Consider the following 115,343-nt stretch of genomic DNA (forward strand, 5'->3'; position numbering starts at 1 on the left):
TTTAGGCTGGTGACTAGTTCCAAATATACTTTTTTTGAAATCATGAGAAATAAAATATATTGTCATAAATGAATAACATTTAGCTGTATATGTTTTGAACTGTGTATTGTTTGATTTTATTAACTGCTCATTTTGAGGCATAAAAAAACCGCTCTGAAAAGAGCGGTCTGATTTTTTTACATGTAATACTTACTGACTAGCAAGTAGAACCACACTCAAGTAATTTGATGTGGATTACACCATTTACAACACATTGTGTCTGGCATAAAGCGTTAGTTACAACAGTGCTTACACCGCCTAATACGCCACCAACTGTAGATCCTACGCCAGTAACTACACCACCAACGATAGTTCCAACACCTCCTACTACTCCACCAACTACTCCTCCTAGTCCACCTAGAAGTCCGCCGATTGGATCTAATAATCCGTTACCTGAAATAGTTTTTAGTTCGTTTCTGTCTAATTTTTTTAAGTTTTTCATAACTATAATTTTATATGATTATTACATCACGAATATATGAATAATAATATTACAATTGCAAATTATTTTCAATAAATTAAGTATATGTTTTTATTATTTAATATTTCATTAATATATATGTATTTTAATAAAAATATGGTTTTCACTTATATGTGATTGATTTACTAAATGTTAAAAATAATAACTCAATTTGTGAAATTTAGAGTTATTATTTCGGTACTAAATTTCGTTTATTAATGATTATTATTTAACCTATGCAAAGCCTTCTATATTTGTTTAGAAATCACCTTTTGACATGAGAAAATTGAATATTTGGGTATGAAAATTTCCTCGTTTTGGTAAAAATGGAGAGGAGATCAGTCAAATTTCCTTATATCTTATAGTAAAACCTGCTCCGGTGGTTGGTGGCGCATTCAAATTTTGTATTTTTGCTTACATATTTTTATCAATGTCAATTTTTTCAAATAATATACGCTTCTTAAGAGCTAAGAGAAAGCTCTCCCAACAAAATGTAGCCGATGAACTGATGATCTCCAGAGTCCGGTATTCAAAATATGAGAACGGAATATCTGAACCTCCTATCGAACTGCTTGTAAAAATCTCCAAATATTTTCATGTAAGTATTGATCTTATGCTGTCGGTAGATATTCAGAAATATCCTATGGATGATATGCTGAAACTTCCTGATAACAGAATTGTTCTTCCGGTAGCGGTAGATGCGCAAGGAAATGATACAATAGAAATTATTCCTCAAAAAGCTTCTATGGGATATCTGGAAGGTTACAGTGATGTAGATTATATTGAGAGTCTTCAGCGTATTGCTCTTCCCTTTCTTACCAACGGAAAATACAGAGCATTTCCTGCAGATGGGGATTCTATGCCTCCATTCAGAAGCGGTTCCTATATTGTAGGAAAATATGTGGAAGGAATCAATGATTTGAAACAAGGGAAAACCTATGTTTTCGTTACGTTGAATGATGGTATTACCTATAAACGTTTTAAGGAAAGAAAAGAAAATGCAATCTGTGTAAGTGCTGACAACTCTTTTTATGAGCCTTATGAGATTCCGTTTGAAGAAGTTGTAGAAATCTGGCAGTATGCTTCAGGAATATTTCCGGAGGATTTTGAGCCTGGAGACTATGAAAGCTATAATTTTAAAGAAATGTTCCGTGAGCTGAGACAGGATATCAGGGATCTTGATAAAAAGGTTTCCGGCCGCCGCCGTAAACAGTCTTAATATTCAATCAACCTTATTATATAGTATACTCCTGATTTTATAAACCGGGAGTATAGACTATATATGATCTTGTTTTCTTGAGTTACAATTCGTCCGCGAGCTCAATCCATACCGGAGTATGATCGCTGCTTTTTTCCCATCCGCGTACATGGCTGTCTACTCCACCAGACTGCAGCCGTTTCTGGAGATAAGGACTCAGTAAAATATGGTCCAGCCTAATGCCTGCATCCCTATCGTAAGCTTTATATAAGTAATCCCAGAAGGTATATATTTTTTCTTCAGGATAAAGACTTCGCATTGAATCAAGCCATCCTTTTTTCTGAAGGTCTTTGTAAGCTTTTCTTACCTCTATTCTGTACAGGGCATCATTTTCCCAGCGTTCAGGTTTGTATACATCAATGGATTCCGGAATGATATTAAAATCTCCGATAAGGACAGCGGGAAGTTCCATTGTAATAAGTTGGCTGGTTCTTCTTTTAAAACGTTTAATCCAGGATAATTTATAATCGAATTTTGGTCCGGGATAAGGATTGCCATTCGGGAGGTAGAGACAGCAGATTACCATTTTATCAATGATCGCTTCAATATAACGGCTTTGAATATCTTCGGGATCTCCGGGTAAAGATCTTTGTACCTCCGTAATTTCTTTGTTTTTCGCGAGTATAGCAACTCCGTTCCAGCTTTTTTGTCCATTCCAGATAGCCTCATAACCTGCTTTGTTAATTTCTTCCACCGGAAAACGTTCCTGAGGCGCTTTTAATTCCTGAAGACAGACAATATCCGGCGAGGCTTCTTTAAGCCATTTTAGTAAGACAGGCAGGCGTCCGTTGACTCCATTAACATTATAAGTGGCTATTTTCATGATGGAATTTTTTAAAGAAATCACATATTTTTAATTACGGCAATAATTATTCCATCATAACTGCTTTTTATGGGTTATTTAATTGAAAAATAATCTAAAAAATATATGTTTTGACGAATAATCTCTGGGTTGTGATGTAAAAGTTCAATATATTTGTGATACCAGAAGTTCATTAATAATTAAACTTTCAATGAAAAGATATTCGACCTTTTTATTTGCATTACTTTTCCCCATCACAATGTATAGTCAGCAGAATTTATCGGCTGATGAATTATTCGTTAAGGCACGAAACACTGCTTTTGAACAGAAAGATTATCCTGCATCTATTGCTCTCGCTAAAGAGGCATTGGAAAAAGCTCCTAATTATACAGATATTTCAGTTTTCCTGGGAAGGCTGTATACCTGGAACAAAGATCTGGTTTCTGCAAGAGCTATCTTTGAAGAGCTTGGAAAAAGAGAGGTTCAGGATGAGGATTATTTTCTGGCTTATGCTTCATTGGAATACTGGAATGATCAGAATACAAAAGCTATTGAAATCTTAGATAAAGGACTCTCCTATCATCCTAAATCTGAAACATTATTATTGCTGAAAGCGAAAGTGTACTTTGGGATGGATCATTATGAGGAAGCAGATAAAGCTGTAACTACTCTTTTGACCATCAATCCTAAGAATACTGAAGCAAGAGCTCTTGCGGTAAGAATCAATGAACTTAATTCTAAAAATGCAGTAGGAATTGTTTATAATTATTCTCATTTTGACAAACAGTTTGATGATGACTGGCATATTGTGGGGGTAAGTTATAAGAGGATTACTCCTATTGGTTCTGTAATTCTTCGCGGAAATTATGCCAATAAATTTGCCCAGGGAGGTACACAAATTGAACTGGAAGCTTACCCAAGGCTTTCCAAGATGTTCTATCTGTATGTTGGCGGAGGATATTCTGATGATGTCGGTTTGTTTCCGAAGTACCGTACCGGAGTTTCCCTGAACGCCAATCTTCCCCATAGTTTTGAAGCAGAAATAGGCTACCGCCAGCTTTATTTCAGCAGCAGTATCTGGATGTATACCGCTGCCGTAGGGAAATATTATAAAAATTTCTGGTTTAATCTGCGTACTTATATTACTCCTGACAGCAAGAATATTTCACATTCTTATACGGGAACTGTAAGGTATTATACAAAAGGTGCCCAGGATTATTTTGCTTTTCAGATCGGAACAGGGATCAGCCCGGAAGAAAATCGCAACAACCTTCTGGAAAATGAAACCTTTAAGCTTAAAACGTTTAAAATAGGTGGTGAATACAACTTCTCCTACCATTCCAATCTGTTTTCTGTGGGAACCATGTATTATAACCAGGAATACCGCCCGGGTGAGAAAGGTAATCAGTTTGATATTACATTAGGCTATACCAGAAAGTTTTAAAACTTTGAGTTTACTTTTTTCTTAAAGTTGACCATTACCGAATCCGGCATCAGTTTTTTAGTAGAATAAAACTGTGAATTCATGCTTTTATACTGATTGAATCTGCTGTTGATCTTATTCAGGGCTGCGTTATCATTGGAGGCATCTTCTTCCATGTTTTTCAGGGTGAAAAGCTGTCCGTCATGGATATAATACTTTTCAGAAACAAAATCAATCAGCTGGTTTTTACTCTGCATCATTGGAATTCCCGTTTTACTGATTTCGGAATCTGGAGAAAATCCTCTTCCTACCCATGTTACCGTAGATGGTGTGCTGATTTTATAATTATTTCTGTAATAAGCCAAAATAGAAGGAGCAATATCAAAATGGCTTACTGTTTTATAGAAACGTTTTGATTCTTTCAATAAGGGCGAATAGATCATTAAAGGTACATGGAATCTGTCAATTTTGGACTGTAACGTGATTTCAGGCATACTGTGATCTCCCGTAATTACAAAAATGGTATTCTTGAAATCCGGACGTTTGCTGTAACTTTCAAAGAATCCTTTTATGGCATCATCGGCATTAAGAACCGAAATCAGCTGGTCTTTGTGTGCTGTGGCCCAGTTCTTCTGTTCAGAAGATAAAATACCTGAATTCAGCCTTTGATTGTACAGCTTTTCATAATAATCTTTATTGTTGATTAAGAAAGGATTATGGGTTGAAAGGGTAAGGATCATATTGAAATACGGTCTATCCTGCGGCTTTTGTTGTTGCTGCATTTTGCCAAAAACTGCCTGATCTTCATACCCCCAGCTTTCTCCGTTATTGGCAGGAAGCTTACGGTAAGGACTGCTGAATGAGGCTTCATCTGTGATATGATCTACCCCGCTATATTCAAGGAATTCACGGTAGCGGTCAAAGGAGGTATGGCCTCCATAATAAAAACCTGTTTCAAATCCATTGGCTTTCAGAATATTATAAAGATTGAAATTTTCCGGAGTTTTTTCTATTTCAAGGAATCCGTTCTTTCCAAAAGGAAGTGATCCTGTGATTGATGGCAATGCTCCAAAGGTTCTTCCCGCTGAGCTTAACGAGTTTTCCCAATACAGTGCTTTGTTCGACAACGAATCCAGGTAAGGAGTGAAGTTACCGATATATCCTTTCGGGGAAGTATAGGCATGTCCGAAACCTTCCATGATAAGGAAAACAAGGTTGGGAACTTTATCAGATCTATTGAAGTAAGACCCTAAAAAGTCCGGTGTATTTTCTTTCCTCCAGAAAGGGAAATTTTTATTAAGCATTTCGGCATTGGCGGTGAAGTCTTCATTTTCACCCAGTAATTCATTCAGTTCAGGATGATCGCTGATGAAATTATCTTCATTGGATTTAAAGAAATAAGCCCATTTACTTTTTGCTGCATTTTGGTTAAATTCATTCTCAGAACTCAAGGTTTTTGATCCTAATATATTGGATGGAATAAAAAAGGCTGCTAATCCGAAAACAAATAATACAAGTCCCGGATAGATGGATTTTAAGCCTCTCTTACTGGCTATCCATATAGGAACAAGTGAAACTGTAATTAAGATACCCAGCAGGGCAAAGTTCTTAAAATTAAGCATTCCGCTTGCCTGTAAAATCTGTTTCATCTCTTCTTTGCTGTAGTATAAAAGGTCTGCACCCAATACGTTGCGGGTTTCTGAGAAATACAGGAATAAAATATACTGGGTAACGGTTACAATAAGCAACGCTGCAATAGCAAGGGTCTTTGCCCAGCCTTCTTTGATGAAATTGATCATCAGATAAGCCATTCCAACACAAAATGTGAGTCTTAGAGCAAATAAAATATTCTCTGTGAAAAGGTTTCCGACAATTGGTGAGGTGTCAAATTTTGGAAAAGTATATCGGTACCATAACCATTCTGCAGTGACTCCCAGTAAAAATAATGCAAAGAAAACCAATGCAAGTATTCCCCATCTTTTAAGCCCGGACTGAAGAATAGCAAACATTCTTTCTTTGAAAGGTAAATGCTGTGTGCTTTGATTGAAGCCTTGTCTTGTCATTTCACCCCATCCGTGAGATTTTTTGAAATAATCTATAAATCCGCTTACTCCTGCTTTTACCACAATAGGATGGAAATAAAAAGGTTCGGAAAAAGCCGTTACAATAAGGGCCAGGAAGTCTTTTCTTTTGGTATAAACCTGATGGCTTACAAGATCAACTAATATTGAATAGATAGAATAAAGAAATCCCATTGAGATCACGAGGGCAAACAGAACCGTAAAGAACGGCCAGTTGATAATTCCCAGCAGTAAAAAGATAATAAAGATGATATATCCTGAAAACTCAACTAACGGACCCAAAAATTCAAAAAAGAACCAGTAAGGAAGACTGACCATTCCTAATTTTCCGTATTTCGGATTGAACATCATCTTTCTGTGTTTCCAGAGGGTTTCCATCGTTCCGCGCATCCATCTGTTGCGTTGCTTTCTGAGAATATCTTTGGATTCAGGAACTTCTGTCCAGCATAAAGGATCCGGAATGGTAAGCACTTCGTAAGGTTCATTCTTTTCTTCCATGTACTTTCTCATTCTTACCACCAGCTCCATATCCTCTCCCACCGTGTTTTTATCATAACCGCCGCAAGCAAGCACTATTTTTCTGTCAAAAACTCCGAAAGCACCGGAGATGAGAATCAATCCTGATGCTCTGGACCATGCCATACGACCAAGTACAAAAGCTCTGATGTATTCTAATGCCTGGGTTCTGCCCAAAAGGGTTTTCGGCATGTTGACACTTACTATTTTACCGTTTTCTATCACACAGTTATTGGCCAGACGAATGACTCCACCGCAGGCAATGTACTTTTTATCGGTCTGTTCCAGCATAGGTTTTGCGAGTTTCAGAATCGCATCCTGTTCCAGAATACAGTCTACGTCAATGCAAACCAGATATTCACCGGAAGAAATATTCACTCCTACATTCAGCGCATCGGCTTTACCTCCGTTTTCTTTATCAACAACGATCAGCTTTTTAAAGGCTGGATTTTTACTTTTATAAACTCCTCTTACGGTATTGGTTTCTATTTTTCCCTGAATGAAATAAGCCACGGATTCCAATTCATAAGCCTCAATGAGCTTTTGGATAGAGTCATCCTTACTTCCATCATTCACAATGATAATTTCCAGATTATGATAGTAAAGGGATAACAGAGAGCGGACATTTTCTACAATGGTCATTCCTTCATTATAGGCCGGGGCAATAACACTGAATACCGGAGCATTGGGGTTTGCAGCAATAATGCTGTAATCTGTAAATGTATTTTCTTTTTTATAACGAAGTACAGCTCCAAGTGCATAGATTCCTATCCAGCCATAGATAAGGGTTATTGCTGTTCCGTAAATCAGAAACACCCAGATAACAACTTCATAAATGATGTGTGAGAATTCTAACATACTTTTTCCTGTAATGCGTATTTGATGATTTGAATTAATTCTTCTGATGAAGTCTCATTTTTAGCTATTTCCATCAGGTAATCCTGTTTTTTCAGTGAGCATAGGGCTTCTGCTGCATAGACTTTTATTCCTGAATCAGTGTTATTTAACAATTGATCTTTCAGAAAATCTACTGAGCATTGGTCCTTTGACTTCTTTATTACTTTAAGAATTTCTTTCTGCACTTCAAGAGGCTGATGAGGATACATTTCCATGAGATGGGAAACGGTTGAAGAATTTTCAAGGGATAACAGTGTCTGTACTGCCTGTACCCGAACTTCAACAGAAGGATGATCCAACAAATCAATAACTGTAGGATAAAGTGGTAATACCTGAAATTTTCTTAACAGTTTAAGGGTAAAAATGACCACTGAATCATTTGAACTTTCAACCCAGCTTTTAATACTATTGCTGGAATTCTCAGGAATACTGGTGACCGAAATAAGCAGACGAAGCTGCTGCCATTCTGATATTTTTGTGGAAATGCTCTTCAGGAAATGAAGTCCTTCAAATCCTTTGAAATGAACCATTGCATATTGTGCTTCCTGGTACACCTGTGCTGAAGGATGTGCTAAAAATGTAGAAATCTTTGGCAGTGATTCTTCTACATTCATTGCCGTAAGCTCCTGTATGCCTCCTGCAATTAAATGTATCTTTTTCTGATTCAGTTTTTGTAATGCTTCTTCCTGAAGACTATATTCCTTGAAAAGGTCTCTGAGTTTATGCTGTGCTGCCCCGGAAAATTTCTTCTCGGATTCTGCCAGTTTCTGAAGGAATAAATTTCTGAATAGAGAATTTCCGGATACTGTTGAAAAATTATGGCCTGCAGAGGTTTCTTCACCATACACAATCACTTCTGAGATTCTTTTATTGATTATTTCTGACCATCTGAAAGTATGGAGGGATTCTCTATACTGATAAAAGCTGTAAATGAGTACGGCTATGATCAGTAAAAGTACTAAGGAAAGCATTCCCAGAAATACGAGAAATAGAAAATGCACAGAAGTAGTGAGAAACATGGCTGTAGTTTATTTTGAAAATCTTTTTATTCTTAATATCAATTCATTGGGACTGAATGGTTTTACTATAAAATCGGCAGCTCCGAGGTCAAAAGCATTCAGCACCACTTCTTCCTGCCCCATACTGGAAAGCATGATCACCGGAATCTGCTTGTCCATTGTTTTGATGGCTGAAAGTATTTCAATTCCGGAGGCAAAAGGCATCATAATATCTGTGATAGCCAGATCTACCTCTTTGGTTTTTAGGGCTTCGATAGCATCTTTACCATTGCGGGTGAGGATCACTTCGTGCCCTTCTTTTAATAATTTGTGCTCTATCGTTTTTAGAATCAGTTCATCGTCTTCAGCGATTAGAATCAACATAGTTTTTTTATTGTATTAAGTTGTTAATTAATTGTAATCCTATTGTTATTTCCTGGATAATTTCTTTTTCCATGGAGATAAAATCCATGTCTGGCTCTGCTTTATTTTCCCAACTGGCCGTATTTTTTGTAAGCTGTAACAATCCTGCTGTTCCTGCTGTTCCTTTGAGCTTGTGAAGGATCAATTTCAGGTTGGTACTGTCTTTTTCAGCTGCGCTTTTTTTTATATCTTCTTCAGCTTGGGTAAGTTGCTGTATGACGAGACCCAAAAATACTTTTCTGAAATCATCATCATCATCGCCTATTTGTTCATTCAAAAGATTAATGTCAAGATATTTTGAATGATCCATAAAATCCTCAGAAACTGTATGATTTTTATTCATAATATATTTCTTCAGCATTTCCAGCAGATCGGCCTGTCTTAAAGGTTTCGGCAGGAAGTCATTCATCCCGGAATTCATACATTTTTCTTTTTCACCCAATACATTTCCGGCCGTGACTCCAATAATCGGAACATCGGCATAACCAGGAAGTAAACGGATTTGTTTTGTAGCTTCAATACCATCCATTACCGGCATCTGAACATCCATTAAAATGATATTGAATGCTTTTTCTTTACATTTTTCCCAAGCCTGAAGACCATCTGTAGCTTCTGTAAGCTCTGCATCGGGAATTAATGAACGCACCATTTTGTGGTTCAGGACCATATTTACAGGGTTGTCATCTACCAGTAAAACCTGAGGAGCCTGCATCAGTACTGAAGTTTCTGTTTCCGGCTGTGGAATTTGGCTGATTTCCTTTTCTGTGTACTTCACGGCCTGTTTCAATGTTTTATACAGTTCTTCAGATTTGATAGGCTTCAGCAGGAAGTATGAGTTGTTTTCCTGACGGAAAGAATTGATGACATCATGCTCTTCAGAAGAAGTGTGAAGGATAACCAGAGGTGAAAGTTCATTTTGTTTGTTAAACATTTCCTTGATTTTTTCTATCGTTTCCAGCCCCGAAATGATCGGCATATGGTAATCCATAAGAATAACATCGAAACGCTCTCCTGCAAGAAGTATCTGAAGGGCTTCCATACCATTGGCAGCAAGCTTTGAATCTATATTTTTATAGGCAAGCATATGCTGGAGAATCACTCTGTTGGCTTCGTTATCATCAACAATAAGAACTCTGTTTATTTTCAGATCTTCATCTTCAGGGCGCTCTGTCATTTCACAAGGAATCTTAATATCAAAATAGAAAACAGAACCTTTATCAACCTCGCTTACCAGAGAAAGGCTGCTTCCCATATATTTCAGAATATTGTTTGAAATGGTAAGTCCAAGTCCTGTTCCGCCATAACGTTTGCTGATAGAGCTGTTTTCCTGTGTGAAGGCATCAAAAATAAACTGCTGTTTCTCTTTAGGAATACCAATTCCGGTGTCCCGCACTGAAAATCTTAATGTGATATCTTTATGGTCAATCTTCAGTTTTTCTACTTTAAGTTCTATTTCTCCCTGTGCTGTAAACTTGACAGCGTTTCCAAGAAGGTTGATCAGAATCTGCTTTAGCCTGGATTCGTCCACCCAGATGATTTCAGGAAGTCCCTGTTCTATATTTAACAGTAATTCTATATTTTTTTTCTGCGATTGATAGAGGATTACGTTGATCACCTGGCTTACAATATCATACACATTGGATTTCTCAATGGAAAGATCCAATTTTCCGGATTCTATTTTAGAGAAATCAAGAATGTCGTTGATAATGTTTAACAGGTTTTCTCCGGATTCATTGATATAATTGAGGTATTGAGTCTGTATCTCATTCAACGGAGTTTTTAGCAGAAGATCAGAGAAGCCGATGACACCATTCAGCGGAGTTCTGATTTCATGGCTCATATTAGCTAGAAATTCTGATTTTGCTTTATTGGCAATATCAGCCATTTTTTTTGCATTTTTAAGCTCTTTATTGATTCTTACTGATGCTGTAATATTTTGAGCAGAAACAATGATCCCACCTATTATATTAGTGGAAAGATACCATGGAGTAACTTCTATATTGTAATGTTGAATGACTTCTTTATCAGGGATTTCTATGGCCATGTCTTCATTTTTATAGGCAATTCCTGCCAAGGCATTCTGATAAATTTTTATTCTGTCATCCGGAACATTAGGAGAAATTTTGAACATATTTTCTCCGATCAGCCTGATGTCATTCATCTGGAATTCTTCTTTCCAGCTGCTGCTTACAGAAAGATAATTAAGTTCTTTGTCAAACATAGCCACTGTTGCAGGAACATAGGCGACAAATGACTGCAGCATCGCCTCTTTTTTGGCCAGTTCAAGGTAGATGTTTTTGAAATTATCAATATCCTGAATGATCCCATATACTCTGATACAGGTCTCTTCTTCAAACTCAGGTATTCCTTTTACCCTTACCCAGATTGTCACACCGTCATTCCGGACAAGCTGTAATTCTTCATCATAAGGAACACCTTCTTTTACAGCTCTTTCGAATAAGAATTTTAGTTTTTCCCGGCTGTCTTCGCTATAGAAGCCCAGTGCATTTTCCAGATCAGGCTGGAATGTTTTGTCTATTTTATGTATTTCTTTGGTAGACTGTGACCAAAATACAGTATTCTTTTTAAGATTCACTTCCCATCCTCCCACCTGGGCTACAGCACTTGTCTGTTCCAGCATTTTTTTGGTATGAACAAGATCTTTTTCCAATGTCATTCTTTCGGTAACATTCAGTGCGGTACTTACTACATAAGGTTTTCCTTCTTTGTTGATTTCCACCAGATTGTGGTACATCCAGATCACTTCTTCACCTCCTTTGGTTTTCAGAATCATGGTTCCGAAATCTTCCTGGTTGTTGTTGATTCTTTCCAGATACTGTTCCAGTAAAGGCCAGTTTTTTTCAGGAACAAGATCTTTCAGGTTGAGTCCTTCCACTTCTTCTGCGGAATACTGCAGGGTTTCTCTTCCTTTTTCGTTTACGGCAGTAATATTCCCTTCCATATCATGCATACTCATCAGGCCTATTGCATTTTCGAAGAAGCTTCTGAAACGGCGTTCAGAACTTTCAAGTTTGAGTTTCTCTTCGATACGCTGGGTAATATTGATTCCAAAACAGAAAATTTCAGAATGATCCTGATTCAGTTTCAGATACCATTCTGTAATAATAGTCTGTGTATCATCTATGTTTGTAGAAGTGGTAAATGTTACTTCTTCATCTGTAGTGGGGAGGTTTTTGGTAAGTAATTGCAGTTGGGAGTTGTGGCTGCCTAAAATATTGAGGAAATTCTGGTCGATAACCTGAGACTTCTCCAATTGAAATACGCTTTCAAAAGCCGGATTGACATCTTTTATAGAGAAATCCTTATCCAAAACACAGATCAGGTTATTGGAAATACTGAAGGTCTGTTGAAAATATTCAGCCTGAATATTTTTTCTCTTCCCCATCAGAACTTTTGTGATGGCCTCTCCTATTTTTTTCAGGGTTGAAATCTGATCATTTGTAATCGTTTTAGGTTTATAATCGATAACGCAGATGGTTCCTAATACGAAACCTTCATCATCAATCAAGGGTACTCCTGCATAGAACCTGATTCCTCCCGCCAGAATTATTGCGTTTTCCGAAGACCTTTCGTCTAATAAAGTATCATTGATAATTACAACATCCCCGCTTGCAATAGAATACTGGCATACCGTATTTTTCCGGTCTACAAAATCGAGGGCAAGCCCTACACAGCTTTGAATGGTCTGGGTGTCGCTTTCCATCATTGCAATAAGTCCTGCAGGACAGTCGGTCACCAGGCATGCCGTCTCTGCAAAAATGTCTAACTGGGGATCTTTTTCAAGGTTTAAAAGATCAAAAAACTCCAGTTTCCTCATTCGGGCTTCTTCATTCCCAGGAATTGGATACTTCTTCATATATTATTTCAATGATTAGAGATTTTTCTTTTTTGATTATTAAAAAATGATAATCAGAACCTTAAAGTTTATATTTTAAACATTTTTAGGTGCTTTAAATTATTATTTTAATAAGTAAACCAAAATACGAAATTATTCGTATTCCATTGTAGTAAATTTGACAATAAAGGTATATATCTGTTTATTTCAAATGAATTGAGGTATATTCTGGATTTTAAAAGAAGTAATAGGCATTATGAAAGAGAAATCACCACATAATCCATGTGGTGCTTTGTGTATGTATTTTGTAATTTATTAATCTTTTGAGATAACAATATTACCATTTTCCATCAAAAATCTGTATCCGAAAGGTATCGCTAAATATTTCAAAATATCTGGACGGGCAAAGGCAATATGATAAAAATGTACCATTTTTAATGATTTAATATCATCATTATAATCATCTGTGATAAGGTACCACCCACTCTCATCTTGAGGTGAATCTAACTCTAATTTCCCTTGTTATATAAGAATCTAATCCTTTTGTTTCTACGTACAGATTATCAACTACATTTATTTGGATTCCGTTGAATGTTGTCATATCATAAATTAATGTCTTATAATAAAATTAAGGATGTTAAAAATTGCATACCATGTAAATTTCTCTAATTTTAAAGTGTAAATATTTGAGTTCTTTTTAACAATTTCTAAACTTTCGCATTCTGAGTTCCCTTTTCCTTCATCAAAAATTTCAGGGATGTTAATTATTTCAATATCATCCAGAAAAATAATGAAATCGTTTGCAATAAGCCTAATATCTGTCAGCAGCCAATAATTCTTGTTAAATTCGTAATAGGCCAAGATTGGAATTTCATTTTCTAAAAATAAAATGCTGTCATTTATTTGACATTGTAAGTTTTTATCAAAATTTTCAAATAGGTTTGTCTTAAAAAAGTCCTGTTTTATTCTATTGAATTTAGATTTAACAATATTTATATTCTTTATCATTTTAAAAACCTTACTTCTCAGTCCCATAAGTTAAAATAATATTTTGCGAATAACTGAATACCCTCGTTCTGTATCTTTTGTGACTCTTCAAAGGTTATTTCATTATTCGGTATTAATAAACTTTTAAATGAACATATCATTTTTTGTAGTATGATAGCCCATTCTTTATTTATTAAGCTTATTTCTTCTTTCGAATATTCTTTATTTTGATCTAAAATAAATGGCAAATTATGATCTTCTATCAATAATGGTATAGACATAATATTATCATTTTCCACCTCTTTTTTATATGCTTCAAGCCTTGGAATAGCAAACTCTGCTATTGAATATTTTAAATCCCATTTTTCCAAATTTCTCATTATTAAAAATTGTTATCAACAAGCCGGGAATACCCCAACATTATCTTAATTTACAAATTATGCCAATCTTTTCCGCTTCTTTAATAAATTCATTAGCCAAGTCTAAATTTTCAATCTCAATAATCATCTCTTTATCATCCAAAAGATAATCAACATTTAATTTAGATTCCTTTAATGATTTTCCAAGTAAATCAATTTGGAGTTTTGTAAGAGACTATTTTTGAAGCCCCTCATTCCAACCTTCTAATATTATTTTTGCCATATTTATTATAAAAACTATCAGTTTTTATATAGATTTATTATTTCTAAAAATCCTCAATAAGATTGGTGAAAGACCAGCTGAAACGACTAAAAGTAAACATAAATTAGACAGTTTTAGTTTTTCTGGATAGATAAATATTATAGCAATCCACAAAATCAGTATAAATACAGTTATATAACCATATATTTTTGCAGATTTGGTCAAATACCAATTAAACTCTTCAATTTTTTTGTTATTGTGTTTATTATGTATATCTATTAATTTTAAAATGTCATCTTTTAATTTTTGATATTCTAAATTCTTATTACGAAAAAGACTTAATTTTACCTTTTTATTAATAAAGCTAAGTGTAATAGTCCCAACATAATTTGTTTCATTAAAACTATAATATTGTAAATCTGATAAGAAGTAATAAGTATCATTAATGAATATCTTATTTTCTGTAATATAAAGATCAACATTTTGCTGTAAGCTGCTTCGACAAAAAATATAAACTAATATTATAGAAAGTAGAAACGCTATTGCAGGATAAATAGTTTTAGCAATATAAATATAAGTAAGTATTGCTGATAAATTTGATATAATAACCAATAGTAATACGAAAAGAATTACTCTATTTCTTAAAATTATTTTAATCTTTCTTTTATTGTTCATGATTAATTTATAATAGTGAGAGAACTATGATTTATTAAAAATTTGATAAATTATAGAACTTAACCCTACTGAAACAATTAAGAATAGTCCTAGATTTGATATATTCAATTTATTAGGAAACATTACCATTAACATTAGCCATGTTAACATTATTCCAATCATTACATAACCATAAATCTTAGCTAATTTAGTTTTATACCAATTGTATTCAACAATCAGATCATTATTTCTTTTTTTATTTTGAAGAGTAATAATTTCAACTACATCTTCCTTAAAATCTAAATAATCCCCGCTGTCTTTTTTAGGAATATTAAAAAAAAATTTATAGGATTTAAAAACTAATCTACATCCATAAAATTTTTCAGTTTCACTGAAATTATAATTACGAATATCTGTTATATCAATTTTTTTATTATTAAAAAAAATATAATCATTGTCCAAAATTATATTATATGTAATAATGCAATTATTTTTGATTAACATAAAGATTAAAGCTGTTAATACAAAAAGTACAATCGCAGGAAAAATCCTTGGATTATAATAAATAGAAGTTAGTATAGTTAATAATATTACTAAAACAAAAGCAAAAGACATAAGTAATATCAGCCTTTTTATTGAAAAGTTTTTAAATTTATATTTTTTCATTTAATTTTTTACGGGTACCAAATTGTAGATTTTCTACCAATACTTTTATCTAACTGATCACCTACTCCAAACATATAGTCTGCTACTCCATAAATTGCGATCCCCGCAAGGATGGCAGGAGCTGCCGTACAATAACAGGAGCTGTGGCAAATGTAGCAATAGCGGTTGCACCTAATAGGCCAAGATTTACAATTGAATGAGCATCCCAAGTATCAGTTCCAAATTCATATAATGTTACCCCAGCAGTTAAAGCTGTACCAACATAGCCTAATCTTTTAGAAACTTTTCCTACAGATTTCATAAATCCTTCAGTTGATCTTGTTAAAGTCAATTTTATCTCCTGGTCTCAGCTTATTAAGAGTTTCTTTATCAGGATCATTTGTTCCTCCGGAAAAACTATAGAATGTGTCACTTTTTGTAGGACGAATATAACGGTCTAGAAAACTAGCAGTGCCCTTCGAAAAGTCTTCTATAGCACCGTAAGGAGTTACTGGTTCAACTATTCCTACTTCTATTTTATTTTTAGTCCAACCAAATAACTTTTTGATGAAATTTCCTACTGTTTTAAAAATATTAGGTTTAGGTCCTTGTCCAATTCTGTTATTTCCATTATCTGTAACGCCGGCGCCTTCGTTAGTATGCATACCATCATTTGTGCTAAATGACAGAAGAGGTCTATATGAAGAACCATGAAACCCAAAGGTCTGTCCTGTTGTATCGGTGATATGTCCTGAGTCATCCATCCATCTGCCATCAGGATCTGTCATTAAAACAGGATTATTGGCTACATAAGCATAGGTACTGGTAGAAAGGTAGCTTTCCGCCAGTTGATCTATCCCGCTCCATCTTCCAATATCCGGCATATACTCTCTCCAGCCGTAGCTGTACATTCCCGTTTCCTGGAGCTCTTTGCCGTTGTATTTTAAAAATTAGAGTATTGAAACCAATACTCTAATTTATTATCAACATGTTTGGAACATTACCCAGTTATCTAATTAATATATTTTTGACAATGGAATAAAACTTAAAATAAAAAATGTGATAATTCCTAAACTAATCCAAGCATATTTATGTCTTATTTTTTTTGGCTCTTTATCAAAGTACTTTAAATATTTATTATTCTTAAACAGTAATTTCTCGTTAATAATCCAAGGCAAAACTAACAGTCCTATTATAAATATCCATTTATAGGAACTGCTTGGTTCCCAAAAGATTTGTATTAACGACTTTCCTAATATTGCCTGAAAAATATTAAATAAACCATATTCTATAAGAATTATTAAGCCTCCCATTTGAATGCCTGAAATGGTTATGTTTTGACCATACATACGATTGTTTATTGCATTTTCACTAGCTAATCTTATTTCTTGTGGTGAACTATTTTTCTTTCTGAGCGAACTTGCTATAAAAGGAATTTTATAAATTAAGTCAAAAATTAGAGTAATAGGATAGGTTATTATTTGAGAAGCCTTAACATCAAATACATAAATAAAATAATGTATATAGTTCCAAATTTTTTCCATGTATTTCTATCATTATATTTTTACTTCGGAGCACTTTTATATTCATTATAAAATTTGGAAATTGCTTTTTCAAGCTCATCAAAATTATAAGATAGTGTATTGGAAGAAATCGAAATAGGTGTACCATATGTTTTATATGTTCTTTCTAATATTTTTCTCTTTATACCACTTTCTTTATTTAAGTATTTATTGGGATCTTTTACATTAATAATTAAAAACTTTGTCGACATAACATCAATTCTTTTTATTGCATTAATATCATTCCAAAAAATTTCTCCTACACTTGCATAGCTAGAATTATCAATAATTCCTTTTTCATTTATTATAAGATTAAATTTCTTTGTGAGCAAACTTTTTATTAAAATTATGAAGCATAATCCAAAAAACAATATCGTTACAATTCCTACCAAACGTATGAATATTAGACTTCTAAATATAAAAGAAGCAAATTTTTGAGGACTAACTGCTAAAAAGATACCTAATATTATAAATATCAATGAGCCTGCTACTAATAATATTAATTTTGTTTTACTGTTTTTTATTTCAATTGTATTCATTATTTATTATATTTAATAATCAGCTTTATTCAACGCATTACTTGCCCAACCTTCTGCAATATCACCACCCCAAACTCCTCCTACAATACCTCCTACAATACCACCAACTGCAGCACCAATAATTGTTCCCTCAGGGCCAACAAGGGTTCCTATGGCTCCGCCAACTTTACCTAATGCCCAAGCTCCTGCTGCCGCTCCTGCCATTCCTCCTGCCACATTCGCTGTTGCTATCTGAGCCTTAACACCAAACTTCCAATCATCCTTATAAACTCCATACCCTATTTGTCCAGCACTAATTGCATAACCTACATAACCAGCTCTTTTAGCATATTTTCCAAGCATAGCAGTATGTTTTACATAATCGCTTCTTAATCCTATGAGAGATCCTCTAGCTCTTCCTGCGTATGCAGTGCTTCTCATCTGTCCAAGATTATCAATCCAATATCCACTATTATAAAGGGCTGTTCTTTTGTTAGCAAGATACTTAAATCCTCCTCCAGCGGTGCTGGCTCCCCAATCTGCCCAGTTTTTATATGCATCTAATGGGAGGTCCTTAAATTTAGCGCTATAGCCTGTGCCGAGATCAATTTCTCCATGTATATCTGTGCCGCTATAAGTAGTTAAAGTAGGGTTTCCTATCCAACCTATAGCCCCATTATTGTCAAAGCTAAGCCCTGACATTGTTCCTCCATCTCTGAAATAGCTGAACATTGTGACTGCATCCTTTCCTGTGAAATTATATCCATCTCCTCCGCCACCATCTCCTGGGTTTACACCAAGATAATTGGTGACATTTTGAGGTCTATATGAAGGACCATGAAAACCAAAGGTCTGCCCTGTTGTATCAGTAATATGTCCTGAGTCATCCATCCATCTTCCATCAGGATCCGTCATTAAAACAGGATTATTGGCTACATAAGCATATGGACTAGTTGAAGAATAGGCTTCTGCCAGCTGATCTATTCCGTTCCATCTTCCAATATCCGGCATATAGTCTCTCCAGCCGTAGCTGTACATACCGGTCTCTTGCAGTTCTTTGCCGTTGTATTTGTTATCTTTATAACTTCCCCGTCCAAAGAATGCATTTCCTGTTTTCAGGTGATTCATCCCAAAAGGATAGTAATCATTAGAATCTGTAATTTCAAGAACTCCTGCGCTGTTTCTTCCGTAAGAAACCCTTACATTTCCCAAATGATCTTTGTATTGGTAAATATAATGGTACTCTATAAAAAGAGATTGAAAACATTATTACTAATCAAGAAATTACCACACTACATATTTAGTTTTTTTATAATTCCACTTAGTTTTAATAGAATTACTCTTTATAAAATCATTGCTAGAAATAATTCTCTCCTTATCATTATCAGTAGAATTAAATTTGAAAGTGGCAAGATAAATCGTAATAATATAATCTTGATTGTTTATAATTTCAAAATTATTGTATTTACCATTTTCAATGTTAAATTGGAAAGGATTAAACTTTATTGGAATTGATAGCTTTTCTTTTGGTTTAATTTTTAATATTTCATTCTTACTTTTTGTATATATAAGTTTATTTCCATTATTGACACGATCAATCTGTGTTTCATCTAATTCTAACATGCTACTTTTATAATTTATAGACTTATTCTTATGTTTTATTTCTATTAAAGGTCTAAAACTATTTATATCATTATTTTTATTACTAAAAGGCCTGAAACTGATTGTGTCTATTGGTAATGAATATATTAAATTCGACGGATTAAAAATTTCCAGAACAATTAATTTACTATTATTTCCAGCATCTGCTGATTTAATATTTAGTAATAATTGAGATTTTACATTTATTATTGTTAAAATTGATATTAAAAGATATTTCATATTTATGGTATTTTGTATATAGAATCTAAAAAATTATATTTTTCTAAAAATAAATTATAGGCTTTTGTTCCTAATTCGCTCTTATCAGTATTAAGTTTATCAGCATACCCAAATTTAATAATATTAAGAATATTTAAGTCATTTCCACTTTTAGTTTTATACCCTAAACTAACCATCCAACTATAAGATCTATATTCATTATATAAAAGGATAGCACTAGTTCCTATGGTTCCATTTCCAAAATATTCTCTTAATGAACGATTTACAAAATATGAATCGTATAGGTGAAGCATTTCATGCCCTAAAGTAAATGATAAATGTAAAATATTATCAATTTTATCCATATTAAGAGCGACTATATTTGTACTACTTAAGAGTTGTCCAGGTGCATCGGTCCCTCCTTCTTGAAATTCTATTGGTGTTTCTTTTGTAAAATATTTATATATATTCGCTAATGCAGGGACCTTTTTAAGGAGAGCATCCTTCTGGTTATACATTGCCTTTATTTTTTCTGGTGTTGTAAAGCCAGCATCAATTAACTGTTGCCTTAAATTCAGTACAGACTTAAGTTGCATTAAAGACTCCAAACTACCTAATGTAATTCCTGCATTTTTCATAATGCCACCAATCGTAGTGCTATTTTCACCACCCCCATCTCCATATTTTACACCAAGATAATTGGTAGCACCTTGGGGTTTATATGATGATCCAAGAAATCCAGAGGTCTGTCCTGTAGTATCTGTAATATGTCCTGAATCATCCATCCATCTGCCATCAGGATCTGTCATTAAAACAGGATTATTGGCTACATAAGCATAGGTACTGGTAGACAGGTAGCTTTCTGCCAGTTGATCTATACCGTTCTATTTTCCTATATCTGGCATATAGTTTCTCCAGCCGTAGCTGTACATGCCGGTTTCCCGAAGTTCTTTGCGTTGTAATTTAAAATTAGAGTATTGAAAATCAATACTCTAATCTATTACTAGTGTTTTTAGAACATCATCAGAATTTATCATGGAATTTCTAAAATGATATTATAATGTTCTGCTATTTTTTTGTATTAGTAGCAAATGAAGAATCGCCAATTATTTTAAAACTTAGCTCTTCTTTTAAACTACCATCAGTATTATAAGTACTATGCTGACCAAATTTTAGTAAGCTTTTAGCAATTTTTTTGGGATCAATATTTTTAGTATATCTATATGGTCCCTTATATGCATATTTTCCATTATCATAAGTAAGTATTTGAGTTCCGTAGAAATATTTACCCCTAGAGCTATCTATTACTGTATAATGATTATCAAAATCATAGAAATATATGGTGTCGATAAATTGATCTTGCTTGAAATTTAATTTCATCATTAATTTTCCATCTTTGGAATAATCATAAATAGTTGTAATGTCACCCTTAGTTTTGTAAATATATTTTAACTTATTTTCAGGACCAAAAACTTTCTTGAGTTTAGTCAGGAAAGTTTTTACTTTATATAAACGTCCACATTTTTTATTTAGAGCAATAAATGGAGCTAGATTTAGGTATTTTTTTACCTTTATCTGTATAAATATTTTTTACGGATTGTTTAGCACCTTTATCACCCATTTCATATGATTTTAGTAAAGAATAAGTTTCATATTGACTAGCATATAGTTCATGCTGTTCTGAGGCTAAAATACTTGATATATCCCAGTAGGCTTCTTTATAATTATTCTTTTCTGCCATGAGTATCGCATAATATAAAAATTCTTTATATCGTCCGTTAATGATATAATGTTTAGAAGCTGATTTATATGCGAGGGTATCTCCTTCATATATTGCCTTCTTTAAATTTTCATACAGTTGTTTATCATTAAAATCAAACTTATTGTCTTTGTATTGTGTGTACTCTTCTGTATTAGTGTCTTCTTTCTCAAGAATGTTTTCTAATTTAAGTTTTTGCTTATCCTTTAAGTCATTTTTTTTATCTGCTTCCTTATTACATGCTAGGAATAAAAAAAATGATAAAAATATTATATTTTTCATATTTTATTATTATTTAAATGCTGGATAATGTTTAAGAAATTCTTTGTATTGATATGCTGCAATGGCCTTACCGCCATAATACACTTTAATAATTCCATTCCCATCTCCAGAGTTTTGTTTAAGATTACTATTTTTTATACCACTTACACTTGCATCATAAGTGACAAAGCCATTAAATGCAAAAACGGTAAGTTTAGGGTGTGCTTGAGATATTTGTTTTCCCATAGGAACCAATCTTCCATTGTTCTCTGTTCCCGATAAACAAGCATATATGATTAAAATAGGATCTTTCATATTATCTACATTATTCCAGTTTTTATTTTTTGAACTCATTACGGAATCAAAGGTTTTAGCATCTCTTATTCTTTCCTCACCATTAAATAATGTTTCAAAATTACCATGTCCATAGGCTCTAAAGATTCCATCTCCTTTAGTACTTTTAAACAGCTCATACATTTGTTTATATACTTGATGAAAAACAGCCTCATCTCCTTTCCCAAAGAAACTAACAGGCTCTTCAGGGTTGAAGTCATTTAATCCAGCAAACTCCCCAAAATTAGTTTCTTTAAAATATTCTGTTTCAGGCTCAGCAAGATAAGCCATAATATCTCTATAAGTTTGTGTTTCTCCAAAAGTATCTCCACCAGCCCCATCTCCATATTTTACACCAAGATAATTGGTAGCATCTTGGGGTTTATATGATGACCCAAGAAATCCAGAAGTCTGTCCTGTTGTATCGGTAATATGTCCTGTATCATCCATCCATCTGCCATCAGGATCTGTCATTAAAATAGGGTTATTAGCTACATATGCATATGTACTGGTAGAAAGGTAGCTTTCTGCCAACTGATCTATCCCGTTCCATCTTCCTATATCCGGCATATAGTCTCTCCAGCCATAGCTGTACATGCCTGTTTCTTGCAGTTCTTTGCCGTTGTATTTGTTATCTTTATAACTTCCCCGCCCAAAGAATGCATTTCCTGTTTTCAGGTGATTCATCCCAAAAGGATAGTAATCATTAGAATCTGTAATTTCAAGAGCTCCTGTGCTGTTTCTTCCATAAGAAACCCTTACATTCCCCAAATGATCTTTGTATTGGTAAATATACTGATCTTTCTGATAATCATAAAATCCTTCTGCAGTGGGTAAATACTGCAAATCCGGAGTTTTCAGACTGGCTGTACAGCCTTCTCCTACAGGCTGTACAGTAGGGTCTGTAATCATCCCAAAGGCTTCCGGCTGCATGGCTCTGGCAGACATTGAAGAAAGCATCAACGTTTCCGAACCACCACCTGAACCGGAATTTTCTGTTCTTAGATATTGAAAACCGTCTAAATAGTCCGTAAACCTTTTTGTCGTTGTAGAGCCGTTAAATCCGGTAATCGTTGTTATATTTTCCTTAGACAACTTTATTCCATCTGCTCTGTATTTCGTATTAATGGTAACATCTTCGTTTCCGGATTTATTTACATTCAGATAATTGGGCAGGTTCAGGAAGTTGTATTTAATGGAGCTGATTCCTTTATCCTGCATGGTCAGCATATTCCCGTTCAGGTCATACGTGATGGTATTTCCTCCGCCTTCATAGCCTGTCGGGTTTTGGGAAATATCATTGATGTTTGTCGCCTGATTTCCTGTATAGACATAGTCCAGGTTATCAATTACGGTTGCCGTATTGCTTCCATACTCCGCTACGGAAGTTCTGTACAGACTGCTGATATTTCCGTTGAGATCATATGATAATGATTCCGTATTTTCTTTACTGTACGGGTTGCCCGGGTTTTGATAATAACCCGCGGTAATCCTGTTCATTGAATCATAAGCATAGCCGTATCTTTTTGGGGTAAGCGAAGGATTTACCCCTACTGTTTCTACCGCTCTCCAATCTACTTCTGTAATGTTTCCATTATATTTCGGGGCTACATTCTTTCCTGAAAATTGTGCAGGATCAGGATTATCGATCCCATTTTTTTTGTTATACTTAATGGCATAGGAAAAAAGTTTTCCTCCCAGATCTGCCAGTGCCATCTGGCTCTTATTGATATCAGACAGCCAGCCACGAATATTGTAGGTATAATCTATACTCTGAAGATTATTCCCTACTTTTTTGCTCGTTATTTGAGAAAGCTCATTATAGGTATTTTCTGATAATAATTCTTCAGGTTTGTCATCTACCTGATGGTAATGCTGTAAAAGCCTGTTTCCTGAATCATAGACATAACGCTGTTTAATGATTACTCCCTGTTCACCCGGTTTTCTTACATGATACACATTGCTTTTTTGAGGAACACCTACAAAATCAAGTTCAGATTCTGTTTTGGAGTATCCTCCTAAATGATTAATAGAATGCGTTCCGATTACTCTTCCTTTGTTATCATAGTAGACATAACTTTTCGTCCAGTTATCATCTTCAATATTCTTTACAAGGCTCATTACAGGAAGACTTTTCGTGCTTACTGCATTAGCTGCTGAATTGTCAGATAGCGGCACCTTTCCCATAATGGAAGAAGGAAAAGCCGGATTGAAGCTGTATGAAGGATAAGTGTCATAATAGTTAACACTTAACAATACATTAAGACCGGTAGGAGTAGATACTTTAGTATAATATACAGGCAGGCCATTTAAGACAAATCCTGTTGTAGCAGTTCTGGTTTCATATAAATTAGTATTGATATTGGCACTGTTTTGCATGGATGCCCTGCCGGCAGGATTATTGGTGATTCCAGTGTAAATGATTCTTCCAAACTGATCATATTTGGTAAAAAGCCATTGTCCTTTTCCTTTCAGGATGGTATCCTGAGACAAGATAAGTTGATCTGCCTTATTATATACCATATATTCCCAGGATTTTCCCGGGATTTTCTTTTCTACCAGCCTGTTCCAGCCATCATACCGGTACTGGTAGCAAAGATTATTCAATACAGTGGGGGTTAACGTAGAAGCAGAAGCTAATGGAGGAAGTGTATAAACCAGTCCGCCATATTCGTTGTATATATAATACGTGTCTGCATTCTGGGTTCCGTCTTTTTTTCTTGTTAAGATGGTCTGTCCTTTCTTATTTTTGAATTGGGTCGTTATATTACCATCTTCATCCGTAACGGCAGATTTGTATAAAGTGTTCTCCGGATAAGTTCCTGAAAGATTTGGTGCTCCATTAGTTCGTCCCTCTACCCAATTTGTTACCACGGTATATTTTTTCACGGCATCTGCTGAGGTGTTGGCAGCATACGAAAACTGTACGGGATGTCCTGTCCAGTCGTTACCCACTTGTCTTTGTTCCTGTGGTCTTCCCAGAGGAGAAGATTCCAATATTTTTTCGGCATAGATTTTTTCATTTCCGTATAGGGTAGACGCATTGGAAAGCGGGTTGGCGTATAAAGCTCCGTTTTGTGTCCCTGATTGTGGCACAGGCAGATAGCTTTTTACCTGTCTTCCATAGGCATCATATTCTACGGGAATGGCAATGTCTTTTCCGGAGGGAGTTGCTTTTACCGCTATATTTTGCTTTGCTCTTCCAAGTCCGTCAAAATATTGTACGGATTCTGTTTTTTTGGAGCAATCTTCTGTCAGACAGTTTTTTTCATATACATAGTTCTCTGTCGAACTAAGGTTAGTCTGTGCATAGGTGAAACCAACCACAAACAAATTGAGTAGTAGTAGTATTTTTTTCATTGTGCTTTAGTTTTTGTAGTTGTATTGATATTCTTTCAGGGTTACTCCGTTCATATCTACAATTTTTTGTAACCTGTTATTAGCATCGTACTTATAAATTACTCTGATACCATTGGGCGGAGTTGTTGTAGTCATTCCTATGAGAGGATCATAGGTTATTGTTGTGATCTGAAAGTCCTTCAATGCAGCTGTTTTTCTGAAATTATCCAGTGCAGTAAGTAGTGCCGATTCATTAGCCGGGTTTTGGGCATCTGCAATGGAAGCATCTACAATAGTCTGAATATAAGGTGATACTTGTGCATAGGTTGCTCCTTCTATCTTAGCAATAGGCTGTGTTTTGTCATAGCCATATACAATAGCCGTGGGAATTCCTACGGAAGATGTAAACTGCAGAAGATTTCCTTTTTCATCATAGAGATCAAATTTCATAGTCGTTTTTGTAGTTCCATCACTAATATTGGTAGTTACTACAGAAGTTGGGAGTGTACTGCCTGCATTATCATATTTTGTCTCTGCTTTGGAAGCGGTTTTTCCATCATTTTTTTCTTCCGCTATAACAGGAGCATCTAAAATATAAGCATTGGACAGGTTGGCATATCCGGTTTCAGGATAGGTATAAAGTTGCTCTACTGTGTTTCCATCCACCACTTTTTTGGTAGATATTACACCAAAATTGAACGCATTGAAATTGGTTTCCGATTTCTCTTCTATACTTTGCCCGTTATCAAAATAGCTGGTGGAGGTAACCGATGATTTTGTCAGCCATCCTGGCTTGGAAGTTAAAGAGTTATTGCTCCAAAGTTGATAATCATTTAATCCGAAGATTTCTTCAAAAGTGTAATTATTCTGCTCAGAAACCAGAAGTTTGTTTTGTGCATTATACACTTCTTTTTTATCCAGTAATCCACCGCTGGTTAAAGAATAATAAGGCCAGGAATCTGCCGTCTTAGGATAATCGTCCGGGTTTTTGTAATAATACTTCACATAGCCGTTGCTATTATCAGCCTCTGTTATTTTAACATTTTTATATAATGGATAGCTGTCAGCATTGGCATCTAATTCCGGAGAGAATAAAACGCCTGATGAAGTCTGGCTGTCTGAAAAACTGTTATACTCAAATTTTGTAGATTTTACGGGAATTGTTTCCGCTTTGCTGTTATAATAATTAATACTGGCGATTCTTATTCCTTTTCCTGTTACCCTGTTAGGAAAAGGCTGAGTAACATGTTCCATTCCGAATAAATTGGCCAAACCTCTTCCTCCGGATCCTGTAACCCCTAAGACGTAATTTCCGGGTGGCAGATCATATTCTCTTACTGAGTAATACTGGTAAGAATAGCACTGGCTTCCCCCTACTGCCATTCCGCTACTGTTATAAATTGTATAATCTACTTTGGGAGGAGTATTGGTATCCCAATAAGGCGGGACAGGATAGAATTGATCAACACCAAAGATAATAAACACTTTTTTGGTTGGTGTTGTTCCTGAAACCGTAAAGGGGTAATTGGGTATTGGTTTAGTGGTATTATACAATATATCCTTAAACGGGCTCAAATATTGTAATTCCGGATCTATAAAGCTATTTCCGCTCAAAATAGAATTTACATAGCTTTGCTCATTTTGATCCTTATAATATTGATTCGGCTCAAAATTATATTCTACCACTCCTTTGGCCGGGCTTATTATTCTCTTTAAAACTCCATAAACTGCTTTAGGTAACGTGGGCAAAGTAGATTGGTCGCATAAATCATGGGGGTTCATTCCCGGAGATTGTGGAGCTGCAGACGCACCATATTCAAATTCTGTTGTTTCAGAAACAGATTCATTCTTATCCAGCTTTTTAAGTTTCATTAAAGTTCTTAAAGGACTTCCTGTATATTCAAAGCCGTAGCCGGAAATTATATGGTTATAATTGTCTTTTAAACTTATTTTCTGAAGCTGATACGGATCATTCATACTACCCTCCAAAAAAGAGTCATATAAATAGTCAAATTCAATTTTTCCGAAACCGGGGGAGGTAATTGTTTTTAACTTACAGGTTTCATAGACCAGTGTGGTGGAATTATCCTTGTATTTTATATTTTTCTGATATGTAAAGTTAGCAAGCTCCACATTATTGGCATCTTTAATCTGGGATAAAAAGAAGGCAGATCTATACACCTTTCCTCCTTGTGAATAAAAATTTCTTTCCTGATTACTTCTGCTGTAATCATTGAAAAAATATTTTGTACCATTTGTATCGGTTATGGTAAAGGAATCAAGGATGAGGGTTGCGGTATTACTGGTGCGGGTATACTCTATCTTAATCTTATTGGAAGAAAGATTGACCAGTTCAAAAGTATTAGTGGTAAGATTCCTCTTAAATTTGAATTTTCCGGAAACGCCCGGAAGATTGTAATAATAAATGTCATTAAAATTATTTTTAACATAATTACCATTAGAAGGATCATCATACATCTCATCAATATCAAGTTCTATACTTCTTGAGATAACACCTCCGGTAAAAACGGTCCATCCTGTACCTGTTTGGCTGGCAGGTTCACTTTGTGAGACATTCATAGGGTTGTAAGACATTCCTACATTTAAGCTCATCCCATTGTTGGAAGTTGGTAATCCCAACAATGGGAAAGAAATATCCGGAAGACCTGTTGCATTGGATACAGGAGTATTGGCATAGGTGGCAAGGGAAGAAACAGAGGGTACAGGTCTGGAAGAATCTCCGAAATTAACCTGCTGTTGCTGGGCATAAAATTGCCCCATACCGGCAACAAGGATTACCAGTGAAATTATGGTTTTTTTCATTATCTTGTGTTTATTTCTTGATTAATTTGGCATTCGCCGTTTTATTGTTGTCAGTTTTTATCGTTACCAGATATGCTCCCTGCACCAAAGCCTGGGTATTAATCTTAGTCACATTGTTCTTTGTTTTTATACTTTGAAGCTGTCTTCCGCTCATATCATACAACAGGATATCTGCTTCTTTGAAGTCCAAGCCTATTTCTACATAAGCATAATCTGAGACAGGATTTGGATAAATCTTGATGTCGTATTTTTCGATTAACTGATCAACCTCTTTGTCACCCAGCTTTATGATCTTCCAGTTCTCTTTACCCAGTTCTTCTGCACTGGTTCCGGCAAGAATAATTGAACCGTCTCTGTTCAGCTTTAAATCAGAAAGTCTTTCTTCTTTTTGTCTGGATTCTCCTTTTACATGCTTTCTCCACTGCTCATTGCCATTTTGATCCAAGTAGAGCATCCAGAAGGTTTCATCATCGGTTTGTATTCTTCCTTCAGCTTGGGTATAACCTCCTAATAAAATTCCTTTTGTAAAGTCTTGATTCTTGGCTCTTGAATCCTGGCTCTGAATTACACTCATCCCCATCAAAATATCTCTGTTTTTAAAATTGTAGGATTTCTGCCATTGTTCCTCTCCTCTTTCATTTAAAGAAATCAGCCAGAGGTCTGTTCCTTCTTCAATTCCAACCGTTTTGTTTCCTGATCTTTCTGATCTGGATTCTCCACCAATGATAAAGCCATTTGAAGTTAATGCCAGAGTTCTGATATGATCATCTCCTTTCCCTCCAAAGTTCTTCTCCCATTCTACTTTTCCATTTTTGTCCAACTTGACAATCCAATAGTCACCTTCACCGAAATTGTCGCTTTGCTTTGAGGTTGCAGATAACAGGTTATTGGTTGCAGATTTGTCGGTCGAAGTATTAGTGTTGATCGTTGATTGCTGATTATTTGTTTTAACAGCTCCGCTTCTGGAATAAATTCCCAGTAAGGCTCCGCCATCTTTTGTTGGAATCATCTTCTCCACTTCGTCTAAACCTTTTCCGCCTAAAATTAATTGGGAGAGTTCTTTTCCTTCTTTATCAAGTCTTGTGAGCGAAACATCTTTTGAACCATATCCTTTTGAAGAATTCTGTACGTTACCAGCAACAAAGAACCCTAAATCTGTGGTTTGAATAACAGCTCTTGCTTCTTCATCGGAAGAACTTCCTAAAGTTTTCTGCCATAATTCATCACCAAATTCATTGATCCTGATCAGCCAGATATCTGAACCTCCTTTTGAATCTTCTTTTTTATCCAGACCTTTTCCTGAGTAAGAGGTTCCGGCCAATAGAAATCCGCCATCTTGTGTTGTAACTGTGGCTGATAAATAATCATGATTTGTTCCTGAGAAGTATTTCTCCCAGACTTCATTTCCTTGTTGATTGAGTTTTACAAGATGGAAATCATACCCATTGTTCTGCTTACTGCCTGAAGCCTGCTGCTTATCGCTTTGAATAGAGCTTCCCGTAATAAGATACTGCTGATCGATTGTAGTAGTAACTTGGCTAAGAAAATCCTGGGTAGAGGATTTGATGTCTTTCTGCCATACCACTTCCTGGGCAGAGATACCCAAGACCGTGCATAAAGTGAATGCACCGATATAGAATTTTTTCATTCCCGTGTTGTTGTTTTCTGAGTTAGTAATTAGTTTATTGAAAACTTGCGCGAATTTAACATTTTTTAAGACACAAAAATAACTTTAATGTGATATGCTGTAAATCATACTATTTATTATTAAATCGTCTTTATTTATATTGAAATTCATTTTATTCTGATGTAAAATTATCTCCTGACAGCGGCAAAACATGTCGTATTAAAAACAAAAAATGTACTTCTCAAAAGGAAAAAATAAAAGCATGAAAGACCCAAGGCATAGTTTTGGATCTTTTTTGAGTCGGAAACATTAAAAAAAATGAGGTATTATATCCCTTCTTATTATATCGGAGACTAAAAAAAGTAATAACAGGCATTATGAAAATAAAAAGTACCACATCTAATGATAGGGTACTTATGTTTGAAACCGTTAAATAAATTGAACTACTCCATTATTGTTGGTTTCTTTTAAATTGAACTGTATTTATATTGTATTTGAGGGTTTTATGAATTAACTGTGATATTTTGCTTTGAAACGGCAAATGCAACAGCAGCATCTACATGAATCTGGATGGTATCAAATACCGGAACAGCAACATCTTCCTGCTTGATCAGCAGTGGAATTTCTGTACAGCCTAAAATAATTCCCTCTGCCCCACGGTCTATAAGCTCCTGAATTATTTTCAGATAATTTTTTTTAGTTTCAGGATTAATAATTCCTCTGCTCAATTCATTTCTTAAAATATCCTCAATATAATCTCTGTCTTCACTTTTCTCTGGAATAAGAGGGTCCAGACCGCCTTCTATGAGCTTATTTTTATAAAAATCAAGTTCCATCGTATAGCTTGTTCCCAATAAACCGATTTTTTTTAATCCTTTCTGTTTAACAGCATTGGCTGTAGCAGTTGTAATATGAATGAGCGGCAACCCTATTCGTTCTTCAATCTTGTCAGCAACAATATGGGCTGTGTTGGCGCAAAGTACAATAGCTTCTGCTCCTGATTTTTTTAAATTTTCGGCAGCATTGTACAGAAGTTCAAAGGTAGCATCCCAGTCATACTCTGCATTAAATTGCTGAAAATGGTTAAAGTTGACGGAATAAATAATACATTCTGCAAAATTCAATCCACCTAACTGCCGATTGATTCCTTCATTTAAAAGACGGTAGTAGTCTAAAGTAGAAGCCCAGCTGATGCCTCCTACCAATCCTAATTTTTTCATGTTCTTCTTATTTTTTTGTTCAGTAAAAGTAGATATCTTTGTCGTATTGTAACAGATACAAAAAATGAATATATTAATATAACAGATGAGGGATTTTCAATACATAGCATTGGCGGATAAGTTTGAACTTTCCATTAATAACGGAACATATCCTGTTGGAGCTAAACTTCCTTCATTGCGCAGTATCCGGCAACAGTTTAATATAAGTGTTGGTACTATTTTGAAAGCTTTCACTCTATTGGAAGATAAGGGTTTGGTGGCAGGAAAAGAAAGGTCAGGATTTGTGGTGCTCCGTACCTCAGTTTCTTTGGTAAGTCTGCCAAAGCAGGCTGAAAACAATACGCTTGCTCAAAAAATAGCGATCGGAAAAGTGTTGCAGGAAGTTTCATTTCCAGATTCGGAAAACAAATTATATGTTTCATTTTTTAACGCTGTTTTACATCCGGATTATCTGCCTTTTAATGCTTTGCGGAGAAGTTTACAGCAGGCTTCCAGAGATTTAACAGGCCAGCATTTACAGTATGAACCTGCTGCGGGAAATAGTGAGTTGAGAACCGAAATTGCCCGAAGATCTTTTCTTTGGCAGGATAATCTTGCGGCTGATGATGTGGTGATCACCAATGGCGCTTTGGAAGCAGTCAGTCTATGTCTGCGTGCTGTAGCAAAAACGGGTGATACCGTACTTGTACAGTCCCCCATCTACCATGGTATATTGCAGACAATAGAAAGTCTTGATCTCAACGTCATTGAATTCTCCAGCTGTCCTTTGGCCGGAATCAATATTCAGGAATTAGAAGAAATCTGCAGCAGGCAAAAAATTGCTGCATGTCTGCTAATTTCAAATTTTAATAACCCGAATGGTATTACTTTAAATGATGAGAAAAAATCAGCAATATCCGCTTTTGCGGAAAGAATGCAGGTTCCGGTCATAGAAGATGATATTTATGGAGATTTGCACTTCCAGGCACAACGTCCAACAACTATAAAAAGCTATGACGAGCATGGCTGGGTGATGCTTTGCTCGTCTTTTTCCAAATCGGCTGCACCCGGTTACAGAATCGGCTGGTGTGCTGCAGGACGGTTTTCGGAACAGGTGGGCAAATTGAAAGCGGTTACTAATGTTGCTACAGCAAGTATTGTACAGTCCTCTATGCTACAGTTGCTTAAAACAGGGGCTTATGATCGTCATTTGCGTAAGCTTCGGCCTGAACTGCATAGACTGATGCTGTTGACGATTCAGACGATAGAAAAATATTTTCCAACCGATATCCGGATGAGCCGGCCTGATGGAGGTTTGGTTTTGTGGATAGAGCTGCCTGCCCATATTGATGCATTTGAACTTCAGAAAAAAGCTATTGACCAGTTTGTAAATTTTGCTCCCGGACCGCTGTTTTCCAATAATGGAGAGTATAGAAACTATATCCGGATCAGCTGCAACAATGTTTGGAATGATAAAGTAGAAAATGCCCTGAAAAGATTAGGCGATATTATAAAAAGTATGTAAATAAATCATTACTGACAAGATCTGATAATAAATCACAAAAAAACAAGGCGGACACAATCAATCCGCCTTGCACTCTCCCAAATAATTAAATATGAAAAAATATGAATGTCTATATCAAACAGGCTTTCAGCATCAGATCATGCAGATCTGTATTTTTAATAAAAGGCTGTAGAAGTTCATTTCCGGGACCATAAGCCGCCACTTCTACATAATCTCCGGAATGATCCATGCTGATCCATCCCACAGAATTCCTGCTTTTCTGAATTTCCGAATAAAGCTTGAAAGGCAGTTTTTTATAATTATAGAGCCCTTCTTCCTCTTTCTCCAACCCGTTGTAAAAACTCAGAAGGTGTTTGGCTTCATCATTGTTCAGAATGATTTTGTTGCCTTCATAGATCCAATCTTTAATATCTTTTGCAGAATCATCTTTCTGAATTTTGTTCAGAATATATTCATTGGTGTATTTATAGTCTGAAATGCTGTTAAAGTTCTTGGTGGCATCAGTTCCGTAAATGGTTCCGGGATTGGCATTTCCATGATCTGTAGTGATAATGACTAATGTATTTCCGTCTTTTTCGGCAAAATCCATTACTGTTTTTACCGCTTCATCAAATGCCAGCTGATCGTGAATGAGCGCTGCTACATCATTGGCATGTGCTGACCAGTCTACTTTTCCGGCTTCCACCTGAAGAACAAAACCGTTGGAATGATCTTTCATCTGATCAATAGCAGTCTTTGCCATTTCAGCAAGAGTTGGTGTATTGTTGAATTCCTGAAGATGTGCTCTGTCAATGCTGTAAGGCAATGCTCCTGTACTGAATATGCCTAATAATTTCTCTCCTTTTTTGATTTCTTTCAGATCGTTTTGTGTTTTTAGAATCCTGTATCCTTTTTTGCTGTATAGGGAATAAAGATCTTTTTTGTCTTCTCTTTTTACTGGATTGAAAAATTCGTCTCCGCCTCCTAACAGTACATCCAGTTCCAGCTCGGCATACATTTCAGCGATTTGGGGTTCTGCATTTCTTTTTGAAGAATTTATACAAAATCCTGCAGGAGTGGCATGCGTAATGGTAACAGTTGTCACACAGCCTGCTTTCTTCCCTGCTTTTTTATATTGCTGCCATATGGGAAGATGTTTTTCACCATTGGCTCCTATGTTCAGGGTCCCGTTTTTAACTCTTATTCCACCTCCAAAGGCTGAACTTGCGGCAGCGGAATCTGTAACAATAGAACTTGCTGAAGCAGTATCCATCAAAGCACGGCTCACTTTTTTGTCGTGATACAGATTGAGCCAGTTACTCCCCTTTCCCAAAATATTCCGGGAATACAGGTCTGCCATGGAAAGTGTTCCGAGACTCATCCCATCACTTACCATAAAGATGATGTTCTTTGCTTTTCCTGCCTGGGGATTTTCAATCGTTTTCCCGAAGCTCCAGAGATCAGACGGTGATAAGGTCAATAATCCTGAAAGTAATGCTGAACCTTTTAGAAATTTTCTTCTGTCCATATTGTTTTGAAATAATGTGGTAAGTTATTCTATTTAGTTTATTATCGACACTAAGTTGCATTAATTAAAGGTTAATTTTAAATGTTCTTTGGAAAAGGATCTTCGAAAGGTATTTTTTGTTCAAGCAATTTTTTTTCCTGCTCATTAATAAGGCATTGCTGAAGGTCAGATACCATCTGATCTTTATCCAGGTTCTGCCCGATGAATACAAGCTCATTGATTCTGTCGCCCCAGTTTTTGTCCCACCTGCTTTCTATAAATTCCTGATTTTCTATAAATGAGGAATATTGTACCCGTTGGTTCATAGGCATACTGCCCCACCAGACTCCCGCCTTTTCAAGTCGGAAAGAGCCGCCAGCCTGAGAAAAGTTCAATGCATCACCTGGTCTTGAGGCCAGCCAGAACAGTCCTTTTGCCCGTATTGTTCCTTCAGGATAATGCTGATTCAGATATTCCCAGAGTCTTACAGGATGAAACGGTTTTTTATCTCTGAACACCATTGAGCTTATTCCATATTCTTCGGTTTCAGGAGTATGATGCTCAGATTGTAACTCTTTTTGCCAGCCCGCTGAAGATTGTGCTTTATCAAAGTCAAAAAGCTGAGTATTTAAAATCTGCTTAGGTTCAACATTTCCAAATTCGGAATGCAGGATAACCGCATCAGGGTTTAATTTTTTAATGGCTGCCTTTAAAAAACCAAGCGTTTTAGCATCTATAAGATCTGTTTTGTTTAAAATAATAACGTTCGCAAACTCAATCTGGTCGGTAAGAAGGTTAACAATTGTTCTGTAATCTCCTTCCATATCAGTGAGATCACGATCCATAAGCAATTCATTGGAGCCGAAATCTTTCATAAAATTGAAGCAATCCACCACAGTTACCATCGTATCTACATAGCTGAAGCGGGAAAGGTCTATTCCACTCTCTTCATCAATATAGGTAAAGGTCTGGGCAACCGGAATAGGCTCACCGATTCCCGTACTTTCTATCAATAAGTAATCAAACCGATTTTCGTGAGCAAGACGTTCTACTTCTACCATCAGGTCTTCGCGGAGTGTACAGCAGATACAACCGTTGCTCATTTCTACCAATCTTTCTTCTGTTCTTGAAAGGGTATTTTGATTTTCAACAAGGCGGGCGTCAATATTAACTTCACTCATATCATTCACAATGACAGCTACTTTCAAGCCTTGTTTATTGTGCAGAATATGATTCAGCAATGTGGTTTTTCCAGCTCCCAAAAAGCCGCTGAGTACCGTTACAGGAAGTTTCTTTGTCATGTATTTTAATGTTTATGATTTTTAAAATTGATGATATGGCCAGTGATTAATCCCGCAGTTCCAAGATAGATCAGAGGAACATGAATGTCAAATATCAGATCTGTGAGTACAGAAATAAAAATGAGGGAGACAGATATCCAGAATAAAATTTTCAACCATCGGTTGGTTATTTTTTTAGTAACCCTGAACACGACAACGGCACCAATGCAAAGGAAAGCTAAATCGATATAGGGATTATGGGATATGCCCAAAGGGACAATTAATAATAATGGAAAGACTATACAATGAATCAGGCATAAAACAGCAGCGGAGATTCCTACAGCATCAAGAATTTTTGACTTCATAATAGTATGGATTAATTTTCTTATTGTAACTTTGTTGCAAAAGTATAGATAAAAATTTAAATAAGGCAACATTGTTGCATTAAAATATGAAACAGGTCAGAAATACGCATGCTAAAACGGAAATTTTAAATCTTATCAATGACTCAGATATTGCTCTTACCCATTCTGATATTCAGAAAAAACTGGGAGATCTATGCAATAGAGTGACGATTTACAGGGTTTTAGAAAGGCTTGAAAATGAAGGCGCTATCCACAAGATCGTCAATATTGACGGCGTGGTGAATTTTGCGAAGTGCAGCGGAAAATGTACTCATGAACAGCATTTTCACAATCATGTGCATTTCAACTGCAAAGAATGTCATTCTGTAACGTGTATTGAAAACGCGATTCCGGAAATCAGTTTGCCGGAACATTTTATCGCACAGGAATATAATTTTATTATCAGCGGGATCTGCCCGAAATGTGCTGATGCTTAGTTAATATATAATAAACAGGCAGATTCGCTAGTCTGCAAATCTGCCTATGTTTTATCACAATGAAATCTCTGCTATAAAGAAGAGATATAGACTTCTATTTTGGTACCATCATAATTGAAAGTGCCGTCAGAATTTCTTTTACCCAATACCCATTTCATATCTACAGGTACAGACCATGCAGAACCTAATGAGAATCCGTTAACAGATCTAATTTCATTTCCTTTTCCTGTTGTAACAGCTGAATGAAAGAAAGTTTTATCAATAAGCCTGTAAAAACCAATCGCTTTTCCTGCGGGAATAGGTGTATATCCGTCCCACTTTTCTCCTAAAGGATAGTTGAATACAGTTAACCATTTTTGTCCGGCTGATTCTGCTAGCTGAGCAGGACTTATGGAGGCACCACGCATATATAAAGCATAGGCTACCACATCATGACATACTCCACTGTTGTATTTCGAAATATTCTCTGCTCCTGAGAGAATAGCATGAGCAACGGGTGCTCTTTCGGATAGGGATAGCTGAGCCTTCCTGGCTCCTTCCGGTGTAATAAATGACATATAATATTTTGTTTGGTAGGGTAAAGATACAGCTTTAAATTTAATCACTCTTGTTGGAGAATAGGACTAAATTTTTAATGGGTAAATTAACACATCATTAATCTTTTATAAATTCCAGTAAGCGTTGTCTTGTAATTACTTGATTGGCTCTATAAAAATCATCATCATCCAGTCGGGCAAATGATGCGGTGGATTGCCCAGAAAGCCAAGTAACAAATAATTCTCTGTTTTTAAAAACCATTGGAACTGAAAAATCAATCCCATCATAAAGCTCTCCGTATAAAAATTGATTTTTTTCATCCATTTTCATAGCCATTCCGCAAAAATCACGGTGCCGGTATCCAAGTAAAAATCCTTTTTGTAGTTTGTCTGCAACAAGTTCTGCTATTCTGGACCCAAATAAAGCAGTATCAGAAGCTAAGAAAATAGGATCATTGTTCATGAATACAAATATTAGAAATTGAACATATTATGTTTTATACTTAACAATAGTACATACATTCGTAGCTGAAAAGCTTCCCATCTTTAAACGTAAAAATCAGAAGTCCTGCATCACCATTCTGAATGTGATATTCGTGTGGGGAAGAAATCCAGCGTGCAGAAAGCATATCGCCAAAACGGGTCACAAAATTTCTTTCATCATAATTGGAATCCATACGTTCATTTCCTAAAACCAAAGCTTCACCATTACTGAAAGACATTTTGTAAATACTTCCGGAAACTTTTCCTTTATATTCTTCAAAAGCAATAATGATATTGGGTGTTTTATAAAAATATTGAGGATCCCAGCCGCATTCAGGTGTATTGGGGATATCTTTAACCTTTTGCATCTCCAGTTGTTTCATCTGTGCATCTGTGATTTTTCCATCAAAAAGGGCTGTTTCTTTCCATATAAAATGCAGATTCAAAGCTTTCAGTTTTTTTTCATAGGCTTTTGTTTCCGGTTTTTTCGCGAATTGATCTGCCAAGAGAAGTTCAAAATTGATATCTATCTTTGGATTTTCTATGCCGGTGTTAGATTCTTTCCAATATTGTAAGGCTTGTTTAAGGTTTTTATCCTCAATCCATGCTATTTCACGTAATCTTCCAACCTGAGCAAGTTCTTTTTCCTTGTCTTTGCCCTTCGCTGCCAGATAGTCTTTCAATACTTTTTCGTAGGTAAGTTCAGTACCTAGATATTTCATTTGAATATATTCGGGATTTTCGTGAAAATGATCACCAATGTAGATCCATCCATCCTGATATAGAGGTACATAATCTATACACACCAGTTCATTTAAAGAAGCTCTCCGGATGGCGATGCTTTCTGTGGTAGGAGCTTTTCGTACACGCAGTTCCGATACCTGTACATAAAAATGTGGACATTGGTGTCCTTGCGACCCCCGATCGAAATACTGGGCTGGTTCTCCAGTAGATTTTTTTCCACGCATACTTTTTTGTAAAGGCTGACGGTCTATAAAACCAATATCACCATTACTTACCTGTACTTTATATTGTGTCTTGGTAGAATCCAGAAGGTAAACGGGTGCCTCGGTAGAAAATATTCCCAAAAGATCTTTATTATTTCCATTTTCACGGAAGAGATGTCCCCATTCGGATGTATAAACCGGCGCCTGGCCGGGACTTTGAGCCATGGTATTGTAAAAGCAACAGTGAATGATGCTGGCTCCTAATAGTATCTTTTTCAACATATAATAATTTGTAAAAGGTGTAAATCCTCAGTTTTTACCGATGGATTGGTTATTGTCATAGACTTATTTCCTCCAAAAATACTGAAAAATGAAGGGTTGTCCTATACTTATTGTTATTCAGAATGGGTATAAATTCCATCCTATTCACCTACTTCCATTGGGTAACGTAAATAAAAATACTATTTTTATCGGCCAAAAAAAGTAAAGACTAATTATGCCGACTGATGCTTCTCATAAGCTGATTCCGATGACCACTTTCGTACTGGAATATTATTCACACGAAGGATATGCTGATCTTCAGATTTTGAATCTGATGAATAATTATGCCAATTTTTTAAAGAAGCGTTTGACTCTTGGAATGTTCGTTCCTTTAGATCGCGAAGGAAATATCCTGAAAGAGCCTAAAAATTATGATACATGGAAATCTCTTGATCATAATGACGGAAAAAGAACTGATATTGCTGGTTTTGAAGAATATGGCGAATACCAGAAAGCGGAACATAACTGTATGTTTGAAGGCTTCAAAGTAGATTATAACGGATATTCAAAAGTGCGTATCATAGCTTCTTACGACCCTTCTATAGAATTGTCTTTCAATAAAAATGATCTTCTTCCTTCAGGATTCAATGATGTAGAATCACTTACGGTATTTGATGATATCTTTTTAACTTCCAGTGCATTAAGAGCCATTGGGATAAAGCGGTAAATTATAGTTTTAAATAATATAATGAAAAACCTTTATCAACTCTGATAAAGGTTTTTTGTATGCCCTGACTTATCTAAAATGCTATTGATTTTTTACTATGTTTTCAAGCTCAATAATAAAATCTCTCTGTGCAGTATTGATCCGTTGCTGTGCTTCTTCCGAAGAAAACCATTCCCATTGATCTACTTCGGGAATTTCTATTATTTTGCCGGATTTGGGCGGCCATTCTAATGAAAAGGTGTTGCTGTAAAGATCTGAAGTATCAATATCTTCTTCCAAAGCCCATGCATACACTATTTTCCCTCCTTTTTGCTTAATGGGAGATAATTCAATAAAGTTTCCTTCAACTGTTTTCCCTGTTTCTTCTTTAAATTCCATTAATGCACGCTCCAATGGATTTTCACCTGGAAGCATCTCTCCTTTGGGAATAGACCATGCTCTCAGATCTTTATTCTTCCAGAAAAATCCGCCGGGATGAACCAGAAAGTAATACAGACTATCTTTTTCTTTTTTAAAGAGTAAAATCCCAGCACTGACTTTCATAAACTTAAAGGTTTGATTATTAAAGATATGAAAAAATAAGAGTAATGAAACGGAAAAAGTCCTTAAAAATGGTGGAATGAAACTGTAAATTACTTTACCATAGATCTCTTTTTAAACTCAGAAGGAGACATTTCTTTATACCCTTTGAAGATTTTATTGAAATGGCTGGCATCATTAAAACCCAATTTATCTGCAATCTCACTGATATTATAATGACTTTGCAGCAAAAGTTTTTCTGCAGTTTTCATTTTATGCTGCATTATATGCTGTTGTATAGAAAATCCTGTTTGCTTTTTAATATAAATGCTGATATAATTAGGAGAAAGTATAAATTCTTTAGCCAGATTTTCAATTTTCATTTTATCTGCATCCAAAGCATTAACGTTGATATAATACAAGATCCTTTCAATTCTGCTTAAGTTCTGGGTAATCCAGTTTTTAGCTGTGATATTGCTCATCGTATTCTGAATCAGAATCGTAATAATGGCAGAGAAAAGATCTGAACTTATCTCTTTGTTATAAGTATTTGTATGGCTGAATTCATACAAAAGAATTCTGGCCAGCTGCAACAGATGTTCCCTATCTGTTTTACATTGGATTACCGATTCGTATACAAAAGAATGATCTTCCATCATAAGTTGAACCAGCTTTTTCAACTCATTTTTTTTATTGGAGAGCAGATTTTCCCATATATATTGTTCTGTAAATTTTATATAAATGAACCGTGTTTTACTGGTAATAGAAAACTCATGGCCATCGCTGGGTCTTAAGAGAAATACATCTCCTTTTTGGTAAGGAAAAGTAATATTGTTGAGATGGTGAAACCCCTTTCCTTTTTCTATGATAATCAGTTCATAAAAATTATGATTGTGATACTCAACATCCCAGATTTCTTTTTCGATGCTGAAAACATTAAAAGAATTGAAATTAACGATTCGTTTCATGAAAAAATGGATTTTTACAAATTTACCATTAATTTTTACAATACATCATGATTCATTATTGGTCAATTTTGCCTTATTAAATACATTCAAAATGAAATACATAAAACAATCTGTCCTGTTGCTTGCTTCAACAATTGTTCTGATGTCTTTTTCTGATCATGACAATGATAAAAGAGGAAAAAAAGATCAATCTGAAACACATACTTCAACAAAAAAATATTGGCCTAACGGAGCTCAGTTGGTGATCTCAGTTTCCATGCAATTTGAAACCGGAGGACAGCCTGAAGGTGCTGAAAGTCCTTTCAGTGGAACTCCCCTTCCTAAAGGACAACCTGATCTGCCTGCAGAAAGCTGGTATCGTTACGGAGGAAATGAAGGAATTTACAGAATGCTGGATCTATGGAAAAAATATGACATCAAAGTAACGTCTCATGTAGTAGGAACAGCGGCAGAAAGATATCCGGAAGTGGCTAAAGCCATTGCCAACGGAGGCCATGAAATTGCTGCCCATGGCATTACCTGGGACAATCAATGGAATAAAAATTATGCTGACGAGCTGAATTTTGTAAAACAAGGTGTAGATGTTGTTGAAAAGATTACAGGTCAGAAAGCTGTAGGTTATAATGCTAATTGGCTGCGAAGAGGTCCGAATACGCTTAAAGTTTTGCAGGAACTCGGCTTTTTGTATCATATTGATGATTTAAGCCACGATGAACCTTTCATTACCAAAGTAAAAGGGAAAAATTTTGTAGTCATTCCTTATACACTGCGTAATAATGACATTGTCAATATTGAAGGGAAACACTGGAGCCCTGATCAGTTTTTGAACCAATTGAAATTTGAATTCGATCGTCTGTATGAAGAAGGAGCTTCCAAAAGAAGAATGATGAGCATTAGCTTTCACGACAGAATCGGTGGAACTCCTGCAATGATGCATGTCATGGAAGAATTTATAAAATATACCAAAGAAAAACAGGGTGTAGTCTTTATGAGAAAAGATGATATTGCCAAAATGGTGATGAATGATCCCAATACTCCCATTGATAACAGCGAAGAAAAATATAATAAGTAAGAAAACCATGGGATGAGTGTAATGAACTTTCCCTATTTAAAAAACAAAAAATATTACTATGAATACAAAAACAGCCTACTTTTTCCTTCGGGTGTCGATGGGAATCAATCTTTTAGGACATGGCTTGGTCCGCCTGGTGAAACTACAGGATTTTGCATCAGGAATGATGAAAGGTTTTGAAACAAGCTGGCTTCCGCAGCCTTTGGTACAGATTTTTGGAGTATCACTCCCCTTTTTGGAATTTATAATCGGATTGCTGCTGATAATTGGTTTTAAAACCCGTATCGCTACTATTGCCGGAGCATCGCTGATGATCTTGCTGCTTTTTGGATGCAGTACGGTTGAAAACTGGGAAGCAATGGGTATTCAGATGATTTATGCAGGGCTGTTCTACATTCTGATCAGCAGAATTGAGGATAATTATCTGGCTTTGGACAGGAAACGATAAAAGCAAAGAAAGGAGTTAAAGCTGGGAAAGTAAACGAAGCAAGGGAATAAATATATTATTCAAACATTGCTATCTTTATTTTTCCGGCTTTTTGCGTTTTCAGAGATTATGTTACAACTTCCAAGGATTAAGCTACTCTGTTTTTATAATTATGCCCGAATTTTGTATCATAAATAAAAGCAGCTGAAAATATCCTGTTTATTTTCAATGTAATGTATAACCCGCAAAATAGAAAACAATGCAAACTATATTAGGCGCCAATGGGCAGATTGGTGAAGAACTGGCAAGAGAGCTGAAAAGAAATTATACTTCAGATATCCGTATTGTCAGCAGAAATGCTAAAAAAGTAAATGATACAGATACTGTTTTCTCAGCAGATTTATCAGACAGAGAAAAAGCAATAGAAGCCGTGAAAGGAAGTGCAATCGCTTATTTTACCCTTGGCCTTCCTATGGATACGGATTTATGGGAAAAACAGTTTCTGAACATCATAAAAAATGTTATTGAAGCCTGTAAAATCAACGGAACCAAACTGGTGTTTTTTGATAATACCTATATGTATCCTCAAAATAATCAGGTGTTAACAGAACAAACCGGATTTGCTCCTGTCGGAAGAAAAGGAATGGTAAGAAAACAAATGACAGACATGCTTTTAAAAGAGATGAAAGCCGGAACCCTAGAAGCAGTCATTTGCAGAGCTCCTGAATTTTATGGTCCAGGAAAGACGCAGAGTATTACCAACAGTCTTATTTTCAATGCCATTAAAGAAGATAAGAAACTAAAGGTTCCTTTGAGAGATGATAAACTGCGCAGCCTGATCTGGACACCTGATGCCAGCCGTGCAACTGCTTTGATAGGAAATACTTCTGATGCCTATGGACAGACATGGCATTTACCGGTAGATGACCATAAGTTGAATTATAAAGAATTCATTGCTTTGGCTTCTCAGGTTTATGGGAAAGAATTAAGATATTCCGTAATTCCTAAACTGTTTTTTACAATAGGATCTTTATTCAACAAAAATGCAAAAGAATTACTGGAACTGCTTCCAAGGTATCAATATGATAATATTTTTGATGATTCAAAATTCAGAAAAAGATTCCCGGAATTTCCGGTGACCACTTACAGACAGGGAATTGAGCAAATCAAAAAAGAACAGCAATCAGCAAAATATTACGGTTAAAATAAGTAACTTAGAAACACTAATACCACAACCGAAGGGCAAAAAAATTCCCCTCCTTTGGAGGGTGGCGAAAATTCAAAGAATTTTTGACGGGGTGGTTTAAGGATAAATTCAAACAAAGAAGGAAATGAAAGCTCCGGAAAAAGTAAACTCTATCACCGCATTACACAGGTATCTGAATCTGAAAAGGCCTTCAAACCCTTTGATCAGTGTCTTTGATTTTAATGAAGTGAATATAGATCCGCAAACTATTCTGAGCGCGGTGACTACGGATTTTTATGTAGTTTCCATTAAAAAGGATTGTGCAGGAAGATGTAAATACGGGCAGCATTATTATGATTTCGAGGATGGGATTATGTATTTCATTGCTCCACATCAGGTATTGCAGTTTGAAGATATTCTGCTTTCTGAAGTAAGAGGAAACGTGCTGGTTATTCACCCTGATTTTCTGCAGGGATATCCATTGGCATCTGCTATAAAAGATTATGGCTATTTCTCTTATTCTGCCAATGAAGCACTTTATCTTTCTGAGAAAGAAGAAAAATCCGTTACGGATATCATTGATAATATCAGCAGGGAGATAGAAGCCAATATGGATGGTTTCACTCAGGATTTACTGGTGTCCAATATAGATTTATTGTTAAAATACTGTGACAGATTCTACAACCGTCAGTTTTTAACCCGAAAAAAGGTGAACCATGATCTCTTAAGTCAGCTGGAAAATCTGCTCGATGATTATTTTAAAGATGAAAAATTATTGATTAATGGCACTCCTACTGTACAGTTTGTGGCGAAGCAGATGAATATCAGTCCCAATTATTTGAGCGATATGTTAAAAGTTCATACAGGACAGACTACCCAGCAGCATATCCAGAGCAGAGTAATAGAAAAGGCAAAAGAACTGCTGTCCACCACCACACTGTCTGTTTCTGAGATTGCTTATAATTTAGGATTTGAACACCCGCAGTCTTTTCACCGTTTATTTAAAAATCAGACATCTGCTTCTCCTTTAGAATTCAGAAAACGGTTTAATTAACATTTTTTTGATGTGTTTAAAATGAAAACCAAGTATAAATATTTTATTATATTTGTTTTCATTCTATGGGATTTATGGGGAAAAGAAATGGATTATGGCAGTATCTACAGGTATTAAATATATTTGTAATATTGCTCCATCTGGTGATCCTGAAAATAGAAAATACCAACTTTCTTTCCACAGAAACAATACATCATTACAGTCAGGAAAAGACTTCTCATAAAAAATGTAATAAGCTTGATCTTGCGGATAACAACAGAACTCCGATAAAATGTAACAGTAATTACTGCTCCGGGTTTTCTCTGTTTTTTACTGCCTCTTTTCATTCTTTTGCATTTGAAAAATTTATAGATCAGGAAATAAGCAACCGCTATTTCTTATATGATGATCCACCCTATTCTTCATTTTTTAATTCTATCTGGATTCCTCCTAAAATAACAGGATAAATTTCAGCTATCGTGAAATAACGCGATCTGAGATTTACATAAAAACCTTGTTATCTAATCAAATAATCACATGACCAACTCCTGTTCATGGCGCTGTCATGTTGATTTAATCAATAAATGAATTAAAAAAATAATGAAAACAATATTATCAAACTTCGAAAAGAATACAGTCAATATATATGCACTCTGCAGAATACTTATTGGGCTCTTCTTTTTTATAGCGGGTTTTAACAAACTTTTCCATCCTATTTTTCAGGGATATATGTTGAATACTATAAGCTCTATTGGATTTCCATTTCCACAGTTTACTGCTAATTTTACAGCTTTCTGTGAATGTGTATTCGGGTTATTTTTAATGCTGGGTTTGTGGACGAGAATAAGCTCTGTGTTTTTAATCATCATTATTTTGGTTGCATTATTTACGCATGATCTCAGTTCAATTCCTAAGGAACTAGTTCCTATAAAACCTGAGACCGGAATTTACGAAGTAGATCCTTTTACATGGCTGAGCTATTTTCTTTATCTACCTCAGACATTGTATCTTCTGTTTTTACTCCTGTTTTTGTTTCAGGGATGTACAGGTTTCGGAATTGATACTTTCAGGAAAACAAAATCAGGAAATAGTTAGTGATTTTAAGCAGCTCTCTTTTTGGGAGCTGTTTTTTTTGTTGGAAAATAGCAAAGACGCAAGATTTTTCTAAATTTTATGTATGATTTTTAAGGCGCAAGAAAATCCAAGATTTCCAGCAAGAGGTGTTTTCTAAATTTTCTCGCAGATAAAAAGCAAACTATGCTGTATTCAATTTTATCGAAGATAAAATCCCTGCGCCTTATAGCAGCCTTTTTTGATATTATTTTGCGTCTTTGCGTTTATGAAAATATTTAGGAAGAAGCATTTAAAAATAAAAAACGCAAAGTTTTAATGGTTTCAGATTTTCACTAAAAATGAGTAATGATAATGTCAATAGACTGTATCATTGATTTTCCCCTATGATTTCTCAAAATAAAGTAAAACATTAAAATCTTTGCGTTTAATAAATCATACTTTTCTTTTTAATTTTATACTTATTTTTTTATGATAAGACTGATTTTGTTATCGTAATAAGGCTCATTGTAATAACGACCATTCCCACGACGATAAACATTTTCTTTGTTGGAAGTTTTGAAGTCAGCATTGCAGAAAACGGAGCGGTGAAAACACCACCCAGCAAAAGTCCCAAAACAATATTCCAGTGATGGATACCTATTGTGAAAATGAATGTAATGGCACTGGTAATAGTCAGTAAAAACTTGGCAACAGTAGAACTTCCCACCACATAACGGGGAATTCTTCCTTCTTTTATCAATGTTCCGGTAACCAAAGGTCCCCAACCGCCTCCTGCAAAGGAATCAATAAAGCCACCTACCAATCCTAATATTCTGAGATTCGTTCTTCGTTTGGTTTTACCTTGTCCTGATTTTTTACCTTTGAATGCATTTCTTAAGATATTAATTCCAAGATATAAAGTATAGCAGGCAATAATAGGTTTTACAATATGAGCATAATGTTCGCCGTAATGAGACAGGGTTAATGCTCCGATAACAGAACCTACAATAGCCAGCGGGAATAGTACCCACACCATTTTCTTATTGACATTTCCCAGTTTATAATGACTGAAACTTCCGGCAGCTGTCGTAAAAGATTCCGCAGAATGAATACTTGCACTCACAACAGGCGGCGGAACATTAAGCAGTAAAAGTATTGTGGTACATATGACTCCATAGCCCATTCCCATAGATCCGGCGACAATTTCTGCCATGAAGCCTGCAAACAGCATCCAGTAAAAAATATGACCATCCTTATTCAGAAAATATTGTATATCACCGGAAAGATTGAACTGGTACACTACAAGTCCAAATAATCCGAAAAGAAGTAAAACACCTATGATGGCCAGGTAAATATTAGCTTTTCTCTGAGCTGTTTTGGTAATATTGATCAGCTTTTCAATTTCCATATCCGGTTTTGAAGAAGCTTTTCTGTCAGACAGATATTCGGTAGTGATTTTGTTAAGTTCTTTCACTTTATAATTGAAGTCTCCGGTCAGTTGATTACGGATATGCTGCATATTATCCAATACATGATCCATTTCATCAGGAATGATTTCAGTAAAAGTTTCCCTTAATCTCTTGGCGATGGTCGGAGATTTTCCATTGGTTGAAATAGCAATCTTAAGACTTCCTTTTTTAACAATGGAACCTAAATAAAAGTCACACAGATCTGGCTTGTCCGCAATATTCACCAATACATTTTTTTGCTGGGCTTTTTCTCTGATTTCTCCTGCCAGTTCAATATTATTTACTGCAATAATCGCAAGATCTACATCGTTAAAATCATGCACGTGGTAAGCTCTTTCATGAATAATCAGATTAGAAAACTCATTTTCCAAGATCCTGACTTCAGGAATAATTTCCTTGGCCACCAGTTTGATGGACGTTTCCGGAGAGTTTCCAAGTACCGATTCCAGTTTTTCAAGGGCAACCTTGCCACCGCCAATGATCAGCAGTGAAAGGTTTTCAAGTTTTAAAAATATGGGATATAAAGAATTGCTCATCCTGATTACATTTTTAAGTCATAAGTAAAAGCGAGATAATATAGTCCTCCGATTTCAGGACCCGCTGCATATTGCATATAACGACGGTTCAGCAAATTGGTTGCCCCAATTTTTACATTTGCACGGATTTCCGGAAGTTTCCATGTAGCTTGAGCATCAATGGTATAATATGCAGGAATTGCTCCAGACGCTAAAGGACTCTCCCACATAAAACCGCTCTGCCATCTTGCAACAAGCGTAAACCCTATATTTTTGACAATCTCCCTGTTTCCGACACTTACATTTACCATCCATTTCGGAGTGTTGAATGCAGTGATAAACAAATCTGAGGTATTATTGGAAGCAAGATCATTATAAGAAACATTGGTGTTCACATTATAATTTCCTGTAATATTATATCGGATTCCCAGAGAGGTTCCATAACTTTTGTAGGTACTGTTGCTATTGGTATATACTCTGTATCTGTCCTGTTTACTTCTGTCAAGCATCGCAAGAACGGCAGCATTGCTTCCTATCTGGCTGTTTTTAGGTACTGCGACTTCTACCTGTCCCAGGAATCCTTCATAAATGTTGTAATAAAAATCCCAGTCCAGCACCAGTTTATTGTTGAAAAAAGTAGACTTGTACCCTATTTCAAACGAATTGATCTTTTCCGGCTGTAATTTTTGAAGATTGGCTACGGTTAAAAGCTGTTTATTATCCTGAGCTGCCTGAGCCTGAGTTTTTCCGGCATCTACATCTGCATTCACTGCTGAAGTGAATTTATCAATGGAAGCTAATGTATAAGAGTTTTCCAGATAGCCTAATCCGTCATTTACTTTTGAAAGTCCGCCTACTCTTCTTACATTTCCGTTGTTTACGAAAGAAAGTGCTTCAAAAAGGGAGGGAAAACGATATCCATTCTGAAAAGAAGCTCTGAAATTATGCTCTTTAACTGGAGAATACACCACACTGATTCTCGGATTTAATTTGGCTTCAAATTCCGGGTTTCTGTCGATACGTAAGGCTGCATTAATTTTTAATTTATCATTAAAGAAAAGCTTTGTAATCTGAGCAAAAGCCCCATATTTCTGATAAATAACATCTTTCCCGAAGGTACCGTTGGCTAAAGGAATATTTCTTTCACTTACAGGACGATCGAAATCAACAAAATTGTTTCCATCCGGAGTAATGCTATAGAGGCGATAATCTACACCAGCAAGAAGGTTGAATATTTTTACAAATCTGCTGAAATCATAGGTAAGTTCACCCTGATAAAAGCGGGATTTCTGTTCAAGTTTGGCACCTCCTGTTGCCGGAGCTCCTGCAATTCCTGCATTGGCAGAATCCCAGTTGTTGATTCCGATAATGGTATTTTTTAACTGTTCAAAGGCTGCGGTTCCGGGTACTGCTCTATTTTTATCGGCTTCCTGACGGGCGATAATAAATGCGTCATTAAGATTAGCTCCAGCATTTAAGTTATTCTGAAGAGCTGTCTGGAATATGTTTTTCCAATTGGTATTAGAAAGATTGGTGAGATCAAGATTATCTGCCAAAGGCTTCAGATTATAAGAATCTCCGGTGTTTTCTATAGACACATATGCTCTGAATGTCAATTCTCTTCCTGTAAGTTCTATTTTATGGTTCTGAACAGTGGCATTCTGCAAGCGGATTTTATTTCCCCTTTGGAAAGTGCCGTCCAGCAAGCCATACCGATACACATAAGAAGTTCTCCACTGATCCCCAAAACGGTAATATAATCCTGCATCGAACTTGATATTTTTCACGTCAGGACTCACAAGATCTTTCTCCAGATATCCTGTTCTGGAAACATTGAATGTGGTAGGTTTCCCATTATAATCTACTTTTACGGCAACACGGTTGTTTCTTTCATCACCATACTTATTCCATAGATCTTCAGCCGGATTATTAGCCAATGCAAAATTAGGATTAGCGGTGATTAATGATCCTGGGTTCTGATCTGTAAGATTGTTGGAAATCCAGTCTGTTCCGCTGAAATAGGAAGCATTCACCTTCACTGCAAAGTTTTTATTGATCACTTTTGCAAAGCGGATGGCACTTTCTCCTAGGGAACTTATTTTATGATTGACATTGTCTACATGATTCACCCCGCCACGGAAATAAAGGCTTATTCCTTCAGACGTAAATGGATCTTTGGTTTGTAAACTTGCCAGCCCGTTGATGGCATTCATTCCGTACAAAGCGGAAGCTGCGCCTGGAGTGACTTCCATAGATTGAATATCCAGTTCCGTAGGTCCTATCGCATTTCCCAACGGAACTCCCAGTGTTGCAGACTGTACATCTACACCGTCTACCAACTGCATAAAACGGAAATTATTTGGGGAATTGAAACCTCTGGAATTAGGGATTTTTAAAGTAAGACTGGATGTTAAAAGCTGTAACCCTTTTACATTTTCAAGTGTTTCATAGAACGAAGCTGCCGGACTTTCCCTGATGGTTTTAATATCAATTTTTTCAATCGCGATCGGTGATCTTAATATCTTTTCCGGAACTCTGGAGGCGGAGATCACTACATCATCAATAATCGTATTCTGAGGATTCAGTCCTATCGTAATTTTGTTGGAAGGAGAAAGAATCTCAACAGTTTGACTGGAAAAACCGTCTTTCTGAACAACTACCCTGAATGGAATTGTAACCCTTGTTCTGATTTTAAAGTTACCCAGCTGATCCGTTAATGCGATATCTTGTGTGTTTTCGATCTGTATTTTTACAGAATCAAGCGCTTTATGTGTACCTGTATTTTTGATGCTTCCGCTAAGCTCTATAAGCTGCTGCTGTGCTTCTGCCAGGTTAAAAAATAAAAATGTGAATGCGATAATGCCTGCTTTAGGTAGAATTTTCCCCTGTTTTTTGTTTTTCATTTTTTCTTCATTTTTTAGGTTGAGAATGAAGCTGTCTGAACTTTAATTTAACCACAAATCGAAGATTCGACGAAGTCAAAAGGCACAAAAGTTTTTAAACACTTAAGTTTTTTAGAGCCAATCTTTATGCATAATAAGTACACCTAAGTTTTGTAAAAATCTTCGGTTTTCATCTTATGTGATCTTTTCTTCGGTATCATTTTAAACTTACTTAAGCGGGCTAAAGTGTTTAAAATGATGCTTTTTGTGACTTTTGTGGTTTGAATCGAAAAGTTGAAACAGCTTTGTATGTATTGTTATTTGAGAATCAACAACACATGCACATTCGTCTGCCTAAAAGAAGAGGTTGATTATTTTTGTTTTTTTTCAGATCATCATGAAAAGTAGCCATATATTTAATTTAAGGTGTGTAAGTAACGGTATGAAAAATCACCAAAAGTTTCTTCTGTAAGTCTTTTCTGCACATAAATCCCGAAAAGTTCATCCAGGGTGGTCAAAATTTCTTCTTCACCAATATTTTCTTTAAATTTTGTATTCAGTCGCATTCCCAGGCGGTCTCCTCCAATGTGAAGGTTATATTTTCCATAGGCTGTCCCTACAAATCCTATTTCCGCATTGGGAGATCTTCCACAGCCGTTAGGGCAGCCGGTCATACGGATGGTAATATCATCCTCTAAAAGGCCATGTTTATCAAGGATGGGCTCTATTTTAGTGACCAAAGACGGAAGATAACGCTGAGCTTCCGCTAGAGCCAGTGAACAGGTGTTTAAAGCGACACAGGCAACAGAATTTTTACGTAAGGCACTTGCTCCATTGGTATATTCTGAGATTCCATGTTCTTTTAAAATAACTTCAATATCAGCTTTATCTTTTTCATCAATATCAGCCAGAATAAGATTCTGGTTGCAGGTAAAACGGAAATTGGCTTTACCAGTCTGTGCTATTTTTAATAATCCTGATTTTAAAGGATATTCTGCTGTATTAAGGATTCTTCCATGCTCTACAAATACGGTATAAAACCATTTTCCTTCATGGTTCTGAATCCAGCCGTAGCGGTCTTTTCTCTGTTCAAACTTAAATTCCCGGGCCGGTTCAAAACTGAATCCCGTTCTTTTTTCGACTTCAGCTCTGTATTCATCGATACCCAATTTATCAATCGTATATTTTAATCTTGATAATTTTCGGTCGCTTCTGTTACCAAAGTCTCTTTGAACCGTAATGATTTCGTAGACAGCTTTTAATACTTTTTCTTCCGTATCCACAAATCCAAGAATGGATGCGAGACGGGCGTACGTGGCCTCATTTCCATGAGTGGCTCCCAGTCCGCCTCCAGCCGCAATATTGTAACCTACAATTTTATTATTTTCAATGATAGCGATCAATGCAATATCATTGATGAATACGTCTACATCATTATTGGGGGGAACGGCAATTCCTATTTTCAGTTTTCTTGGAAGATATCTGTCCTGATATAATGGATCTTCCTCCGCTTTTCGGTCTATCAGAAGTTCATCATCAATCCAGATATCATAATAGGATTTGGTTTTTGGAAGGCACATTTCACTGATTTTGCCAGCCAGTTCATAAGCTTCATTGTGCAAAGGGGATTCTGAAGGATTGGCTGTACAGGTTACATTTCTGTTGACATCTCCACAAGCCGCAATAGAATCCAGATGCTGCAGATTGAAGCTTTGAATGGTAGGTCTTAAATGAGATTTTAAAATACCATGAAGCTGAATGGTTTGTCTTGTGGTTACTTTAATGGTTCCTGTGGAATGATCTTCAGCCGTATCATTCAATCCTACCCATTGTTCCGGAGTTAAAAAGCCACCAGGAAGTCTCAATCTGATCATATAAGAATACAGCCATTCCAGTTTTTTGGAGACACGCTCTTCCCTTCGGTCTCTGTCGTCCTGTTGGTACATTCCATGAAATTTGATCAGTGTCTGATCATCTTCCCTTATGGCTCCGGTAATAGTATCAGCAAGGCTCTCTTTTAAAGATCCTCTGAGCCCGTTACTGCTGGTTTTAATCCTTTCTACCGGTGAAAGGTTTTCTTTATCGTTGTTCATAACTGTTTCCTTTAATTTTTACTTCTTTTTAATAAACATCTTTAGCATATCTGCCGCTAAGCTCCATATCTTCCAGGTAAAGTACAGCATCATCTTTGCTGCGTTTTCCTTCATTCTGAATAATGTTCAGAAGTGTTTGTTCTACATCACGAGCCATCGGTTCTTTGGCTCCGCATACATATACTGAAGCACCACCTTCAAGCCAGTAGAATATTTCCTGAGATTTTTGCTCCAGCCTGTGCTGAACGTATACTTTTTCATTGGTATCTCTGGAAAAAGCAAGATCTAAATGAGTTAAGCTGCCTGTTTTAATAAAATCCTGAAGTTCCGCCTGGTAAAGGAAATCTGAAACGAAATTCCTGTCCCCGAAAAACAGCCAGTTTCTTCCTTCTGCACCTGTAGCATCACGTTCCCAAAGGAATGATCTGAAAGGAGCAATGCCTGTTCCCGGCCCTATCATGATGATGTCTTTGTCAGCTTCTGGAAGTTTGAAATGACCAGCATCCTGAATATAAAACTCTACCTCTTCTCCTTCTTTGAATTCACTCAGAAAACCACTGCATAATCCGTTCTGTTTCTGATGGTCAATAAAGAACTCTGATCTGGCAACGGTAATATGAATTTCCGTATCACCATGAGCTTCCAAAGAGGAAGAAATGGAATACAGACGGGGTGCCTGAGCGGTTAATATCTGAATGATTTCTTCAAATTCATCTGCATTTTTTACCGGATAAATTCTAAGGAGATCAAGAAGACTGAGTCTAACTTCCGGAATGGAATGTCCCGTTATTTTCGCATATTGAGCAACTGCGGATTTAAGTAAATAGCTAATATTAAGATGTTTACATAGTAGATCTTCAATAGAAGCTTTAATCTTTGATGTTTCTATCTGTTTTTGAGGATCAATTCCTGTCAGCGTAATAATTTCTTCCACTACAGATTTTGAATTGAAAGGGATAATACCCAAAGCAGCGCCGGGTTGATAGGCAAGCGCTTCTTCTGTTTCAATTTCGATATGATAGGTTTCTTTTTCAGAAGTAATATCGTTCAGATTGATGATCGTTGAAACTTTTCCCTGGTATTTCTTTCTTCCTGAAGAAATTTTTGGAACTGAAATATTTTTAGCATTCTGATCAGTATTTTTATTGACTGTTTCAAATACATGTTCTATCCAATGGGAGGCCTCCTGTTCGTAGTCAATATCACATTTCTTCAATGGAATAATGCGTTGTGCGCCTAATATTTCAAAACGTGAATCTACTTCTTCTCCTGTTTTACAGAACTGTGGATAGCTGGTGTCTCCCAAGGCAAGCACTCCGAATTTAAGGCCGCTGAGATTGATTTCATTTTCATGGATATGATCATAGAATTTTTTAGCAAGAGCTGGCGGTTCACCCTCACCCTGCGTGCTGATCACGATGAAAAAAAACTCTTCTTTAGCCAGATCTTTAGGTTTGTATTGAGAAAGGTCAGCCAGTTTAACCTGAAGTCCTTTTTTCTTAACAATACCTGCCAATGCTGTAGCCAGTTTTTTGCTGTTTCCGGTTTCTGTTCCGTAAGCCAGGGTTATTTTCTTTATGGTATTCTGTGCAATAGCAGTTGTTTGCTGTGGTGGCAGTACAGCCGTCAATGAAGTTCCTCCGGCAATGCCCGCAAGATATCCGCTTGCCCAGATGGCTTCGTCTCTGGTAAGGTCTCCGGAAATTTGTTTTAATACATTTAATTTAGTTTCAGACAGCATATTCAAAGAAATTTTGAGTGGTAGGGATTAGACTTCCGTTTTCTACGGATTTAAAATAAAGACCTTCCTGTTCAGCATTTTCAAGCCACGAAAATTCTTCATGCAGATTGACAATTTTACCGACAACAACCAAAGAAGGTGATGCAAAGGCTTTATCTCCGAATTTTTCATTAAAATCTTCAAATGATGACGTGTACACTTTTTGGTAAGGCGTTGTAGCCTGCTCAATGACTGCAATTTTTTTATCACCTGAAATCTCAAGCTGCTTCAGCTTTTCTACAAGAGGGGTAAGATTTCCTTTAGACATATAGAAAACAAGGGTATCATTGGTCAAAGCAAGTTCTTTCCAGTATTCTTCACTCACGATCTCTGATTTATAATAGGTCAGAAAACGTACTGATGTGGAATATCCTCTTGCTGTTAAAGGCATCCCTGCAAAGGCTGCTGCTCCTAAAGCTGCTGTAATTCCCGGAATGATTTCGTAAGGAATATGATTTTCTTTTAAAGCCTGCAGTTCATCCAGAATATTGGAGAATATGGAAACATCTCCTCCTTTCAGTCTTACAATAGTTTTATTCTGAAGAGCATATTCCACCATCAATGTATTGATATGGGACTGAGGGGTGGATGCATTTTTACTGCATTCTTTGCCTACATAGATGACCTCTGTATTTTCATTGACGTATGTCTCCAGAATCTCAGGACTTACAAGGCGGTCACATAAAATGATGTCTGCTTCTGCAATTGCTTTTACTGCTTTTACAGTAATCAGTTCAGGGTTGCCGGGCCCTGCACCGATAAGGTAAACCTTTGGTGATTTTATATTTGTTTTCATTGAAGTGATTGTTAATTAAGGGTTTAGAAGAGTCCTTCTACAGACAGATACCTTTCTCCGGTATCGTAATTAATCGTCAGGATTTTAGCGTTAGGTTGTATTTCCGGTAAATGTTTTGCGATAGCTGCTAAAGCGGCTCCCGTGGAAACTCCTACAAAAAGGCCTTCTTTTTTAGCTGCATTCAAAGCATATTCATAAGCTTCTTCCTTGCCTACTTTGATAACACCGTCCAAAAGGGTAACATCCAGAATGGAAGGAACAAATCCTGCTCCTAGTCCCTGTAGTGGATGCGGCGCCGGGCTTCCTCCACTTAAAACAGGAGATAATTCCGGTTCTACGGCAAAAACTTTTACGTTTGGATATTTTTCCTTTACTGCTTTTGCAATTCCGGTGATGTGTCCTCCGGTTCCTACTCCGGTAATGATGTAATCCAGGCCGTCCGGGAAGTCTTTTAAAATCTCCTGAGCAGTGGTTTCCACATGCACTTTTACATTGGCAGGATTGTCAAACTGTTTCGGAATCCATGAATTGGGTGTTTCTTCGGCAAGTTCATTGGCTTTTTCGATAGCGCCTTTCATTCCTTTTTCTCTTGGAGTAAGGACAAATTCGGTACCGTAAGCTTCCATAATTTTACGGCGTTCTATGCTCATGCTGTCAGGCATTACAAGAATCAGTTTGTATCCTTTTACGGCAGCTACCAGAGCCAGTCCTATCCCTGTATTTCCACTGGTAGGTTCTATAATGGTGCTGTCTTTATTTAATAATCCTTTTGCTTCAGCATCTTCAATCATTGCCAGAGCAATTCTGTCTTTAATGCTTCCGCCTGGGTTGCTTTTTTCAAGTTTAATCCAGATTTCATGATCTGAATTGAATAGTGTATTAATTTTCACGACGGGAGTATTTCCAATCGTTTCTAATGCGTTCTGAAATCTCATATCAATTTACTTTTTTTGTTTTTTTAAATCACAAAGGTTAATGATTCCGGTAATGAAGTATTATCCTTTATTTTTATTTCACTTTTGTGGTAGACCAGAGAGTTGGCGGGAACATCCTGTGTAACCCATACATTTCCTCCTATGATGCTTTCTCTTCCTATGGTAGTTCCACCTCCCAAAATAGTTGCCCCCGAATAGATAATCACATCATCTTCAATATTGGGATGCCTTTTCTGATGGGCTTTTTCTTTGGAAACATTCAAGGCTCCTAGAGTAACTCCCTGATAGATTTTGACATTGTTCCCGATAATTGTTGTTTCTCCGATGACAATTCCTGTTCCGTGATCAATGAAAAAAGACTTTCCGATGGTTGCTCCCGGATGAATATCAATTCCGGTTTTACTGTGGGCATATTCTGAAATGACACGAGGTAAAATTTTCACTTTCTGACTCCACAACTGGTGCGAAATACGGTAGACATACGTGGCGAAAAAGCCGGGATATGCCAGATACACTTCTTCCAGGGAATCTGCGGCAGGATCAAATTCCACAATAGATTTTGCATCCAGTACCAACTGATCATAAAGGCCAGGCAGTGCTTCAAAAAACTGATCAACCTGTTTTTCAGTACTGTCCTGATCTCCCGTTACCGTATTGATCTGTTCAGATAGTGTGTTCTGCAGCGCTTCAAAATTTCTTTTAAGCTGATCTTCAGTATTGTCATTCTGAGGAAGGAAGAGTGTTTCATACAAATCCTTGACCCATCTTTTTGTCTTTATTTTGTCGAAGAATCCATGAATGTTATTTTGTTTGGTCTGATGAATTCTTTGTGTTAAGTAATCGGAAATTGCCATTTTTTCTATTGAATTATACAGGCTGCTACCGTTGAATTGGACGTTTCATCCACCAAGATGGCAGAGCCCGTTGTTTTATTAAAGGTAAAGCTGTCATAGACCAAAGGCTGTGCCGTTCGCAGGGTAACTTTTACAATTTCGTTCAGTTTAATTTCGCTGTCTGCCTGTTCCTGGATCAGGGTGTTGACATTGATTTTGTAATCTACTTCTTTCACAACTGCTTTTACCAGTCTGCTGTTCTGCTGTAACAGATATTTATTCCCCGGCTGCAATGGTTTCTGATCTAGCCAGCATAAAAGCACTTCAAGGTCTTTTTCAACTGTCGGAATCTGTTCTTCTGTGGCAAAAATATCTCCTCTGCTTATATCTAAATCATGGGCAAGGTGGATCACGGCAGGCTGGCCTTCAAAAGCTTCTTCTTTTTCAATGCCATTGATCTCAATCTTAGTGATTTCGGTTGTCAGATCAGCCGGAAGAATATGAATTTTGTCTCCTTTTGAGAATTTTCCACTTAATATTTGTCCGGCATATCCTCTGTAATCATGCAGTTTTTCAGTCTGAGGACGAATGACATACTGAACTTGAAAACGGCTTCCATTATTTTTTTCTTCATTCAGGGTTACTTCTTCAAGATATTCAAGAAGAGAATTTCCTTTGTACCACTCTGTTCTGACAGATGTTGACACAATATTGTCTCCTTTCAGTGCTGAGATTGGGAAATAGGTGACATCGTTTAATCCAAGATTTTCTGCAATTTTTGAATATTCTGATTTGATAGATTCAAAAACCTCTTCGGAATAATCCACCATATCCATTTTGTTAATAGCTACAGCGACTTTCTTTAATTGTAATAAAGAAGCGATGATAGAATGTCTTCTGGTTTGTTCAATCACTCCTTTTCTTGCATCGATCAGAATGACCATCAGATCAGAGTTGGATGCTCCGGTGATCATATTACGTGTATATTGTACATGGCCTGGCGCATCAGCGATGATAAATTTTCTTTTTGCGGTTGAAAAATAGCGGTAGGCAACATCAATGGTGATTCCCTGTTCTCTTTCTGCACGCAATCCATCTGTTAGAAGGGCAAGGTCTACCCCGTCTTCATTTTTATTTTTAGAATGTTTTTCAAGGACTTCCAACTGATCCTGTAAAATACTTTTGCTATCGTAAAGCAGTCTGCCGATAAGGGTGCTTTTTCCGTCATCTACGCTTCCTGCTGTTATAAATCTTAATATATCCATCCTATTTTAATTATAAATAATGAGTAATTGGTAATGAGTAATGAGTAATGTTCTGTCGTTAAGAAATAAAGTTGTCTGTTCTATTACTTATTACTCATTGCTGATTGCTTATCTAAAAATAGCCTCCTTTTTTTCGGTCTTCCATTGCTGCTTCTGTCACTCTGTCGTCAATTCTGGTTTCTCCGCGTTCTGAAATTCTGGTGGCTACTATTTCTTCTATGACTGAATCAATGGTAACTGCATTGGATTCTACAGCCGCAGTGCAGGTCATATCTCCTACGGTACGGTAGCGTATCTTTTTTGTAGTGACAATATCTCCCGGTTCCAGAAAAACGTGTGTAGAGTTGGCAAGCCACTGGCCGTTAAAATCTACCACTTCCCTTTCATGCGAGAAATAAATGGAAGGCAATGCTATTTTCTCTCTTCGGATATAGTTCCAGATATCGAGCTCTGTCCAGTTGCTGATAGGAAAAATTCTTACATTTTCTCCTTTGTGGATTTTCCCGTTAAAGATATTCCATAATTCAGGACGCTGAAGTTTAGGATCCCACTGCCCGAATTCATCACGTACAGAAAATATTCTTTCTTTGGCACGGGCTTTTTCTTCATCTCTTCGGGCTCCCCCGATACAGGCATCAAATTCAAATTCTTCAATGGTATCAAGAAGTGTATAGGTTTGCAGCCAGTTTCTGCTTGGGAATTTACCTTTAGCCTCGGTTAGTTTTTTACTTTTTATAGTATCTTCTACTTTTCTTACTGCCAGAGTAACATCTAACTGCTTTACCATCTGATCACGAAAATCCAATACTTCCGGAAAGTTGTGCCCGGTATCTACATGTACAAATGTAAACGGGATTTTCCCATGAAAAAATGCTTTTCTTGCCAGGTGAGCCAGTACAATGCTGTCTTTTCCCCCACTGAATAATAAGGCCGGGCGTTCAAATTGGCCTGCTACTTCTCTTAATATGTAAATAGATTCGGCTTCTAACTGATCTAAATAATTTAACTGCTGTATTGACATTTTTTTTCTTTTTTATTGATGAATATGCAGACCGCATTCTTTTTTGTTGGCATCTTCCCACCACCATCGGCCGGCTCTGAAATCTTCCCCTTCTTTAATTGCTCTGGTACAAGGCTCGCATCCTATGCTGACAAATCCTTTTTTATGAAGATGATTGTAAGGTAAGTGATGATCTTTTACATAGCCTGTCACTTGCTCCGAAGTCCAGTGAAGGATGGGATGATATTTAATGATTTTATTATCAGGATCCCACTCCAGCTGGGGCATATTCTGTCGGTTGGCAGAATGTTCTGATCTAAGCCCTGTTACCCATACTTTATAGCCTTCCAGTGCTTTTTTTAAAGGGTGAACTTTTCGAATGGTACAGCATGCTTTCCTTTTTTCTACCGATTGGTAGAATGAATCAGGACCATTTTCTGTTACAAATTCTCTGAGCTCTTCCATATCCGGATAATAGGCTTTGATGTTCTTTTTAAAGAAAGCTTTAGTGGAAGTCCATGTTTCGTAGGTTTGCTCGAAAAGTCTTCCTGTATCCAGGGTAAATATTTCAATATTTAAATCTTTTATCAGATGAGTGATGACCTGATCTTCATAGCTGAAACTGGTTGAAAAGATCACCTTATCCGGAAATTTTTCAGTCAGTAATTGCAGCCCATTAGTTTGAAAAGAAGCTTCAGAAGCCTCTTTTACAAGATTTTCAAATTCATTTTTCAGACTGTTTTCCATTTTGGATTGAGATTTTAATCTTGCAAATATATATAAAATTCTATAACTCCTATCAAAATAGTAGAATTTAAATAAAAAATTTTTATTTTTTGCTGATAAACTTAGTCAGAGTGGCTTCCATCATACTTGTTCTTGTCTTTTCACGAACGATCATAAGTTCTTTTCTCAGGTAACAGACTGCTTCATCCACACAATCATCACAGGCTTCATAAAAGTTTAAAGAAACGCATGGTGTTAATGCAATAGGTCCGTCAAAAATACGGTAAATGTCTGCTAATGAAACCTCATCGGGTGATTTTAATAGATAATAACCTCCTACTTTACCTTGTTTGCTGTTAACAAGTTTGGCTCTTTTAAGCTCAAGAAGAATTTGTTCCAGAAATTTTTTAGGGATGTTCTCATCTTGTGCAATAATGGAGGTTGACAGAAAGCCCTGGTTATAATTCCTTGCTAATCTGACCATTGCTTTGAGCGCATATTTGCAACGTTTCGACATCATAATTCCTGCAAGTTATGATAAATTATTATATAAATGAAATGTTTTCCGTGTATAGCTTAACCACAAAAGTCACAAAAGATAAAAAATGCTTAAGTTGATTTTAATTTATAGATAAGCGTTGAGAAGTTCATTTAAGCTTAAAAATCAAAGATTTTTTATTGATTTTTTCTTTTCTGGATTTACTCTTTATGCTAAGTAAACTTGTAAGGTTTAAAGCTTTATGATGAAGTCGTTTAAAATGGATAGGAGAAACCACCCCATCAAAAATTCTTTGAATTTTCGCCACCCCTCCAAAGGAGGGGAATTGTGAGTCCTCCGGTTCTAAGGATCAGCATCTGTTTATTATTTCTGTAAGATGAAATAAGCCAGTTCCCTATCTTCGCGTTTTAGGTTTTCAATTCTCTTAAAGTTGTTGTTCAGAAGGACTTTCTGAGATCCGATATTATCAAGATCGGTTACAGCAACGATATCTTTATTAAGTTTCAATGAAAAGCAATAGTCGACAAGGGCTTTACAAACTTTAGTTCCAAGACCTTTGCCCCAGTAATTATCGCCCAAAGTATATCCTATTTCCAGCTGGTCAGGATTATCAAGAAAAATTCTGGCCAGACACATTCCTACAAAATCGTTATTCTGAGTGTCGAATATTCCCCATCTGCTGAAGGGTCCTGCTTCATAATCTGCCACTGCTTTGTCAAACATTTCCTTATATTCTTCAGGAGTTTTATAAGGCAGATAGCGGGTAACATTTTCATTTTCAAAAAGAGTGGAAAACAAAGGAAATTCTTCAGGTGTAAATTCACGGATGATGATGGTGTCGTTTTTATAATGCATTGGAATTGTAATTACAGAATAAAAGTACACAAATAAACCAGAAACTGAACCTATATAATAAAAAATTGGGCTTACAATGAAGCCCAATCAACTGCATATGAATACTAAACTATTATTCATATTTCTGAGAAAAGTGTTTTGTTATTTAAAAAGTCTTAAACCAATCTGTAACTGCCTTGAAGTAATAATCAGGAGGTTGATGGTGTTGCAGACCACCGCCGCCAGAATATTGTCCATAGGTTAGCGTTTGATCTTATTTTTTAATGAATTTTTGGGAAGATTTTCCTAAAGTAGTTTCAATATCAATTAAATAAGTTCCGCTTAGGAAATGTTTAACATCAACCTTATCACCAATAACTTTTGCATTCATTTTTCTTCCAAACATATCATAAACAGAAATTGACTTAATTGCCCCTTTTGTTTTAATATTTAATACATCAGAAACTGGATTTGGATAGATAGAAGTTTCTGAGTTTGTTGTATCAACGTCTGCTGTGGATAATGATAATGCACAAGGGGTTGTAATACTGCCATTTGGTTGTGTATTGTATCTAAACTCAGTTACAGAATAACCTGAACCATTGGCTCCAACAATCAGTTTGAAATAGCCGTTAATATTGTAGCCTTCGAATTGGTTTCTAAAACCAACATAAGCGGTTTGGCCAGACCAGTTAGTGTATGTAGGAGTATACACGTCAAGTTGTCCGGGAGTACCAATTGGGTAACCTATATTATTTGCATTAGTTATAGTGGTGCAAGCCGGAATTAAACTAATATTTCTTGTTCCTGTTTCACATACTAATCCTTTCCAATAGGTTTCCAATTTTAATTGATTTGCTCCATAATACCAAGCGCCATACCCTGCATCATCACTAAGCTCCGGGTTAATGATAAAATATTTCCAAGCTGCCCCGGAGTTGGTTGTTACTGTTGTAGCTGTTGGGTTGGCATAGCTTTCCAGAGGAGTTCCTGTAACTAATTTATAGGGATCCTTGTAAGAAAAAGTTAATGCCAAAGCTGTAGTTGATCCTAATGAAGTTGCGCCTCCTGTTATAGCCGGATTTAGGAACGTAATTGATGAATTCAGTACCTGACTTTTAGGATGACTGGTTGCCGCACCGTTTATGGTAAGTGTTGCAGTAGTAGGGCTTATAACTGCTATAGCTGCTGTTAGTCCTGCTGGTAATGAAGAAGTGAAATGTGTTCCTGCAGTAAGAGTTGTTCCATTTGGTACGGTAAATGTTGCTCCGTTTAGCGTGATCGTTGATGTAGGGGCAGAGGCTACTGTTCCATCTAATGACACGGCTCCATTATTGTTTAAGTTCTCCGTAAATGTACTGTTGCTAAGGGTTAATCTAGGTGGAGTATTGGCAACTCCGGTTGCGGCTAAGTTGGCAGGCTGCCATAAATTCATTCGCGAAGGATGGTTTAACGCTGCTAGCATTCTGTTGACTTGTCCATTGGTAAACATTTTATAACAACCGGAAGAACCATTGTATCCCATATAGTTTTCAACGTTCACTTTTTGTCCAAGGCAATTGTTTCCAGCTGTACATCCTAATCCGGAAGAAGTATTTTCTACAGGGGTGTCAGCAACTCCATCACCATCATTAGTTGGGTTTGCAGTTGAACATGGAACATTAAACGTATGCTGAAGATTTAACCAGTGCCCAAATTCGTGAGTAAATGTATCAGAAAATTCGTTTGAAGCCACTGTTCCTGCAGCATTAAATATATAACGTCCATTATAAACAACTCTGGCTGTATTTACTGAAGTCATGTATGAATCCGGATACCAGGCAACTCCTGATTGATATAAATCTTTATTAGAATATAGATCATTTTGTATATACACATTCATGTACTTTGTATTATCCCACGCATCTGCACCAATTTCTGCATCATATCCGCCTCCGTTGCCATATCCACCTTTGAAAGGATGAAATACCACTCCGCTTGTTGCTTTTCCGGTTGGATCAATTTTAGCTAATCGAAATTCAATACTTAATGCTGCTCTGATAGATTGGAAATCAGGATCTACAGTATTTGAATCAGTGTTGATTCCATTGAAATTTAAGTTGATTTGTTGCAGTAAGTCAACTACTTTTTGGTAATTTACTTTTACATTACTCTGAGATTCTCCATACACATGAAAAACCACAGGGATGATATAGGTGGGAGCGTTGACCTTTTTATTCAATGGAGTTTTGTTTGATTCCTTTTTTTTTACAAAATCTTTGGTGAATTTCTCAAAGTTTTCATATTCAGCCTTAGATTTAGGGTGCAGTTCAAAATGTTTTTTCATCATTTCATCTGCTTTACACTCATGAGGTCTGTTTTCCTGAGCAAAACCTATTATTGGAAATAGGGAAACAAGTAGTAGTAATTTAAATTTTTTCATAAATTTTGGATTTGGTTGTTAATAAATTATTTGAATAATCAAATTGTTTTGTGCTTAATTTTGTGTGTTATGTGATGTTTTTTTAACTAAATCTTTCAGGGTTGAATATCTTTATCTCAACCGTTGGCTTTTGGTCATTGGCAAGTTCTGAAACTGTTTTTCCAAAAATGGGTCCTAAACTTAACCCCATCATACCGCCACCGCCTGCGATAATCAGGTTTTTCAATTGGGAAGACTGTCCCAGATAAGGAAGGCCGTCCGGTGCACAAGGTCTGTAACCTAACCATATTTCAGATTCTTGCTTGGGATGCATCTGAAAGTCAGGTAAATAATGAGGGATAGACCGGACGATACCTTCTACTCTTTTCATATTAATTTTATCATGATGGGAAGCCAGTTCCATAGTTCCTCCGAAACGGATCTGCCCATTCATAGGAGTGACAGCCACTCTTGCTTCCAGTAATAAAGCAGCATGATTCAGGGTATTGGCTGGATTATCAAGGGTATGCATAAACGAATATCCTTTTCCAGGCATTAACTGAATTTTGATTCCTGCCTTCTGAGCCAGCTCAGGGAGAAATGAACCTCCGGTCATGACGAAACGGTCTGCTGTAAACTTTTTATCATTAGCAATGACGGCTTTAATCATGCTTCCTGATGTTTCGAATCCTGTTACTTTATGATGGGTATGAAAAACGGCACCATTATTTTTAAGATAAGAGATCATTTGTTTCATCAGTTTCATCGGATTCATATGGCCGTCACATTTATAATTGATCCCTCCTATGACATCCATCCGGATATTAGGCTCAAGTTCCTGAATTCCTTTTTGATCTAGAATGTCAACAGATAATCCCAGACTGATCGCTTTATGAGCAAGCTCTGTTTCTTCTTCCCTTACTTTTTCGGTTTTGTAAAGCATCAGAATACCACTCTGATTAAGTTCAAAATCAAATTCATCTTTTGCAGCAATCTCGTTATAGAGACTGCTGCTCGCCAGGTTAAGGTCTCTGATGGCTGCTGCTGAACGGTCCACATGTTTCTGGTTGGAATGTTTCAAGAACTTTATCCCCCAGGAAAACAGATCAGCACTCAATGAAGGCTTTACATAAAACGGACTTTTGCTATCAAACATCCAGCGGATGCCTTGTGCAACAACTCCCGGCGCTGCCAACGGAGTAAAGTGGCTGGGTACGATCATCCCTGCATTGCCATAAGAACAATTGTTCGTAAGATCGTTCTGCTCCAGAATTTCTACACTCCAGCCTTTCTCTAAAAGGTAATAGGCGGAGCTTAAACCTGCTATTCCTGCACCAATAATAAGTGCTTTTCCTTTATTCTGTGTCATATATCTGTTTACATAACATGAAATCCCTGCCAGTAAGGATCTTCATCATCAATAATAATATGATTATAACCGATGATTCTTGCCCAGCCTTCTACTGACGGAATAATTGCTGGATTTCCTGCAACTGTATCCGTTCCTTCAATTCTCCCAATGAACTGGGATCCGATATAACTTTCATGGATAAATTCTTCTCCTTCTTTTAATTTTCCTTTAGCATACCATTGAGCCATTCTTGCAGAAGTTCCCGTTCCGCATGGTGAACGGTCCAACGCGTTCTCTCCCACTAAAACAGCATTTCGCCCGCTTGCTTCAGGATCTGTAGGATTACCCGTCCATTGAATATGGCTTAATCCGGTAATATGTTCATTTTCAGGATGAATAAATTGATACTTGTCATTGAGTAATTTTCTGACTATCTTTCCATAATGAATAAGCTGGCTGGCTGTAAAATCGGAAATATCCCTGAAGTTTTCCTGAGGGTCTATGATAGCATAGAAGTTCCCTCCATAAGCTACATCAGCTTTTATTACTCCGAGATTCGGACAATCAACTTCCAGATTTTCAGCATACAGAAAGGATTTCACATTGGTCAGTTTTACAGACGTTACTTTTTTGCCTTCCTGTACATAATCAATGAGAATAAGTCCTGCCGGTGTTTCAAGGCGTAGTTTTCCGGGAATTTTAGGAAAAATGAGACCTTCTTCTATGGCAATGGTTACCGTTCCTATCGTTCCGTGTCCGCACATGGGAAGACATCCGCTGGTTTCAATATATAAAACTCCGATATCGTTTTCTTCGTCAATAGGCGGATACAAAATACTTCCACTCATCATATCATGACCTCGGGGTTCAAACATAAGTCCTTTCCGGATCCAGTCGTATTCTTTCATAAAATGAAGTCTACGCTCCATCATAGAGTTTCCTTTTAAAATAGGGCCGCCTCCTGCAACAAGACGTACAGGACACCCGCAGGTATGAGAATCTATACAAAAAAATGTTCTGTTCATGGGGTTTGTAATTTTAATGATCCTGAATTGACTTCTCCATCTACAATTCTGCTGATCTGTAACGGATTTTCATTCTTCAGCTCTTCGGGTAAAAATTCATCCGGCCAGTTTTGGAAAGAAATAGGACGGATAAACCTCTTTACAGCATCCGGACCTACAGAGGTAAAGCGGGAATCAGTAGTCGAAGGAAAAGGACCTCCATGCTGCATGGCATAAACAACTTCCACCCCCGTAGGCATTCCGTTGAATAGTAACCTTCCGCATTTATCCTTCAAAAGATTGATTAGTACAAGATGATTCCGGGCATCTTCATCGGTAGCTGCTACGGTAATTGTTAACTGTCCTTTCAGTTGTTGAGCGATTTCAGTCATCTCTTCCTGAGTTTCACAAGTTACAATGATACCAAAAGGCCCGAAAACCTCTTCACTTAACACAGAATTTTTTATGAAATTTTTAGCGTTGGTCTCTATCACCATAGCATGTCCGTACCCTTCATTAATTTCTGTATCTGTTGTGGCAATGATATGTACTTCAGGCTGTTCTGTCGCAATGGTTTTATGTTTTTCAAAATTTTCATAGATTCCTTTGTGAAGCATCTTTGCGGGAACAATTTCATTAATTTCATTTTTCAGGGTAATGATAAAACGATCCAGAGATTCTCCTTTAAGAGCAATACATACTCCCGGGTTGGTACAAAATTGTCCTGCTCCTAATGTTAAGGATGAAAGATATTCTTTAGCGAACGCTTCTGCTTTTTTTTCAAGCAAATCCGGCAGGACAAATACTGGATTGATGCTGCCCATTTCTGCAAAAACAGGAATAGGATCTTCACGGTGATTCGCCATATCGAACAATGCTTTTCCTCCGGCAAATGAACCGGTAAATGCAACGGCTCTGATCTCTTTATGCTGAACTAAATAAGCCCCGATATCATGGGATGTTCCGGTAATATGGCTAAAGATTCCTTCAGGCCAGCTGCATTCTTTCACAGCAGCTGTTATAGCATCAGCCATGAGTTGAGAGGTCTTAGGGTGAGCAGGATGAGCTTTTATGATAACAGAACAGCCTGCTCCAATAGCACTTGCCGTATCACCGCCCGCTGTAGAAAAAGCAAACGGGAAATTACTGGCTCCGAAAATAACTACAGGTCCTATACCAACATTGTATTTTCGGATGTCCCCTTTTTGCTTATCAGATTGTGGAAGATCAATTCTTGGTTCTGTATATATTCCTGTGGCTACCGCTTTGGCATAGCTTCTCCATTGTCCTGTTGTTCTCGCTTTTTCACCAGTAAGTCTGGCTAAGGGCAGTGATGTTTCAATATGAGCCGTTGTCAAAAGTTCTTCTCCCAGTGCTTCAATCTGATCGGCAACGGTGTTCATGAAGGCTGCCCGTTCTTGTACAGTGGTATTTTTCAGAAACTGGTAGGCTTCAGACGCCATCTGAATTCTTCTATCAATATCTTGTGTTGATGTTTCTTCAATCATAGCTTTCTTTCTGGTATTAATCTAATGCCGGGCGGTTGGCTATGCCTTCTTCAATGATCTTTTTGACTTTTTCAGCTTCTTCACCGTGTAGTTCCAGACGTGGTGCTCTTACATACGGACTGCTTATTCCTTCCGCTGTTGCAGCCAGTTTGATATACTGAATAAGTTTAGGATGAATGTCCAGCTCAAGTAATGGCATAAACCATCGGTAGATTGCTACAGCTTTATCGTATTCATTTGCTTTCACGTGGTTGTACATGGCCATGGTTTCATTAGGGAAAGCATCTACAAGACCTGCTACAAGCCCATCTGCACCAAGCATCAGGGTTTCAAGGCAAATAGTATCTACCCCGCCAAGAATTTTGATCCTTTTTCCAAAACGGTTAATCATTCTGGTTACATTGGCAAGATCTCTTGTGGATTCTTTAACGGCCTGAATGGTTGGGTGTTCAATAAGTTCCTCAAACATTTCAAGGGTTACATAAATTCCGTAATCAACCGGATTGTTATAGATAAGGATTGGAAGGTCCGTAGCAGAAGCCACTGCTTTGAAATATTCTACTACTTCACGGCTGTCTGCTTTATAGCGCATAGGTGGAAGTAGCATGAGACCGTCAGCCCCTGATTCTTTAGCTTTTTGAGCGAAGTGTACTGCATTTTTGGTCGTATTTTCAGCAAGATTAAGAATAACGGGAATTCTTCCCTGTGTTATCTTTTTTGCATATTTCAGCAGCTCAAACTTTTCTTCTGTTTCTAACGCGCTGGCTTCACCTAATGTTCCTGCAAGGATAATTCCGTGAACACCTGCTTTGATCTGGGCTTCTGTATTGAGAGCAAACATTTCAAAGTCTATCTCACCTTCTTTGGTAAAAGGAGTTAATACAGCAGGATAAATACCTTCCCAGTTTAGTTTTGTACTCATATCAAATAATATTTATCCAAAACTAGCAGAATTTCAAAACGGTAAATGTTAATATTTTAATAGATATTAACCATATTTTAACAGGCTGTTTTTTATTGTTCTATAGTAGCCTCTTTATAATGCTTTAGGTATTCTTTAGGTGAATATTTCATAATAGACTTGAAAACCCGGTTAAAATTGGTAAGGCTGTTGAAGCCACTGTTAAAAGCCACGGAAGAAATGCTGTACATATTACTGGAGGTCAATAGTCTGCAGGCTCTCTGTACACGGAGTTCATTAAGATATTGAATGTAAGTGATTCTGGTTCGTTTTTTAAAGGATCTGCAAAATGCCTGAGGAGTCATGCAGGCTTCCTGGGCAATACTGTCAAGGGTTAGTTTTGTCTGGGCAAAATTCTTCTTAATAAAGGTTTGAGCATCTATAATTCTTTGATCATAGTCTGAAATGTGATCTGGCAGATTTTTTTCCGAAGATAAAGGAATATGCAGATGCCTGTTTTGCATAAGATGGTTCAAAATCCTTATAAAATCTATAATCTGTTCTACGCCTTCTGTTTTTTGTAAGGCAGCAATGTTTTCCCCGATATTTACTTTTAACTTAGAAGCGACCTGGAAGCCGACTTCTGAATGGGCAATAAAATTTTTAAGTTCTTCAAATTCCGGTAAATCGAAAAAGGCAGCGATCTTTTTATATGGATCAAAAAATATAGAAATGGAATGAACCTTTTGTTTTTCATCTTTATCAAAATTACCTCGGAAGACATGTGATTGATTGGCGCCCAGATAAAAAATATCGCCAGCCTCAAAATTAAAGAGGTTTTGTTCTATAGCCAGTGTTCCGTGTCCTTTAAGAATCCACATGATCTGGGTTTCTGTATGACGGTGAAAGTAAGGATAAAAATTGGGCATTATATCTTCCTGGATGCGGATACTTTTGTTGGTGTCAGCAGGGACTGAAAACTGAAGACTCTTCATAGAACCAATATTTTGATGTAAAAGGTTAAAATATGACCGAATTTAAGCAAAATATGAACACTGGATATCATATTAAAATCCAAACTTTACATTATTCTTTATTTTAGTAAATAAAGAGCGGTCAATAGTACAAAATCGTAACTTTAAAGCTTTAAATTAAAAAGTATTCATAATATGTTTTCAACACAAACCTATCAAGATAGAAGAGCAGTGTTACAAAGTAATGTAGCGAACGGAATTTTATTGTTTTTGGGAAATATAGAGAATCCTGTGAATTTTGAACACAATCCTTATTATTTCCGTCAGGACAGTACGTATTTATATTATTTCGAAATTCAGGAACCCCGCATTGTGGCCATTATTGATATTGATGAGAATAAGACCATTATTTTCGGAGATGAATTAAGTATAGATGACATCGTATGGATGGGCAGACAGGAAACCCTAAAAGAAAAAAGCCTGAAATCCGGAGTACAGGAAACTTTGCCGTATGCAGAGCTTTCTCAATATATTCTAAAAGCACAGACTTCCGGCAGAAAGGTACATTATCTTCCTCCGTATCAGTCTTCCAATAAAATTTTACTTGCCGATCTTCTTGGTGTTAAAATAGCAGATTTACAGCCTTCTACAGAGATGATTAAAGCCATTGTGAAGCAGCGGTCTATAAAAGAACCTCAGGAAATAGTGCAGATAGAACAGGCAGTGAATGTATCCAATGAAATGCATTTACTGGCGATGCAGATGGCAAAACCGGGCATTAAAGAATATGAAATTGCCAATGCCATCCAATATCTGGCTGCCAATAAAGAATGTCAGATGTCTTATCCTCCGATTGTAACCATAAACGGAGGAATTCTGCATAATCACTACCGTCTCAATACCTTAAAAGAAGGAGATCTTTTCCTTAATGATTCCGGAGCGGAAACGGCAATGGGATATGCGGGTGACCTTACCAGAACTTTTCCGGTGAGCAAAACTTTTAGCACAAAACAAAAGGAAATGTATGAAGTGGTTCTGAATGCTTTTAATAATGCCCAACAGCTTTTGAAGCCAGGAGTAAGATTTAAGGATATCCATCTGAAAGCCTCGCAGCATCTGGTAGAAGGTCTTATTGATCTTGGATTGATGAAAGGAAATCCTGAAGAAGCGGTAAAAAACCATGCCCATACCCTATTTTTCCAGTGCGGATTGGGACATATGATGGGACTTGACGTACATGATATGGAAGATCTTGGAGAGCAGTATATTGGCTATACCGAAGAAGAACCCAAAGACACCAAAACATTCGGGCTTAAATCTTTACGTTTAGGAAAAGCATTGGAGTCCGGATTTGTAGTAACAGTTGAGCCCGGTATTTATATGATTCCGGAACTGATTGATATCTGGCAGGCTGAAAACAAAAATGCAGATTTTATTAATTATGATACAGTGAATGAATACCGAAACTTCGGAGGAATCCGTGTGGAAGATGATTTCCTGATTACAGATGACGGATACAGACTTCTTGGGAACGGACTGATCAAAACCGTTGAAGAAATTGAAAATTACAGAGCTGAACATTGAGCTTAATATAAATACTATCTATGAAGAACATAAAAAAACTAACGATCGTTGCACTGTATTTCCTGTGTCTGTCACCATTTGTGGCACAAAAGACACAGTGGACTCCGGATGGCAATGCCTATTATTCATTTACAAAAAAAGGGGTTGAAATTGTTGATGTACTGCATCCCGGAAAAGATCAGACTCTTTTAAACAGCAATGAACTTGTTCCTGCGGGAAGTTCTGAAGCACTGCAGGTACAAAGTTTCCAGGTATCTCCGGATGACAAAAGTTTATTACTCTTTGCCAATACCCGAAAAGTATGGAGAGACAATACCCGTGGAGATTATTGGATCTTCGATAAAAATACTAAAAAGCTTACCCAGCTTGGAAAAGGCCTGCCGTCTTCATCATTGATGTTTGCCAAATATTCTCCGGATGGTAAAAAAGTAGCGTATGTGTCTAAGCATAATATTTATGTTGAAGATCTTTCAAACAATCAGCTTACCAAGATCACTACAGATGGTACAGACGGAATGATCAACGGTACTTTCGACTGGGTATATGAAGAGGAATTTGGAACTCAGGATGGTTTCAGATGGTCACCTGACGGCAACAAAATTGCTTACTGGAAGCTGGATGCACGAAGTACTAAAAACTTCCTGATGATCAATAATACAGACAGTCTGTATTCATTTACAGTTCCTGTAGAATATCCGAAAGTGGGCGAAAATCCTTCAGGGTGCAGCATCTGGTTTTATGATCTTGCTTCTAAATCTTCAAAGAAAGCAGATATCACAGGAGATGAAATACAAAACTATATTCCGAGAATGGAATGGGTATTGGATTCCAAATCTGTTATTCTGCAGCAATTGAACAGAAAACAGAATCAAAGTAAAATCATTGTGGCAGATGCCAATTCCGGCAGCAGTAAGACTATTCACACAGAAACAGATGCTGCATGGATTGATATCAAATCCCGTTGGAACGATAATGACCCAAGTGGCTGGGACTGGATAGAGAATGGAAAAGAATTCCTGTGGCTTTCTGAAAAAGACGGATGGAGACATATTTATAAAATAGATATGAGCGGTAAGGAAACATTGATTACCAAAGATGCCTTTGATGTTATAAAACCTGAGTTTTTTGATGTTCAGAACAAGCAGATCTACTTTTCAGCTTCACCCAATAATGCGACTCAGAAATATCTGTACAAAGTAAATATGAAAGGTGGAAAAGCACAAAAAGTAACTCCTGAAACTTATACCGGTTCCAATAAATACACGATATCACCCAATGGGAAGATCGCGATATTTACCAACAATAGTGTCAATGCCATTTCCATGGGTTCTGTAATATCACTTCCGGAACATAAAGAACTGATTGCTGCCAAAAGAACAGCCAAAGCAGATCCTGCAAGACCTAAAGCAGAGTTTTTCCAGGTTGCCACACAGGATGGAATTACATTGGACGGATGGGTGGTAAAGCCTAAAAATTTTGACCCTAATAAAAAATACCCGATTGTTTTCATGGTCTATGGAGAACCGGCAACACAGACAGTAACAGACAGCTTCTATACAGGATGGAATGATTTATATGTGGGAGATATGGCGGAAGATGGTTATCTGTATGTTTCCCTTGAAAACCGCGGAACACCTGCTCCAAGAGGGCGTGAATGGCGAAAATCGATTTACCGTAAAATAGGACAGCTTAATATCCGTGATCAGGCAATGGGAGCTAAAGCGTTATTCGCTAAATGGCCTTATGCAGATACTTCAAGAGTTGCCGTATGGGGCTGGAGCGGCGGAGGTTCTTCTACCCTGAATCTTCTGGGACAATATCCTGATATTTACCAGACCGGGATTGCTATTGCTCCGGTGGCCAATCAGTTGTTCTATGACAATATCTATCAGGAAAGATATATGGGGCTTCCACAGGAAAACAGAGAAGATTTTGTGAATGGATCCCCACTGGCTTATGCTAAAAACCTAAAAGGAAATCTTCTACTGGTGCACGGAACAGGCGATGATAATGTACATTACCAGAATACGGAAGTATACATCAACGAATTGATAAAACACAACAAACAGTTTCAGCTGATGTCTTATCCTAACCGAACACACTCTATTGATGAAGGGGAAGGAACATCATTACACCTTGCAACTTTGTTTACAAAATATTTAAAAGAACACTGTCCTCCGGGAGGAAGATAAAAAAGAAAAAACCAGATATCAAATTATCTGGTTTTTCTTTTAAATAGGGATAATGAATATTGATCTTGCTTATTATAAACTGTAAGACAGCCCTACATTTCCTATTCCTTTATATCCAAAACCTGCTTCAGCACTTACTCCCAATCTGCCTCCTACTCTAATTCCGAGTCCTGTAAGTTGATAATTAAAATGTGAGATACTTTGTAAAGGATTCCTACTCTTTTCCAATGTTAATCCTAATCCCACTCCGGAATACATGCGAAATTTTGACTTAGATATGTAGTTGTAGTTACTTTTTACGGCAAAAGTATAATTGTGTGATTTTTCTGATGATGTATCGGAATATTCTCTTGTTACCTGTTGATATACAAGGTCTGTCCCAATAATCCATTTATCCTTTATTGCATAGTTATATTCAACAACAAAAGCTCCGGAATATCCTGTCTCATAAGGACCATAACCGAATGTAAATACACTGGTGAAAGCATTAAGAAAATCTGTGGTCGTTCCAAGTCCATAGGCAATTCTTATTTCTGAGCTTCCCTTACTTTGGGCCTTAATCATGGTACTGCCAACAATTAATAATCCCAAGCAAGTAGTTTTACATAAAGCTGCAAATAATTTTTTCTTTTTCATTTTGCAAAATTAAAGCTAATAATGCAGCAGTAAAGCTTTATTGCATTAGAATACAATTAGAACTCACTTAAAATATGGTTAAAGATATCACCTCTTTTGAAAGGGCATAGATAAATGTTGGGTTCGTTTTATCTTCTTTTAAATACAATGGTCCAGGTTATATGAAAGGGTTCTCCTTTGTATTTGTCTGTCTCTTTCATGACAATCTTCATTGTTGTTTTATCCAGCTGGGCGATTTCAAATTTTCGCTCATAATTACCTCCGTCAAATAAAGATAAGATTTTGTCGTCAGGATCTAATGAATACGAGAAATAAAGCTGTCCGCTATCAATAATGGAGCCGTCAGCATTAAACTGCATGAGGTCTTTCCTGTTTAATTTGTAATTCTTTACCGTTCGGCTTCCATTAGCTTCAATCCCTTCACTTTCTGAGAGTACAGGCTGCCATTTCCCGACAATCATTTTTTGATAAGATTGCTGATAAGGAATACTAAATGATAGTGCTGTCAGACAAAAAGTAAACAGAAACAGCGTTAGATTAAAAGATTTTATCATCATTTTATTTTTGGATTTGAATGAATATCAATAATTCATTTTCAAATGTAATAACAATCTATTTAACTCTATGAAAATTATTTTTATATCCTTATTTTTAACCTGTTAAATTTATAAAACCTATTCATTTGAAACTACCACTCTCCTATTATTCCAACCAAGATGTTCTTTTTCTGGCTCAGAATCTTCTGGGAAAAGTTCTTTTTACGGATATTAATGGTGAAGTAACAGCCGGAATTATTGTAGAAACAGAGGCCTATTTCGGAATACTGGATAAAGCTTCCCATGCGTATGGCGGCAGACGGACAGACCGCACTGAAATATTGTACAGTCATGGTGGTGTTTCTTATGTTTATTTATGTTACGGAATTCATCATCTGTTTAATATTGTAACTTCTGTAAAAGATGAGCCTAATGCGGTGTTAATCAGAGCTGTTGAGCCCCTGATAGGAAAAGATGTCATGGAACTCAGACGAAATATGTCTGTCGATAAAGCGGCTATTTCTTCCGGCCCCGGATCTGCAGCCAAAGCTTTAGGTATTGATAAATCTTTTAATAAAAAAGAGCTGGATGGAAATGAAATATGGATTGAAGATCACGGAATTCAATATCCCTCTGATGATATTATAAAATCTCCCCGTATAGGCGTTGCTTATGCACAGGAAGACGCCCTTTTACCCTGGCGGTTTTTTGTGAAGAACAACAAATATGTAAGCAAACCTAATAAAGCATAAGATTTGATCTATTAAAAAACAACTGCTTTAACAGCAAAAGAAATCCCGACAAAAAATGTCGGGATTTTTATAAAATGGAATCTGAAAATCCAATTACTGTATAAAAGTTACATCACCTTTATAGTTTTCACTGCCACTACAATTGGTCAGCTTAAGATTCCATGAATATACTCCCGGAATATTAACATAGGGTCCCGGATTACCGTTCGCATCAGGAGTGTATCTTCCATCCCATCTGATCTGGCCATTATAAAAACCGAGACAGGTTGTTTCATATTTGTAGTAAACACGCGTTCCCCAGCGATCATAGACACTAAGTTCATATGAATAGGCATTGTATGCGGGTATGGCATATTGGTTCATCAGAGTGTTATAAATGACAAACGGATTGGTCACAGACATGCCCGTAGGTTTGAATAAGCCTGGAAAAGCACCTGTAAAAACCGGAGGAGTGATGGTTGCCGTATTCGTTCCGCAAGCACTTGTGACAGTTACTGTTGATGCTGTATTTCCTGTCACAGCAGAAGTGTCACTTGTACTGCCTGTATTCCAGGAATACTTAATGCTGTTTGTGGCTTGCTGCATATGAAAACCGTAATCCGGACCTACTTCAGCTTCATTACCGCAAAGTTTGATCCACGGGTCAAATTTCACAGTGCCTGATCCAGTACAATTATTATAGCTTACACACCCAAACGCACCTCTGACATTCTGAATAAGAGTAACATATACCCACTGTGAATTTTTACAGCCATTATATTCAAATACAATCCTGTACTTGGTACACTTGGTAGGAGTTACAGTGATATCATTAGCGGGAACAAATGGTCCGCCAATAGGTCCGGTAAATGATACGTTTCCGTTGCCTATAAAATTACCCGCTTCGTCATACCATTTGTAACTTGTGGCTGCACCATTACCAGGAGCAGTAACGCTGGCTCTCAATTTTATGCTTGAACCGCAGCAGATCACCTTATTGCTCGTCTGTATGAGAGGATATTCTATTTTAATAATTTTGGAGATCACTACCCAGCCGCTGGTACAGTTACGGACCTGGAGGGTAACTTTGTAATAATGCCCGCTTTGCAAATTAATCCCGCTGGACCGCAGACTGTAAGTGCCTACAGGCCCATTACGAATGACTGCAAATGGCGGGCTTCCGATGAGGTTCCCCATGGCATCACATTCCTGGGCAAACCATACATATTGAGATTCATTAGTGGTACGGCTTCCGCTGAAAAGAATGGGATCATCAATATTACATGCTGTAGAAGGTCCTACAAGCTCTGGTACAGGAGGCACTGGCTTGCAAAGGGCATCAATATAGGCATAACCAAAGTGACCGCTATCTCTGCAGTCTGCGGTGGCAAAATAAATGGTAAGCTGCTGGCCGACATCCTGAGAAGGAATAGGAAGACATAAAGTTTGCCATTCTTTCCATGAAAGAGGTTCACCATTAAAGCTTGTCGTTTGAAGGAATGGATCAGCTACGTTGCTGCCATTAATTTTGACAGGGCCAATGACCAGATTACCAGGTGCTGTACTGCTGGCAAGATCATTGGTTCTGCTGACCCAATAGCTGAAAAAGCCATTGATCACAGGATCGCTATGGGCTCCCTGTAAAACCAAAGCATACATAAATGATAGAGAGCTTCCTGCTGTGAAAGTATAAGACATGATCTCTGCTCCGTTCATAGCGGTAGAATTTCCTAATCTGAAAGCATTGTTCCCTTCTCCCACCATAGGTAAAGAAGCTCCTAATATCGGGTCATTGCCTATTCCCGTCACGGTATGCTGGGTAGGAGAAAGACTTGGGGTAAAGGTTGATAAATTTAATGTACCTGTTGTGTTGCTTCCAACATAGGTCTGCCAGTTGCTGAAATTACCCATTTCCGCATCACCATTGGGACATTGGGCATTAATGCATGTCATAGTCCATAACATGCAGGCTAAAAGTAAAATTAGTTTTTTCATAATTGTCTGCATTTTTATTGAACAATGATTTTTTGAGTAACAGGCGCCTGCCCCTGAGCATTAAACTGTACCAGATAGTTGCCGGCTGGAAGATTGATATTGTGCTGTATTGTATGTCTTCCGTTTTTGATCTGCTTATCCCTGAATACAGTATCTGCAGTACGGCCATTGATATCTATGATCTGAAGACTGGCCTGGCTCTCTTTTTCCACGTGATAAGTAATATTGATTACATTTTTGGCTGGGTTGGGAGCAACAAGCAGAGGAAATGTGACTAGAGATTTTCCTTTGTTTACAACTTTATATTCAGACTTTAAAAACCCTACAGTACGGTCAATATAATATACTGAAGCAATGGTATTTCCTGAAGCATCACGGAAAAGATAGTAGGCATTATCATAATAGTAATCAATGTCTGCATTCTTTAAGGTATATTGATCGATAATTTCATCAACCCGGACGTTCTCGTGCTTTTGTCCGTCAAAAACAACATTCTGGCTGTCATAATGATGAACCTGAGGATTGTGACCGGAAGGAACTTTTGCACCCTCATTTAGAAAAAGATCTGCAGAAAAATAGTCCTGCCCTATCAATACTTCTCTGATTTCTTTTGACCGAAGTTCAATAGGAATAGTGTTCGAAGATCTTCGCTGCATGTCACCGGAAAAGCTGTTCCTTTCTTTACCATACAAAGAGATAACCTTGTCAGCTGGATAAGGCTTTTCATTCACAGGCTCACTAGTTCTGGACTGTGCGCTGAATTGAGATGAGAATGCTGTAATAAGGGCTGAACATAGTAAAACCCTGTTCACTTTTTTAAAACATCGCTGTGGTATGCCTGAGCATAAATTTCCTGTTGCTGAATCCAATAAAACAAAATGTCTTTTAATGAATTCGTACTCTTTTGTTTTCATAGTACTATTTAATGGTTTGAGTTTTAAATGTATCAAACAATCAAATATCTGGGGAGAATGAATAATTAACTGGGAGAATTAAATTAGTAAATGTGTTGTTTTCTCCCTTAAGTGTGATTTTCTTAAATAGAGATTAAAATAATAGGGTACAAAAAATTGAGGTGCGGTTTTGCCACTCCTTTATACTTTTGAAATTGTTTATGATGGATTCAGACTATTTAACAGCCTGGTAAAAAATGCTGTAAGAGGAAACAAGATCAGCAAGAGAAAATCCCCGGTTCAAACCGCTGGTATTGGGCAAAACCCATACTTTTGCACCACAGAAATCTTCTGCCTGCAGTCCCCACAGAATTTCTTTCTTTTTAGAGAAAGCTTTGTAAGCAGCTTTACCCAGAAAAGCCACATATTGAGGTTGGTATTCTGTTATTTTTGCTTTAAATGTATCCAAAGCATTGTCAAACTCTTCTTTTGAAAGTTCGTCAGCACGGGATGTTGCTCTTGCAACAGCAGTTGTAAGTCCCAATCCGAAATCCAGAATAGAAATATCATTCACCGCTTCAATTTCATAAGGAGTAAAACCTGACTGGTGAAGAACCTTCCAGAAACGGTTACTTTTCCCTGAAAAATGATGTCCGTCATCTGATGATTTTAATCCGGGATTAATTCCACAAAAAATAACGTCGAGATGAACTTTAATGATATCTGTTAGCATAATTGAGATGAATAGGTCTATAGAAAACAAGAGATTTTGGCCTTCTCTTTTCACGACATAAAGATATCAATATTAGAGATATATTCAGACTTACATTTTATTATAGAATATTGAACGGTTCACAGTCTGTATCATACGTTCTATCTCTGTGTTTTGCGGTATCGCACAGTTTATTGTATTGAATGTGAATGGATAATCGTAATTTTACAGTAGTAATTTGATGAAGTCTTTTACTGTGAAGAATTCCTTTTTAATGACATTCTTTCAATAACAGATAACATCATTAAAAATAAATAGTATGAACTGGATTGCATTAATTATCGCAGGAATTTTTGAAATTGGATGGCCTTTGGGACTTAAATTATCTCAACAACCAGAAAATAATAAATGGAGCTGGATCATATTTTCAATCGTATGTATGTCCGTTAGTGGTGGATTTCTTTGGTACGCTCAGAAAAGTATCCCTATTGGAACTGCCTATGCAGTATGGACCGGAATTGGTGCCGTAGGAACTTTAATGGTGGGGATTCTGTTTTTTCAGGACTCTGCAAGTGTTTTAAGATTGCTTTCTGCATTATTGATTGTTGTAGGAATAGTTGGCCTCAAAATGTTTTAAAATAAAAATATTTTAGCTTTTCTTTTTCTCATTATTCTTAAGAGTTTTGTTTCTGTGTTCAATACCCCAATCCAGCATTACATCCAGCACTTTCCGGAATGCATAGCCTGATTCTGTTAGTTCATACTGTACAGTAACAGGAATTGTATCATGTACGGTTCTGGTAACAATTCCATTGGCTTCCAAATCTCTCAGTTCTTTTGAGAGCATTCGTGGAGTAATTTTTGGAATGTCTTTTTCAAGTTCTCCATAACGCTTTTTTCCAAAAAAAAGTGATGATATAATAGCCGCTTTCCATTTCCCATTGATAACATTTATAGTATCATTAACTGCTAAAATATACGTAGCTGAACATTCCTGCCAACTCTTAAGTTCTGAAATCTTCCCCATAACGTTTTGATTATTATGTTTCTATACTCTTGCATAGTGCTATACAAGAGTATAGTACTTCTTTTTATATAGTAAATGTACTATAAATTTGTATAAGAATTTTAAAAACAAATAAAAATGTCCAAAAAAGTATTACACATCATTTCCAGTACCAGAGGTACTGATTCTTATACCATTAAAATGGGAAATCTAATCGTTGATAAAATAACGGAAAGCGAGCCAGCGGTATCTGTTGACGTACTTGATCTGTCAAAGAAACTATTTCCTCATTTAAGTCAGGATCAGATTAACGGTTTTTTTACCCCGCCTGAGCATAGAACCCCGGAATTGGCAGAAGCCATCAGAATGTCAGACGAAGCAGTGGCACAAATCCAGGAGGCAGATTATATCGTTATAGGAGTTCCAATGTATAATTTCAGTATTACTTCCGGTTTGAAAGCTTATCTGGATCATATAGCAAGGGCAAAAGTTACTTTCCAGTATAGCGAATCAGGTTCTGAAGGCCTGTTAAAGGGGAAAAAAGCATTTATTGCCGGCGGGTCTGCAGGTCTTTTTACTGCAGGTCCCAATAAACCTTTTGATTTTGCTATCCCCTACCTTACTCATTTCTTATCATTTATTGGGATTACAGATGTAACGATTTTCCGTGTAGAAGGAACTGCTATTCCTGGAATGGAAGAGATGGCTTTGAATAATGCGATACAAAACATAGAAAAAGCTTTTACCAAAACGATGGCTTAAAAACAATATAATCAGTAAAATAAAGTCTGTTTCTAAAAACAGAAACAGACTTTATTTCTTTATAATCATTGAAGATCAATATGAAAATTAGTACAAGATAGATTATACAAACATTCCCTGCTTCTTTTAATTTTGAATTGAATGACTGACAATTACCATCCTTTGGAGGGTTGGCGAAAATTTTTAAAATTTTTGGTGGGGTGGTTTTTAACACTTCCCTCCTAAAGCTCCAACAACGGCTTATACGTTCTTCCCACAGGAAGATTTTTCCCGTTAATCTGGATTACATTGGCCGACTTGACTTCTATTTTGCCCTTTGAAATGATGTACGATTTATGAATACGGGCAAACATTTTGGGATCCAAAATTTCTTCTATTTTACTGATGGGCATTTTAAAGGTGAAAGTCTCAGTTTTTGTATGAATATGAATGTATTCTCTTAAGCTCTCGATGTAGAAAATTTCCTGCAAAATGATTTTAATCTGCTTTTTCCCGCTATTGATAAAGATATAATCACGTTCAGACACCTCCAGTAAGGCATCCTCCGCCTCCATTAAATATTTGAATTTCTCAACGGCAGTCAGAAAACGATCATACGGAATAGGTTTCATCAGATAATCCGCAATATCAAGTTCGTAGCCTTCTACGGCATACTGATGATAAGCCGTGGTAACAATTACGAAAGGCGGATTTTTTATTTTCCTTAGGAAATCAAAACCTTTTACAACGGGAAGATGGAGATCCAAAAACATCAGATCTACCTCATAAATACTTAAAAGGCTGCTGGCATATACGGCATCAGAACATTTTCCTACAAGATTCAGTTCCTGATCTCTGGAGATAAAACTTTCCAGAATTTCTGCGGCAATGGGTTCGTCTTCTACAATAATGCAGTTGTATTTTTTAGAGGCTGGGCGTGTCATGGAAATCTATGGTTAATGTTACACTATAGCGGTTGGTTTGATCTTCTACAGAAAGGATGTGTTGAGGATAAAGCAGTTCAAGCTGTCTCCGGATATTTTTCTGACCTATTTTTGTGGAATGCGTATGAAGGCTTTCTTCTTTGGAATTTTCTATGAAATAAGTGAGAATTCCGTTTTTCAACCGGATATTGATGGTAATAAATGCCTCTCCTAAACTTTCAGAAACTCCATGTTTGAAAGCATTTTCTACAAACTGTATCAAGATCAGCGGTGATATTTCCTGAGAAGGATGATCAATATCTTCAGTAAAGTTTATGGTAAGATGGCGGTGGCGGATTTTCTGGATCTGTATATAATCCTTAATGTTTTCAATATCCTTAGCTATGGAAATCCTTTTTTCAGCCGCTTCATAGATATTATAGCGCATTACCTTGGAAAGCTGAAGAATGACATCAGGAGTTTCATCTGCTTTTTTCAGAGCCATTCCGTAGATGTTATTAAGAGTATTGAACAGAAAGTGAGGATTGATCTGTGCTTTCAGCATAGTGAGTTCCTGATCCAGCTTTTCAGACTTTAATTGGGAGATCTGTTCTTTCAGCAGATTTTTCTGCCGGGTAATTTCAACCCCGAAAATCAGACCTACCATGAAAATCAGATCCATAAAAGAGTTGAATGCCACATAACCATTGATAAACCCCGACGGATACTTTCCATCCAGAGTTTCTGTAGCCTCACAGATATAAGGATAAATGATATAATGCGTTAAAAAACGGTGCCCAAAAACAGCAGTTATTACAATGAAAATATAGAGAAGGTATTTGAAAATCCCTTTAATATTGACCTTTTCAAAGACATACAGCAAAGCATAGGCAAGCGGTATTTTGATCAAAAGATAACCTAGCTCCAGGATCAGGGTATTTTGAAGTCTTATTGGCCATTTGAAATCCGGAAACTGATACCTGGACCAGTAAAAGTCAAGGTAAACTTCCAGGATATAATACAATACCCAAAAAAGCAAATGAATCTGCCATTTAGATCTGCTGTCTGGTTTCAAGTTGATCATGATGTAAGAGTACAAAGTACGAGTTGTTCAATCAAATATAAAAATATAAGTTGATCAAATTAAGGTAATGATCTACAAACTACCATTTTGAATCGTCATCAGGGAAAACTTACATAAAAACTAAAGATTTTTAGGAAGCTTATATATCTCTTATATGTCGAAAACGATTCTTTTTAATCAAATAAATTTCAGGATACATCAGGTTCAGAAAACTGAAGATCAGTAAGACATTGAACTCAATTCCATTAGTTCCGCCCCCCACTACAAACCAGCCGTTTTGCCAATGCACGAAATAGATTCCACAAACAAAAATGAGGATATTACAAATAGCCACTGGCTTTATATATCGGTCAAACCAAAGTAACGGCACAGAGAGAAGATGGGTCAGCTTTACAGCCCATGCAATATAAACTCCAAAGGGACTGAACCCTATAGTGTCCAGATAAAAATGCCCAAAATTGTTAACATCTCCACTGAAAATAGAAACTACACTATGCATCAGCAATATCACTGATAGCCCCAAGCGAAGGAAGAAACTTTTTTTCATCCTTCGAAGCTATAAAACAAAAGAAAGGATTGTTCTTTACTGTATATCAATTACTTTAAAGCGTATATAAAAAATAAAGAGCAGTAATTTATTTACCGCTCTTTCAATATCTGTAAGATTTTATATTCTTAATTCTGACTTAAAGTTTTCTTTAAAAATTCTTCCAGTTCTTTACCATGAAGGTTTTTAGCTAAAATCGTTCCCTGTCCGTCAATGATGACATTAAAAGGAAGTTCATCAATTTCGTAAAGCTTTGCTACAGGACTTTTCCAGAATTTTAAATCACTGATCTGTATCCATTTGATCTCAAATCTGTCAATTGCTTTCTGCCAGCTTTCTTTATTTTTATCTAAAGAAACACCCAGAATTTCAAACGTATTGTTTTTTACCTGTTCAGAATATGTATCATACAATGTTTTCAGCTCAGGCTGTTCCTCTACACAGGGAGCGCACCAGGTAGCCCAGAAATCTATCAGAACCACCTTCCCTTTTAATGTTGAAAGGGCAAATGAAGTTCCGTCTGCCTTGGTCATTGTAATTTCAGGAGCTTTCTTCCCTACTTCTATTGTACTTTGGGCAGCAATAGACCCTGAGAATAATATTAAAAATAATAGGGTAAAACCAGTCTTCATATTAATCATTTGTAGGATAATCTTTATCTAGCCAATCTGTTTTGATGTTTTTCGGAAGATTTAAAAGCTTCGCATTTTTAAAGCCCATTTCCATCAGTAATGCAAACGCAGGACGTATATTAGGACATTTTACAAAAGGACAGCATCCGCAGTAGATGACGATTTCCCTGTTCTTAGGAATATCTTTAAGATAATTTCTCAGTTTTTCCAGATTTTCAGGCTCACGCGTTGGTCCGATATCTACAGAACCTTTGATGATAGCTTCCGGACCTACTGAAATGATCACCAGATATTTTGTTGTATGCTTTACAATTCTGGAAGCTAATAATGCAGGATCCATCAGCTGGCTGTCCTTCCACGGATCCTGTTTTTGCTGTGCCTGACTGAACATGGAACAGACAAAGCAAGCAATGATAAACAAATACTTCATACTTCTATTTTTCACAAAGATAAAAATGTTTTATGGAGGGATCATAGGAAAATCAATATCTACGGGATATTTTGAAGAGATCAGATTTTTTTGGGAGTTACATGAATCACATTAGAGGCTCCAGGTTCTATAATGAACTGTGTTCCCCTTTCTCTTTCATGCTCTCTGCCCTGAATAGCTGATCCCGTAACAAGAGTTAATTTTCCCTGAAAGACAGGGTGTGGTGCTAATGGAATTTCTATTTCCTCCTCTTCCAGCTGGATAATAATTGATTCTGCATCAATAGGCTGGCGTGTTCCGTCTTTTGCAACGGCGAATGCTTGATATTTATGGTTTTCTTTCATTTGTTTAGTACTATGTAAACCATAAAAGTATTAATATTTTGTCAGCTATATTTTTTTAATTTTAAATATTTAATACATTTATAGTTAAGTATCATTCAATAAAAACACCTAGAAAATGGAAGAAACATTCCAGCCTGATGCTATTATCATAGGAAGCGGACTGGCAGGGCTTACTGCTGCCATGGAAATTACCAATGCAGGGAAAAAAGTCTTGCTTTTGGATCAGGAAACTGAACAGAATATCGGAGGACAGGCATTCTGGTCTTTTGGAGGCCTGTTCCTGATTAATTCTCCCCAGCAAAGGAGAATGGGAATTAAAGATTCTTATGAACTGGCACTTCAGGACTGGAAAGGTACGGCAGGTTTTGATCGTCCGGAAGACTACTGGCCTCGTCAATGGGCTGAAGCTTATCTGAAATTTGCTGCAGGTGAAAAGTATGAATACATTTCTAAATTAGGCATCAAGCTGATGTTTATGGTAGGTTGGGCAGAACGCGGTGACGGTTCTGCAACAGGACATGGGAATTCTGTGCCTCGATTTCATGTAAGCTGGGGAACCGGGACAGGAGTCGTAAAACCCTTCGTAGAAAAAGCTTACAAGGCTCAGGAAAAAGGCTTGCTGCAGATGAAATTCAGGCACAGAGTGACAGAATTACTGGTGGAAAATGGAAAAATGAAAGGTCTCAAAGGAGATATTTTGGAAAATGATACAAAGGAAAGAGGTGCTGAGACGAACAGAAATGTTCTCTCAACATTTGAATATACCGCTCCGAACATCATCATAGCTTCAGGAGGAATTGGTGCCAATCATGAGCTGGTAAGGAAAAACTGGCCGGAAAGACTTGGTAAAGCACCGGAAAATATGGTTTGTGGTGTTCCTGCTTATGTAGATGGCAAAATGATTGGTATTGCAGAAAACTCAGGAGCTCATATCATTAATCCGGACAGAATGTGGCATTATACTGAAGGGTTGCAAAACTGGAATCCCATCTGGCCCAACCACGGAATCCGGATATTACCCGGGCCTTCATCTTTATGGTTTGATGCTAAAGGTAAACGGCTTCCCGCTCCCTTTCTTCCCGGATTTGATACGTTGGGTACTTTACAATATATACAGGAAACAGGATTTTCTTATTCCTGGTTTATCCTCACTCAGAAAATTATTAAAAAGGAATTTGCCCTTTCAGGTTCAGAACAGAATCCGGATATTACCAATAAAGATTACGCTCTTTTTGTGAAACGTATTTTTGGTAAAAAGGCTCCCGGACCGGTAGAAGCTTTTAAAGAACATGGTAAAGACTTTATTGTATCAGATAATCTGGAAGATTTGGTTAACAGGATGAATGAACTGGCCGGAAATAACCTTTTGAAATATGATAAAATAAAATCTCAGATCGAAGCCAGGGACAGAGAATTAGACAATAAATTTTCAAAAGATACACAGGTTAATTATATCCGGAATACCCGGAATTATTTAGGAGATAAATTGGGGCGTGTAGCGGCTCCCCATAAGATTTTAGATCCTGAAAACGGACCTTTGATTGCTGTAAGACTCAATATTTTAACCCGTAAAACGTTAGGCGGTATAAAAACCAATCTGAATGGTCAGGTATTAAAAGATGATGACAGCATTATTGAAGGGTTGTATGCAGCCGGAGAAGCGGCAGGTTTTGGCGGTGGCGGAATGCACGGTTACAGAGCATTGGAAGGAACATTCTTGGGAGGCTGTATCTTTTCAGGAATGAAAGCCGGGAAATATATTGCGGAACTTAAAAATTAAATACTAGTAAAGTATGAGCAGTTATTTTGATGATAAAGTCATTTGGATTACCGGAGCATCATCAGGTATTGGGGAAGCCTTGGTAACAAGCCTGGCAAAGAACAGCCATGCAAAAATCATCTTATCATCCAGAAAAGAAGAACAGCTGCATCTTGTGGCTGAAAAAGCAGGATTGAGTACGGATCGGTATGCAGTGATTCCCTTAGATCTGAAGAATTATAAAGAAATGTCTTCCATTGCAGCGAAAGCATCAGAACAGTTTGGGAAAATTGATATTCTGATCAATAATGCGGGGCTTTCTCAACGTTCTTTAGCTATGGAAACGGATATTGAAGTGGATAAACAACTGATAGATATTGATTATATCGGAACGGTAGCTCTTACTAAAGCGGTTGTACCTTATATGATCAGAAATAAAGGAGGGCAGATTGCGGTTGTATCCAGTCTTATGGGAATATTCGGGGCTCCTATGCGAAGTGGGTATGCCGGAGCAAAACACGCCTTACATGGTTTTTTTGATGCTTTATGGGCGGAATTATTCAGTCATAATATTAGGATTACGATCATTTGTCCAGGTTTTATACAGACCGATATTTCTATTAATGCTGTCACCGGAGATGGTTCGTCACAGGGTACAATGGATGATGCTACAAAAAATGGAATGCCGGTAGATATTTTTGCAAAAGAAATGCTCTATGCCATTGAAAAACAGAAGAAACAAAAAGCTATAGGAGGTAAAGAAGTAATGGCAGTGTATCTGAAGAGATTCTTTCCAAACTTATTGGCAAATATAATCCGTAAGGCAAAAGTGGTATGAATAAAAGCACCATTCAATACTGAATCGTGCTTTTATGTTAGAAGGTTTTCACCAACCCTATTCCTACCATTTTATTCTGATAAAATGGCATCACCATCGTAGATGACAAAGTATTTTTACTTTTATTTTTTCCCCGCAATAAATTGTCAATTTTTGGAAACAGCCAATACGCCAGTTCAGTAGAAAGAATTCCAAATCCAGCTCCCGCTACAACATCTCCCAGCCAGTGTTTATCATTCAGCATTCTGTAGACCCCAGTGAAAATAGCAAATGGATATCCTGAAAGGCTCAGCCAGAAATTACTGTCTTTATATTCCCTGAACATAAACTGTGCTGAAGAAAATGCTGTCGCCGCATGTCCTGAAGGAAAAGATAAGGTATTTGACCTGTCCGGTCTTTCCTCCTTTACAAGATACTTTAAAGGCATTGTAAAGGCTGCCGCAATCAGTTGTGAAGAAGCATAAATGATAGTACGGTCTCTCAGGTTATGTTTCCCTTTTATCCCTGCTGCATTCAATCCGTATACAATAACCGCAGGAGCGTACTGGGTGTAATTATCCAGTTTTATCTGGGTGGGCTGGTGTTCGTTGATTTCAACTTTTGTAGAGATATTAAGTTTCTTCAGATTATTCATCGACAGGCCTGCTACCCCGTAGGCAATGAATGCGGTAGGAATAATCAAGCTTTTATAATTCAGTCTGCTCTTTTGAATGTCTGTAGTGATCATACTGTCTTGTGTCGGTTTCTGAGCTTCAATAGTGTCATTTGTATTCTGAGCGTTTATTGTGCTTAAAGCTGAGCTCAAAACCAGGACATACATCAGTGTTTTTTGAAAGTACTTTTTCATCCTAAATCACATTTATAATTATTCAATTCTGTATTAAAATTTATAGCTGTACCCCAGCCGGATCACTTGGGTTTCATAATAATCATTGCTGGTATAAGCAAATCCGCTGCCTTGAACAGACTTTCTGATGACCATTGTGTTGAGTAAATCTGAAGCATTTAAAAACAGCTCTCCCTTTCCTTTCTGAATGGCTTTTTTCACTCCTGCATCCATAGAAAACCTTGATTTTATTCTTCCCTGCGGAATAATATCCGGTGCCAGATAAACGAACGTAAACTGCATATCCAAGCCTTTTGAAAAATGAAAAACGTTATTCATCTTGATATTCCCTGAGATGGCAGTCTGCTGGTCTGCTGAGAAAGTATTAGGTGAAGGATATAGGTTTTCTACAGAAAATGCATTGATCTGATTACGGTATAAATTCCCGTTGACATTCAAGGAATATACATCCGATATCTTTTGGTTCCATATCGTTTCAATTCCTGTATTATAGCTTTTTCCGGCATTCTGAAATAGGGCATAAATAAGAGTGCTGTTCGGGACAATACTTGAAATTCTTGTAATAGTTCCTGTGGCAAAGCGGTGGTATAATGCAGAATATAAATATCCGTTATCCCAATTGTGTTTATATCCCAATTCAATAGAATTCGTAAACTGAGGACGCAGTGCAGGATTTCCTACCTTAATGATTTCTGCATCATCGTACTTTGGAAAAATACGGATATCCACTTCATTAGGCCGGTCTACTCTTCTATTATAAAATACAGAAAACTTATTGTGGTCATCAAGCTTATAAGCAAGTCTGAAATTCGGGAATGGCTGGGTATAATTGTATCCGTCACTTTTATAAGTTGGGTGATTAGGGTTTATATCATACTGAATTTTTACATATTCCAGCCTCAATCCGAGTTCTGCTTCCCATTTTTCATTTTCAAAAACATAATTTCCGTATACCGCAGGAATAAATTCTTTATAATCGGCTTTTCCTCCCGCAGAAACATCCAGCACAGAGTTGGCACCAGGAATAAAATTCATATTGGTAGGGATGCTTCTGTTTCGCAGTTTAATTCCTGTTTCTATCCGGCCATATTTCAGAGGTTTTACATAGTCTACGTTGAAATCATAGACCTGTTCATCGGATAATAATTTGAAGGCATCAGTTCCTGTGGAAGAAGGAAGAGTATTATCATAGAAATACTTTTCATCCTCTCTGTGGAAAGTATAATTGAATCCTACATTCAAAACATGCCCGGCATCTTTGAATTTATGCTGATAAGAAGCAGTTCCCATCACGGTTGTTTTCAGTTCATCTTCCAAAAACTGCCATAAGCGCAGACGTTGCGACATATCACCATTGAAAAACGGCTGATCTCCCCTGTCGATGATCTTTTCACTTCCATACATTCCTGAAATGGTTAATGTATTTTGCGGATCAATGCTCCAGTCTATTCCTGCTTTGGTGGTAAAGAAATTTGTATTTCTGTTTCTTTTCAGCTGAGAATTAATAACGGTTCCATCATCATAAGTACGGGTTACAAATTCATTTTTATTAAGTGTTTCGGTATATAAATTATCGGCCTGCAAAAATATATTCACCTTGTTTTTTCTATAATTAACAGAAAGTGAAGGGTTTATTTTAGGCGTTAGTGTATACTGTGGTCTTATCGTGGGAAGATTTTCTTTTCTTATCCAAAGAGAACCTAAACCTGTTGTAAATCCTGCTTTTCCGTTCCATCCGTTCTGTTTGTTCTTTTTCATGATAATATTGATGATTCCTGCATTCCCATTCGCATCATATTTTGATGAAGGATTGTTGATGATTTCAATTTTATCAATAGCAGAAGCTGGAATATTATCCAATCCTGTCTGGCTTCCAAACCCGGTGAGGGCGGTCTGTTTACCGTCAATAAGTACCGTTACTTTATCATTTCCTCTCAGCTGTACTTTACCATCCTGTACAGTGATTCCGGGAAGGTTCTGCATGCTTTGTAATACAGATCCACCACTTTGGCTGATGTTGTCTGCTACAGAATACGTTTTTTTATCAAGTCGGCTGTCTATCTCATTCTTTTTAGATGCCGTAATGGTGATGGCTTCTATATTGGTTTCATTTTCCTGTTTTTGAACCAGTTCAATAGCAGGGATTTCCAGAAATTCTGAAAGACTTCCTATGAAAACAGGCTGTGTGGAAGTATTATATCCGGTGATGGAGGCTTCCAGAAGATAATGATCCGGTTTGATGCCTGTAATAGAAAATCTTCCTTCTTCATTGGTAATGGTTCCGGCTGTAAAAGTGCTGTCTTTTTCTTTTTTTAAAATAATATGGGCGTAAGGTATTGCTGTTTTATCTTTATTGATGATTCTTCCGGATGCCGTCACAGAAGCTGTCTGCGCAGAAACAAGAGAAGAAATTACCATACAGGTTGGAAAAAATAACAAGGCTGTTTTATTCATTCTGCTAGTCTTTATTTTCTTTAAAAAGTTTGTTATAAGGAGAAATATTAATTATTCGTTTTGAAGAGGTAATTCCCGGCTGTGTTTTCTTTGTGAAATGACAATCATCAAAACCATCAGAGCAAGAGATATCAGGGAAGCATTGAGAGTTCCAAGATCCAGACCTCCTTTAGCTAAAGGTTTTGTTAAAAGATCTCCGAATGTAGCACCAAAGGGTCTGGTAAAAACAAAAGCAATCCAGAACAGGACAACATGATTGATCTTCGTAAAATAGTGAAGCGCCACCACCACTATTATGATCAGCCCTGTAATCAAAGCTCCCGTCATATATCCGAGTCCTAAATTATCACTCAGAAAATCCCCAAAAGCTGTTCCCAGACTATTGGAAAATAAAATAGCCGTCCAGTAATAGAATTCTTTATTTCTTTCAAAAATCGGATAAACCTCGAGGTTTTTATATTTCCTGTACCAAAGAAACAGAGAGGTTAAAAGGCCGAAAAGCAAAATCAGACTTCCTATCAGATATCCTGTCTTTAAGGTCCGGTCGATAAAATCGGAGATTTCTGTTCCCAAAGTTGTTGTTCCGATAATCACAATCCAATAGACAGCTGGAATATATTTTTTTACCCGAAGCTGTACTGATAGTATGAGAATGAAAAATGCGAGGGTAACCAAAATTCCTACAACATACCCCAGATTAAGAGTCATAGAAATAAAATCTCCTAAGGTTTCCCCCAATGTAGTGGCTACAATTTTCATAAGCCAGAAAAGGAGTGTAACGGTTGCTACTTTGTTTGCTGTTCTCATTTTGCTTTGTTTTTTAATCATAAAAAATCAGACTTTCAATTTGGTAATGACATTGTTTTTGTAACAATAGAATTCATGAGTGGTCTTTTTCCCGAATGTATAAACCTTTTCTACATGCACTTTGTCATAAAATGCCATTAGCGAATGGTATTTTTCTTTAAGATTTCCGGACAAATCTTCAGGCTGTATGCTTTTTTCAAGTTCCAGCCCTTTTCCAGCTTTATATTCCAGTTGCATATGGGTGTTTCTCCAGGACATAGAATAAATTTTGGCTTGCGGAGTTGATGAATTATTAATTACAATCTGATCCTGCTGGATAATTTTTCCGGAAGTCCCTGTAAATAAAGTAATTCCTGATATAACCATTGCTGCATACCCTATTTTTTTAAACAGATTCTCACTGAGATGTGGAAGAATGTACTTCACGGTATAAGAAGAAACTACAGCTGCTACAGCAATCGCAATTCCCAGCCATAGTGCCATATTGGAATACAGTCCTAATGAAATATAAATGATAAGTTTAATGAAATGAAGAAAAACCTCATTGGCAGCTCGGGTAGCTACAATCTCCTCTTTTTTAAGACCGAATTTTAAGTAAAAACGATTGAAAAGAAGGCCTACGGCACCCGCTATTCCAGATATAAAGCCGGCAGAGAAACCGATAAGAGCCAATGCTGATTTCGGATATTCTTTACCTGTTTCTTCAATTTTATTTTTAGATGCAAAAAGTTGAGGAAGATTGGCAATCAGAAAAAAAGCAACAATCAGCTGAAGGTAATTCGGATTTACATATTTGATTAGAAAAGCTCCCAGTAATACAGCCGGAATTGAAAATGGTACAAACCACAAAAATATTTTCCAGTTGATATGTTTTTTGAATACAGCAATTCTTGAAGCGGAACTTGTAAAAGTACCTACTGTTAAAGAAAAAGGAACTAATGAAGTGGGAAGAAGCAGATTCAGAATTGGAATCAGAATAAGACTTGCACCACCTCCACAAATAGCGCTGATCCAGAATGCAAGGATCGTTGCTGCGAATAAAAGGACAATTTTTAAAATCATTTCTAAATAAAATTTATACCTCAGTATGTTTTCTATACAAAGGTGCAATCCGATTTAGAAGAAATTTTGAATTGCCGGAGCCGTGAAATTTTTTAACTATAATTTAACAGTGAAGATATGGCGATGGTTTTCAAACCGATAGCTGATCGCCCAATGATGGAACCTACAGATTTCCTGGATGATAGAAAGTCCTAATCCGCTGCCGCTGTTATCTGTAGATAGTTTTGAAAACCTTTTGAACAGAAAATCCATATTCAGCTTTTCAGTTCCCGAATTGGAAACTTCAAAAAATGAACCCGTCAATTGTATAGCGATAGAGCCTCCGGGAGAAGTATGGCGAATTGCATTGATGATGAGATTGTTGATCAATATTTCTGTAAGAATGCTGTTTCCATTCACCTTTACACTACCTGAGATCTCTTCCTGAACGGAAATGTTTTTTTGCTCAAAATGTTCTCCAAGCGTATCAATACTTTGTTGAAGTAAATGGTCAAACAAAACAATCTCTGAACCATCAAACTGGTTATTCTCAATTTTAGCAAGCAGCAAGAGGTTTTTATTGATGCGGGAGCTTCTTGTAAGAGCCTTGTTCATATCTTCAGCGATTCTGTACTGCTTTTCAGTAAGATTCTGATCCTGAAGCAAAAGATCAAGTTTATTCTTAATGATAGCCAACGGAGTCTGCAGCTCATGGGAAGCATTTTCTGTAAATTCTTTCTGGGTTTTATAAGTAGAAATATTGCGCTCTATCAGTTTGTAAAGAGACTGATTAAGCTCTTCAAATTCTACGGTGTCAGAAACTGGAAATTGTATGGTATTCTGACTGTTAAGATTGAAAGTTTTCAGTTGATCCAATGTATTCCTGAACGGTTTCCAGATAGATGAAGAAAGCTTTCTGTTCAGGTATAAAAGCCCTAAAACAATGATTACAAAGAAAAAAATGGTAATCATAGCGATCACTGCTATCGTCTCGTGTGATTCCTCAATATTGGTCTGTATTGTAAAAAGATAAGGTTTTTTTTGCAGATAAATGATCTTTTTCAGGCATCTGTAACGTTCATTTTTTTGTTCTGAAATAAAAGGTAAATGCTTTTCATAAGTATAAACCGTATCCCGTTTTATTTGTTGAGTTGAAATTTTCTCAATATTCGTTTCAGGTTGGATGTGATTCCATAGCGCAAGACTTTTGTCTAATTCTTCTTCTGACAACTTTAATTGGTTAAATTCATACGCTGTCTTCTCTACAATTATCTGATTATGTTCATCCAGTTCACTTTTCCAGATCGTATCCACCACAAAATAATACACAGGAATACTTATCATCAGCACAATAAGTACGTAGATGAGAAAGGGTTTTGTGGTTTTTGTTAGTAGAGGTTTCAAAATAATTATTAGGGGTTTAAGGTTTAAAGTTCGTAATTTAAAGTCATATTGGTATAATTAATAATTTTCAACTATCAACTATCAACTATCAACTATCAACTATAGCCATTCAACTCTCCCACTTATACCCCGTTCCATACACCGTTTTCAGATAATGTCCACATCCGGCATCATACAGTTTTTTCTTAAGGTTTTTTACGTGAGCGTATACAAAATCATGATTGTCAAGCATATCTGCGAGATCTCCGGAAAGATGTTCTGCCAGTGTACTTTTGGAGATAACTTTATTTTTATTACCGATAAAATAAATTAGGAGGTCAAATTCTTTTTTGGTTAATGAAATGGTTTCATCGTTTACAGCAACTGTTTTAGCCAGCAAATCAATCTGAAGTTCATTTTGTTTTACCACATTAGAACTGCTGAACTGCTTTCTTCGGATAATAGAATATACCCTTGCCATAAGCTCCGAGAGATGAAAAGGTTTGGTAAGATAATCATCTGCACCCAGTTTCAAACCTTCAATTTTATCGTCCAGCGCATTCTTGGCAGAAATGATAATAACTCCATCCTGCTTCTGTTGTTTTTTTATTTCTTCCAATATTTTCAGACCATTTCCGTCAGGAAGCATAATGTCCAGTAAAATACAGTCATAGTCAAATGTCTCTATTTTGTTCATCGCTTCACTGAATGTACTGGCAGCTTCACAGAGATAATTTTCTCCGGACAGATATTCGGAAATACTTTGGGTAAGTGCTGCTTCGTCTTCAACGATTAGGATTTTCATGCCATAAAACTATCATTAAATTTTGAAGAAATTTTGAATTTAAGCGAATAAACATAAAAGATACAAACTATTTATTTTCCTCCCGGAACTTGTGCCTTCTCATAAATCAGGCCTTCATTTTTTAATTCTGTCCAGAATTCGATAGGAATAATGGTATTGAGCGCTTCTATATTATCTTTTACCTGTTCAGGCTGGCTCGCTCCCGGAATAATAGAAGCAAACTCGTCCGAAGCCAATACAAAATGAAGTGCAGCATCAATAATACTTACGTTATATTTTTCTGCAATAGAAGTCATATGGGCTCTTTTCTCATGCATTCCTTTTGGAATAACATCTTTATAATTATAACGTTCCCTTCCCGCCAGATAACCTGAATTATATCCTGCTCCCGAAACAAGTTTTACACCCGATTTCCTCACAACGGGAAGCAGCCGGTCTACTGCATCTTCATGTTCCAAAATAGAATACTGCGTTGCAGAAAGACAGATATCCGGATCGGCAGAGTCAATACAATCTAAAATAGGTTCTATCTTATTTACGCCCATTCCCCATGCTTTGATAATTCCCTGTTCTCTAAGCTTTGAAAGAATCTTAAAAGCTCCTTCTCTTGCCTGTTTCAGGAAATAAGGATAACGGTCTCCTACCTGATCTTCAGACAGATCATGAATATAAACAATATCAATATGGCTCAGTCCTGTTCTTTCCAGGCTGTCTTCAATAGATCTTTGCACAGCATCAGCTGTATAATCATGATAAAATTCGTAGTGAAGAGGATTTTTCCACATGGTAGGAGGAACTTCAGATTCAGGAACCTCATGAAAAAGCCTTCCTACTTTAGTTGAAAAAATAAAATCGTTCCTGTCTTTATCCTTAAGAAAACTTCCAAATCTCCGCTCACTCTTGGTCAGTCCATACCACGGAGATGTATCATAATATCGGATTCCTTTATCCCAGGCCATTTGCAGTATCTTATGAGCCTGTTCATCTGTAATATTTTCAAAAGCCGTTCCTATAGCTACTCCACCTATTCCCAGTCGGTGCTTTTCAGTTAAAATTTCTGTTTTCATATGAATATATTTAAGGTGTTGGATTCTTAAACAGGCTGCAAACATCGTGCGAAACGTTAAAAAGAAATATAGACAGCAAATCCTGAAACTCTTGTTTCTCATTAAAACCAGGCAGGTTTTGTTGATTTAAACATTATGTTAAATATTTATTTTGAAACTCCTTTGGTCCTGTTATTGAATCACTTTCAGTATACCATTTCAATAACAACTTATTATGAAAAAGCATATTCTAATCGTAGGAGGAGGATTTGCGGGCATCAATCTTATCAAATCTCTCAAGAATGACAGAAGGTTCAAAATAACCCTGGTTGATAAGAACAATTATCATTTTTTCCCGCCACTCATCTATCAGGTTGCGACTTCCTTTATAGAAGCTTCCAATATCAGCTACCCTTTCAGAAAACTCTTTTCAAACGACAAACATGTGAAATTTCATATGGGAAGCCTGCTGAAAGTAAACCCTGAAAATAAAACAATAGAAACTGATACTGGAAACCTGAACTATGATTATCTGGTATTGGCATTAGGAACAGAATCTAATTTCTTTGGAATGGAAAATGTAAAGAAATGCGCTCTGCCCATGAAAAATATTGAAGAAGCACTCTATCTCAGAAATCATATCCTGCTAACCCTGGAAGAAGCAGCCAGGAATAAAGACATCAAAGAAGCCGAAAAACTTCAGAATATCGTTATTGCCGGAGGAGGTCCCACAGGAGTAGAACTGGCAGGGATGCTGGCTGAAATGGGACAATATATTGCTCAGAAAGAATATCCTGAAATAAAACTGGGGCTTTCTAATCTTTATCTGATTGATGCCTTGCCCACCTTACTTTCACCCATGAGTCAGCTGGCTCAGGAAACAGCCTATGAAAAACTGAAAGAATTAGGCGTTAAAATTCTGCTAAATGTTTCCGTAAAAGATTATACTGATCATAAAGTTATTCTAAGCGATGGAACATCTATTGAAACAGAAACCCTGATCTGGACTTCCGGAGTGATTGGAAAAGAAATCCCGGGTTTACCGGAAGAAAGCATTGGAAAAGGAAGAAGAGTTTTGGTGGATGCCTATAATAAGGTAGAAGGAACCACCAATATCTATGCATTGGGAGACCTTTCCTTGATGCTGGCTGAAGAAAAATTCCCGAAAGGTCATCCTCAGCTCGCTCAGGTTGCCATTCAGCAGGGTAAAAATCTCGCTGCCAATTTTAAACGAATAGAAGACGGAAAAGTTCTGGAGCAATTCCGGTACAATGATAAAGGCAGTATGGCTATTATTTCAAAATATAATGCTGTGGTAGACCTTCCAAAGCATTCTTTTAATGGATTTATAGCGTGGCTCACCTGGCTTTTCATTCATATTATTCCTTTGGTAGGATTCAAAAATAAAATTCAGATGGCAATGGACTGGTTCCGTCTGTTTATTACCAACAATCCGTCCATCAGGCTTATTCTCTTTCCAAAAAGAAATACAGGGAACGAATAATTAAGAAATACCAACACTTAAATCTCTATTATTATGAAAAATCAAAGAAGACCTCCTTTTTTTGGAGAAACAGTGGTCATTACCGGTGCTTCAAGTGGTATTGGGAAGGCAACAGCAGAAGCTTTTGCAGAACAGGGAGCAGATCTTGTTCTGGCGGCAAGAGGTGAAGAAGCTTTGAAAGAAACGGCAGAACTATGCAGAAAACTGGGGGCTACGGTGATTGCAGTTCCTACAGATACTTCTATAGCCGAAGACGTTGAAAATCTCGTTAAAGAAGCCCTTGAATTTAGTGGTAAAATTGATTACTGGGTGAATAATGCCGGAGTGCTGGCATTTGGTAAATTTGAGGAAATTCCTGTTGATATAAGCGATCAGATCGTGAAAACAAACCTGCTGGGATATATGCATTCAGCCCATGCGGTGCTTCCTGTTTTTAAGAAACAGAAAAAAGGAGTACTGCTTAACAATATTTCCATTGGCGGATGGATGCCTGCACCTTACGGAACAGCCTATACCGCCTCAAAATTTGGAGTTCGAGGTATGGTGGAAACATTACAGGGAGAAGTTTCAGACTTTCCTGATATTCATATCTGTGCCCTTTATCCCGGGTTTCAGAAATCTTCAGGAATAGAACATGCCGCTAATTACTCAGGAATAAAACTCAGTACGCCTCCTCCTTCATTTGACCCTCGTAAACTGGCAGCTTCTATTGTAGTGACTGCCAAAAACCCAAAAGAAGCTACCTACCCCGATTGGTCTGCAGTGGTATTTAAAAATCTATATGAAATGTTTCCGGGAGTCATCCGCTATATATCTTCAGCAGGAATGCGGATGGTCATGAAAAAAGCACATCAGGATAAAAACACCGGCGGAAATGTACAGGAACCTTCTAAAGGAGGTATGAGAATTGATGGGAAAACATTGTTCTCTATTCCTGCAAAATCTTTGATCTGGGCAGGTGCAGGACTCATTGGAGCAATAGCAGCAGGGCTATTATTGACGGGTAATTCTAAGAAAACAGGATAAATTTTGTCATAAATAAAGATGAGTAACAGACTTTAAGAAAAGTGTTTTTTAGTGTTTTTGTAAGATATTTCATAAATTTACGGAGCTGTATCTATTCACAACAGCATAAAAATGTTCCTAAAGTGAAAATTCACAACAAAAAAAAGTACCTGAGCTTCCTTAAATTTAAAAGAGATTTCCAAAAATACGGATTAGAAAAAGCACGCAGTTATGAGCTTATTCTGCATTGGCTGAACAACAGGCTGAGCCGAAATCAGTTTCTTGTTCTTTCCGGGATTCTGGTAGGCTGTACGGCTGGGCTTGCGGGAGTTATTCTGAAAACGCTGGTACACTACATCCACAATTTTATTACCAACAAAGTCCACTTTGAATATCAGATATTATTCTATATTGTCTTTCCTTTTTTAGGAATTGTTCTTACCACGATGATTGTTCTGACATTGTTCAAAGGACAGGACCGTAAAGGCATCGGGGCTATTCTCTATGAAATTGCACAGAATTCCAGTATTGTGGCTTCCGTTAAAATGTATTCCCAGGTGATACAGAGTGCAGTTACCGTTGGATTAGGAGGTTCAGCCGGATTGGAAAGTCCTATAGCTGTTACCGGAGCTGCTATTGGCTCAAACTATGCACAGACCTACAGGTTAAGCTACAAAGAGCGTACTTTATTGCTCGCCGCAGGTGCTACAGCAGGGATTGCTTCTGCATTCAATGCGCCTATTGCCGGAATTATGTTTGCCTTTGAAATTCTACTTACAGGAGTTGTTTTTACAGACTTTATTCCTTTGGTGGTGGCTGCTGTCTGTGGAAGTCTTTTATCGAGGATTTTGCTTCAGGAAGATGTTCTTTTCAGGTTTTATACAAGAGATCCGTTCAACTATAAAAATGTTCCTTATTATCTTATTTTAGGAATTGTAACAGGTTTGTATGCCCGTTATTTTGTTATTATTTCTCAAAAAGTAGAACATTTTATAAAAGGACTTCAGCTTTCCAGGATGCGTAAAGCAATGTTTGGTGGCGCTGTACTTTCATTACTATGCGTTCTTTTTCCACCCTTATTTGGCGAAGGATATGAAACCGTGAAAGCATTTACCAACGGAAATACCCATTCTATTATTGAAAACAGTTTTTTTAGGTATTTTGAGATCGGAGAATGGACTATTATTATATTTTTAATTCTGGTATTGCTTTTAAAAGCATTTGCCACTTCTTTTACCATATTCAGCGGTGGTAACGGAGGTAATTTTGCTCCTTCTTTATTTGCGGGAGGAACTTTAGGCTACTTATTTGCTTTGGTTTGCCAGCACATAGGTTTTACAGATGTTCCGGTAACGAATCTTGTTTTGGTAGGAATGGCCGGAGCAATGAGCGGCGTATTATATGCACCTCTTACTGCGATATTTCTGATTGCTGAATCAAGCTTCGGGTATGATTTGTTCATTCCTCTGATGATTGTTTCTGTGATGTCTTACCTTATAGCCAAATGGTTTTCCCCAATTTCTCCGGAACTGAAATCTTTAGCCGATGAAGGAAAGATATTCACCAATAAACATGATAAAAACCTTCTTTTTGCTTTGAGAACAGAAGATTTTATAGATCAGTATTCTCAAACTATTAACGAAAATGCTTCTGTCACTGAACTATTTGAAATGGTAAAGAATGGAGATAAAAATATTTTTGCCGTTGTAGATGATAACAGAAAGCTAAAGGGAATCCTTACTCTGGATGATATACGACCTTATCTTTTTAACAAAGAAATGGATGCTTCCCAGCTGGTTATTCAGATTATGAAAACGCCACCAGCTATACTTCATCGTGAAAACAAGCCACTGGAAATTCTTCAGACTTTTGATGACACAGGCGTATGGAATCTTCCGGTAGTCAGCGAGAATAATGATTTTATAGGCTTTATTTCAAAATCTTCAATTTTAATGAGCTACAGACAGCTGTTGAAAGAATATTCTGATTAATTGATAACTGAATAATCACAATCGAAGAACTAAAATTCTCCTCCATTGGAGGGGTGGCGAAAATTCGAAGAATTTTTGACGGGGTGGTTAGCGTTGTTAAATAATAAAAAATCCGTTCATTGCTGAACGGATTTAATTTTAGTCTATAATGAAAGTTGAAAATTAGTTGCTTGCGTTATTCAACAGATCAATATCTTCCTGATCCAGAATAAGTTTTGGTGCATTGAATACTGTTTCAAGCTGTGATGCACTTGTAGCACTTACAATGGGTGCCGTGATCAAAGGATTGGATAATAGCCATGCTAAAGAAACCGTTCCCTGAGTGGTATTATGTTTTGCACTTACTTGATCCAAAGCTTTTAACACTTCAAGCCCTTTATCATTTAAATATTTTCTTACGCCCTCACCTCTCGCACTTTTTACAAGATCTGCTTCATTACGGTATTTCCCCGTTAAGAAACCAGCTGCCAGAGACCAATAAGGAAATACGCTTACATCAAACTGTTCTGCCAGAGGCGCATAATTTCTCTCAAAGCCTTCTCTTTCCATCAGGTTATAATGAGGCTGCAATGCAACATATTTGGGAAGATTATTCTTTTCTGCAGCTTCAAATGATGCTTTTAAACGCTCTGGTGATAAATTAGAAGCTGCAATATAACGAACTTTTCCAGCTTTAATGATCTCATCATACGCTGAAAGCGTTTCCTCTACCGGAGTGATATTGTCATCAAAATGTGTATAATAGAGATCAATATGATCGGTCTGAAGCCTTTGCAGTGATTCATCTACTGATTGTAAGATATGTTTTCTGCTGATATCATAGCCATGTTCTTTAGTTTCAGAACCTACTTTGGTTGCCAAAACAATATCATTACGGTTAGAGCGACTTTTCATCCACTTTCCTATGATCTCTTCAGACTGTCCTCCTTTGCCGTTCACCCACCATGAATAAGTATCTGCAGTATCTACAAAATTGAATCCTGCTTCTGTAAAGCGGTCCAGTATATCAAAAGACTGTTTTTCATCCAGCGTCCATCCAAAAACATTTCCTCCGAAATTGATGGGTGCAATCGTTAAATCGGTGTTTTTGATCTTTCTTTTTTCCATAAAAATAATTTTACTAAGTGACCTCTAAGGTAAGGAATATTAAACCTGATGAATATTCAAAATAGCCATTCCCCTTATAGTTATTATTAATGGAAATACTGATGTCTACACAGTTTTTTTGATTAATGTTTTATAAACCTTTGCGCCTTTGCTATATTCCAACAATATGTAGCAAAAGAGCCAATTTGTTTTCACATTTTATGAAATGATTTTGGATAAGCGCAAAGACGCAAGATTTTTATTTGTAACATCGTTTATAAGGCGCAAGGATTTTATCGGAGATAAAATTGTATATCGTAAAAATTAGACACATACTTGCTTAAAATCTTTGAGTTTTTATCGGCTAAAAATTATGTATACTATTATAAATCTTAGCGCCTTTGCGTTTTGCCAACAAAAACAGCTGAAAAAACAAAAACAGCCTCCGCGTTGAAAGCTGTTTTTATTATCTATCAATTAAAAAATACGGTTATTTTTCAACCTGAGGAACCTCAATAGCAGTAAGCTGAAGTTTATATTCCTGTAATTGCAGGTTGATGGTTGATAATCCGTTGCTGAAGAATGATGATCCTTTAAAAAGGTCATGATAATATTCTATTCCTTCCAGTACATTTTTCTTGAAAGCATTCCATTTTTTTGTTTGGGAATGGGTAATCTGTACTGATGATTCTGTAATTTCCTTTCTCAGATAATCAACATACATTTTCAGTTCATTGATGAACATATTCGGGCGTTGTGTATGAGAAAGAATATTGGTATTTCCATAAATATGTTTTACCATTTCCGAAAGTGACACTTCTTTATCAAAAAAGGCAATATTGGGTCCGGGACATATCACAACACCTTGCTTTTCTCCTTTTATTTCAACATTCTGCTCCATATATGCTGCATTCACAAGTCCTACACATAAGCAGGCTTTATCAGTAATTTGAGACTTTCTTTGATCGAATTCCTTTTCTGTTAAGGTTTCCCGGTCAGCATACAATTCTTTCAGTTTGATATCCTGATACTTTTTAGAAGCGGTGCAGGTTCCTTCAGGAGAAAATTCCTTGCTTAGTGCCAGAAGCTTTTTGGGACACGAACTTCCATATTTGCCTTTAGCTTCTTTTTCATACTTCAATGTTTCATTTGAGGTCCCTTTTACGGTGTTGAAAGGAACTCCCAGAGGTGAAATATTACTCAGATACAAATCCTGTTCTTTTGCTTTTACAAGCAGATTTCGGGTTTCTGTGTCTACAGAAGTGGCTTCAGGCACCAGTAAAAATGGTGAACCCCATCCTACGCTGTCTACATTATAATTAGCCAATAGAAACTCATGTTCTTCAGAAGTTCCTACTCCACCCTGAACGGTAATTTTCATTTCTAAAGGTTCAGAAACCATTGATTTTCCTTTCTGTTCCAAAGCAGCTGTCATTAAGGTATGCGCTGACTGTATCAGATCATTTTTTTTCTGCTTAAATTCTTCCATAATGGGCCCAAGAAGCATTCCTTCTGTTGCAAAAGCATGCCCTCCGCAGTTCAATCCGGATTCTATTCTGTATTCTGAAACCCAAAGTCCTTTTTTAGCCAGAAAATTTCCCTGGATCATTGCAGAACGGAAGTCGCTTACTTTAAGAATAATTTTCTTTTTGATCTTTCCGTTTTCATCCGGAAAAAAGTCTTCAAACTCTTCCATATAGCTGTAGAGACGAGGATTCATCCCTGCAGAAAGAACCATTGATGATGACAGTTTGCTTTTGGCAAATCCTCGCAGTGAAGCATGGGCATCATTATACATTACCGGAAGCTGTTCATTGTTCTGATAATTGTCTTTATCCACTTTCGTCATGATATTGACGTCGATACTTCCCGGTTTTAGGTTGGATTCTATGAAGTTTTTAATATTGGTGCTCCAGTTATCTTTTTGATTAATAAGATTCTGAAGGCCGGTTTTAAGGTCCGAAGTATTCGGAAGTATGGCCATGAAGTCTTTTAATGCCTCAGTATTTTTGCTGATTTCCTGTTTGAAAGATTCAAATTTTTCATTCACGATATCATCCACCATATCCAGATAGGCAGTAACTCTTCTTGCCCTGTAATCGTCTGTTTTTGTTGAGATTCCAAAATAATTAAGATTAAACTTTTTGTTATAAAAGTTTTTCATCTTTTCCAGGATTTCATCATCAATGATAGAGATCACAGAAGAAATTCCATATTGTGCAACACGGATTGGGCTGTCTATGGTGTAAGCCAGTCCCATTACCGGAATATGGAAATTGTGCAAAGGTTTTTTTGTCATAAATTTTCGATAAAAGTTCTTTTCTTATTCATCTAAAAAATCCTTTAAAAACTATTCACTTCTTAAATATATTATTTTAAAATGAATTATGCATTAAATAATATTTTCTAAAATGAAAAACATGTCAAATGTCATTTTTTTCAATTGATTCAAATAAAAAAGATCAGCCGACTGACTGATCTTTTCGTATTGTAGTATGTTTTATTTTAACCACAAAAGGCGCAAAAGTTTTGAACATTTAAGTTTTTTAAGAGTCGGTTTTATGCTTAATAAGTACACTTAAGTTTTTTGAAAATCTTTGATTTTCGTCTTATGTGAACTTATTTGCATTAGTATTTTAAACTTACTTGGACTAAAGTGTTTTAAAATGAAAGCTTTTGTGACTTTTGTGGTTATGTAAATTGAATAAAAAACCTTAGCTTAAATTATTCTGCTTTGTTTTTAAGCATCATCAGAAGACTGTACGCTCCTTTCTGTACTATTTTCTTATCCTTTACAGCATCTGCTTTTACAATCTCCGTAAACTGATCATCAGAAATTCCGATTACTACAGGAATCATTTTGTAATTAGATTTTCCAAGATCTTCAAAAACATAATTTTTATTTTCAAAAGATACTACCGCTTCGTTGGGAAGCCCTTGTGTATAACGGCTGCTGATATTGACTTCCGCATTGATATACATTCCTTTTACAAACTCAGAATTTCCTGAAGATAACTTAGCAATGGCAGTTGCAGATCCCCCATTTTCAATACTTGGAACTACGCTTACAATTCTGGCGCTGGATTTCACATCTGGATTCTGATTGTTGTACACTAAAATTTCCTGCCCTACTTTCACATCATTCACATCATTTTCAAAGATTTTTAATTCCAAAAGCAATCCTGTGGGGTTGATCAGCTCAAATAAAGTATCTGCGGGATTGATGTATTGTCCATTGTTCACAAGAATCTTACTCACAAAACCGCTAAACGGTGCATAAATATTGATCTTACTTCTGATATTTCCGGTATGTAAACCTTTAGCATTGATTCCGATGATTCTCAGCTTTTCTTCAAGTCCTCTTAAAGTGGCATTAAGAGTAGAATAATCTGCCTGAGCGGTCTGCATCGTCTTATCACTGCTTGCTTTACTTGTATTAAGGTCTTTCTGGCGGTTAAAATTCAGTCTTGCGGCTTCAAGCTGTGCTTTTGTCACCAGATAATCCTGCTGAAGTTGTATAAATTGTGGATCTTCTACCACAGCAAGAACCTGTCCTTTGTTGAAATGACTTCCATTAATCACATTAATAGATTTGATGTGTCCGCCCATAATACTGGAAACCGAACTGATGTGGGAAGGTGCAATTTCGGCTTTTCCATTCAGTCGTACCAGCTTTTCCATATTCCTGTTCTGAATGGATGTAGTGGTAATTCCTACAGACTGAATCTGTTTTTCCGTAAGATGAACCGAATTTTCATTGTTTTTGGTGAATTTTGTGTTCTCGTAGACCGTTTTTTCTTCCTCTTTTTTTCCTGAACATGAAGATAAAGTAAAGAGTAAAGCAAGGCTGTATATTGATATATTCTTGAAATGCATGACGTTGTTATTTTGAAATTAAGAAATTAAGTTCGGCACTGATCTGATTCAGTTTTTCCAGCTGATCGATATAATCTGCCTTGGTTTTTACGGCCTGATTCACCAATATGACCCAATCCAGATAATCAATTTCTCCTACTTCCATCTGTTTCTGAGCCGTTTTTAAAATGGTTTCAGATTTTGGAAGCTGTTTTTGTTGATAATTTTCAATGATTCTCTGTTGGTTCATATAATTATTCAGTTGTTGTCTCAATCTGTTTTTAAGCTCAATTTCTTTTCTCTGATATTGATTTTCAGAGATGGCAATTTTTGCCTGTGCAGCCTTTGCCAAAGCTCTTTGTCCCTTTGTAAACAATGGAATTCCTACTCCCACCTGAACCGAATTGAAACGGTTGTTATTAATGTTTTTCATACTCTGGTTGGTATATCCAACAAGAAGATCCGGAAGAAGTTTGCTTTTCTCCAGCTGTACTTCGGCCTCTCCTACTTTGATCTGTTGCTGCAGATGCTGAAGTTCGGGATGTTGTTTTACCATTTCCTCAGAAATCTGAAGCCCAATATTCATTATCGGTTGATCAGCAACCGGTTGGTAAGAAGTTTCGGACTGAAGTAATAACTGAAGCTGGAGTTTTGCCATATTCAGATCATTTTCAAGGGTGTTCAGCTGCACTTTCACCTGTTCTTTCTGTATTTCAGCGGTTGATTCTTCCAGAATATTGGCTTCTCCTTTTTTTAATCTTAATCCGGCCTTATCAGCAAAATTATTGTACATCTGGCTGATATATTCCAATACTTTTTTCTTCTCCTGAAGTACCAATATTCTGTAGAAAACGTCTGTAACCTCTTTGGTAAGCTGTGTTTTGGTCAGATTCTGATTGATGATACTCGCAGACCATTCTGCATCCAGCATTTGTTTTCTTTTTGAATAGACTGTAGGGAAACTAAATCTCTGAGAGATTCCAAAAGAATTATCGGTTTCCTCTCCCTGAATCTGCCCAAATCCACCCGTAACTTCCGTCTGTGGAATATCCAGATAGCTGGCTTTCAGTTTTTCCTGATATTCAGATACTAATTTTGAGTTTTTAAGGGTTCCATTTTGCTGATAAGCCTTTTCCAATGCCTGGTCATAAGTAATATTTTCCTGAGCCTGAAAACTTCCGAAAGAGATCAGTAGTAAGAAAACAGACAGTTTTTTATAGTTGGATTTTTTAGAGAATTTCATTTTATCTTTATTAATATTTTCGAATAAAACATAGAGAATAGGAAGTACAAAAAGGGTGAGAAGTGTAGCGAGCATCAATCCACCAATAACAACGGTGGCCAAAGGTCGCTGTACTTCTGCTCCGGCACCGTTGCTGATCGCCATAGGAAGGAATCCTAATGAAGCAACAAAAGCAGTCATTAAAACCGGACGAAGTCTGATTTTTGTCCCTATCAGTACAATTCTATTCGTGTTGGATATTCCGTTCTTTTTCAATCTGTTAAATTCTGATATCAAAACAATTCCATTAAGTACGGCGACTCCGAATAAAGCGATGAATCCTACCCCCGCACTGATACTGAAAGGCATTCCTCTCAACGCCAGAAAATAAACACCTCCAATGGCTGACAATGGAATGGCAGTATAGATCAGTAAGCTGTGTTTTACAGAACCAAAAGCAAAGAACAGCAACAGGAAGATCATCACTAATGAAATAGGAACAGCTACTCCGAGTCTGGCTTTGGCTTCATTTAAATTTTCAAAAGCTCCTCCATAAGAAACGATATATCCAGGCGATAATTTCAAGTTTTTACCCGCCTTTTGCTGAAGCTCTTCCACTATACTCTGAACATCTCTTCCTCTTGCATTAAATCCTACGATAATTCTTCTTTTGGTATCTTCTCTCTGGATCTGGTTTGGGCTGTTTTTAAGCTTTACATTAGCCAGCTGTGATAATGGGATCTGCTCTCCTGAAGCGGTCGGTATCAAAAGATTCCGGATACTGGTGATGTCTTTTTTATGTTCATTATCCATTCGGACAACGATATCAAACTTCTTCTCTCCTTCGTATAAAGCACCTGCCGTCTGTCCTGCAAAAGCCATATTGACAGCCTTGTTGATATCAGCTACGGAAATATTATAACGGGATAGCTCTGAACGGTTATAATCAATCACAACCTGTGGAGCTCCTACAACGGGCTCAATGTAAAGGTCCTGAGCTCCTTTTACTGTATTGATGATACTTCCTATATTTTTTGCGTAAGTGGCAAGGCTGTCCAAATCTTCTCCATAAATTTTACATACAACATCCTGTCTGGCTCCGGTCATCAGCTCATTGAATCGCATTTGTACAGGAAACTGGAAACTGGTGGTCAATCCTGGGATAACGCTTAATGCCTTACTCATTTTATCAGATAGTTCTGGAAATGTTTTTGCAGAAGTCCATTCCTTTTTAGGTTTTAAAACAATGATCATATCTCCGGAATCCATGGGCATCGGTTCTGTAGGAATTTCTGCACTGCCAATCTTCATAACCACCTTTTCTATTTCTGGAAACTGGGTTAAAAGGATATTGGCTGCCTGAGTGGTTGCTTTTTTGGTTTCGTTAATATTGCTTCCCTGAAGGATTCTCATTTCAACCGCAAAATCACCTTCTTCCAAAGATGGAATGAATTCACCACCCATTCTGGAAAGGGTAAAAATAGCACCAGCAAAAAGTACTATTACTCCCAGAATAATAGTTTTTCTGTATTTAAGAGCTTTTATCAGGAATTTCTGGTGGCCTGCTTCCACTTTGCCCATTACGCGGTCTGAAATATTTTCTTTTTCTTTCTTCTTTCTGCTCAATACCAGAGCGCTCATCATAGGAATATAAGTAAGGGAAAGAATAAATGCACCAATCAGGGCAAATGCAACGGTCTGAGCCATTGGTTTAAACATTTTACCTTCAATTCCCTGAAGCGTAAAAATCGGAAGATATACAATTAAGATAATGATCTGCCCGAAAACCGCACTGTTCACCATTTTGGTAGCAGAACCGGAAACCTGGTCATCCATTTCTTTTTTGCTGAGCATATTGTCTTTTCCGAAATGCTTTTTGTGGGCCAGCTGATGCAGCACCGCTTCTACGATGATGACGGCACCGTCTACAATAAGCCCGAAATCAAGTGCTCCAAGACTCATCAGATTTCCTCCTACACCAAAAATATTCATCATGATGATAGCAAAAAGCATGGCTAAAGGAATTACGGAAGCTACCAATAATCCTGCTCTGAAGTTTCCTAAGAATACAACCAGAATGAAGACAACAATCAAAGCTCCTTCCATTAGGTTTGTTTTTACCGTACTGATGGTATTATTTACCATTTTAGCACGGTCAAGAAAAGGTTCAATAACAACACCTTCAGGTAATGATTCCTGAATTTTTTCCAGTCTTTGTTTAATATTTCCTATCACTACGTTGGCATTCTCCCCTTTCAGCATCAGTACAATAGCTCCGGATACTTCTCCGGTATCATTATAGGTCATGGCGCCATATCTTGTTGCATAACCTATCTTCACGGAAGCAACATCTTTAATGTGTACCGGAATACCTTCTTTGGTTTCTGCCACCTGAATACTTCCGATATCTTCCGTACTTCCCAGAAGTCCTTCACTGCGGATAAACAGAACGGTTTCTTTCTTCTCAATATAAGCACCTCCTGTATTTTGGTTATTCTTCTCCAATGCCCCAAAAACATCGTTGATATTGATGTTGAATGCCTGAAGTTTGTTAGGATTAATGGTAATTTCATATTGCTTCAGTTTTCCACCGAAGCTGCTGACATCAGCCACTCCTTTAGTTCCCAGAAGCTGTCTTCTGACTACCCAATCCTGAATAGTTCTGAGTTCAGTTTCATCATAAACATTTTCATATCCTTTTTTGGCTCTTACAACATATTGGAAAATTTCCCCCAATCCTGTAGAAATTGGTCCCAGTTCCGGTTTTCCGATTCCTTCCGGGATATTGTCCTGAACAAGTTGTAAACGTTCCTGAACCTGTTGGCGTGCCCAATAGACATCAGTCTTATCATCAAAAACTACCGTTACTAATGAAAGTCCGAAACGGGAAAAACTTCTAAGTTCTGTAATTCCGCTGATGTTGCTGGTTGCCTGTTCAATAGGAAATGTAACAAGACGTTCTATATCTGCCGCACCGTAAGAAGGCGCTGTGGTAATGATCTGGACCTGATTATTCGTAATGTCCGGCTGAGCATCTATGGGGAGTTTTGTGGTTTCATAGACCCCCAAAAGGATAAGCCCCACTGTAAACAGAGCAATGATGAGCTTATTCTTTACAGAAAACTCAATAATTTTATTTAACATGGAAAAAATTATTAATTGATAACCCGGAGTGTCTTATAAAAGTTGCTGAAGTCTTTATTTGTTCAGTTACAGAAGTAAAGAAGACATCATACCATTCAGTAAGAATATCTACTTGATACTCATCTGTTTTGTTGTAAACTTATCATTCTGAAAAATTTAAACAAAATGTAGTAAAGACATCATAAACAGCGTTATAATGCACGAAAGGTTAAATTGATATGTAATAATAAATGGACTGCTTTAAAGCTAAAGCAATGTCAGTATAAAATCAGTTAAGAAAGCCGTGGAGGCTGGAAAATCTGAGAAAGGTAATGATTGGAAAAATCTTTTTCCTTATAAATACTGTTTTTTGGGGAAACAGTAATTTCTTTAGGTTTTTTTATTTCGAATGTCAGTTCCGGAAGCTGGGCATGTACAGTCAATACAATGGGTGGATTGATAAACGGCAGTTTCTGATCAGTATCCCAGTCAGAATCCTGTTTGTGATTATCATAATGTTCCATGACAAATTCTGATAAGCTTCCGTGGTATTCCATAAAATGTTCCACAAACATAGGTACCTTCAGTACTTCCCCCGCATTGGTGGTAGCCAGCACATACATCATTGAGCATAATATGGAGAACCATTTTAACATGGCTGCAAATATAAGGCTTAAATTTTTCTTAAACAGGCTCCAGTATTAATTTTTTGATAATTTTAGCCAGTTTAAAAGTGGTTTAAATAAATACTAGCTATTCCTAAATAATGTTAGGTTTATCAAACAAAAAATCAAAGTCTTGACTTCAATCTGCTTAGAGTTTCCTGGGAGATATTAAGATAGGAAGCCACCATTTTATTAGAAAGTCTTCTTACTACAACAGGATTTTCATCCAGCAGCTGACGGTATTTTTCAAGGGCATCCTGAACCAGGAAAGACATCAGTCTCTTTGTATTATTCACATAAGCAGTTTCCAGATATATTCTGTAAAACTTTTCCCATTGTGGAATAATATCCAGGAGATGATAAAAATTTTTATGAGTGATATAATATACTTCTGAATCCTCCACGGCTTCAATGAATTCATCGGAGGGTTCAGAAGTAATAAAACTGGTAAGTGCTGTTGCAAACTGATTTTCAAAGGCAAAATAGCGGGTGGAATCCTGCCCTTCTTCATTGATGAAAAATATACGGAGACAGCCATTTACCACAAAAAATGTTCTTTGGCTGTATTGTCCGTTAGAAAGGAGCATCTCATTCTTTTTTAATTGAGCAAGCCTGAAATAAGAAAGAATGGTTTCCAATTCTTTATCCGTTACTGATATTCTATTTTTAATATATGAAGTTAAAATTTCCTGCATGTAAGCAAAAATAGCAATAAATGGCTTTGCTTACCTCTTTTATTCCACATTGTCTATGGGGTTTCTGCCTGTCCGGCTTTCCAGTATGAACAAATATACAAACCATGTGGATCCCACTGCAGAGTTGTTTTGAAATGGGTACGAAGTTCCTGTACGGTTGCATATTCTGCAGCGATATAGACATATTCTTTCAAAACTCCTGAGGGAAACTGAACAGATTTTACAACTTCTGCGAGCCGGCTTCCCTCTTCCGGATGAGGATTGTGAAGCCATTCAATTGAAATATTTGCTGCGGAACACAGAATAAGTTCATCATCCTTATCTGTAACTTCCAATATTATTTTTGCGGTCACATAAGGAGGAAACTGCTCTGCAATGGCACAAATAATGGGTAAGGCTGTTGCATCTCCTGCCAGCAGATAAAAATCGGCATCAGGAATCAGAGGCCTTGTACTTTCTTTCATTCCTATTTCCAAAGAATCACCGGATTTCGCTTGTGATGCCCAGGCAGAAGCAGGTCCGTTATCACCATGGGCAACAAAATCTATACTTAATTCCCTATTTTCCAGATCAATTTTTCTGTTGGTATATGTTCTGATTAAAGGAACGCCTCCCTCTTCAGCCGGAACAAAGATTTTATTATTAGAACCTGAACGTACATTGGCTAGCAGTTCAATCTGATGTTCATTGATTTCAAATACTACACGAATAAGATGTGGAGTAAGATATTGTTTATTTTTAACGATAAATGCAGAACGTATTTTTTTAGTTTTCTCTGCCTGAGTGATTATAGATTTTTCCATTTTTATTTTTTATTAAATAGTAAAATAAGCATAGACAGAACACAGCTGATTCCTCCGAACAGATAGACTGTCTGATAATCAAACCAGCCCGCAATCAGTCCTGCTATTGGCCCTGCCAGTCCTAATGAAAGGTCAACGAAAGCCACGTAGGCTCCTAATGCGGTTCCTCTCATTTGTGGTTTTACTTTTTGAATGGCAAGAACTCCCAAAGCCGGAAAGACCAATGAAAATCCCACCCCGGTCAATCCACATCCGATAATGGCTAATGTTTTGGAAGCAGATGTCCAGATCAGCAGCTGCCCTGCCACTTCGATGATCAGAGAGAGGAATGCAATCTTAAAACCTCCGTATTTATCAGGAAAAGAAGCAAAGAAAATTCGGGTAAGAACATAGCATATTCCGAAGACCATAAAAGCAAGTGAAGCATCTCCCCAATGCTTTTGTGAGAAAAATAAAGCAATAAAAGAAGCAATGCATCCAAAAGCCATTGATGAGAAAGCAAGACTCAGCCCCTGACCTGATACTGCACCAATTACTTTGTAGAAAGGCGTTCGTACGTGATCTTTATCTACAGGAATAGAAGGCAGTTTGGCGGTAGAAAGCCAGCTTACAAGAGGAAGCAGGGCCATAAGGATAAAGGCAGGCAGCATATTGTATTCTTTACTCAACCAGATGCTGACAGGAGCTCCCATCGAAATTCCTGCATACATGGCAATACCGTTCCAAGTCATTACTTTCCCGGAATTGGAGTGTCCTACCAGCCCTATTCCCCACGTTAATGCTCCGGTAACCAGAAAGCTTTCCCCAATACCATGGATGATTCTTGCCACCAGCAGAAAAACAAGTGCCAGTAGCGGATGAGCCTGAAACAGTACTGCCAGTATATACATAATCCCGGCAATAACAGCTAATACCACCCCGGACATTTTACTTTTCTTGGCACCTTTAGTATCTGTAATCTTCCCAGAATACGCGCGGGTCAAAAGTGTTGACAATGACTGGAGACCAATAACAAGCCCCACGATAACGCTGTCAAAACCTAATGTGTTCTGGACAAACCCGGGAAGTATTCCCAAAGCAATTCCTATCGTAAGGTAAACTCCGAATACCGAAATGATAATGGGAGCGGTCGCCTGATAAAAATTAATAGTCTGCCCTTTTTCTAATGTTGTACTCATAAATTTTGATTAAAATATTCGGGTGCAAATGTCCCTGTACAACAAATACTAAACTTTGATCTAGATCAAAAAAGGCAGAAAATAGTTATTCAAAATCTAAAAAACCATCGGTAAGCTGTTTCCATTGTATTTTGGCGGCTCCCATCATTCCTCCTGCAGCGGTAACAAGATTCCTGATGATATCAAGGAACTTCGCGTTCAGATTAGGTCTTTCATTTCGCCCGTATACTGCTGCTTTTAAATGAGCCGGACTTTTCGATATCATAAAGGTAGAGCTTGCTCCGGAACTGTAAAAATGAGCAATATGGCGGTTCTTTTTACTTTCAGGATTTCTGGATGGCCTGCAGGTCATTGTTATGCTTTCAGCAAAGCTGTTCTGGTAGAAGCAGATATCTGTAATCTCTACCCAATCATATCCTTTGGCCTCAGGTTCTCCCGGCCCCGGAATATCAATCCTGATGAAATCTCCTTTTTGTGGTTCACGATCTACCGGATTGCTACCGAAGTCATAAAGCTTAAATGCTGCAAATGCCTTCCCACAATAACTTTCCCACTTATTGACTGAGAACAATCTTTCTTTTAATGTTTCAAACTTCAACGACATCAAGTCCTGCTCAAATAACTTTCTGGTTTCCGTATCATGGAAACCTCCGAATTTTTGTTTAGGAACTCCTTTGAATTTTTTGGGACTCATGCAATATGTTTTTTGAAAAAATACTGCAAAAAACTTATAGATTTTATGAGTAGAGTCATGAAAAAGTTAAACATATGTTTGAGTATTGGTTTAAAGAGTCCTTTGTTTTGATCATAATTCACTTTTTGGGACTTCTCTGTTTGAACTAAAAAACAGTTCACAATTCATCAGGGCGCGAATTATATTTAACTGGATATGTTTTTGTATAAATAATTTCGGAATCCTAAGTAAAACTAAAATCATTTAGAGAATATTTTTTTTTACTTAAAATAAATAATTTTTAAAAAAAATAAGCTTATGATGTTTTGCATAATGTGATTTTTGTTTATATTTGTGAATCGAAATAATTTTTTTTCATCATTTGTGTTTTTTTAAGGTCTCCATTCGTGGAGACCTTTTTATTTTAAATTATGTCATAATAGAATATTGACTGCTGAAGTGGAAAAATTGACTAAATGTGAAATATCTCTTTTTTTTAACAAGCCAATTGCTTTTCTACAAAGGATTACTCAAAGTTTTAAGATCTCAATAAGTCTCTTTTTCTATATATTTCGACCGCCTCTGGAAATGCTTTAAACGGCTATTGAATCGTTTTAATAAAATCTGTAGGCCTGAACTGCATCACAGACAAAAAACTTCTGGTATAGGCCTGCACGCTCTTGTACCCTACTTCATAAGCTGTCTCTGAAATGGTAAGATGGCCAGCGCTCAGAAACTCCAGACTTTTAATGATACGAAGCATCTGTTGATATTTGCTTAAGGTGAGCCCGGTTTCTTTTTTGAAAATACGCTCCAATGTACGAAAAGATAAAAGAGCTGTATCGCTGAGATCTCCCATCTTTATTTCATCCCGGTAGTGATTATGCAGATGTTCAATGACTTTTGTAAGGCGCTGATCTTTTGGAAGAATAATGTGAAGTGTCAATGAATGTTCTACAAATCTTGGAAGTTCGTTGAAGAGTGCTTTCAGAAATAGATTTTCATTATCATCTGAAGTCATTTGCTTAGACCATTTTTCTGCATATTTTATCATTTCTTTTAAAACTGGAGGAACAGAAAACACGTTGATCTCATGATAAAAGGGATTCTTTATACTAATATCTGCAAACATGATCATCAGTTTGATCTTTTCGGAATGGGAATTTGTTTTGTGAACGGCATTCGGAGGAATCCATACGGCATGGTTTTGTGGGAGAAGGTAGATTTTCTCTTCAATGGTAATGTACTGAAAACCGTTTTCCACATATACCAGCTGGCCCTTCTGGTGGTTATGGAAAACATCATCATGAACCCAGTTTTCTTCAAACCATACAAAGTAAGGCTTCTTCAGATCATCTATTTTTATATTGTCGATAGCATCCATGTCGTTTTAGGTTAAAACTTTGGCAAAATTAAACAAAATTACTATATTAATTTTGTGCAAAAGTTTTTATTATGATGAAGAATGAAGTAAAAAGGAATGCTTCGTATGTTTTATTAATCATTAATGTTCTGGTGGTTATATTAATTTCCAGTAACCTCCGTTCACCCATTGTGGCTGTGGCTCCTGTGTTGGGCGAAGTAAGAGATGCATTGAAGCTGGATAATTTTCAGGTGAGTCTCCTTACCTCTATCCCACTGTTTATGTTTGCAGCCTGTTCTGTGCTGGTGAGTAAGTTTTCCAATAAGTTCGGCATCAGTAAACTTCTGATGTATTCCCTGATTATTTTAAGTTTTGGCTTATTTCTACGAATCAGCGGATCTCTTTGGCTGTTGTTTTTAGGTTCTATATTTATTGGATTAGGAATATGCATTGGAAACGTGGTCACTCCGGGATATGTTAAAAATAATTTCCCGAAGCAGATTGGGCTTATGACAGGAATTTTTGCTGTATCCATGAATCTTACAGCGGCTTTAGCCTCTGGTTTCAGTGTGAAAATCGGAGAACTGACCGGGTTTGGATGGAAAGGTTCTTTGGGAATCTGGCTGGTTATTGCAGCATTGGGTTTCCTTGTTTTAGCATTGGAATTTATCTTTAATAAAAGAAATTCGAATCAACCAAAAACAGCACTCAGTACTTCTGATTTTAATATGTTTAAATCTGCCCAGGCATGGAATATCAGCGTTTTTATGGGCCTGCAGTCTTTATTTTATTACTGTCTTGTGGCCTGGCTGCCTTCATTTCTTGCAGATTTTCATATGCAGGGAGAAAGCTCCGGATGGGTCTTCTTTGTGATTCAGATTACAATGATTCCGGTGACGTTCTGCTGCCCGATTATTGCCAGTAAAATGAAAGACCAAAGGGTAATGATACTTTTCATATGCGCTCTGATGTTTGGAAGTACGATGATGTTTGTGTTTCTGAAATCTCAGTGGATCTATGTGAATGCTGTTATCATCGGGATTTCTAACGGATTGTCTTTCAGTTTGTCTATCCTGTTTTTTTCTACGAGAACAAAAAGCAGTATCAATGCTGTTAAAATATCGGGAATGGCACAGTCTGTAGGATATCTGATTGCTGCATTT

General features: G+C 36.8%; 99 protein-coding genes and 1 pseudogene (1 of these 100 running past the window's edge). 22 read left to right on the forward strand and 78 right to left on the reverse strand.

Translation table 11 applies throughout. From position 1 onward, the window contains the following. Nucleotides 1-196 precede the first annotated feature (196 nt). Nucleotides 197-481: a bacteriocin-like protein gene (locus GFU89_RS02970; RefSeq protein WP_318845720.1), complete on the reverse strand. Its 285-nt coding sequence runs from the start codon at nucleotides 479-481 to the stop codon at nucleotides 197-199. A gap of 448 nt (nucleotides 482-929) precedes the next feature. Here GFU89_RS02970 and GFU89_RS02975 point away from each other — a divergent pair, with 448 nt between their 5' ends. Continuing rightward, entirely contained in the window at nucleotides 930-1,718 is a 789-nt protein-coding gene (locus GFU89_RS02975) for a LexA family transcriptional regulator (RefSeq protein WP_318845721.1), read from the forward strand. Between the two features lie 82 nt (nucleotides 1,719-1,800). On the opposite strand, the gene xth is transcribed toward GFU89_RS02975, so the two are convergent. Next, nucleotides 1,801-2,580 carry an exodeoxyribonuclease III gene (gene xth / locus GFU89_RS02980; protein WP_318845722.1) on the reverse strand — a complete coding sequence of 260 codons (780 nt, stop codon included), beginning with the start codon at nucleotides 2,578-2,580 and terminating at the stop codon, nucleotides 1,801-1,803. Between the two features lie 190 nt (nucleotides 2,581-2,770). Here xth and GFU89_RS02985 point away from each other — a divergent pair, with 190 nt between their 5' ends. Beyond that, nucleotides 2,771-4,003: a YaiO family outer membrane beta-barrel protein gene (locus GFU89_RS02985; RefSeq protein ID WP_318845723.1), complete on the forward strand. Its 1,233-nt coding sequence runs from the start codon at nucleotides 2,771-2,773 to the stop codon at nucleotides 4,001-4,003. Here GFU89_RS02985 and GFU89_RS02990 read toward each other — a convergent pair. The 21 genes and pseudogenes from GFU89_RS02990 to GFU89_RS03090 form a co-directional block, all read right to left on the reverse strand. After that, nucleotides 4,000-7,437 carry a sulfatase-like hydrolase/transferase gene (locus GFU89_RS02990; protein WP_318845724.1) on the reverse strand — a complete coding sequence of 1,146 codons (3,438 nt, stop codon included), beginning with the start codon at nucleotides 7,435-7,437 and terminating at the stop codon, nucleotides 4,000-4,002. The genes GFU89_RS02985 and GFU89_RS02990 overlap by 4 nt on opposite strands. After that, nucleotides 7,431-8,495 (reverse strand): HEAT repeat domain-containing protein, encoded by a 1,065-nt coding sequence (locus GFU89_RS02995; protein WP_318845725.1) that lies wholly within the window; start codon nucleotides 8,493-8,495, stop codon nucleotides 7,431-7,433. Before GFU89_RS02995 ends, GFU89_RS02990 begins: the two co-directional genes overlap by 7 nt. A gap of 9 nt (nucleotides 8,496-8,504) precedes the next feature. After that, complete coding sequence (locus GFU89_RS03000) at nucleotides 8,505-8,858, reverse strand: response regulator (protein WP_318845726.1); 354 nt, start codon at nucleotides 8,856-8,858, stop codon at nucleotides 8,505-8,507. Nucleotides 8,859-8,865: 7 nt separating this feature from the next. Next, nucleotides 8,866-12,774, reverse strand: coding sequence for a response regulator (locus GFU89_RS03005; protein ID WP_318845727.1), 3,909 nt, complete (start codon nucleotides 12,772-12,774; stop codon nucleotides 8,866-8,868). A gap of 588 nt (nucleotides 12,775-13,362) precedes the next feature. Next, a complete protein-coding gene (locus GFU89_RS03010; RefSeq protein WP_318845728.1) occupies nucleotides 13,363-13,788 on the reverse strand; it encodes a hypothetical protein in 426 nt (141 codons plus the stop codon). Next, the gene (locus tag GFU89_RS03015) at nucleotides 13,779-14,120 is read right to left on the reverse strand and encodes a hypothetical protein (RefSeq protein WP_318845729.1); all 342 of its coding nucleotides are present in this window, start codon (nucleotides 14,118-14,120) and stop codon (nucleotides 13,779-13,781) included. Before GFU89_RS03015 ends, GFU89_RS03010 begins: the two co-directional genes overlap by 10 nt. A gap of 286 nt (nucleotides 14,121-14,406) precedes the next feature. Then, nucleotides 14,407-15,036 (reverse strand): hypothetical protein, encoded by a 630-nt coding sequence (locus GFU89_RS03020; protein ID WP_318845730.1) that lies wholly within the window; start codon nucleotides 15,034-15,036, stop codon nucleotides 14,407-14,409. Nucleotides 15,037-15,060: 24 nt separating this feature from the next. Then, nucleotides 15,061-15,681, reverse strand: a complete 621-nt coding sequence (locus tag GFU89_RS03025) for a hypothetical protein (RefSeq protein ID WP_318845731.1) — start codon at nucleotides 15,679-15,681, stop codon at nucleotides 15,061-15,063. Nucleotides 15,682-15,763: 82 nt separating this feature from the next. Further along, nucleotides 15,764-15,982, reverse strand: a complete 219-nt coding sequence (locus GFU89_RS03030) for a hypothetical protein (RefSeq protein ID WP_318845732.1) — start codon at nucleotides 15,980-15,982, stop codon at nucleotides 15,764-15,766. A gap of 7 nt (nucleotides 15,983-15,989) precedes the next feature. Next, a pseudogene (locus GFU89_RS03035) lies at nucleotides 15,990-16,595 on the reverse strand (RHS repeat-associated core domain-containing protein); the annotation flags it as partial. A gap of 81 nt (nucleotides 16,596-16,676) precedes the next feature. Next, nucleotides 16,677-17,204 carry a hypothetical protein gene (locus tag GFU89_RS03040; protein WP_318845733.1) on the reverse strand — a complete coding sequence of 176 codons (528 nt, stop codon included), beginning with the start codon at nucleotides 17,202-17,204 and terminating at the stop codon, nucleotides 16,677-16,679. 20 nt (nucleotides 17,205-17,224) lie between these two features. Further along, nucleotides 17,225-17,761, reverse strand: a complete 537-nt coding sequence (locus tag GFU89_RS03045; RefSeq protein ID WP_318845734.1) for an STM3941 family protein — start codon at nucleotides 17,759-17,761, stop codon at nucleotides 17,225-17,227. Nucleotides 17,762-17,773: 12 nt separating this feature from the next. Beyond that, nucleotides 17,774-18,952 carry an RHS repeat-associated core domain-containing protein gene (locus tag GFU89_RS03050; protein WP_318845735.1) on the reverse strand — a complete coding sequence of 393 codons (1,179 nt, stop codon included), beginning with the start codon at nucleotides 18,950-18,952 and terminating at the stop codon, nucleotides 17,774-17,776. A gap of 72 nt (nucleotides 18,953-19,024) precedes the next feature. Beyond that, complete coding sequence (locus GFU89_RS03055; protein ID WP_318845736.1) at nucleotides 19,025-19,621, reverse strand: hypothetical protein; 597 nt, start codon at nucleotides 19,619-19,621, stop codon at nucleotides 19,025-19,027. A gap of 2 nt (nucleotides 19,622-19,623) precedes the next feature. Next, nucleotides 19,624-20,409: a hypothetical protein gene (locus GFU89_RS03060; RefSeq protein ID WP_318845737.1), complete on the reverse strand. Its 786-nt coding sequence runs from the start codon at nucleotides 20,407-20,409 to the stop codon at nucleotides 19,624-19,626. 259 nt (nucleotides 20,410-20,668) lie between these two features. After that, nucleotides 20,669-20,983: a hypothetical protein gene (locus GFU89_RS03065; protein WP_318845738.1), complete on the reverse strand. Its 315-nt coding sequence runs from the start codon at nucleotides 20,981-20,983 to the stop codon at nucleotides 20,669-20,671. Between the two features lie 142 nt (nucleotides 20,984-21,125). Further along, the gene (locus GFU89_RS03070) at nucleotides 21,126-21,641 is read right to left on the reverse strand and encodes a hypothetical protein (protein ID WP_318845739.1); all 516 of its coding nucleotides are present in this window, start codon (nucleotides 21,639-21,641) and stop codon (nucleotides 21,126-21,128) included. 9 nt (nucleotides 21,642-21,650) lie between these two features. Further along, nucleotides 21,651-25,313: a DUF6443 domain-containing protein gene (locus tag GFU89_RS03075; RefSeq protein ID WP_318845740.1), complete on the reverse strand. Its 3,663-nt coding sequence runs from the start codon at nucleotides 25,311-25,313 to the stop codon at nucleotides 21,651-21,653. 6 nt (nucleotides 25,314-25,319) lie between these two features. Continuing rightward, a complete protein-coding gene (locus GFU89_RS03080) occupies nucleotides 25,320-28,115 on the reverse strand; it encodes a hypothetical protein (RefSeq protein WP_318845741.1) in 2,796 nt (931 codons plus the stop codon). Nucleotides 28,116-28,125: 10 nt separating this feature from the next. Then, the gene (locus GFU89_RS03085; protein ID WP_318845742.1) at nucleotides 28,126-29,763 is read right to left on the reverse strand and encodes a T9SS type A sorting domain-containing protein; all 1,638 of its coding nucleotides are present in this window, start codon (nucleotides 29,761-29,763) and stop codon (nucleotides 28,126-28,128) included. Nucleotides 29,764-30,245: 482 nt separating this feature from the next. Next, nucleotides 30,246-30,962, reverse strand: a complete 717-nt coding sequence (locus GFU89_RS03090) for an aspartate/glutamate racemase family protein (protein WP_318845743.1) — start codon at nucleotides 30,960-30,962, stop codon at nucleotides 30,246-30,248. An 85-nt stretch (nucleotides 30,963-31,047) separates the two neighbouring features. Between GFU89_RS03090 and GFU89_RS03095 the strand changes: the two genes are divergently transcribed. Then, complete coding sequence (locus GFU89_RS03095; protein ID WP_318845744.1) at nucleotides 31,048-32,466, forward strand: PLP-dependent aminotransferase family protein; 1,419 nt, start codon at nucleotides 31,048-31,050, stop codon at nucleotides 32,464-32,466. 109 nt (nucleotides 32,467-32,575) lie between these two features. Here GFU89_RS03095 and GFU89_RS03100 read toward each other — a convergent pair whose 3' ends face one another. The 3 genes from GFU89_RS03100 to GFU89_RS03110 form a co-directional block, all read right to left on the reverse strand. Next, the gene (locus GFU89_RS03100; RefSeq protein WP_318845745.1) at nucleotides 32,576-33,973 is read right to left on the reverse strand and encodes an alkaline phosphatase; all 1,398 of its coding nucleotides are present in this window, start codon (nucleotides 33,971-33,973) and stop codon (nucleotides 32,576-32,578) included. 77 nt (nucleotides 33,974-34,050) lie between these two features. Continuing rightward, entirely contained in the window at nucleotides 34,051-35,253 is a 1,203-nt protein-coding gene (locus tag GFU89_RS03105) for a GTP-binding protein (protein WP_318845746.1), read from the reverse strand. A 5-nt stretch (nucleotides 35,254-35,258) separates the two neighbouring features. Further along, nucleotides 35,259-35,597 (reverse strand): MerC domain-containing protein, encoded by a 339-nt coding sequence (locus GFU89_RS03110; RefSeq protein ID WP_318845747.1) that lies wholly within the window; start codon nucleotides 35,595-35,597, stop codon nucleotides 35,259-35,261. A gap of 86 nt (nucleotides 35,598-35,683) precedes the next feature. Between GFU89_RS03110 and GFU89_RS03115 the strand changes: the two genes are divergently transcribed. Next, nucleotides 35,684-36,073: a Fur family transcriptional regulator gene (locus GFU89_RS03115; RefSeq protein WP_223600682.1), complete on the forward strand. Its 390-nt coding sequence runs from the start codon at nucleotides 35,684-35,686 to the stop codon at nucleotides 36,071-36,073. Nucleotides 36,074-36,144: 71 nt separating this feature from the next. On the opposite strand, the gene GFU89_RS03120 is transcribed toward GFU89_RS03115, so the two are convergent. The 3 genes from GFU89_RS03120 to GFU89_RS03130 all read right to left on the reverse strand — a co-directional run bounded on the left by GFU89_RS03120 (nucleotide 36,145) and on the right by GFU89_RS03130 (nucleotide 38,321). Continuing rightward, complete coding sequence (locus GFU89_RS03120; protein WP_318845748.1) at nucleotides 36,145-36,630, reverse strand: hypothetical protein; 486 nt, start codon at nucleotides 36,628-36,630, stop codon at nucleotides 36,145-36,147. A gap of 97 nt (nucleotides 36,631-36,727) precedes the next feature. Further along, nucleotides 36,728-37,072 (reverse strand): hypothetical protein, encoded by a 345-nt coding sequence (locus GFU89_RS03125; RefSeq protein WP_318845749.1) that lies wholly within the window; start codon nucleotides 37,070-37,072, stop codon nucleotides 36,728-36,730. Between the two features lie 40 nt (nucleotides 37,073-37,112). Next, nucleotides 37,113-38,321: a hypothetical protein gene (locus tag GFU89_RS03130; RefSeq protein ID WP_318845750.1), complete on the reverse strand. Its 1,209-nt coding sequence runs from the start codon at nucleotides 38,319-38,321 to the stop codon at nucleotides 37,113-37,115. A gap of 214 nt (nucleotides 38,322-38,535) precedes the next feature. Here GFU89_RS03130 and GFU89_RS03135 point away from each other — a divergent pair, with 214 nt between their 5' ends. Further along, nucleotides 38,536-39,027: a hypothetical protein gene (locus tag GFU89_RS03135; protein WP_318845751.1), complete on the forward strand. Its 492-nt coding sequence runs from the start codon at nucleotides 38,536-38,538 to the stop codon at nucleotides 39,025-39,027. An 81-nt stretch (nucleotides 39,028-39,108) separates the two neighbouring features. Here the strand turns inward: GFU89_RS03135 and GFU89_RS03140 are convergent, their stop codons facing one another. Together GFU89_RS03140 and GFU89_RS03145 are read right to left on the reverse strand one after the other, a co-directional pair. Further along, nucleotides 39,109-39,570 carry an NUDIX hydrolase gene (locus tag GFU89_RS03140; RefSeq protein WP_318845752.1) on the reverse strand — a complete coding sequence of 154 codons (462 nt, stop codon included), beginning with the start codon at nucleotides 39,568-39,570 and terminating at the stop codon, nucleotides 39,109-39,111. A gap of 89 nt (nucleotides 39,571-39,659) precedes the next feature. Continuing rightward, a complete protein-coding gene (locus GFU89_RS03145) occupies nucleotides 39,660-40,514 on the reverse strand; it encodes an AraC family transcriptional regulator (protein ID WP_318845753.1) in 855 nt (284 codons plus the stop codon). A 91-nt stretch (nucleotides 40,515-40,605) separates the two neighbouring features. Between GFU89_RS03145 and GFU89_RS03150 the strand changes: the two genes are divergently transcribed. The 6 genes from GFU89_RS03150 (at nucleotide 40,606) to GFU89_RS03175 (ending at nucleotide 45,327) form a co-directional block, all read left to right on the forward strand. Next, complete coding sequence (locus GFU89_RS03150; protein WP_318845754.1) at nucleotides 40,606-41,586, forward strand: polysaccharide deacetylase family protein; 981 nt, start codon at nucleotides 40,606-40,608, stop codon at nucleotides 41,584-41,586. A gap of 58 nt (nucleotides 41,587-41,644) precedes the next feature. Continuing rightward, nucleotides 41,645-42,034, forward strand: coding sequence for a DoxX family protein (locus tag GFU89_RS03155; RefSeq protein ID WP_318845755.1), 390 nt, complete (start codon nucleotides 41,645-41,647; stop codon nucleotides 42,032-42,034). Between the two features lie 238 nt (nucleotides 42,035-42,272). Beyond that, nucleotides 42,273-43,217: an NAD-dependent epimerase/dehydratase family protein gene (locus GFU89_RS03160; RefSeq protein WP_318845756.1), complete on the forward strand. Its 945-nt coding sequence runs from the start codon at nucleotides 42,273-42,275 to the stop codon at nucleotides 43,215-43,217. Nucleotides 43,218-43,344: 127 nt separating this feature from the next. Next, the gene (locus GFU89_RS03165) at nucleotides 43,345-44,253 is read left to right on the forward strand and encodes a helix-turn-helix transcriptional regulator (RefSeq protein ID WP_318845757.1); all 909 of its coding nucleotides are present in this window, start codon (nucleotides 43,345-43,347) and stop codon (nucleotides 44,251-44,253) included. Between the two features lie 74 nt (nucleotides 44,254-44,327). Further along, nucleotides 44,328-44,699 (forward strand): hypothetical protein, encoded by a 372-nt coding sequence (locus GFU89_RS03170; protein ID WP_318845758.1) that lies wholly within the window; start codon nucleotides 44,328-44,330, stop codon nucleotides 44,697-44,699. A gap of 133 nt (nucleotides 44,700-44,832) precedes the next feature. Continuing rightward, complete coding sequence (locus GFU89_RS03175) at nucleotides 44,833-45,327, forward strand: DoxX family protein (protein WP_318845759.1); 495 nt, start codon at nucleotides 44,833-44,835, stop codon at nucleotides 45,325-45,327. A gap of 445 nt (nucleotides 45,328-45,772) precedes the next feature. On the opposite strand, the gene GFU89_RS03180 is transcribed toward GFU89_RS03175, so the two are convergent. From GFU89_RS03180 to GFU89_RS03265, 18 genes are all read right to left on the reverse strand, one after another. Continuing rightward, nucleotides 45,773-47,290 (reverse strand): TSUP family transporter, encoded by a 1,518-nt coding sequence (locus tag GFU89_RS03180; protein WP_318845760.1) that lies wholly within the window; start codon nucleotides 47,288-47,290, stop codon nucleotides 45,773-45,775. A gap of 5 nt (nucleotides 47,291-47,295) precedes the next feature. Continuing rightward, nucleotides 47,296-50,172: a TonB-dependent receptor gene (locus GFU89_RS03185; RefSeq protein ID WP_318845761.1), complete on the reverse strand. Its 2,877-nt coding sequence runs from the start codon at nucleotides 50,170-50,172 to the stop codon at nucleotides 47,296-47,298. Nucleotides 50,173-50,567: 395 nt separating this feature from the next. Continuing rightward, nucleotides 50,568-52,244, reverse strand: coding sequence for an NADPH-dependent assimilatory sulfite reductase hemoprotein subunit (locus GFU89_RS03190; RefSeq protein ID WP_318845762.1), 1,677 nt, complete (start codon nucleotides 52,242-52,244; stop codon nucleotides 50,568-50,570). Between the two features lie 28 nt (nucleotides 52,245-52,272). Continuing rightward, nucleotides 52,273-53,985 carry a sulfite reductase flavoprotein subunit alpha gene (locus GFU89_RS03195; protein ID WP_318845763.1) on the reverse strand — a complete coding sequence of 571 codons (1,713 nt, stop codon included), beginning with the start codon at nucleotides 53,983-53,985 and terminating at the stop codon, nucleotides 52,273-52,275. After that, nucleotides 53,975-54,820 carry a uroporphyrinogen-III C-methyltransferase gene (cobA, locus tag GFU89_RS03200; RefSeq protein ID WP_318845764.1) on the reverse strand — a complete coding sequence of 282 codons (846 nt, stop codon included), beginning with the start codon at nucleotides 54,818-54,820 and terminating at the stop codon, nucleotides 53,975-53,977. Before cobA ends, GFU89_RS03195 begins: the two co-directional genes overlap by 11 nt. Nucleotides 54,821-54,843: 23 nt before the next feature. After that, on the reverse strand, nucleotides 54,844-55,755 hold the full coding sequence (cysK, locus tag GFU89_RS03205) for a cysteine synthase A (RefSeq protein WP_318845765.1): 912 nt from the start codon (nucleotides 55,753-55,755) through the stop codon (nucleotides 54,844-54,846). 23 nt (nucleotides 55,756-55,778) lie between these two features. Beyond that, complete coding sequence (gene epsC / locus GFU89_RS03210) at nucleotides 55,779-56,609, reverse strand: serine O-acetyltransferase EpsC (protein WP_318845766.1); 831 nt, start codon at nucleotides 56,607-56,609, stop codon at nucleotides 55,779-55,781. Between the two features lie 5 nt (nucleotides 56,610-56,614). Beyond that, complete coding sequence (locus GFU89_RS03215) at nucleotides 56,615-57,853, reverse strand: sulfate adenylyltransferase subunit 1 (RefSeq protein WP_318845767.1); 1,239 nt, start codon at nucleotides 57,851-57,853, stop codon at nucleotides 56,615-56,617. 112 nt (nucleotides 57,854-57,965) lie between these two features. Then, nucleotides 57,966-58,874 (reverse strand): sulfate adenylyltransferase subunit CysD, encoded by a 909-nt coding sequence (gene cysD / locus GFU89_RS03220; RefSeq protein WP_318845768.1) that lies wholly within the window; start codon nucleotides 58,872-58,874, stop codon nucleotides 57,966-57,968. 12 nt (nucleotides 58,875-58,886) lie between these two features. Then, a complete protein-coding gene (locus GFU89_RS03225; RefSeq protein ID WP_318845769.1) occupies nucleotides 58,887-59,600 on the reverse strand; it encodes a phosphoadenylyl-sulfate reductase in 714 nt (237 codons plus the stop codon). Nucleotides 59,601-59,682: 82 nt separating this feature from the next. After that, the gene (locus tag GFU89_RS03230) at nucleotides 59,683-60,099 is read right to left on the reverse strand and encodes an Rrf2 family transcriptional regulator (protein WP_318845770.1); all 417 of its coding nucleotides are present in this window, start codon (nucleotides 60,097-60,099) and stop codon (nucleotides 59,683-59,685) included. A gap of 342 nt (nucleotides 60,100-60,441) precedes the next feature. Next, complete coding sequence (locus GFU89_RS03235) at nucleotides 60,442-60,933, reverse strand: GNAT family N-acetyltransferase (protein WP_318845771.1); 492 nt, start codon at nucleotides 60,931-60,933, stop codon at nucleotides 60,442-60,444. A gap of 253 nt (nucleotides 60,934-61,186) precedes the next feature. Beyond that, nucleotides 61,187-63,334 (reverse strand): M43 family zinc metalloprotease, encoded by a 2,148-nt coding sequence (locus GFU89_RS03240; RefSeq protein ID WP_318845772.1) that lies wholly within the window; start codon nucleotides 63,332-63,334, stop codon nucleotides 61,187-61,189. Nucleotides 63,335-63,416: 82 nt separating this feature from the next. Further along, nucleotides 63,417-64,682, reverse strand: a complete 1,266-nt coding sequence (locus tag GFU89_RS03245; RefSeq protein ID WP_318845773.1) for an NAD(P)/FAD-dependent oxidoreductase — start codon at nucleotides 64,680-64,682, stop codon at nucleotides 63,417-63,419. An 8-nt stretch (nucleotides 64,683-64,690) separates the two neighbouring features. Beyond that, a complete protein-coding gene (locus GFU89_RS03250) occupies nucleotides 64,691-65,689 on the reverse strand; it encodes a 4-hydroxyproline epimerase (RefSeq protein WP_318845774.1) in 999 nt (332 codons plus the stop codon). Then, a complete protein-coding gene (locus GFU89_RS03255) occupies nucleotides 65,686-67,176 on the reverse strand; it encodes an aldehyde dehydrogenase (NADP(+)) (RefSeq protein ID WP_318845775.1) in 1,491 nt (496 codons plus the stop codon). Before GFU89_RS03255 ends, GFU89_RS03250 begins: the two co-directional genes overlap by 4 nt. Before the next feature lie 16 nt (nucleotides 67,177-67,192). Then, nucleotides 67,193-68,098 carry a dihydrodipicolinate synthase family protein gene (locus GFU89_RS03260; RefSeq protein ID WP_318845776.1) on the reverse strand — a complete coding sequence of 302 codons (906 nt, stop codon included), beginning with the start codon at nucleotides 68,096-68,098 and terminating at the stop codon, nucleotides 67,193-67,195. Nucleotides 68,099-68,190: 92 nt separating this feature from the next. Beyond that, nucleotides 68,191-69,072 (reverse strand): AraC family transcriptional regulator, encoded by an 882-nt coding sequence (locus tag GFU89_RS03265; RefSeq protein WP_318845777.1) that lies wholly within the window; start codon nucleotides 69,070-69,072, stop codon nucleotides 68,191-68,193. A gap of 174 nt (nucleotides 69,073-69,246) precedes the next feature. Here GFU89_RS03265 and GFU89_RS03270 point away from each other — a divergent pair, with 174 nt between their 5' ends. After that, nucleotides 69,247-70,635, forward strand: a complete 1,389-nt coding sequence (locus GFU89_RS03270; RefSeq protein ID WP_318845778.1) for an aminopeptidase P family protein — start codon at nucleotides 69,247-69,249, stop codon at nucleotides 70,633-70,635. A gap of 20 nt (nucleotides 70,636-70,655) precedes the next feature. Then, the gene (locus GFU89_RS03275) at nucleotides 70,656-72,827 is read left to right on the forward strand and encodes a S9 family peptidase (protein WP_318845779.1); all 2,172 of its coding nucleotides are present in this window, start codon (nucleotides 70,656-70,658) and stop codon (nucleotides 72,825-72,827) included. A gap of 72 nt (nucleotides 72,828-72,899) precedes the next feature. On the opposite strand, the gene GFU89_RS03280 is transcribed toward GFU89_RS03275, so the two are convergent. After that, nucleotides 72,900-73,463 carry a hypothetical protein gene (locus GFU89_RS03280; RefSeq protein WP_318845780.1) on the reverse strand — a complete coding sequence of 188 codons (564 nt, stop codon included), beginning with the start codon at nucleotides 73,461-73,463 and terminating at the stop codon, nucleotides 72,900-72,902. A gap of 128 nt (nucleotides 73,464-73,591) precedes the next feature. After that, on the reverse strand, nucleotides 73,592-74,020 hold the full coding sequence (locus GFU89_RS03285; RefSeq protein ID WP_318845781.1) for a hypothetical protein: 429 nt from the start codon (nucleotides 74,018-74,020) through the stop codon (nucleotides 73,592-73,594). A gap of 125 nt (nucleotides 74,021-74,145) precedes the next feature. Here GFU89_RS03285 and GFU89_RS03290 point away from each other — a divergent pair, with 125 nt between their 5' ends. Continuing rightward, the gene (locus GFU89_RS03290; RefSeq protein ID WP_318845782.1) at nucleotides 74,146-74,751 is read left to right on the forward strand and encodes a DNA-3-methyladenine glycosylase; all 606 of its coding nucleotides are present in this window, start codon (nucleotides 74,146-74,148) and stop codon (nucleotides 74,749-74,751) included. A gap of 93 nt (nucleotides 74,752-74,844) precedes the next feature. Here GFU89_RS03290 and GFU89_RS03295 read toward each other — a convergent pair whose 3' ends face one another. From GFU89_RS03295 to mug, 3 genes are all read right to left on the reverse strand, one after another. Then, a complete protein-coding gene (locus GFU89_RS03295; RefSeq protein WP_318845783.1) occupies nucleotides 74,845-76,725 on the reverse strand; it encodes a hypothetical protein in 1,881 nt (626 codons plus the stop codon). 14 nt (nucleotides 76,726-76,739) lie between these two features. After that, nucleotides 76,740-77,639, reverse strand: a complete 900-nt coding sequence (locus GFU89_RS03300) for a T9SS type A sorting domain-containing protein (protein WP_318845784.1) — start codon at nucleotides 77,637-77,639, stop codon at nucleotides 76,740-76,742. A gap of 214 nt (nucleotides 77,640-77,853) precedes the next feature. Continuing rightward, complete coding sequence (gene mug, locus GFU89_RS03305; RefSeq protein ID WP_318845785.1) at nucleotides 77,854-78,351, reverse strand: G/U mismatch-specific DNA glycosylase; 498 nt, start codon at nucleotides 78,349-78,351, stop codon at nucleotides 77,854-77,856. Between the two features lie 298 nt (nucleotides 78,352-78,649). Here mug and GFU89_RS03310 point away from each other — a divergent pair, with 298 nt between their 5' ends. Next, entirely contained in the window at nucleotides 78,650-78,967 is a 318-nt protein-coding gene (locus tag GFU89_RS03310) for a multidrug efflux SMR transporter (RefSeq protein WP_318845786.1), read from the forward strand. Nucleotides 78,968-78,979: 12 nt separating this feature from the next. Here the strand turns inward: GFU89_RS03310 and GFU89_RS03315 are convergent, their stop codons facing one another. Then, nucleotides 78,980-79,357: a helix-turn-helix domain-containing protein gene (locus tag GFU89_RS03315; RefSeq protein WP_318845787.1), complete on the reverse strand. Its 378-nt coding sequence runs from the start codon at nucleotides 79,355-79,357 to the stop codon at nucleotides 78,980-78,982. Nucleotides 79,358-79,474: 117 nt separating this feature from the next. Here GFU89_RS03315 and GFU89_RS03320 point away from each other — a divergent pair, with 117 nt between their 5' ends. Beyond that, nucleotides 79,475-80,098 (forward strand): FMN-dependent NADH-azoreductase, encoded by a 624-nt coding sequence (locus tag GFU89_RS03320; protein WP_318845788.1) that lies wholly within the window; start codon nucleotides 79,475-79,477, stop codon nucleotides 80,096-80,098. Between the two features lie 221 nt (nucleotides 80,099-80,319). Here the strand turns inward: GFU89_RS03320 and GFU89_RS03325 are convergent, their stop codons facing one another. The 6 genes from GFU89_RS03325 to GFU89_RS03350 all read right to left on the reverse strand — a co-directional run bounded on the left by GFU89_RS03325 (nucleotide 80,320) and on the right by GFU89_RS03350 (nucleotide 84,037). Then, the gene (locus GFU89_RS03325) at nucleotides 80,320-81,021 is read right to left on the reverse strand and encodes a LytTR family DNA-binding domain-containing protein (RefSeq protein ID WP_318845789.1); all 702 of its coding nucleotides are present in this window, start codon (nucleotides 81,019-81,021) and stop codon (nucleotides 80,320-80,322) included. Then, nucleotides 81,002-82,084, reverse strand: a complete 1,083-nt coding sequence (locus tag GFU89_RS03330; protein ID WP_318845790.1) for a sensor histidine kinase — start codon at nucleotides 82,082-82,084, stop codon at nucleotides 81,002-81,004. The genes GFU89_RS03325 and GFU89_RS03330 overlap by 20 nt, the downstream gene beginning before the upstream one ends. A 139-nt stretch (nucleotides 82,085-82,223) precedes the next feature. Then, nucleotides 82,224-82,631, reverse strand: a complete 408-nt coding sequence (locus tag GFU89_RS03335) for a DoxX family protein (protein ID WP_318845791.1) — start codon at nucleotides 82,629-82,631, stop codon at nucleotides 82,224-82,226. Nucleotides 82,632-82,759: 128 nt separating this feature from the next. Then, the gene (locus GFU89_RS03340; protein ID WP_318845792.1) at nucleotides 82,760-83,263 is read right to left on the reverse strand and encodes a TlpA disulfide reductase family protein; all 504 of its coding nucleotides are present in this window, start codon (nucleotides 83,261-83,263) and stop codon (nucleotides 82,760-82,762) included. A 1-nt stretch (nucleotide 83,264) separates the two neighbouring features. Next, nucleotides 83,265-83,693 carry a rhodanese-like domain-containing protein gene (locus GFU89_RS03345; RefSeq protein ID WP_318845793.1) on the reverse strand — a complete coding sequence of 143 codons (429 nt, stop codon included), beginning with the start codon at nucleotides 83,691-83,693 and terminating at the stop codon, nucleotides 83,265-83,267. An 80-nt stretch (nucleotides 83,694-83,773) separates the two neighbouring features. Continuing rightward, nucleotides 83,774-84,037, reverse strand: coding sequence for a hypothetical protein (locus GFU89_RS03350; protein WP_318845794.1), 264 nt, complete (start codon nucleotides 84,035-84,037; stop codon nucleotides 83,774-83,776). A gap of 115 nt (nucleotides 84,038-84,152) precedes the next feature. On the opposite strand from GFU89_RS03350, the gene GFU89_RS03355 reads away from it, so the two are divergent. Together GFU89_RS03355 and GFU89_RS03360 are read left to right on the forward strand one after the other, a co-directional pair. Next, nucleotides 84,153-85,817, forward strand: coding sequence for an FAD-binding dehydrogenase (locus tag GFU89_RS03355; protein WP_318845795.1), 1,665 nt, complete (start codon nucleotides 84,153-84,155; stop codon nucleotides 85,815-85,817). 13 nt (nucleotides 85,818-85,830) lie between these two features. Continuing rightward, the gene (locus tag GFU89_RS03360) at nucleotides 85,831-86,634 is read left to right on the forward strand and encodes an SDR family oxidoreductase (protein WP_318845796.1); all 804 of its coding nucleotides are present in this window, start codon (nucleotides 85,831-85,833) and stop codon (nucleotides 86,632-86,634) included. Nucleotides 86,635-86,671: 37 nt separating this feature from the next. Here the strand turns inward: GFU89_RS03360 and GFU89_RS03365 are convergent, their stop codons facing one another. The 7 genes from GFU89_RS03365 to GFU89_RS03395 all read right to left on the reverse strand — a co-directional run bounded on the left by GFU89_RS03365 (nucleotide 86,672) and on the right by GFU89_RS03395 (nucleotide 95,038). Further along, nucleotides 86,672-87,481: a phosphatase PAP2 family protein gene (locus GFU89_RS03365; RefSeq protein ID WP_318845797.1), complete on the reverse strand. Its 810-nt coding sequence runs from the start codon at nucleotides 87,479-87,481 to the stop codon at nucleotides 86,672-86,674. A gap of 33 nt (nucleotides 87,482-87,514) precedes the next feature. Beyond that, the gene (locus GFU89_RS03370) at nucleotides 87,515-89,935 is read right to left on the reverse strand and encodes a TonB-dependent receptor domain-containing protein (protein WP_318845798.1); all 2,421 of its coding nucleotides are present in this window, start codon (nucleotides 89,933-89,935) and stop codon (nucleotides 87,515-87,517) included. Between the two features lie 51 nt (nucleotides 89,936-89,986). Beyond that, a complete protein-coding gene (locus tag GFU89_RS03375) occupies nucleotides 89,987-90,742 on the reverse strand; it encodes a hypothetical protein (protein WP_318845799.1) in 756 nt (251 codons plus the stop codon). A 27-nt stretch (nucleotides 90,743-90,769) separates the two neighbouring features. Continuing rightward, nucleotides 90,770-91,804, reverse strand: coding sequence for a sulfite exporter TauE/SafE family protein (locus tag GFU89_RS03380; RefSeq protein ID WP_318845800.1), 1,035 nt, complete (start codon nucleotides 91,802-91,804; stop codon nucleotides 90,770-90,772). A gap of 96 nt (nucleotides 91,805-91,900) precedes the next feature. Further along, nucleotides 91,901-93,187, reverse strand: a complete 1,287-nt coding sequence (locus GFU89_RS03385) for a HAMP domain-containing sensor histidine kinase (protein WP_318845801.1) — start codon at nucleotides 93,185-93,187, stop codon at nucleotides 91,901-91,903. A 109-nt stretch (nucleotides 93,188-93,296) separates the two neighbouring features. Then, nucleotides 93,297-93,971, reverse strand: a complete 675-nt coding sequence (locus tag GFU89_RS03390) for a response regulator transcription factor (protein WP_318845802.1) — start codon at nucleotides 93,969-93,971, stop codon at nucleotides 93,297-93,299. A gap of 71 nt (nucleotides 93,972-94,042) precedes the next feature. Then, nucleotides 94,043-95,038 (reverse strand): aldo/keto reductase, encoded by a 996-nt coding sequence (locus GFU89_RS03395; RefSeq protein WP_318845803.1) that lies wholly within the window; start codon nucleotides 95,036-95,038, stop codon nucleotides 94,043-94,045. A gap of 214 nt (nucleotides 95,039-95,252) precedes the next feature. Here GFU89_RS03395 and GFU89_RS03400 point away from each other — a divergent pair, with 214 nt between their 5' ends. The 3 genes from GFU89_RS03400 to GFU89_RS03410 all read left to right on the forward strand — a co-directional run bounded on the left by GFU89_RS03400 (nucleotide 95,253) and on the right by GFU89_RS03410 (nucleotide 99,517). Further along, nucleotides 95,253-96,521, forward strand: coding sequence for an NAD(P)/FAD-dependent oxidoreductase (locus GFU89_RS03400; protein ID WP_318845804.1), 1,269 nt, complete (start codon nucleotides 95,253-95,255; stop codon nucleotides 96,519-96,521). Between the two features lie 33 nt (nucleotides 96,522-96,554). Further along, a complete protein-coding gene (locus GFU89_RS03405; protein WP_318845805.1) occupies nucleotides 96,555-97,547 on the forward strand; it encodes an SDR family oxidoreductase in 993 nt (330 codons plus the stop codon). A gap of 122 nt (nucleotides 97,548-97,669) precedes the next feature. After that, nucleotides 97,670-99,517 carry a chloride channel protein gene (locus tag GFU89_RS03410; protein ID WP_318845806.1) on the forward strand — a complete coding sequence of 616 codons (1,848 nt, stop codon included), beginning with the start codon at nucleotides 97,670-97,672 and terminating at the stop codon, nucleotides 99,515-99,517. Nucleotides 99,518-99,679: 162 nt separating this feature from the next. On the opposite strand, the gene GFU89_RS03415 is transcribed toward GFU89_RS03410, so the two are convergent. From GFU89_RS03415 to GFU89_RS03460, 10 genes are all read right to left on the reverse strand, one after another. Beyond that, nucleotides 99,680-100,624, reverse strand: a complete 945-nt coding sequence (locus GFU89_RS03415) for an aldo/keto reductase (protein WP_318845807.1) — start codon at nucleotides 100,622-100,624, stop codon at nucleotides 99,680-99,682. A 469-nt stretch (nucleotides 100,625-101,093) separates the two neighbouring features. Further along, nucleotides 101,094-102,902: a hypothetical protein gene (locus GFU89_RS03420; RefSeq protein WP_318845808.1), complete on the reverse strand. Its 1,809-nt coding sequence runs from the start codon at nucleotides 102,900-102,902 to the stop codon at nucleotides 101,094-101,096. Nucleotides 102,903-103,327: 425 nt separating this feature from the next. After that, nucleotides 103,328-104,479 carry an efflux RND transporter periplasmic adaptor subunit gene (locus GFU89_RS03425; protein ID WP_318845809.1) on the reverse strand — a complete coding sequence of 384 codons (1,152 nt, stop codon included), beginning with the start codon at nucleotides 104,477-104,479 and terminating at the stop codon, nucleotides 103,328-103,330. 7 nt (nucleotides 104,480-104,486) lie between these two features. Then, on the reverse strand, nucleotides 104,487-108,824 hold the full coding sequence (locus GFU89_RS03430; protein WP_318845810.1) for a CusA/CzcA family heavy metal efflux RND transporter: 4,338 nt from the start codon (nucleotides 108,822-108,824) through the stop codon (nucleotides 104,487-104,489). Nucleotides 108,825-109,096: 272 nt separating this feature from the next. Then, a complete protein-coding gene (locus GFU89_RS03435; RefSeq protein ID WP_318845811.1) occupies nucleotides 109,097-109,459 on the reverse strand; it encodes a hypothetical protein in 363 nt (120 codons plus the stop codon). 134 nt (nucleotides 109,460-109,593) lie between these two features. Continuing rightward, on the reverse strand, nucleotides 109,594-110,163 hold the full coding sequence (locus GFU89_RS03440) for a Crp/Fnr family transcriptional regulator (protein ID WP_318845812.1): 570 nt from the start codon (nucleotides 110,161-110,163) through the stop codon (nucleotides 109,594-109,596). A 53-nt stretch (nucleotides 110,164-110,216) separates the two neighbouring features. Next, nucleotides 110,217-110,966: a siderophore-interacting protein gene (locus GFU89_RS03445; RefSeq protein WP_318845813.1), complete on the reverse strand. Its 750-nt coding sequence runs from the start codon at nucleotides 110,964-110,966 to the stop codon at nucleotides 110,217-110,219. A gap of 2 nt (nucleotides 110,967-110,968) precedes the next feature. Next, the gene (locus GFU89_RS03450) at nucleotides 110,969-112,144 is read right to left on the reverse strand and encodes an MFS transporter (protein WP_318845814.1); all 1,176 of its coding nucleotides are present in this window, start codon (nucleotides 112,142-112,144) and stop codon (nucleotides 110,969-110,971) included. An 85-nt stretch (nucleotides 112,145-112,229) separates the two neighbouring features. Continuing rightward, nucleotides 112,230-112,838 (reverse strand): hypothetical protein, encoded by a 609-nt coding sequence (locus tag GFU89_RS03455; RefSeq protein ID WP_318845815.1) that lies wholly within the window; start codon nucleotides 112,836-112,838, stop codon nucleotides 112,230-112,232. 580 nt (nucleotides 112,839-113,418) lie between these two features. Beyond that, nucleotides 113,419-114,201, reverse strand: coding sequence for an AraC family transcriptional regulator (locus GFU89_RS03460; protein ID WP_318845816.1), 783 nt, complete (start codon nucleotides 114,199-114,201; stop codon nucleotides 113,419-113,421). Nucleotides 114,202-114,272: 71 nt separating this feature from the next. On the opposite strand from GFU89_RS03460, the gene GFU89_RS03465 reads away from it, so the two are divergent. Continuing rightward, nucleotides 114,273-115,343 carry the 5' portion of an MFS transporter gene (locus GFU89_RS03465; protein ID WP_318845817.1) on the forward strand. The gene runs 135 nt beyond the window's last position, so 1,071 of the gene's 1,206 nt are visible here — the first part of the coding sequence; its start codon is at nucleotides 114,273-114,275; the stop codon falls past the right edge of the window.

The organism is Chryseobacterium sp. JV558 (genome assembly GCF_033712365.1).
GTDB lineage: Bacteria > Bacteroidota > Bacteroidia > Flavobacteriales > Weeksellaceae > Chryseobacterium.

Excerpts from the sequence above, each read along its gene's own strand:
- GFU89_RS02970 (WP_318845720.1), bottom strand. The coding sequence starts at position 481 with ATGAAAAACTTAAAAAAATTAGACAGAAACGAACTAAAAACTATTTCA.
- GFU89_RS02975 (WP_318845721.1), top strand. The coding sequence starts at position 930 with ATGTCAATTTTTTCAAATAATATACGCTTCTTAAGAGCTAAGAGAAAG.
- xth (WP_318845722.1), bottom strand. The coding sequence starts at position 2,580 with ATGAAAATAGCCACTTATAATGTTAATGGAGTCAACGGACGCCTGCCT.
- GFU89_RS02985 (WP_318845723.1), top strand. The coding sequence starts at position 2,771 with ATGAAAAGATATTCGACCTTTTTATTTGCATTACTTTTCCCCATCACA.
- GFU89_RS02990 (WP_318845724.1), bottom strand. The coding sequence starts at position 7,437 with ATGTTAGAATTCTCACACATCATTTATGAAGTTGTTATCTGGGTGTTT.
- GFU89_RS02995 (WP_318845725.1), bottom strand. The coding sequence starts at position 8,495 with ATGTTTCTCACTACTTCTGTGCATTTTCTATTTCTCGTATTTCTGGGA.
- GFU89_RS03000 (WP_318845726.1), bottom strand. The coding sequence starts at position 8,858 with ATGTTGATTCTAATCGCTGAAGACGATGAACTGATTCTAAAAACGATA.
- GFU89_RS03005 (WP_318845727.1), bottom strand. The coding sequence starts at position 12,774 with ATGAAGAAGTATCCAATTCCTGGGAATGAAGAAGCCCGAATGAGGAAA.
- GFU89_RS03010 (WP_318845728.1), bottom strand. The coding sequence starts at position 13,788 with ATGGGACTGAGAAGTAAGGTTTTTAAAATGATAAAGAATATAAATATT.
- GFU89_RS03015 (WP_318845729.1), bottom strand. The coding sequence starts at position 14,120 with ATGAGAAATTTGGAAAAATGGGATTTAAAATATTCAATAGCAGAGTTT.
- GFU89_RS03020 (WP_318845730.1), bottom strand. The coding sequence starts at position 15,036 with ATGAACAATAAAAGAAAGATTAAAATAATTTTAAGAAATAGAGTAATT.
- GFU89_RS03025 (WP_318845731.1), bottom strand. The coding sequence starts at position 15,681 with ATGAAAAAATATAAATTTAAAAACTTTTCAATAAAAAGGCTGATATTA.
- GFU89_RS03030 (WP_318845732.1), bottom strand. The coding sequence starts at position 15,982 with ATGAAATCTGTAGGAAAAGTTTCTAAAAGATTAGGCTATGTTGGTACA.
- GFU89_RS03040 (WP_318845733.1), bottom strand. The coding sequence starts at position 17,204 with ATGGAAAAAATTTGGAACTATATACATTATTTTATTTATGTATTTGAT.
- GFU89_RS03045 (WP_318845734.1), bottom strand. The coding sequence starts at position 17,761 with ATGAATACAATTGAAATAAAAAACAGTAAAACAAAATTAATATTATTA.
- GFU89_RS03055 (WP_318845736.1), bottom strand. The coding sequence starts at position 19,621 with ATGAAATATCTTTTAATATCAATTTTAACAATAATAAATGTAAAATCT.
- GFU89_RS03060 (WP_318845737.1), bottom strand. The coding sequence starts at position 20,409 with ATGACAGATCCTGATGGCAGATGGATGGATGATTCAGGACATATTACA.
- GFU89_RS03065 (WP_318845738.1), bottom strand. The coding sequence starts at position 20,983 with ATGATGAAATTAAATTTCAAGCAAGATCAATTTATCGACACCATATAT.
- GFU89_RS03070 (WP_318845739.1), bottom strand. The coding sequence starts at position 21,641 with ATGAAAAATATAATATTTTTATCATTTTTTTTATTCCTAGCATGTAAT.
- GFU89_RS03075 (WP_318845740.1), bottom strand. The coding sequence starts at position 25,313 with ATGAAAAAAATACTACTACTACTCAATTTGTTTGTGGTTGGTTTCACC.
- GFU89_RS03080 (WP_318845741.1), bottom strand. The coding sequence starts at position 28,115 with ATGAAAAAAACCATAATTTCACTGGTAATCCTTGTTGCCGGTATGGGG.
- GFU89_RS03085 (WP_318845742.1), bottom strand. The coding sequence starts at position 29,763 with ATGAAAAAATTCTATATCGGTGCATTCACTTTATGCACGGTCTTGGGT.
- GFU89_RS03090 (WP_318845743.1), bottom strand. The coding sequence starts at position 30,962 with ATGAAAAAATTAGGATTGGTAGGAGGCATCAGCTGGGCTTCTACTTTA.
- GFU89_RS03095 (WP_318845744.1), top strand. The coding sequence starts at position 31,048 with ATGAGGGATTTTCAATACATAGCATTGGCGGATAAGTTTGAACTTTCC.
- GFU89_RS03100 (WP_318845745.1), bottom strand. The coding sequence starts at position 33,973 with ATGGACAGAAGAAAATTTCTAAAAGGTTCAGCATTACTTTCAGGATTA.
- GFU89_RS03105 (WP_318845746.1), bottom strand. The coding sequence starts at position 35,253 with ATGACAAAGAAACTTCCTGTAACGGTACTCAGCGGCTTTTTGGGAGCT.
- GFU89_RS03110 (WP_318845747.1), bottom strand. The coding sequence starts at position 35,597 with ATGAAGTCAAAAATTCTTGATGCTGTAGGAATCTCCGCTGCTGTTTTA.
- GFU89_RS03115 (WP_223600682.1), top strand. The coding sequence starts at position 35,684 with ATGAAACAGGTCAGAAATACGCATGCTAAAACGGAAATTTTAAATCTT.
- GFU89_RS03120 (WP_318845748.1), bottom strand. The coding sequence starts at position 36,630 with ATGTCATTTATTACACCGGAAGGAGCCAGGAAGGCTCAGCTATCCCTA.
- GFU89_RS03125 (WP_318845749.1), bottom strand. The coding sequence starts at position 37,072 with ATGAACAATGATCCTATTTTCTTAGCTTCTGATACTGCTTTATTTGGG.
- GFU89_RS03130 (WP_318845750.1), bottom strand. The coding sequence starts at position 38,321 with ATGTTGAAAAAGATACTATTAGGAGCCAGCATCATTCACTGTTGCTTT.
- GFU89_RS03135 (WP_318845751.1), top strand. The coding sequence starts at position 38,536 with ATGCCGACTGATGCTTCTCATAAGCTGATTCCGATGACCACTTTCGTA.
- GFU89_RS03140 (WP_318845752.1), bottom strand. The coding sequence starts at position 39,570 with ATGAAAGTCAGTGCTGGGATTTTACTCTTTAAAAAAGAAAAAGATAGT.
- GFU89_RS03145 (WP_318845753.1), bottom strand. The coding sequence starts at position 40,514 with ATGAAACGAATCGTTAATTTCAATTCTTTTAATGTTTTCAGCATCGAA.
- GFU89_RS03150 (WP_318845754.1), top strand. The coding sequence starts at position 40,606 with ATGAAATACATAAAACAATCTGTCCTGTTGCTTGCTTCAACAATTGTT.
- GFU89_RS03155 (WP_318845755.1), top strand. The coding sequence starts at position 41,645 with ATGAATACAAAAACAGCCTACTTTTTCCTTCGGGTGTCGATGGGAATC.
- GFU89_RS03160 (WP_318845756.1), top strand. The coding sequence starts at position 42,273 with ATGCAAACTATATTAGGCGCCAATGGGCAGATTGGTGAAGAACTGGCA.
- GFU89_RS03165 (WP_318845757.1), top strand. The coding sequence starts at position 43,345 with ATGAAAGCTCCGGAAAAAGTAAACTCTATCACCGCATTACACAGGTAT.
- GFU89_RS03170 (WP_318845758.1), top strand. The coding sequence starts at position 44,328 with ATGGGGAAAAGAAATGGATTATGGCAGTATCTACAGGTATTAAATATA.
- GFU89_RS03175 (WP_318845759.1), top strand. The coding sequence starts at position 44,833 with ATGAAAACAATATTATCAAACTTCGAAAAGAATACAGTCAATATATAT.
- GFU89_RS03180 (WP_318845760.1), bottom strand. The coding sequence starts at position 47,290 with ATGAGCAATTCTTTATATCCCATATTTTTAAAACTTGAAAACCTTTCA.
- GFU89_RS03185 (WP_318845761.1), bottom strand. The coding sequence starts at position 50,172 with ATGAAAAACAAAAAACAGGGGAAAATTCTACCTAAAGCAGGCATTATC.
- GFU89_RS03190 (WP_318845762.1), bottom strand. The coding sequence starts at position 52,244 with ATGAACAACGATAAAGAAAACCTTTCACCGGTAGAAAGGATTAAAACC.
- GFU89_RS03195 (WP_318845763.1), bottom strand. The coding sequence starts at position 53,985 with ATGCTGTCTGAAACTAAATTAAATGTATTAAAACAAATTTCCGGAGAC.
- cobA (WP_318845764.1), bottom strand. The coding sequence starts at position 54,820 with ATGAAAACAAATATAAAATCACCAAAGGTTTACCTTATCGGTGCAGGG.
- cysK (WP_318845765.1), bottom strand. The coding sequence starts at position 55,755 with ATGAGATTTCAGAACGCATTAGAAACGATTGGAAATACTCCCGTCGTG.
- epsC (WP_318845766.1), bottom strand. The coding sequence starts at position 56,609 with ATGGCAATTTCCGATTACTTAACACAAAGAATTCATCAGACCAAACAA.
- GFU89_RS03215 (WP_318845767.1), bottom strand. The coding sequence starts at position 57,853 with ATGGATATATTAAGATTTATAACAGCAGGAAGCGTAGATGACGGAAAA.
- cysD (WP_318845768.1), bottom strand. The coding sequence starts at position 58,874 with ATGTCAATACAGCAGTTAAATTATTTAGATCAGTTAGAAGCCGAATCT.
- GFU89_RS03225 (WP_318845769.1), bottom strand. The coding sequence starts at position 59,600 with ATGGAAAACAGTCTGAAAAATGAATTTGAAAATCTTGTAAAAGAGGCT.
- GFU89_RS03230 (WP_318845770.1), bottom strand. The coding sequence starts at position 60,099 with ATGATGTCGAAACGTTGCAAATATGCGCTCAAAGCAATGGTCAGATTA.
- GFU89_RS03235 (WP_318845771.1), bottom strand. The coding sequence starts at position 60,933 with ATGCATTATAAAAACGACACCATCATCATCCGTGAATTTACACCTGAA.
- GFU89_RS03240 (WP_318845772.1), bottom strand. The coding sequence starts at position 63,334 with ATGAAAAAATTTAAATTACTACTACTTGTTTCCCTATTTCCAATAATA.
- GFU89_RS03245 (WP_318845773.1), bottom strand. The coding sequence starts at position 64,682 with ATGACACAGAATAAAGGAAAAGCACTTATTATTGGTGCAGGAATAGCA.
- GFU89_RS03250 (WP_318845774.1), bottom strand. The coding sequence starts at position 65,689 with ATGAACAGAACATTTTTTTGTATAGATTCTCATACCTGCGGGTGTCCT.
- GFU89_RS03255 (WP_318845775.1), bottom strand. The coding sequence starts at position 67,176 with ATGATTGAAGAAACATCAACACAAGATATTGATAGAAGAATTCAGATG.
- GFU89_RS03260 (WP_318845776.1), bottom strand. The coding sequence starts at position 68,098 with ATGAGTACAAAACTAAACTGGGAAGGTATTTATCCTGCTGTATTAACT.
- GFU89_RS03265 (WP_318845777.1), bottom strand. The coding sequence starts at position 69,072 with ATGAAGAGTCTTCAGTTTTCAGTCCCTGCTGACACCAACAAAAGTATC.
- GFU89_RS03270 (WP_318845778.1), top strand. The coding sequence starts at position 69,247 with ATGTTTTCAACACAAACCTATCAAGATAGAAGAGCAGTGTTACAAAGT.
- GFU89_RS03275 (WP_318845779.1), top strand. The coding sequence starts at position 70,656 with ATGAAGAACATAAAAAAACTAACGATCGTTGCACTGTATTTCCTGTGT.
- GFU89_RS03280 (WP_318845780.1), bottom strand. The coding sequence starts at position 73,463 with ATGAAAAAGAAAAAATTATTTGCAGCTTTATGTAAAACTACTTGCTTG.
- GFU89_RS03285 (WP_318845781.1), bottom strand. The coding sequence starts at position 74,020 with ATGATGATAAAATCTTTTAATCTAACGCTGTTTCTGTTTACTTTTTGT.
- GFU89_RS03295 (WP_318845783.1), bottom strand. The coding sequence starts at position 76,725 with ATGAAAAAACTAATTTTACTTTTAGCCTGCATGTTATGGACTATGACA.
- GFU89_RS03300 (WP_318845784.1), bottom strand. The coding sequence starts at position 77,639 with ATGAAAACAAAAGAGTACGAATTCATTAAAAGACATTTTGTTTTATTG.
- mug (WP_318845785.1), bottom strand. The coding sequence starts at position 78,351 with ATGCTAACAGATATCATTAAAGTTCATCTCGACGTTATTTTTTGTGGA.
- GFU89_RS03310 (WP_318845786.1), top strand. The coding sequence starts at position 78,650 with ATGAACTGGATTGCATTAATTATCGCAGGAATTTTTGAAATTGGATGG.
- GFU89_RS03315 (WP_318845787.1), bottom strand. The coding sequence starts at position 79,357 with ATGGGGAAGATTTCAGAACTTAAGAGTTGGCAGGAATGTTCAGCTACG.
- GFU89_RS03320 (WP_318845788.1), top strand. The coding sequence starts at position 79,475 with ATGTCCAAAAAAGTATTACACATCATTTCCAGTACCAGAGGTACTGAT.
- GFU89_RS03325 (WP_318845789.1), bottom strand. The coding sequence starts at position 81,021 with ATGACACGCCCAGCCTCTAAAAAATACAACTGCATTATTGTAGAAGAC.
- GFU89_RS03330 (WP_318845790.1), bottom strand. The coding sequence starts at position 82,084 with ATGATCAACTTGAAACCAGACAGCAGATCTAAATGGCAGATTCATTTG.
- GFU89_RS03335 (WP_318845791.1), bottom strand. The coding sequence starts at position 82,631 with ATGAAAAAAAGTTTCTTCCTTCGCTTGGGGCTATCAGTGATATTGCTG.
- GFU89_RS03340 (WP_318845792.1), bottom strand. The coding sequence starts at position 83,263 with ATGAAGACTGGTTTTACCCTATTATTTTTAATATTATTCTCAGGGTCT.
- GFU89_RS03345 (WP_318845793.1), bottom strand. The coding sequence starts at position 83,693 with ATGAAGTATTTGTTTATCATTGCTTGCTTTGTCTGTTCCATGTTCAGT.
- GFU89_RS03350 (WP_318845794.1), bottom strand. The coding sequence starts at position 84,037 with ATGAAAGAAAACCATAAATATCAAGCATTCGCCGTTGCAAAAGACGGA.
- GFU89_RS03355 (WP_318845795.1), top strand. The coding sequence starts at position 84,153 with ATGGAAGAAACATTCCAGCCTGATGCTATTATCATAGGAAGCGGACTG.
- GFU89_RS03360 (WP_318845796.1), top strand. The coding sequence starts at position 85,831 with ATGAGCAGTTATTTTGATGATAAAGTCATTTGGATTACCGGAGCATCA.
- GFU89_RS03365 (WP_318845797.1), bottom strand. The coding sequence starts at position 87,481 with ATGAAAAAGTACTTTCAAAAAACACTGATGTATGTCCTGGTTTTGAGC.
- GFU89_RS03370 (WP_318845798.1), bottom strand. The coding sequence starts at position 89,935 with ATGAATAAAACAGCCTTGTTATTTTTTCCAACCTGTATGGTAATTTCT.
- GFU89_RS03375 (WP_318845799.1), bottom strand. The coding sequence starts at position 90,742 with ATGAGAACAGCAAACAAAGTAGCAACCGTTACACTCCTTTTCTGGCTT.
- GFU89_RS03380 (WP_318845800.1), bottom strand. The coding sequence starts at position 91,804 with ATGATTTTAAAAATTGTCCTTTTATTCGCAGCAACGATCCTTGCATTC.
- GFU89_RS03390 (WP_318845802.1), bottom strand. The coding sequence starts at position 93,971 with ATGAAAATCCTAATCGTTGAAGACGAAGCAGCACTTACCCAAAGTATT.
- GFU89_RS03395 (WP_318845803.1), bottom strand. The coding sequence starts at position 95,038 with ATGAAAACAGAAATTTTAACTGAAAAGCACCGACTGGGAATAGGTGGA.
- GFU89_RS03400 (WP_318845804.1), top strand. The coding sequence starts at position 95,253 with ATGAAAAAGCATATTCTAATCGTAGGAGGAGGATTTGCGGGCATCAAT.
- GFU89_RS03405 (WP_318845805.1), top strand. The coding sequence starts at position 96,555 with ATGAAAAATCAAAGAAGACCTCCTTTTTTTGGAGAAACAGTGGTCATT.
- GFU89_RS03415 (WP_318845807.1), bottom strand. The coding sequence starts at position 100,624 with ATGGAAAAAAGAAAGATCAAAAACACCGATTTAACGATTGCACCCATC.
- GFU89_RS03420 (WP_318845808.1), bottom strand. The coding sequence starts at position 102,902 with ATGACAAAAAAACCTTTGCACAATTTCCATATTCCGGTAATGGGACTG.
- GFU89_RS03425 (WP_318845809.1), bottom strand. The coding sequence starts at position 104,479 with ATGCATTTCAAGAATATATCAATATACAGCCTTGCTTTACTCTTTACT.
- GFU89_RS03430 (WP_318845810.1), bottom strand. The coding sequence starts at position 108,824 with ATGTTAAATAAAATTATTGAGTTTTCTGTAAAGAATAAGCTCATCATT.
- GFU89_RS03435 (WP_318845811.1), bottom strand. The coding sequence starts at position 109,459 with ATGTTAAAATGGTTCTCCATATTATGCTCAATGATGTATGTGCTGGCT.
- GFU89_RS03440 (WP_318845812.1), bottom strand. The coding sequence starts at position 110,163 with ATGCAGGAAATTTTAACTTCATATATTAAAAATAGAATATCAGTAACG.
- GFU89_RS03445 (WP_318845813.1), bottom strand. The coding sequence starts at position 110,966 with ATGGAAAAATCTATAATCACTCAGGCAGAGAAAACTAAAAAAATACGT.
- GFU89_RS03450 (WP_318845814.1), bottom strand. The coding sequence starts at position 112,144 with ATGAGTACAACATTAGAAAAAGGGCAGACTATTAATTTTTATCAGGCG.
- GFU89_RS03455 (WP_318845815.1), bottom strand. The coding sequence starts at position 112,838 with ATGAGTCCCAAAAAATTCAAAGGAGTTCCTAAACAAAAATTCGGAGGT.
- GFU89_RS03460 (WP_318845816.1), bottom strand. The coding sequence starts at position 114,201 with ATGGATGCTATCGACAATATAAAAATAGATGATCTGAAGAAGCCTTAC.